Here is a 115,343-nt window from a genome sequence, read left to right as displayed (position 1 = left end):
AGTCTCCACGCAGCGGGGCGAAAATGCCTTATGCCAACTCATATGGGGGTGGTGGAGCGTTTTTCAACTGTGGAGCGGGAGAGGGGACGAGCGGTGTAGGGCGGGGATGGGGGTGTTGTCTGTTCGGGCGCCTTCGCGGGCAAGCCTCGCTCCTACAGAGATTTACGTGAACCTGTAGGAGCGAGGCTTGCCCGCGAAGAACGATGACGCGTGTCCTTAACGAAATCAGCGGCTCTGACGTTGTTGTAACAACAGGTTGCTGAAGCCGCTGCCAGCCAGTTGCTTCTGGGCGGTGGTCAGCTGTTCGCGGTTGCTGAACGGGCCGACCAGAACCCGATACCAGGTCTCGTCCTTCACAGTGCCGGATTCAACCGCCACGGCCTGACCCAGCAGAATGATCTGCGCACGAACTTTGTCGGCATCGGCTTCCTTGCGGAACGAACCGGCCTGCAGGAAGAACTTGGTCACTGGCGCAGCTTTCGCCACAGGCGGTGCTGGCGGCGGGGTGATGCCGGCCAATGCCGCTTGAGCCCGGGCCGTGTCGATCTTCGCCGCTTCCGCAGGCGTCACCGGCGTGGTCGGAATGGCCGGCACTTGTGGCGTCGGCAGGGTTTTTTCCGGTACCGCGTCCGGCGGCACGATGACTTCCGATTCCGGCAGCAAGGTGTAGAAGTCGTACTTCGGCTTCACCGGTTGCGTCGGGCTCGGCGGGGTCTTGTTGGCCTCGGCGATCTTGCTGGCTTTCTGCTGCTCGATCTTCTCGCGCTTGACGGTATCGCTGCCCTTGCCCGGCTCCAGCTTCATCAGGAACACAATGAACGCGCCGACTGTCAGGCCGATGGCCATCCACAGCCAGCCCGGGATCGGTTGCTTTGCAGGAGCTTGGTAACGGCTGGCGCCACGCTTGGGTGCAGGTTTTTTCTTGGCAGCCAACTTACATACGCTCCAGAGTTTCCAGACCCAAGAGTTCCAGGCCTTGCTTGAGAGTGCGGCCGGTCAGCGCGGCGAGGCGCAGGCGGCTTTGCATTTGCGCCGGGGTGTCGGCGCCGAGGATCGGGCAGTTCTCGTAGAAGCTGGAGAACAGGCCGGCAACATCGTACAGGTAGGTGCAGAGGATGTGCGGCGTGCCTTTGTCGGACACGTTATTCAGGATTTCGCCGAACTGTGCCAGTTTCGCCGCCAGCTCATGTTCGTGCGCGGCTTCAAGGACGATCTGACCTTCGACTTCGCTGAAATCCTTGCCGAGTTTGCGGAACACACCGGCCACGCGAGTGTAGGCGTACAGCAGGTATGGCGCGGTGTTGCCTTCGAAGTTCAGCATCAAGTCGAAGTTGAAGCTGTAGTCGCTGGTGCGGTGCTTGGACAGGTCGGCGTATTTCACGGCGCCGATGCCCACGACCTTGGCGATGTTGCGCAACTCGTCTTCGGCTAATTCCGGGTTCTTCTCTTTCACCAGCGTGTACGCGCGTTCCTGGGCTTCGGTCAGCAGGTCGATCAGCTTCACGGTGCCGCCGTCACGGGTCTTGAACGGACGGCCGTCGGCGCCGTTCATGGTGCCGAAGCCCATGTGTTCCATTTCCATCGGGTGCGTCACGAAGCCGGCCAGACGAGCGACCTGAAACACTTGCTGGAAGTGCAGGGCCTGACGCTGGTCGACGAAGTACAACGCGCGATCAGCTTTCAGGACGCCGCTGCGATAACGCACGGCCGCCAGGTCGGTGGTGGCGTAGAGGTAGCCACCGTCGGCCTTGACGATGATCACCGGCAGCGGGTCGCCGTCGGCATTCTTGAACTCGTCGAGGAACACGCATTGAGCGCCGTTGCTTTCGACCAGCAGGCCTGCGGCCTTGAGGTCGTTGACCACGTTGATCAGGTCGTCGTTGTAGGCGCTTTCACCCATCACGTCGGCCATGGTCAGTTTGACGTTCAGCAGTTCGTAGATTTTCTGGCAGTGCGATAGCGAAATATCTTTGAACTTGGTCCACAGCGCCAGGCAGTCCGGGTCGCCGGCTTGCAGCTTGACCACCAGGCCACGGGCACGATCAGCGAACTCTGCGGATTCGTCGAAGCGTTGCTTGGCAGCGCGGTAGAAGTTTTCCAGGTCCGACAGCTCATCGCTGGTGATCGGGTTTTCCTGCAGATAAGCCATCAGCATGCCGAACTGGGTGCCCCAGTCGCCGACGTGGTTCTGGCGGATCACTTCGTCGCCGAGGAATTCCAGAACCCGGGCCACGCCGTCGCCGATGATGGTCGAGCGCAAATGGCCGACGTGCATTTCTTTGGCCAGGTTCGGGGCCGACAGGTCTACCACGGTGCGCTGCACCGGGCCGGCCTTGCGCACGCCGATGTGATCGTCGGCCAGCGCCGCGTCCAGGCGGGTCGCCAGGGCTTGAGTGTTCTGGAAGAAGTTCAGGAAGCCAGGGCCGGCGATCTCAGTTTTGGAGACGTTCTCGTCAGCCGGCAACGCGGCGATGATTTTTTCGGCCAGGTCACGCGGCTTCATGCCCGCAGGCTTGGCCAGCATCATGGCGATGTTGCTGGCGAAGTCGCCGTTTTTCTTGTCGCGAGAGTTTTCCACCTGGATCGCCGGCGACAGGCCTTCAGGCAACACACCTTCGTTGACGAGTTGGGTGATGGCTTGTTGGATCAGCTGGCGAATGGTGTCTTTCATGGTGTTCTCTGTCGACCGCAAGCGCGGCGGCGCTTCGATGCGCGGGTGGAAAAACTGGGCATTATCCGTTGCGAAGACGGGCTTGCCAACTATAGCGGGCAGGTTATGGATATGTGGTGACAAATCAGCCGCTATCGCGGGCAAGCCCGCTCCCACAGGGTAAGTGGTATGACGTAGAGCATGTGAACAACGCCAATCCCTGTGGGAGCCGGGCTTGCCCGCGATAGCGATCCTGAATTCAATACAAATCGACCGGATCGACATCCAAGGACCAGCGCACTGCCCGCCCACTCGGCATCTGCTCCAAAACCAGCAACCAACTGCTCAGCAATCGATGCAGTGGCGCCCGGGCCGTGGCTTGCAGCAATAACTGTGCACGATAACGCCCGGCTCGGCGCTCCATCGGCGCCGGCACCGGCCCCAGCAACTCAATCCCGGTCAGATTCTGCTCGGCCAGCAAACGCTCGGCCTCACTGCACGCTTCATCGAGGAAGCCTTCTGCTTGCCCCGGTTTATGCGCTTCCGCCCGCAGCAGCGCGAGATGCGCAAACGGCGGCAACCCTGCGGAACGACGTTCGCTCAACGCCTGTTCGGCAAAGGCGAAATAGCCCTGTTCGGTCAGTTGCACCAGCAGTGGATGGTCCGCCAGGTGCGTCTGGATAATCACTTTGCCCGGCTCTTCGGCCCGTCCCGCGCGCCCGGCGACCTGGACGATCAACTGCGCCATGCGTTCGCTGGCGCGGAAGTCACCGGAGAACAGTCCGCCGTCGGCATCCAGAATCGACACCAGCGTCACCCGAGGAAAATGATGCCCTTTGGCAAGCATCTGTGTGCCGACCAGAATGCATGGCTGGCCTTTCTGAATGGTGGCGAACAGTTGATTCATCGCGTCTTTGCGTGAAGTGCTGTCGCGGTCAACCCGCAGCACCGGGACGTCCGGAAACAGAATCCCCAGGCGCTCTTCGGCGCGCTCGGTACCGGCGCCCACGGGCCGCAAATCGACTTTGCCGCACTTCGGGCAATGCCGGGGCACTCGTTCAACGTAGCCACAATGGTGACAACGCAGCTCGCCGGAGCGCTGGTGCACGGTCATTCGCGCGTCGCAGCGCTGGCATTCAGACATCCAGCCGCAGTCGTGGCAGAGCAGCGTCGGGGCGAACCCTCGGCGGTTGAGGAACACCAGCACTTGCTGGCCGGCGGCCAGGGTCTGACCGATGGCTTGCTGCATCGGTCCTGAAATGCCGCTGTCCAGCGGGCGACTTTTCACGTCCAGGCGCAGGAAGCGCGGCTGCTTGGCGCCACCGGCCCGCTCATTCAGGCGTAAGAGGCCGTAACGACCGGTGTAGGCGTTTTGCAGGCTTTCCAGCGAAGGTGTGGCGGATCCGAGGACAATCGGGATGTTTTCCTGCCGGGCGCGGACCAGTGCCAGGTCGCGGGCGTGGTAGCGCAGGCCTTCCTGCTGTTTATAAGAGCCGTCGTGCTCTTCATCGATAATGATCAGGCCGGGGTTCTTCATCGGCGTGAACAGTGCCGAACGGGTACCGATAATAATGTCGGCCTCGCCATCCCGTGCCGCCAGCCAGGCTTCCAGACGTTCGCGGTCATTGACTGCGGAGTGGATCAGCGCGATCCGCGCATTGAAGCGCTGCTCGAAGCGCGCCAGGGTTTGCGGGCCGAGGTTGATTTCCGGGATCAGCACAAGGGCTTGTTTGCCGGCCTCGAGGGTTTCGCGGATCAGCTGTAAATAGACTTCGGTCTTGCCGCTGCCGGTGACGCCGGCCAGCAGGAACGCGTGATAACTGTCGAACCCGGCGCGAATCGCCTCGTAAGCGGCGCGCTGCTCGGGGTTGAGTGGTAATTCCGGTTGCGCCAGCCAGTGTTCGTGGCGCATACCGGGCGCGTGTTTGCGGATTTCTACTTGCACCAAATCCTTGGCCAGCAACAGATCGAGACTGTCCTTGCTCAGCATCAGTTTGCTCAACAGCTGATGAGCGACGCCATGGGGATGTTGGGCCAGGGTTGCCAGGGCCTCGCGTTGACGCGGGGCACGAGCGATGCGCGGGTCATCAAGGCTGGCACCGGGTGCGGCGGACCAGAAGCGTTCCTGACGAGCTTCGGCCAGTTCGCCTTGTCGCAACAGCACCGGCAGTGCCCAGCTCAACGTATCGCCGAGGCTGTGCTGGTAATACTGAGAAGTCCACAGGCACAGCTTGAACAACGCGGGGGGCAGCGGCGGCGTGGCGTCGAGCAGCGCCAGGGCCGGTTTGAGCTTTTCTGCCGGTACTTCGCTGGTATCGGTGACCTCCACCAGAATCCCGATCATCTCCCGCCTGCCGAACGGCACCCGCAAGCGCATGCCCGGGTGCAACTGGGCGCGCAGGACTCCGGCCGGCGCGCGGTAATCGAACAGGCGGCGCAGGGGCGAAGGCAGGGCGAGGCGCAGAATGGCGTTGGGCACGCGATTGTTTTCTCGATGAGAGGGCGGTGAAGAAGGCCGGGAGCCTAGCAGACGACTGGTTTAAGCGACAGCTTGCGTGATTGCGAAGGTCTGGTAGAATCCGCGGCCTAATTACGTGCGGTATTCAACAATGGTGTTGAGTGGCGGCACGCTAGCCTGAGGAATACATCATGAAAGCCGATATCCATCCAACATACGAAATCACCGCAGTTACCTGCAGCTGTGGCAACAAGTTCGAAACTCGTTCGAACCTGGCCAAGCCTCTGGCGATCGACGTATGCAACGAATGCCACCCGTTCTACACCGGTAAGCAGAAGACTCTGGATACTGGCGGTCGTGTACAGCGCTTCGCAGACCGTTTCGGCGCTTTCGGCAAGAAAGCTCCAGCTGCTGCAGAGTAAGGTTGAAGGGCCCGATGGGCTTTTCCTTGCTGATGAAAAAGGCGTCCCTCGCGGGCGCCTTTTTTGTGTCCGCGATTTGGCTTTCCGCTGCCCAGGCCTTCTGCCCGGTGCCCAGCGGGCTGACGTCGGTCGCGGTGCAGCGGGTAGTGGATGGCGACACCTTGCGTCTGCGCGATGGCCGCAGTGTGCGCATGATCGGTTTGAACACGCCGGAGTTGGGCAAGCAGGGTCGTTCTGACGAGCCGTTCGCCGTGGCTGCGCGCAAACGCCTTGAAGCTCTGGTGGCTGCCAGCGATGGGCGGGTCGGTTTGCTGCCGGGTAAAGAAAGCAAGGATCATTACGGCCGCACCCTGGCCCATGTCTACAGCGTCGATGGGGCCAACCTTGAGGCACAGATGCTCGCCGAGGGTCTCGGTTTTCAGGTGGCGGTGGCACCGAATGTCGATTTGGTCGCCTGCCAGCAAGCGGCCGAACGCAGTGCTCGCCGGGCCGGTCTCGGGCTGTGGCGACAATCACCTGTGCTGAAAGCGGAGCAGATCAACGCTTCCGGTTTCGCCATGCTCAGTGGTCGTGTGAGCAGGGTTCAGCGCAATCGCGGCGGGGTTTGGATCGAGTTACAGGATTCGGTTGTATTGCGGGTTGCACCCAATATGCTGGGCCAGTTTGATGTCGCATCGCTTGAAAAGCTCAAAGGCAAGCAAATCGAGGCTCGTGGCTGGGTGGTGGATCGTTCGCGCCGCGGTGGGCTGAAGCCGGGGCAGGCGCGTTGGCTTCTGCCGCTGACCGATCCGGCGATGTTGCAGGCGGCACCGTAAGAAAAAATTGTAGACATTTTTCATGTTGATTGTGAACAGTCTATCCCTTGTGTTTCGTGGCTCTTGGCCCAAAGTCGTAGGGCCGGGCGCTTGACAGGGGTGACTGGTCAGTCTTGTGAGGACTTTGCGAGGCGAGTATCCTCGGCGGTCCGTCTGTCCAACAGTAAAAAGCGGAATGCCCCTATGTCTGATTTGAAAACTGCCGCTCTCGAATATCACGCCCATCCCCGTCCAGGGAAGCTGAGTGTCGAGCTCACCAAGGCCACCGCTACCGCCCGCGATCTGTCGCTGGCCTACAGCCCCGGCGTAGCCGAACCAGTACGCGAAATCGCCCGCGATCCTGAACTGGCCTACAAATACACCGGCAAGGGCAACCTGGTTGCAGTCATTTCCGATGGCACCGCGATTCTCGGCCTGGGTAACCTTGGCCCATTGGCTTCCAAGCCGGTTATGGAAGGTAAGGGCGTGCTGTTCAAGCGCTTTGCCGGCATCGACGTATTCGACATCGAAGTCGACTCCGAAAGCCCGCAAGCCTTCATCGACACCGTCAAGCGTATCTCCATTACCTTCGGTGGCATCAACCTGGAAGACATCAAGGCACCTGAGTGCTTTGAGATCGAACGCGCTCTGATCGAGCAGTGCGATATTCCGGTATTCCACGATGACCAGCACGGCACCGCGATCGTTACTGCGGCCGGCATGATCAACGCCTTGGAAATCGCTGGCAAAACCCTGGCTGACGCCAAAATCGTCTGCCTGGGCGCCGGTGCGGCCGCCATCTCCTGCATGAAATTGCTGGTGAGCATGGGCGCCAACATCGAAAACATCTACATGGTTGACCGTACCGGTGTGATCCACTCCGGCCGTGACGACCTGAACCAGTACAAGGCTGTGTTCGCTCACGCGACCGAGAAGCGCACCCTGGCTGACGCGCTGGAAGGCGCTGATGTGTTCGTTGGCCTGTCCGGTCCGAACCTGCTGAGCGCTGAAGGCCTGAAATCCATGGCGGCCAACCCGATCGTGTTCGCGTGCTCGAACCCGGATCCGGAAATCTCCCCGGAACTGGCTCACGCCACCCGTAACGACGTGATCATGGCCACCGGCCGTTCGGACTACCCGAACCAGGTCAACAACGTACTGGGCTTCCCGTTCATCTTCCGTGGCGCCCTGGACGTTCGCGCCAAGCGCATCAACGAAGAAATGAAAGTGGCTGCCGCCAACGCCCTGCGTGAACTGGCCAAGCTGCCAGTGCCTCAGGAAGTGTGCGACGCCTACGGCGGCATCAAGCTGGAATTCGGTCGTGAGTACATCATTCCGAAACCAATGGATGCCCGTCTGATCACCCTGATCTCCGATGCCGTGGCCAAGGCTGCAATCGAGACCGGTGTGGCAACCCTGCCGTATCCGAAGAACTACCCGCTGAAAAGCGTGGATGACGTGTTCAACGGCTAAGCCGTTGTAGCGCATCAACCAAAAGCCCCGGCTCTCGCGAGTCGGGGCTTTTTATTGTCTGCGGTTTTTGTGGTGTCTTTCGAGGGCCTCTTCGCGGGCAAGCCCGCTCCCACAGGGATCGCGGTGATTCACAACCTCTGATAGCGCCACAGAACCTTGTGGGAGCGGGCTTGCCCGCGAAGGGGCCGGGTCATTCAGCGCATAACCGGCAGGCAATAAAAAGCCCCGCTCTTCTTTCGAAGGCGGGGCTTTTTTGCAGCTTCAGGCAATCAGAACAAATCGATCGGCGCTGCCTCATCGGCTGGCAGCGGGCTGCCCGGCACATTGCCGTTACTCAGCTCGTTAACCGACGGTGGCGTGTCTTCGGCCTTGAACAGTTCGAAGTAAGCGCCTGGCGTACTTGGGGTGGCCGCACGACCACTGATTGGGTCGACGCGCAGGCTGAGAATGCCTTCGGGTTCCGCTTGGGTGTGAGGCGGCTTGTCTTTAAGGGCCGCCGCCATGTAGTTCATCCAGATAGGCAGGGCGACAGTGCCGCCGAACTCGCGTTTGCCCAGGCTTTCCGGTTGGTCGAAGCCAGTCCAGACGGTGGTCACGTAATCGGCATTGTAGCCGGAGAACCAGGCGTCCTTGGATTCGTTGGTAGTACCGGTCTTGCCCGCGATGTCGCTGCGGCCCAAGGCCAGCGCACGGCGGCCGGTGCCGAGTTTGATCACGTCCTCAAGCATGCTGTTGAGGATGTAGGTGGTGCGGCCATCGACGATGCGCTCGGCCACGGCTGGCGTTTGTGGCGCTGGCTGGGCGCTTGGCGCTTCGCCTGGGGTGGCGTTGACCGTGAAGGTGTCGGAGGCCGGCATAGCGATGCCATCGCTGGCTACGGTGCCTTTGGGAACGCTCGGCGGGTTGGCGACGAATAGCGTGTCGCCGTTGCGGCTTTCGATCTTGTCGATGATGTATGGGGTGATCTTGTAGCCGCCGTTGGCGAAGGTGGCCCAGCCGGTGGCGATTTCCATTGGCGTCAGGGTTGCGGTACCCAGGGCCAGGGACAGGTTGCGCGGCAAGTCCTGCTTGTTGAAGCCGAACTTGCTGATGTAGTCGATGGTGCGGTCGACACCCAACGCTTGCAGCAGGCGGATCGATACCAGGTTGCGCGACTTATAGAGCGCTTCACGCATGCGGATCGGGCCGAGGAAGGTGTTGGTGTCGTTCTTCGGACGCCAGACCTTGTCCAGGTATTCGTCAACGAACACGATCGGTGCGTCGTTCACCAGGCTGGCCGCGGTGTAGCCGTTGTCCAGGGCGGCGCTGTAGACGAACGGCTTGAAGCTCGAACCCGGCTGACGCTTGGCCTGCATGGCGCGGTTGTAGTTGCTCTGCTCGAAGGCGAAACCGCCGACCAGTGAACGAATGGCACCGTTCTGCGGGTCGAGGGAAACCAGTGCACCTTGAGCTTGCGGAATCTGGCTGAATTTGAGCGAGCCGTCAGGCTGACGCTGCACGCGAATCAGATCACCGACCTGCGCGACATCCGACGGCTGCTTCGGATTGGCGCCCATGCTGTTGGTGTTCAGGAACGGACGAGCCCACTTCATGGTGTCCCAGGCGATGTGCTCTTCGCCGGTACCCGTGCGGGTCAATACCTGCACGCCGTTCTTGTCGACCTGGGTCACGATCGCCGGTTCCAGGCTGCTGATGATTCGCTGTTTGGTCAGCTCCTGAGTCCAGGCTTCTCGGGTTTTACCCGGCAGGCGTGACTCGGGGCCGCGATAACCGTGCCGTTGGTCGTAGGTCATCAAGCCTTCGTGAACCGCGGTGTTGGCCATCTCCTGCAAATTGCTCGGGACTGTGGTGGTGACACGAAAACCTTCGGTGTACGCATCGCTGCCATAGCGGCCGACCATTTCGGCACGGGCCATTTCGGCGACGTATGGCGCGTTCACTTCCGGGGTCGGCACATGGTAGCTGGCGTTCAGCGGCTCATTGATCGCAGTGGTGTAGTCGGCTTCGGTGATTTTGCCGAGCTTATACATGCGCCCCAGGATCCAGTCGCGACGCTCCTTGCTGCGGGTCGGGTTAGCCAGCGGGTTGAAGCGCGACGGGGCTTTTGGCAGGCCGGCGATCATCGCCATCTGCGCCAGGCTGACGTCACGAATCGACTTGCCGTAATAGACCTGCGCCGCCGCCTCGATGCCATAGGCGCGGTTGCCCAGATAGATCTTGTTGACGTACAGCTCGAGGATCTCGTCCTTGGTCAACTGCCGTTCGATCTGCAGGGCCAGGAGGATTTCGGTGGTTTTGCGCGAGAAGCTGCGTTCGCTGGTCAGGAAGAAGTTCTTCGCCACCTGCATGGTGATGGTGCTGCCGCCGGATTGAATGTGACCGCTCTTGACCAGTTGGGTCGCGGCGCGCATCAGGCTGCTGGGATCGACGCCGTAGTGGTTGGCGAAATTGTCGTCTTCAGCACTTAGTAACGCATTGATGAAATTGGGGGGAATGTCGGCGAAACGGATCGGAGTACGGCGCATTTCGCCAAACTCTGCGATCAATTTGTTGTCGCTGCTGTAAACCCGCAAAGGAATCTGCAACTGAATACTTCTCAGCGCCTCCACGGACGGCAATCCAGGGCTAAGGTAAAGAAAAGCGCCGCTCAGACCCAGGAGCAGTCCGCAGAAAACGGCGACGATGGACCAACCGAAAAATTTCAGCAGACGAATCAAGGCTTTTGGATATCCAGGGTAAAGAATGAATTAGGCATCAGGGGTTCAGGCTATACAGAGAATGACCCGCGCTTGCAGTGAAAGCGGAAAAAACGCTCAGCATTATAAGCATTTTTCCGTCGGGGGCGTCATTTGCGCTTCTGTCAAGACGGGGGGTATTGAACGCAATGGATATTACAGAGTCCGTAACTCACGGATAGTCATAGGGAATTGGTAGTGCTAGGACTCTTCAATAAAAAAGCCAATACGCTTCTGGGGATCGACATCAGCTCCACGTCGGTGAAGCTACTGGAGCTAAGTCGCCAGGGCGACCGGTACCGGGTCGAGGCCTATGCGGTCGAACCGCTGCCCGCGAGTGCCGTGGTCGAGAAAAATATCGCCGAGCTCGAAGGCGTGGGGCAGGCTCTTGCGCGCGTGCTGGCCAAGGCCAAAACCAGTCTCAGGAACGTTGCCGTGGCGGTGGCAGGTTCGGCGGTGATCACCAAGACCATCGAGATGGACGCCGGTCTTTCCGACGACGAGATGGAAAACCAGCTGAAGATCGAGGCCGATCAGTACATTCCTTATCCACTGGACGAAGTGGCGATCGATTTCGAAGTGCAAGGCGTGTCGGCACGCAACCCCGAGCGGGTCAATGTGCTGCTGGCGGCGTGTCGCAAAGAAAACGTCGAGGTCCGTGAAGCGGCCCTGGCTCTGGCCGGGCTGACCGCGCGCGTGGTGGACGTCGAAGCCTATGCCCTGGAGCGATCGTTCGGCCTGCTGGCAACCCAGTTGGCCGCTTCTCAGGAGCGTCTGACCGTGGCGGTGGTCGATATCGGCGCCACCATGACCACCCTGAGCGTGCTGCACAACGGGCGGATCATCTACACCCGCGAACAATTGTTCGGTGGCCGTCAACTGACGGAAGAAATCCAGCGTCGTTATGGCCTGACCGTCGAGCAGGCGGGGCTGGCGAAGAAGCAGGGCGGTTTGCCGGACGATTATGTCAGCGAGGTCTTGCAACCGTTTCGTGATGCGTTGGTGCAGCAGGTGTCGCGTTCATTGCAGTTCTTCTTTGCCTCCGGCCAGTACAACTCGGTCGATCACATCCTCTTGGCCGGCGGCACCGCCTCGGTCCCCGGGCTGGAGCGATTGATCGAGCAGCGACTGGGTACGCCGACCCAGGTCGCCAATCCATTCTCCGACATGACCCTGAGCAGCAAGGTCAACGCCGGTGCCTTGGCGAGCGATGCTCCGGCACTGATGATCGCCTGCGGGCTGGCCCTCAGGAGTTTCGACTGATGGCGCGGATCAATCTTTTACCCTGGCGTGAAGAGTTGCGCGAAGGGCGTCGCAAACGCTTTTTACTGGCGTTGGTCGGTGTGCTGCTGGGGTCAGTGAGTGCGTTGCTGATCGCGGATCAGGTCATTAACGGCGCCATTAATCGGCAAGTCGCCCGTAACGATTACATCGGCAAGCAGATTGCCGTGGTCGACGAGCGGATCAAACAGATCAGCGACCTGAAGGCCCGTCGACAGCAACTGGTCGAGCGCATGCGCATTATTCAGGACCTGCAAGGCAACCGGCCGATCAGCGGGAGGATCTTCGATCAGTTGGCGCGTACCTTGCCGGACGGAGTTTATTTCACTGAAGTGAAAATGGTCGGCAAGACGTTGTCCATCACCGGCGCAGCGGAGTCCAACAATCGTGTTTCGGATCTGATGCGCAATCTTGATGCGTCCGACTGGTTCGATGCGCCCAACCTTACGGAGGTCAAGGCGACCACCGCTGGTCAGCTGGATCAGGCCAATGTGTTTCAGTTGACCGTCCGTCAGACTCAGCCAACAGTTTTGGGGGGCGCTAAATGAAGCCGTCCGAGTGGTTCGAAGGGTTACGCCAGATCGACATCAATGATCTGGACACCAACAACATGGGTTCCTGGCCAGCGGCGATCAAGGTCCTGGCGAGTGTCCTGCTGATGGTTCTGGTGCTGGCCCTGGGCTACATCTTTTTGATCAGCGATTTGCAAAACCACCTGGAACTCAGGCACGAGGAAGAGTCGACGCTCAGGGAGCAATTCGCGACCAAAGCCCACATGGCGGCGAATCTGGAGCTGTATACCCAGCAGATGAAGGAAATGGAGAATTCCTTCGGCATGTTGTTACGGCAATTGCCCAGCGACACCGAAGTGCCCGGCCTGCTGGAGGACATCACCCGCACCGGCCTGGGCAGCGGCCTGGAGTTCGAAGAGATCAAGCTGCTCCCGGAGGTCACCCAGCAGTTCTACATCGAGCTTCCTATCCGGATCACCGTCACCGGCGCCTATCACGACCTGGCTACTTTCGTCAGCGGCGTGGCCGGGCTGCCACGGATCGTCACCCTGCATGACTTCGACCTGGCGCCGGCCAATCCTGATGGCGGTCCGAAGTTACGCATGAGCATCCTTGCCAAAACCTATCGCTACAACGACAAGGGGTTGCAGAAATGAGCCCGATTCGTTGCCTGTCGATGGTTATGTGTCTGGTTATCCTGGCCGGTTGTGGCGGCGACAATGATTTCAGCGACCTGGACGCCTACCTGAACGAAGTGCGCCTGCGTGCACCTGGCAAGATTGAACCAACGCCGACATTCCGGTCTTACCCGACATTCACCTACAACGCTGCCAACCTGCGTAGCCCGTTCTCCCGGCAGGTCAGAGTCGATCTGGCCGGCCAGAAGCACGGCTCGCGTAACGTCAAACCCGACCCCAACCGGGTCAAGCAGTACCTCGAAGGCTTCAATATCGAGCAATTTGAAATGGTCGGCACCCTCTCCAATGCAGCCGGTTCCTTTGCGCTGTTGCGCGGGGCGGGCGGTGTGCATCGGCTGAAAGTCGGCGATTACCTGGGGCGTAACGATGGACGGATCGTCGCCATCAGCGGTTCGCAAGTCGACGTGGTCGAAATCGTTCCCGATGGCGAAGGTGCCTGGCTGGAACGGCCGCGAACCATCCCTTTGAAAGAGCACTCATAGTGGAACTCGAATAATGAACAGGATTTTCTCAACCTTCGGTATTTCGCTATGGATAGCGTTTCTGTCGCCGATGGTAGTGGCGGCCAACCTCAAAGCGCTGGATGTCGCCGCGCTGCCCGGTGACCGTGTCGAGTTGAAGTTGTCGTTCGATGGGCCGCCACCGCAGCCCCACGGTTACACGACAGAGCAGCCTGCGCGGATTGCGCTGGACCTGCCGGGAGTCGCCAGTCAGCTGGCGAACAAGAACCGGGACCTGGGCGGCGGCAATGCCCGCAGCGCCACGGTAGTGGAGGCCAAGGACCGTACACGGCTGATCATCAGCCTGACTCAATTGACTCCGTACAACACCCGCGTCGAAGGCAACAATCTGTTCGTGGTTGTCGGGCAAGGGGCCGGTAGCAAGGCGCCCAAATCGGCCGTCAGCGCACCGCGCGCAGCCACTGCGACACCAGCGCCCGCGAGGGTCAATGCGCCCGTGGGTAAAGCCATCCGGGGCGTGGATTTCCAGCGCGGCACCCAGGGTGAGGGCAATGTGGTCATCGATCTGTCGGATCCGTCCATCGCCCCGGACATCCAGGAGCGCGATGGCAAAATCATCGTCGGTTTCAGCAGGACCCAACTGCCTGAACGGTTGCGTGTACGCCTCGACGTCAAGGATTTCGCCACGCCGGTGCAGTTCGTCAACGCCAGCGCCACGGGCGATCGGGCCATTATCAGTATCGAGCCCAGTGGCGCCTTCGATTATTCGACCTATCAGACCGACAACAAATTGACCGTCAGCATCCGGCCGATGACTGTCGATGACCTGCAAAAGCGCAACGCCGAACGCTTTGCCTACACCGGCGAAAAACTCTCGCTGAATTTTCAGGACATTGATGTGCGCTCGGTGCTGCAACTGATCGCCGATTTCACCAATCTCAATCTGGTCGCCAGCGACACGGTGCAGGGCGGTATCACGTTGCGTCTGCAGAATGTGCCGTGGGATCAGGCGCTGGACCTGGTGCTGAAAACCAAAGGCCTGGATAAACGCAAGATTGGTAACGTGCTGCTGGTGGCGCCGGCTGATGAAATCGCTGCCCGAGAGCGTCAGGAACTGGAGTCGCAGAAACAGATCGCCGAACTGGCGCCTCTGCGTCGCGAGCTGTTACAGGTCAACTACGCCAAGGCCGCCGATATCGCCAAGCTGTTCCAGTCGGTGACCAGCGCCGAGGCGAAAATCGACGAGCGAGGGTCAATCACTGTCGATGAGAGAACCAACAACATCATTGCCTACCAGACCCAGGATCGACTCGACGAACTGCGTCGCATCGTTGCACAACTGGATATTCCGGTGCGTCAGGTGATGATCGAGGCGCGCATCGTCGAGGCCAACGTCGATTACGACAAGAGCCTTGGCGTACGCTGGGGCGGTTCGGTGCAGAAGGGTAACTGGAACACGTCCGGGGTCAACGGATCTTCGACCACCATTGGTACGCCGGGCAGCACCAGTACCAACTCGCCGTTCGTCGATCTGGGGACGTCTGCCAATACCTCCGGGATCGGCATCGCCTTCATTACCGACAATGTGCTGCTGGATCTTGAGCTTTCGGCCATGGAGAAAACCGGCAACGGGGAAATCGTCTCGCAGCCCAAGGTGGTCACGTCCGACAAGGAAACCGCGAAAATCCTCAAGGGCACCGAGATTCCCTATCAGGAAGCCAGCTCCAGCGGCGCCACCTCGGTGTCGTTCAAGGAGGCTTCGCTGTCCCTGGAAGTGACCCCGCAGATCACGCCGGACAATCGCATCATCATGGAGGTCAAAGTCACCAAGGACGAACCGGACTACCTGAACAAAGTGCAGGATGTACCGCCGATCAAGAAAAACGAGGTCAACGCCAAGGTGTTGGTAAACGACGGCGAGACCATCGTCATTGGTGGGGTTTTCTCAAATACTCAGAGCAAGGTTGTAGATAAGGTGCCATTTCTCGGTGATGTGCCGTATCTTGGCCGCCTTTTCCGGCGTGACGTGGTTTCGGAGAAAAAATCCGAGCTGCTGGTCTTTCTCACTCCGCGTATCATGAACAATCAGGCGATTGCTGTGAGTCATTGATTCTGTGCGAAATTTGATTCTTGTTGGACCGATGGGGGCTGGAAAAAGCACCATCGGCCGTTTGCTGGCCAAAGAGCTGCGCCTGCCGTTCAAAGATTCCGATAAGGAAATTGAATTGCGCACGGGCGCCAATATCCCGTGGATTTTCGATAAGGAAGGCGAGCCGGGCTTTCGCGACCGCGAGCAGGCAATGATTGCCGAGCTGTGCGCGTGCGATGGCGTGGTGTTGGCGACTGGCGGCGGCGCGGTGATGCGCGAAGCCAATCGTCGAGCGCTGCACGCCGGTGGTCGAGTGGTCTATCTGCATGCGTCGGTCGAGCAGCAGGTCGGCCGAACGGCTCGCGACCGCAATCGGCCATTGCTGCGCACCGCTGATCCGGCCAAGACCCTTCGGGACTTGCTGGCGATCCGTGATCCGCTGTATCGGGAAATCGCCGACCTGGTGGTGGAAACCGATGAGCGGCCGCCGCGAATGGTGGTGCTCGACATCCTCGAACGCTTGCAGCAGCTACCGCCCCGTTAATGCGCGGCGCGAAATGCGCTATCCTCGGCGTCCTGTCGCAGCCGCTCAAGGTTGTGGCGGCTGGCTACCGAATGGCGTCACACCAGCAGACGCCATGGAATTCGTAAACTCAAGGCAGGACGCCTGATTCCATCTTCACTGTGGGGACACATGCAGACACTCAAGGTCGATCTAGGCGAGCGCAGCTACCCGATTCATATTGGCGAAGGTTTGTTGGATCAGCCTGAGCTGCTGGCCCCGCATATCCGCGGGCGGCAGGTGGCGATCATCTCCAATGAGACCGTCGCGCCGCTCTATCTCGAGCGTCTGACCCGCAGTCTTGCACAGTTCTCGGTGATTTCCGTGGTGCTGCCCGACGGCGAAGCCTTCAAGACCTGGGAAACCCTGCAACTGATTTTCGACGGCCTGCTGACTGCACGGCACGATCGCCGCACCACGGTCATCGCCCTCGGTGGCGGCGTGATCGGTGACATGGCCGGTTTTGCAGCCGCCTGCTACCAGCGTGGCGTCGATTTCATCCAGGTACCGACCACGTTGTTGTCGCAAGTCGACTCCTCGGTGGGCGGCAAGACCGGGATCAATCACCCGCTGGGCAAGAACATGGTCGGTGCTTTCTATCAGCCCAATGTGGTGCTGATCGATACCGCCACCCTCAACACCCTGCCGCCCCGCGAACTGTCTGCCGGGCTGGCGGAAGTCATCAAATACGGGCTGATCTGCGATGAGCCATTCCTGACCTGGCTCGAAGAAAACGTCGATCGCCTGCGAGCGCTGGATCAGACCGCCCTGACTTACGCCATCGAACGCTCCTGCGCAGCCAAGGCTGCTGTGGTCGGTGCCGACGAGAAAGAGACGGGCGTACGTGCCACGTTGAACCTGGGCCACACCTTCGGCCACGCGATCGAAACCCACATGGGCTATGGTGTCTGGCTTCATGGCGAGGCAGTCGCTGCTGGCACCGTAATGGCTTTGGAGATGTCCGCGCGCCTGGGCTGGATCAGCGAGCAGGAGCGTGATCGCGGTATTCGCCTGTTCCAGCGTGCCGGCCTGCCGGTCATCCCGCCGGAAGAGATGACCGAAGCCGATTTTCTCGAACACATGGCAATTGACAAGAAAGTGATCGACGGTCGTTTGCGCCTGGTGCTGCTGCGCCACATGGGCGAAGCAGTGGTGACCGACGATTATCCGAAAGAGGTTTTACAGGCCACGCTGGGAGCGGATTACCGCGCCCTGGCTCAGCTTAAAGGTTAATAAGATCCCGATGACTAGTTTGCATGCCGACGAGGCTTTCCTCGGCCATTACCAGTTAAGTCATGACCCTTTCGCTCCACGGGTGCCTGGCTTCAAATTTTTCCCGGCCCAGCGCAAACCGGTGCTGGGGCAACTGCATCATCTGGCCCGTTACAGCCAGTTGTTGCTGGTGGTCACTGGCCCTCAAGGCAGCGGCAAAACCCTGTTGCGTCAGGCCCTGGTGGCCAGCACCAACAAACAGTCAGTGCAGAGCGTGGTGGTTTCCGCCCGTGGCGCCGGCGATGCAGCCGGTATGCTGCGTCAGGTGGCTCAGGCGCTGAACGTCGAGCAGGCCGAAATTGGCGCGATCCTGGCCCAAGTGGTCCAGCTTGCCCTCACGGGGCAGGAAGTCTATTTGCTGGTCGACGATGCCGAGCAACTCGACGAATCTGCGCTGGAAGCCTTGTTGGCTTTGGCCGCTGGTGCGCCGGAAGGTCGCCCGCACGTGTTCCTGTTTGGCGAGTCCTCTCTGATTGCTCAGCTTGACGCGTTGAGCCTGGAGGAAGAGCGCTTCCACGTCATCGAATTGCAGCCTTATACCGAAGAAGAAACCCGCGAATATCTGGATCAGCGTCTAGAAGGCGCCGGTCGGGGTATCGAACTTTTCACCGCGGATCAGATCTCTGATATTCACGAAAGCTCCGACGGTTGGCCTGGCAACATCAATCAGGTCGCCCGCGATGCAATGATCGAAGCCATGATTGCCAGCCGCTCAGCGGTCAAGCGTCCAAGTATGGGGTTCAACATGCCGAAGAAACACGTATTGGCGATTTCCGCCGTAGTCGTGGTCGCGGTAGCCGCCGCCTGGTTGATGCCGGGTCGCAGCAAAGCACCGACCACCGGCGCACCTGCCAATGAACAGGCACAACTGCCGCTGGGTCAGGGCACGCCACAACCTGATGGCGGTGGCGCTCCCGCCGTGGAATTCGCCGGTAACTCGCAGCCAATGCCGTTACCACTGGTCGGCAACTCGCAGCCGGTGATGCGTGGTCCATTGGCCGAAGCCGCCGGTGGTATCACCGAAGGCGACGACGGTGTGCCGGTCGAAGGTTCCAGCGCTACACCGCCAACCGTGACCACCACTGCGCCGCCTGCCGGCATCCAGCCGGGTCCGGCGCCAACGCCAACGCCAACGCCTGCCGCCAAACCGGTTCCAGCGCCGACTCAGGTCGCGACAGCCAAGCCAGTGCCAGCGCCTGCACCTGTTGCCAAACCGGCTCCAGTGCCCGCCAAGCCGGCCGCCGCTGTCAAACCTGCCGAGAAGCCAGCCACTGTGGCCAAAGCCGCCGGTGGCAGCTGGTACGCAGGCCAGGCGCCGGGTAACTACGTGGTGCAAATCCTCGGCACCAGCTCCGAATCGGCCGCGCAAAGCTTCGTCAAGGAGCAGGGCGGCGAGTACCGTTATTTCAAGAAAGTACTCAACGGCAAGCCGCTTTACGTCATCACCTACGGTAGCTTCGCTAACCGCGATGCAGCCGTTACCGCCATCAAGGCCTTGCCAGCGAAGGTTCAGGCTGGTAAACCTTGGCCTCGCACTGTCGCCAGCGTCCAACAGGAACTGGCAACAACTCGCTGAAGATTCGGCGGCCTTACCCAGGCCGCCTCTCCAAGCACCTCAAAATTTCTGCAAGTGCGCGCTGCCCGCAAGGGCGCGTGCCTTGTGGTGTCTGCGTCACAGTGGTCTTTGAGTCGTTGCGGTCAAAATTAAAAAAAGTTTTGACTAGCACAGCATATCGCTTTAAACCTTTCACAAATGCGACATAGATTTGCGACATTTCGTCGTCAAATTTGTGAGCCTCAGTGTCGGTGTGTACAATGACCTCCCTTTTGCCCCCGCAAAGCTGGCGTACGTTCGGCGTGGATGGTAACTGGCTGAATTGAAAAGAAATTTGCCTCGATAAGAGGCAGCCTGGTGAGAAAGTGTCTATGAAAGCAGGTCTGTACCAACCAGATGAATTCAAGGATAACTGCGGTTTCGGCTTGATAGCCCATATGCAGGGCGAGCCCAGTCATACCCTTTTGCAAACGGCCATTGAGGCCCTGACCTGCATGACCCACCGCGGTGGGATCAACGCCGACGGCAAGACCGGTGACGGTTGCGGTCTGCTGATTCAAAAGCCGGATGTGTTCCTGCGTGCGATTGCCCAGGAAACCTTCGGCGTCGAACTGCCCAAGCAATATGCGGTGGGCATGGTCTTCTTCAACCAGGACCCGGTCAAAGCCGAAGCCGCTCGCGAGAACATGAACCGCGAGATCCTGGCCGCCGGTCTGCAACTGGTCGGCTGGCGCAAAGTGCCGATCGACACCAGCGTGCTTGGCCGCCTGGCCCTTGAGCGCCTGCCGCAGATCGAGCAAGTGTTCATCGCCGGTGATGGCCTGAGTGATCAGGACATGGCCGTCAAGCTGTTCACCTCCCGTCGTCGCTCGTCCGTGGCCAACGCCGCCGACGCCGATCACTACGTCTGCAGCTTTTCGCACAAGACCATCATTTATAAAGGGCTGATGATGCCGGCGGATCTGACCGCCTTCTATCCAGACCTCAGCGACCAGCGCCTGCAGACCTCGATTTGCGTGTTCCACCAGCGCTTTTCGACCAACACCCTGCCGAAATGGCCGCTGGCTCAGCCGTTCCGTTTTCTCGCCCACAACGGCGAGATCAACACCATCACCGGCAACCGCAACTGGGCCGTGGCCCGTCGCACCAAGTTCACCAACGATCTGATGGATCTGGAAGAACTCGGCCCGCTGGTGAACCGTGTAGGTTCCGACTCCTCCAGCATGGACAACATGCTCGAGTTGATGGTCACCGGTGGCATCGACCTGTTCCGTGGCGTGCGGATGATCATTCCGCCTGCGTGGCAGAACGTCGAAACCATGGACCCGGACCTGCGTGCGTTCTACGAATACAACTCGATGCACATGGAACCGTGGGACGGCCCGGCCGGCGTGGTAATGACTGACGGTCGTTACGCGGTGTGCCTGCTCGACCGTAACGGTCTGCGTCCTGCGCGTTGGGTCACCACCAAGAACGGCTTCATCACCCTGGCCTCGGAAATCGGTGTCTGGAACTACCAGCCTGAAGACGTGATCGCCAAGGGCCGTGTCGGTCCGGGCCAGATCTTCGCCGTGGACACCGAAACCGGTCAGATCCTCGACACCGACGCCATCGACAACCGCTTGAAGTCGCGTCATCCGTACAAGCAATGGCTGCGCAAGAATGCCCTGCGTATCCAGGCGACCATGGAAGACAACGACCATGGTTCGGCGTTCTACGACGTCGATCAGCTCAAGCAGTACATGAAGATGTACCAGGTCACTTTCGAAGAACGTGATCAGGTGCTGCGTCCGCTCGGCGAGCAAGGCTACGAGGCCGTTGGCTCGATGGGCGACGATACGCCGATGGCCGTGCTGTCCCAGCGCGTGCGCACGCCGTACGACTATTTCCGCCAGCAGTTCGCGCAGGTCACCAACCCGCCGATCGACCCGCTACGTGAAGCCATCGTCATGTCGCTGGAGATCTGCCTCGGTGCCGAGCGCAACATTTTCCAGGAGTCGCCGGAACACGCCTCGCGCGTGATCCTCAGCTCGCCGGTCATTTCCCCGGCCAAGTGGCGCTCGCTGATGAACCTCGATCGCCCGGGCTTCGAGCGCGCGATCATCGACCTCAACTACGACGAAAGCGTCGGCCTCGAAGCGGCCATCCGCAACGTCGCCGATCAGGCTGAAGAAGCCGTGCGCTCCGGCCGTACCCAGGTCGTGCTGAGTGACCGTCACATTGCCCCGGGCAAGTTGCCGATCCACGCTTCCCTCGCTACCGGCGCGGTGCATCACCGCCTGACCGAGAAAGGCCTGCGTTGCGACTCCAATATCCTCGTGGAAACTGCGACTGCTCGCGATCCGCACCACTTTGCGGTATTGATCGGTTTCGGCGCCTCGGCGGTCTATCCGTTCCTGGCCTACGAAGTGCTGGGCGACCTGATCCGAACCGGTGAAGTGTTGGGCGACCTCTATGAGGTGTTCAAGAACTACCGCAAAGGCATCACCAAAGGCCTGCTGAAGATCCTGTCGAAGATGGGCATCTCGACCATCACGTCGTACCGCGGTGCGCAGTTGTTCGAAGCCATCGGCCTGTCTGAAGAAGTCTGCGACCTGAGCTTCCGTGGCGTTCCAAGCCGCATCAAGGGCGCGCGTTTCGTCGACATCGAGGCCGAGCAGAAAGCCCTTGCGGCCGAAGCCTGGAGCCCGCGCAAGCCGATCCAGCAAGGCGGCCTGCTGAAGTTCGTCCATGGTGGCGAATATCACGCCTACAACCCGGACGTGGTCAGCACCCTGCAAGCCGCTGTGCAGCAGGGCGACTACAGCAAGTTCAAGGAATACACGGCGCTGGTGGACAACCGTCCGGTGTCGATGATCCGCGATCTGTTCAAGGTCAAGACCCTGGATACGCCGCTGGACATCAGCGAGATCGAACCGCTGGAATCGGTGCTCAAGCGCTTCGACTCCGCGGGCATCTCTTTGGGCGCATTGTCGCCGGAAGCTCACGAAGCCCTGGCCGAAGCCATGAACCGCCTCGGTGCGCGTTCCAACTCCGGCGAAGGCGGCGAAGACCCGGCGCGCTACGGCACCATCAAGAGCTCGAAAATCAAGCAGGTCGCCACCGGCCGTTTCGGTGTCACCCCGGAATACCTGGTCAACGCTGAAGTGCTGCAGATCAAAGTCGCTCAGGGCGCCAAGCCTGGCGAAGGTGGTCAGTTGCCGGGCGGCAAGGTCAACGGTCTGATCGCCAAGCTGCGCTACGCAGTGCCGGGTGTGACCCTGATTTCGCCTCCGCCGCACCACGACATCTATTCGATCGAAGACTTGTCGCAGCTGATTTTCGACCTGAAACAAGTCAACCCGAAGGCATTGGTCTCGGTGAAGCTGGTGGCAGAAGCCGGTGTCGGCACCATCGCGGCCGGTGTGGCCAAGGCCTATGCGGACTTGATCACCATTTCGGGCTACGACGGCGGCACCGGTGCATCGCCACTGACCTCGATCAAATACGCGGGCGCACCGTGGGAGCTCGGCCTGGCTGAAACCCACCAGACCCTGCGCGGCAACGACCTGCGCGGCAAGGTCCGGGTGCAGACTGACGGCGGCCTGAAAACCGGCCTCGACGTAATCAAGGCCGCGATCCTCGGCGCTGAAAGCTTCGGCTTCGGCACCGCGCCAATGATCGCCCTGGGCTGCAAATACCTGCGTATTTGCCACCTGAACAACTGCGCCACCGGCGTCGCGACTCAGAACGAGAAGCTGCGCAAGGATCACTACATCGGTACCGTCGACATGGTGGTGAATTTCTTCACCTACGTCGCCGAAGAAACCCGTGAGTGGCTGGCCAAGCTAGGCGTGCGCTCCCTCGAAGAGCTGATCGGTCGCACCGATCTGCTGGAAATCCTCGAAGGCCAGACCGCCAAGCAGAACCACCTGGACTTGACCCCGTTGCTGGGCAGCGATCACATCCCGGCAGACAAGCCTCAGTTCTGCCAGGTAGACCGCAACCCGCCGTTCGACAAAGGCCTGCTGGCCGAGAAAATGGTCGACTTGGCCACTTCGGCCATCAACGACATGAGCGGTGCCGATTTCGCCCTGGATATCTGCAACTGCGACCGTTCCATCGGCGCGCGGATCTCCGGTGAAATTGCTCGCAAGCATGGCAACCAAGGCATGGCTAACGCGCCGATCACCTTCCGCTTCAAAGGCACTGCCGGTCAGAGCTTCGGTGTGTGGAACGCCGGCGGCCTGAACATGTACCTGGAAGGCGACGCCAACGACTACGTCGGCAAAGGCATGACCGGCGGCAAGCTGGTCATCGTTCCGCCGAAGGGTAGCATCTACAAGACTCAGGACAGCGCCATTATCGGCAACACCTGCTTGTATGGCGCCACCGGGGGCAAGCTGTTCGCCGCCGGTACCGCGGGCGAGCGTTTTGCCGTGCGTAACTCCGGTGCTCACACCGTGGTTGAAGGCACTGGCGATCACTGCTGCGAATACATGACCGGTGGTTTCGTCTGTGTACTGGGCAAGACCGGTTACAACTTCGGCTCAGGCATGACCGGCGGTTTCGCCTACGTGCTCGACCAGGACAACACCTTCGTTGACCGGGTCAACCACGAACTGGTGGAAATCCAGCGGATCAGCGGTGAGGCGATGGAAGCCTATCGCAGCCACCTGCAACGCGTGCTGAACGAATACGTCGAGGAAACCGACAGCGAGTGGGGTCGTAACCTCGCTGAAAACCTCGATGACTATCTGCGTCGTTTCTGGCTGGTCAAGCCCAAGGCTGCCAACCTGAAATCGTTGCTTTCCAGCACCCGTGCCAACCCGCAGTGATATGCGCCTGAAGAGTTTGATGAGGTTTTAACAATGGCTGAACGTCTGAATAACGACTTCCAGTTCATCGATGTCGGGCGCAAGGATCCGAAGAAGAAACTGTTGCGTCAACGCAAGAAAGAGTTCGTGGAAATCTACGAACCCTTCAAACCCCAGCAGTCGGCCGACCAGGCCCACCGCTGCCTGGGTTGCGGTAACCCGTATTGCGAATGGAAGTGCCCGGTGCACAACTTCATTCCGAACTGGCTGAAGCTGGTGGCCGAGGGCAACATCCTGCAGGCCGCCGAACTGTCGCACCAGACCAACACCCTGCCGGAAGTCTGCGGCCGGGTTTGTCCTCAGGATCGTCTGTGCGAGGGGGCCTGCACCCTTAACGACGGTTTTGGTGCGGTGACCATTGGTTCGGTGGAGAAGTACATCACCGATACCGCGTTCGCCATGGGCTGGCGTCCGGACATGTCCAAGGTCAAACCGACCGGCAAGCGTGTCGCGGTAATTGGCGCGGGCCCTGCCGGCCTGGGCTGTGCCGATGTGCTGGTACGTGGCGGCGTGACCCCGGTGGTGTTCGACAAGAACCCGGAAATCGGCGGTCTGCTGACCTTCGGCATCCCCGAGTTCAAGCTGGAAAAGACCGTGCTGAGCAATCGCCGCGAAGTCTTCACCGGCATGGGCATCGAGTTCCGCCTGAACACCGAAATCGGCAAGGACGTGACCATCGAGCAACTGCTCGAAGAATACGATGCCGTGTTCATGGGCATGGGCACCTACACCTACATGAAGGGCGGTTTTGCTGGTGAAGATCTGCCGGGCGTGTATGACGCGCTGGATTTCCTGATCGCCAACGTCAACCGCAACCTGGGCTTTGAAAAGTCGCCGGAAGATTTCGTCGACATGAAAGGCAAAAAGGTCGTGGTGCTGGGCGGTGGCGACACGGCGATGGACTGCAACCGTACTTCGATCCGCCAGGGCGCCAAGTCGGTGACCTGTGCGTATCGTCGTGACGAAGCGAACATGCCGGGCTCGCGCAAAGAGGTGAAGAACGCCAAGGAAGAAGGCGTGAAATTCCTCTACAACCGCCAGCCGATCGCTATCGTCGGTGAAGATCGTGTCGAAGGCGTGAAGGTGGTCGAGACCCGTCTCGGCGAACCGGACGCCCGTGGCCGTCGCAGCCCCGAGCCGATCCCGGGTTCCGAAGAGATCATCCCAGCCGACGCCGTGGTCATCGCGTTCGGTTTCCGTCCAAGCCCGGCATCGTGGTTCCAGCAGTTCAGCATCCAGACCGACAGCCAGGGCCGCGTCGTGGCGCCGGAACAAGGTCAGTACAAGCACCAGACCAGCAACCCGAAAATCTTCGCCGGTGGCGACATGGTGCGCGGTTCCGACCTGGTGGTAACGGCGATCTTCGAAGGCCGCAATGCCGCCGAAGGGATCCTGGATTACCTGGGCGTCTGATCGCTTTCCAAAACTGGAATGCGATCAAATGTGGGAGCGGGCTTGCTCGCGAAAGCGGTGTGTCAGTCAACATCTCTGTTGAATATGACGGCCCCTTCGCGAGCAAGCCCGCTCCCACATTGGTTTTTAGGTGTTGCCAAAACCGTGTTCCACCGCGACAAATTGACCCGATAGACAAAAGGAACGGCTCTTGCCGTGCCTTTTACGTCGCGCTCTGAGAAAATGCCCGCACTTTTTTTCCGGATGCCGACATGACTGCCCTGAAGAACGACCGTTTCCTTCGCGCCCTGCTCAAGCAACCCGTAGACGTCACCCCTGTGTGGATGATGCGTCAGGCCGGTCGCTACCTGCCTGAATACCGCGCCAGCCGTGCCAAGGCCGGTGACTTCATGAGCCTGTGCATGAACCCGGCGTTCGCTTGCGAAGTCACGATGCAGCCGCTCGACCGCTACCCACAACTGGACGCGGCGATCCTGTTCTCCGACATCCTCACCATCCCGGATGCCATGGGCCAAGGCCTGTACTTCGAAACCGGTGAAGGTCCGCGCTTCAAGAAAGTCGTCAGCACCCTGGCTGACATCGAAGCCCTGCCGATTCCTGATCCGCACAAAGACCTCGGCTACGTCATGGACGCAGTCAGCACCATCCGCCGCGAACTGAACGGCCGCGTGCCGCTGATCGGCTTCGCCGGCAGCCCATGGACCCTGGCCACCTACATGGTCGAAGGCGGCTCGTCGAAAGACTACCGCAAAACCAAAACCATGCTCTACGACAACCCGCAAGCCTTGCACCTGCTGCTGGACAAGCTCGCGCAGACGGTCACCAGCTACCTCAACGGCCAAATCATGGCCGGGGCGCAAGCGGTGCAGATCTTCGATAGTTGGGGCGGCAGCCTCTCGGCGGCGGCGTACCAGGAGTTCTCCCTGGCCTACATGCGCAAAATCGTCAGCGGCCTGATCCGCGAACACGAAGGTCGCAAAGTGCCGGTCATCCTGTTCACCAAGAACGGCGGCCTGTGGCTGGAAAGCATCGCTGACGCTGGCGCGGATGCGCTGGGCCTGGACTGGACTTGCGACATTGGCGAAGCCCGCCAACGCGTCGGCAGCAAAGTCGCCCTGCAAGGCAACATGGACCCGACTGTGCTCTACGCCAAGCCAGAAGCCATCCGCACCGAAGTCGGCCGGATCCTCGCCAGCTACGGCAAGGGCAGTGGCCACGTGTTCAATCTCGGTCATGGCATCACGCCGGAAGTCGACCCAGAACACGCCGGTGCGTTCCTGCGCGCGGTGCATGAACTGTCGGCGCGGTATCACGAGTGATCGTGGCCCAATAAAAAACGCCCGGCTTATGCCGGGCGTTTTTGTTTGTGGTTCAGAAAATGAGCAGTGGATGCAGTTCATTGTGGGAGCGGGCTTGCCCGCGATGGCGTCATCTCATACAACACATGTGCTGGGCCGACCATCGCTATCGCGGGCAAGCCCGCTCCCACAAGGTTTTGTGTCAGGCCTTCACACCACCCAACGGTGGCAACTTCGCCAGCTTCAATGCCACCAACAACGCAATCACCAACAACCCGCCAATAAACAACCCGATCCCGTTCCACCCACCCAAGTGCCAGGCCACACCGCCCGCCGTACCCGCGATACTCGACCCGGCGTAATAGCTGAACAGGTACAGCGACGACGCCTGTCCTCTGGCCTTGATCGCACGACGGCCGATCCAGCTACTGGCCACCGAATGCGCACCAAAGAAGCCGAAGGTAAAGATCAGCATGCCGAGAATCACCAGCGGTAACGGCGTGAACATGGTCAGGGCGATGCCCGCGAGCATCACCACAATGGTTGCCCAGAGCACTTTGCGCCGGCCGAGCTGGTCAGCCAGGGCGCCGATTTTCGCCGAGCTGTAGATACCCGACAGGTACACCACCGAGAGCAGCCCGACGAACGCCTGATCCATGTGATACGGCTCGGCCAGCAGGCGATAGCCGATGTAGTTGAACAGCGTGACAAACGCGCCCATCAGCACGAACGCCTCAACGAACAGCAGTGGAAGACCAGCATCGCGAAAGTGCATGGTGAAACCATCGAGCAAGCTGCGCGGATGCAGCGAGCGGGCGCGGAAGTTGCGCGATTCCGGGAGTATTTTCCAGAATACCGCTGCGGCAATCAGTGCCAGTCCCCCAATGACCAGCATCGCCGTGTGCCAGCTGACGAAGTCGATCAATACCCCGACGATCAACCGTCCGCACATGCCGCCGATGGCGTTGCCAGCGATGTACAAGCCCATGGCCAGACCAAGGTGCTGTGGGTGAATTTCTTCGCTCAGGTAAGTCATCGCGACCGCCGCCAGACCGCTCAACGACAGCCCCACCAGCGCCCGCATCACCAGCACGCCTTGCCAGCTCGGGATCATCGCGCTGGCCATGGTGCAGAGAGCGGCGGCGAACAGCGCGGCGACCATCACCGGTTTACGCCCGACGCGATCAGAGACAGGACCGGTGATCAGCAAGCCGATGGCGAGCATGCCGGTGGCGACCGACAGGATCAGGCTGCTCTGGGCTGCGTTGATGGAAAACTCGCGGGACAGCAGCGGCATCATCGGCTGCACGCAGTAGAGCAAGGCAAAAGTCGCAAAACCGCCCGAGAACAGCGCCAGCACCGTGCGCATGAACAGCGGCGTGCCTTTCTCGATGTAGATCTCGCTTAGCTCAGTGACGACGTCGTCCAGCGGAGTGGGCGGAATTTCATGGGCGAGTGGGGAGACAGCAGTTTTCACTTCGGACCTCGGAGGGGCGCAGCCGATCAGGCAATGAAAAAATCATATAGCTGCCTAATGATTCAATCCAATATATTGTTAGACCTGTTTGATAGGTTTTACGACCTAATGGAGTTTTCATGGAATTGCGCCATCTGCGCTACTTTATCGCCGTCGCCGAAGAACTGCATTTCGGCCGCGCCGCCCAGGTGCTGGGCATCTCGCAACCGCCGCTGAGCCAGCAGATTCAGGCGCTGGAACAGGAGGTCGGCGCACGGTTATTCGAACGGACCAATCGTCGGGTCGAACTCAGTGAGGCCGGTCGGCTGTTTCTGGAAGAGGCGCGGTTGGTGCTGGCTCAAGTCGACAAAGCGGCGGATGTTGCGCGGCGGGCACAACTCGGTGAGTTGGGTGAACTGAAGATCGGCTTCACCTCGTCGGCCCCGTTCAACTCGACCATTCCCCAGGCGATCTTTTCGTTTCGCCAGCGTTTCCCGGCTGTGCACCTGCACCTGCGGGAAATGAGCAGCACCCAAGTGGCCGATGCATTGGTTGATGAGTCGATTGAAGTCGGGATTATGCGACCGCTTGGGTTACCGGACTCGCTCAGCGTGGTGGAACTGATGCGCGAGCCGCTGGTGGCGGTGCTCAGCTCCAAACATCCGCTGGTGAGCGGCAGCGAAGACGGTTTATTCCTATCGGCGCTGGCCCTCGAACCCTTCGTATTTTTCCCACGTAGTTATGGCAGCGGTCTGTACGCACAGCTGCTCAGCCTGGCGCGAGATGCCGGGTTCAGCCCGCACTTCGCGCAAGAGGCTGGCGAGGCGATGACCATCATCGGGCTGGTGGCGGCAGGTTTGGGGGTATCGGTGTTGCCGGCGTCTTATCAGCGGATGCGTATTGATGGCGTGGTCTACCGCCCTCTACTCGATCCGGCGGCCGTGTCTGCAGTGTGGCTGGTGCAGCGCAAGGATCAGAAATCGCCGATGGCCAGGGCGTTTGTGGAGTTGTTGACGCGTAAAGTTGAAGGAATGTGATCAGCGTTTAAGAGATCGCAGCCTTCGGCAGCTCCTACGCCGATCTATGTAGGAGCTGCCGAAGGCTGCGATCTTTTGATCCTGATGTTCAAAGCATCAATGCAATCTGTAGCAGCATTAGTCCGCGTCAGGCGTTACTGAACCTTCGCCAAATCCCCTTTCAACGCAACACCCGCCATGAGCGCCCCAGCGTGGCACTCATAGTTCTTGGCATCCTTGCGCTCGTTGCTTTTGTAGAAGCTGACGATGTTGGTCACGGCATTGGCGCCGGCGTTCTTCGCTGCCTGGTGCAGGCTGATGATTGCCGATTGCGCGACCCATTCGCAGGCCACTTCGTCAGACTTGTTGAAGGCGTTGGTTTTCTTGTTGGTCACGGCACCCGCGCTGACTACGGTGACGTTGCCAGACGGGGTATTGCCCGCCAGGTAGAATTTCACGCTGCCATCGATTTTGCCGGCGCGGGTTGCTTCGGCGACTGCTTTGTCAAAAGGCAGATACACCGCGGTGTCACGGGCCTGGCTGATGCCCGGCAATGCACAGATCAGCAAGGTCGCGGCGACAGCGAGTTTCTTGAAGTGCATGGAGGTCTCCTTGACCCTAGGTAATTCGATTACGACCAGCGGCGGAAAATCAACGAGGTGTTGACCCCACCAAAAGCGAAATTGTTGTTCATCACGTACTGGTTGCTCATCTGCCGGAATTCACCGCGCAGGTAATCGAGCTTGCCGCACTGCGGATCGACTTCATCGAGGTTGAAGGTGTGCACGTACTGGTCGCGGTTCATCATTTCGATGCTGAACCAGGACTCCAGCGCGCCGCAGGCTCCCAGGGTGTGACCGAGGAAACTCTTCTGCGAACTGATCGGCATGTGTTCGCCGAACAACGCGCTGGTGGCCAGTGTTTCGGCAATGTCGCCCTGTTCTGTCGCGGTGCCGTGACCGTTCACGTAGCCGATGTCCGAAGGCTGCAGTCCGGCGTCTTCCAGGGCGAGTTCCATGGCCCTGCGCATGGTGAGCTGCTCCGGGCGGGTGGCGTGCTGACCATCGGCGTTGCTGCCGAAACCGACGATCTCGGCGTGGATATGTGCACCGCGCGCCAGGGCGTGTTCGAGTTCTTCGAGCACCAGCATGCCGCCGCCTTCACCGATCACCAGGCCATCGCGACCGGTGTCGTAAGGGCGAGGGCTGGTTTGCGGGGCATCGTTTTTCAGGCTGGTGGCGTAGAGCGCATCGAACACCATGGCTTCAGTCGGGCACAGCTCTTCGGCGCCGCCGGCGAGCATCAGCGGCAGGCGGCCGAACTTGATCGATTCATAGGCGTAACCGATGCCTTGGCTGCCACTGGTGCAGGCACTGGAGGTCGGAATCAGTCGGCCAGTGAGGCCGAAGAAGATGCTGACGTTGGCTGCTGTGGTGTGCGGCATCATCCGCACGTAGGAGTTGGCGTTCAAGCCTTCGGCCACTGAGTTGAGCAGCATGTTGCCGAACGCCTTGATCTCGTCGGTGCTGCCGGTGGACGAGCCGCAGGAAACGCCCATGCGTCCGTCCTTGATCGACTCGTCACCCAGCAGCCCGGCGTCCGCCAACGCTTGCTCAGCAGCACCAACAGCGAGCCGCGAGACGCGGCCCATGCTGCGCAGTTGCTTGCGGGTCCAGTGGCTTGGGACTTTGAAGTCATCGATCGGCCCGGCCAGGCGCGTGTTGAGTTCGGTAAAACGATCCCACTCGTCCATGCGGCGGATGCCGCTGCGGTTGGCCGCGAAGTTGCCGGCGATGGTGTCCCAGTCGCTGCCCAGTGAGGTGATGCCGGCCATGCCGGTGACGACGACGCGCTTCATCAGCACAGGCCTCCATTGACGGCCAGAACCTGCCGGGTGATGTACGACGCTTCCGCCGACATCAGGAAATTCACCGCACCAGCCACCTCTTCCGGTGTGCCCATGCGTTGTGCGGGGATCATTTTCATCAGTTCTTCCACCGGCACGTTTTCGTCGAGCATCGCCGTGTCGATCAGGCCGGGTGCGACACAGTTAACAGTGATTTTGCGCTTGCCCAGTTCGATCGCCAGCGCCTTGGCTGCGCCGATCAAACCGGCCTTGGACGCGCTGTAATTGACCTGGCCGCGATTGCCGATCAGGCCGGAGACCGAGGTGATGCAGACAATCCGTCCGGCGGCGCGACGACGGATCATCGGCATCATTACCGGGTGCAGCACGTTGTAGAAACCGTCGAGATTGGTGCGCATCACCAGATCCCAATCCTCCTCGCTCAGGGCCGGAAAAGCACCATCGCGGGTCAGGCCAGCGTTGAGCACCACGCCGTAATAGGCGCCATGGGTTTCGACATCGGCTTCGAGAATAGCTTTGCAACGGGCACGGTCGGACACGTCGAATTGCAGGATGCGAGCGTTGCGGCCCAGGGCCTCGACTTCGATCTTGACGGCTTCGGCATCCGCAAGGCCGCTGCGGCAATGCAGCACGATGTCATGCCCGGCCCGAGCCAGACGCAACGCAATGGCGCGGCCGATACCACGGCTGGAGCCGGTGACCAGTACGGATTCAGTCATCACTCGACTCCTTGGGGTTCATGAAGATATTGCGCGGCTTGAGGCGGGCGGAACACGTTCAGCCGGGCGGTGGCGTGGATGCCGGGGGCGGTGAGGTGGCATTCGAACACACCCATGCCGTTGTCGTCTTCCAGCGAGCGTATTCCATGGATGGTCAACTCGGTGCCGGCGGGGAAGTGTTCCACGTTGCATTCGAATTTACGGGTGCCGAGCAGGAAACCCAGTTCCACCGCATTGCCTTTCTGACGCGCATGGCAGCCGGCGTACGCGGCGACGCTCTGGGCCATCAGCTCGATGCCGACCCAGGCCGGCAGGCTGCCGTCGGGGCGATTGAACAGGCCGCCGGGTTTGACGGTAAGTCGGGTGTGAATTTGCTCGTCATCGAACGACAGGATTTGCTCAATGAGGATCATGTCGCCGGCATGCGGCAGCAGTTCGGCGAGCGGCCAGGTAATCATGGAGCGTCTCCGATAATCAGGCTGACGTTATTGCCACCGAAGGCAAAGGAATTGCTCATCAGGTAGCGAGGTGCAATGGACGTCAGGTGGTCAATCGGGGTCACCCAATCCAGGGCCGGCAATTCGGGGTCGAGCTGGCCGTCCCAGACGTGGGGCGGCAGGGATTGCTCGCGGTTGTCCGCGCTCAGGCTCAACCAGCAGAACGCCGCCTCCAGGGCACCGGCAGCGCCGAGGGTATGGCCGGTCATCGGTTTGGTCGACGAGCAGGGCACGCCTTGCGGGAATAGCGCCGTCACCGCCAGGCTTTCCATGGCGTCGTTGTGTTGCGTGGCGGTGCCGTGCAGGTTCAGATAACCGATTTGCTGCGGTTGCAGGCCTGCGCGGCTCAAGGCTTTGCGCATCGCTTGCAGGGCGCCACGGCCGGTCGGCTCCGGCGCGGAAATATGGTGTGCATCGGAGCTGGCGCCACTGCCCAGCAGGGCAATCGGTTGGCCATTGCCGGCGCTTTTGCTCATCAGAAACAGCACCGCCGCTTCGCCGATATTGATGCCGTTACGGTTTGCCGAAAACGGGTTGCAGCGCTGTTCGGACACCGCTTCCAGTGCCGAGAAACCGTTGAGGGTCAGCTTGCACAAACTGTCGACACCGCCGCACAACACGGCGTCGCACACGCCCAGATCGAGCAGTCGTTGAGCACTCATCAACGCACGGGCGCTGGAGGTGCAGGCGGTGGAAATCACATAGGCCGGGCCGCTCAATTGCAGCCAGTCGGCGAGAAACGTCGCCGGCGCGCCGAGTTCCTGTTGCTGATAGTCATAATCGGCAGGGAACTGATGCTCGCGGATGTAATGCGCCAGGCCGCTGCTGGCCTCGTGAATGCCCGAGGTGCTGGTGCCCAGGATTACGCCGATACGGTCGCGGCCGTAGGTCTGGATCGCTTGTTCGATGTCTGCGCGAATCTGTAGCGCAGCCTCCAGCAGCAATTGATTGTTGCGACTGCTTTGATGCGCCAGCTCAGCCGGAATCGGTGCCAGCTCACCGCGCACCGCCGCGACCGGCAACGTGCGATCCACCACCCAGCCGGCCTCGCTGCGCATGCCCGAGCAATCGCCGGCAAACAGGTTGCGGGCGACTTCCTGCTTGTCGCGGCCCAGGGCGCAGATCACCCCGAGGGCGTTCAGATAAGCCGTCATGGCGTGTGCTCGCCTAACGGAGTGACGCGATAGTGCGGGCCTTGGGATACGTTCAATTCAAAGCTCAGTGGTTGTGAATAGCGGATGTTCCAGCGGGGTGACAAGGATCGTTGCCCGCCATCCTGCCGGGCGGCGGGATAGTTGCGATGCAACTCGCCCGCAGGGGTCAACGCAAACAATAAGGCAGCGAACAGCTCCCGGGCTTCCGGATTGGGCGGCAGCAGGCCGTCGGCCTGCCATTGGCCATCGATCAGCTTCTGTCGTGCCACGGGAATCCCCAAAGGGTCCATCATCGACCAGCGAATGCCCGGGCCTTCGCGCTGGATCACCAGCAACCAGTCCTGACGTTGCTCGGCCATCTGCCGTTCGATGTGCAATTGCAGCGGCAATGCCAGGCTCGGGGTTTGCTCGGGCAGCGGTGCCTGGCTGGCGCAAGCGCTCAGCAACAGGACACAACCCAGAAGCAGGAAACGGATCATCAGGCACACCCTTCAACGGGCTTACGCGCAACTACATTGACCAGGGTTTCTTCCCGTTGGCCAAAGGTTTTGGGCTGGCGCAGGCCGAAGCGTTCGAGCAGGCCGAAATCCTTGGCGCGACTCCACCACAAGTAAGGGTAAGACACGTTCTGCGGGCCGAATTCAAAACCCTGCCGACGATTCATCTCCAGGTAGCCGGCGGCGCTCTTCTGCACGTGCATCGGGTGGCGGAACAGCCAGCGAATCACCCACGTATCAATGTAAGCCTCGGTGGACTCGGCGAACAACAAATAGCCGCCCGGCTTGAGCACTCGATAGAACTCGGCCAGGGCCTGATCCTGCTCGACAAGGTGATGGAAGGTCTGATGACAGAACAGCAGATCGACGCTGGCGTCCGGTATTTTGATGCTCGCGCAGTCACTGCCGATCAGTTCTACATCCATGCCCTGGCGGGCCGCTTCTTCGCCGCTCAGGTTCAGGCTGTGAGGGTCGGCATCCAGCCCGATCAGGCGCCGAGGCGCGAAGGTCTGGCGCAGGTACTGGAACGACTTGCCCTGGCCGCAACCGGCATCCAGTAATACCGGGTTGTCGGGCAATGGCGCGCTGAACAGATCACGCAAATCATTGATCGCCACTCGCAATACATGGTGCTGCCAGGTGTGGCTGCGCAGGAACCAGAAACCAAAACGGGTCTCTTCGACGTAGTTGTCGCTCAAATAACTCATGTCGGATCCTGTGCGCAAAGGTCCGAGATCATCCGCAGTCGACGTTTGGGTTCGCTGACGAACGGGTTGCGTTCATCCCAGGCGTAACCCGCGAGGATCGAGCTGATCATGCGGCGGATATCCGCTGTGCCGCCCTGATAGAAAATCACATCCTGAAAGGTCCCCGCGTACCAGCCTTCGACGTAGCAGCGGAAGGTGTTGACGCCGCGCTTGAGCGGTTCGGCGAACTCGGTCTGCCAGTCGACGCTTTCACCTTGCAGTTGGCGGTGCAGTACCCCAGCGGCCATGCTCGCCGAACGCATGGCGATGGTCACACCAGAGGAGAACACCGGGTCGAGAAATTCCGCCGCATTGCCCAGCAGGGCGAAACCTGGGCCATGCAGGGTTTTGACGTTGGCCGAATAGCCGCCGATGGTTCGCGCGGGCGTATCCCACACGGCGTTGTTCAGCACACCGGCCAGGCTTGGGGTTTCGGCGATGAAGCCGCGCAGGCAGTCGTCCAGATTCTCAGTGCGGCCTTCGAAGTGTTCGGCGGCCGCCACCACGCCCACCGAGCAACGGCCGTTGCTGAACGGGATGGTCCAGAACCAGATATCGCGCTGGGTCGGATGGGTGGTGATGAGGATTTTCTCCCGGTCGAAAGCCGGGTTGTCGATACAGTCTTCGACGTGGGTGAACACGGCCTGGCGCACCGGGAAGTTCGACGGTGCTTCAAGGTCCAGCAAGCGCGGCAGCACGCGACCGTAGCCGCTGGCATCGAGCACGAAGTCGGCCTCGACGCGGTATTGGCTGCCGTCTTCGCGAAGTACATCGAGCTGCGGTTTCGCCAGGCTGAAATCGGCGCTGACAATGGCTTCGCCATAACGGACATCGACACCTTGCAGCGCAGCCTGATCGGCCAGCAGCTTGTCGAAGTCGGCGCGCTGGACCTGGAACGTCGTCGGCTTGCCGTTGGTGAACGTGTCGCCGAAATCGAAGGCGCTGTACTGATCGCCCCAAGCGAACGCCGCCCCGTTTTTGCGCTGGAAACCAGCAGCATTTACCGCCTCGAGCATGCCGGCTTCTTCGACGAAATCCAGGCAGTGGGACAGCAGGCTTTCACCGATGGAAAACCGTGGGAAATGCTGGCGCTCGATCATCAACACATCATGACCTTTGCGCTTGAGCAGCGCGGCGGCGATGGCACCCGAGGGGCCAGCACCGATCACCAGTACCTGGCGACGTTCCATTTCAACTATTGGCACGGGTGCTCCTTGCCGGGGCGGCGATGTTCAAAGGGATTCGGTGCATGCCGGCCAGTGCCGGCAGCAGGGTTGCGATCAGGCCCATCAACATCAGCGCGAAATACAGCGCCGGGCTGATGAGCTGTTGTTGCAGCAGCAGGTTGAGAAAGACGATCTCGCTCAAGCCGCGAATATTCAGTAAAAGGCTTTCCCGCCAGCGGCTGGCACCTTCAAACGAGGCGCCAGCCCAGCCGAGGCCCAGCCAGTTGCCCAACAGTTTGCTGGCGATCGGCAACAGCAGGAGCGCGGCCAGTTGCATCCCGCTGAGACTGTCGATGGCGCTGTGCACGTTGATCTGCACGATGCCGAACGTGAGGATCAACGGGATGGCGATCCAGGTCTGCAAACGGCTCATCCACGTCGCCGACAATGGCAGCACCAATGGCACCTTGAGCGCGGCCATGCACAGCAGATAGCCGATGCCGAAAATAAGCGCATTGAGTTTGAAGTGTTCGGCGACCACCAGCAGCGCGAAGAAGCAGCCGCTGTGCAGCAACGGTTGGCGCAACCCGAGCAGTCGCAGCAACAATGGCAGGCAGGCGCCGGCCAGCGGCAGCAAGAGGCTGCTCAGGTGCAGGCTGCCCTGGGCGAACGCGAACAGGGTCCAGCAGATCAGGTCGATCAGGATCGCGGTCTGCACCAGGCGTCGGGTGGCAGCGGGCGGGTAGTTGATGTGTCGCAGGTACAGATACAACACCGGAATCGCGGTGATGGCGAACAGCAGACCGACCGCCAGCGAGCTGATCCACGGCTGCGGCGGCAACAGCCAGACCGCTGTCGCCAGCCCGCAGGCAAACGGAATGCAGAAACTCGGCAGGGCGATCTTCAGGCTCTGGCGTTCCAGCCGCAGGTCGATCACGTCGCTGAGGATGTGCCCCAGCAGCAAGGCAAAGCTCAAACTGTAGAGGTTCTTCAGCCAGCTCGGCGAGATCAGGTCGGCACCACTCAGTTGCCAGCCCGGTTCGATCCAGAAGTACATCAACAACGGCAGGCCGAAGGTCGCCAGCAACAACTGGCTGACGATCGGAATCAGACCGAAATGACGACCGATACGGGTGGCCATGGCGAACAACACCAGGGCCATCAACCAGAACGCAGCGACCATCATGCTGCCGGCTCCACGACTGGGGCGGCGTGGACTTGGCGTCCGGCCCACGGTGCCAGGATGAAGCTGAACGCCAGGCCGAGGCTCACGGACAGGCCGAAGTTGCTTACCGCCGGCGTGCTGGACACTGCCAGCAAGCCGAACGACAGCCAAGTGGTCACCGCTGCCAGCAACGTACCCAAAAGGCTCGCCGCAGCGCCGCCGATCTGTTCGCGCATGAGGATCGCGTAATCGACGCTGATGGCCGTCACCAGCAGCAGGCCGAACAGGCTGAACAGCGTCAGCGGCTGACCGAGCCAACCGAGGCTTGCCAGACTGCACAGGGCCGCCAGTAGCGGCAAAGAGACGATACGCAACGCGCCACCGAAACCGAATGGCAGGATCAGCACCAGCACGATCAGCACGCAGGAAGCGAGTTTCAATTCAGCAGCACTGATTTGAGTGGCGGCGAAAACCTGGTTCAGTTCGCCGAGACGATCCACCAGTTCCACACCCGGCAAGTCCAGTGCCTGGACCCGCAACAGCGTGGGATTGTTCAAGCCTTGCAGGCTGACCATCGCGGCCACGCCGTCATCGGTCGGCCCCAGCCACAGCGTGCGATAGGGTTCCGCCAATGGGCCGGCCAGCGCTGCGTCGATGTCTTCAATGGGCAGCGCCTGCAACGTTGCCAACTCGGCCTGCAATGCGGCGGCCGGCACGCCGAGGGCGAGCAACGGTTGCCAGAACTGCGGCAGCTTGTTCAGTGCTTCACGCACTTTGCGCTGTTCGCTTGGCTGGCTGACCAGTTGATTGAGCGATAGATAGCCCTGAAGTTTTTCCAGATTGACCAACTGATCCAGACGCTCGCTCAGTGCCGTCAGGCGTTCGAGCAACGCCTGCTGATTGGCCGCGCGCACCAGGAAGAACTGGCTGGTAGGTTGATAGCCGGTGATGCGCGCGATGGTCTGGGCTTCGTCGGTCAGTTGCTGCGGCGTGCCGACCCATTGGCGAATATCGTTTTTGCTCTGCAGCTGCAACAGACCGCCGACACAGAAGGCGATCAGCAGTGCCAGCAGCACCGGCGTGCGCAAGTATTTCAGCAGCGATTCACGCAGCTCCAGCAACTTCTCGGCGATGCGCATCGGCCATTGCGCCGGCCGCAGAACCACGCCCTTGAGCAGCGCCGGCAACAGGCACACTGCCGACAGATAGGCGCCCACCAGGCCGGCAGCGGAGAACACGGCAATTTGGGTCAGGGCCGGAAACGGCGTCCAGGCCAGGGCCAGGTAGCCGATGCAACTGGTGATCAGGCTCAGCGTCAGCCCCGGTAGGGTCAGGCGTAACGCCGGCCAGCTGTGCCAGGGTTTCAGGCTCCAGCTTTTCGAGAGGTAATGCAGCGGGTAATCCACCGCCACGCCGATCAGGCTTGAGCCCAATACCAGTGTCATCACATGCATGTGACCGAACAGCGCCACGCAGGCGACCGCACCGAACAACATGCCCACCAGCACCGGGACGAACGCCAGCAATACCCGCCAACGCCGGAAGGCCAGCAACAGCAGCAACAAAATCCCGATCGTGGCGCCGCCGCCGACCCAGGTCATTTCGCGCGCGGCTTGCCGTTGACCGCTGGCGGCGTACAACAGGCCGCTGGCGGCGAGCAGTTGCACATCGGCCTGGGCGGCTTCTTCGCGACTGTGCTGGAGTAGGTCAGCCACTTGCAGCGGCAGGTTCATGTCGAACGCGTTGCCGGCGGTTCGCGCCCGCAGCATCACCCAACTCTTGCCGTCGGCCTCGGCAACCAGCGTACCGCTGCCGATGTCCAGTTGCACCGAACCATGCTGCGGCTGACTGTTCTGAATGCGTCCGGTCAGGCCGAGCCAGTCGTCCTGGCTCGGCACCAGGCTAAAGCCGGTGAACGGGTCGAACAGGGCTTGTACCCGTTGCTGAATAAAGGCATCGGGGTGCTCGATGAGTTGCTGTCGGTCGGCCACGGACAACATCGCCAAGCGACCTTGCAGCAATTGTGCGCGCAGCGCCGGCAAGTCGGCCTGCAGGTTCCACTGGACTTTTTCGAAGACACCGCTGGCCTGCCACTGCTCGCCGAGTTTTTGCGCCATGGCGATGGCTTGCTGGCGGTCTTTATGGCCGACCAGCACCAACATTTCCCGGTTCAGCGGTTCTTGCATGCGTTGTTCGGCACGCAGTTCCAGCGCGTCTGGCGCGGTGCCTGGCACCAGTTCCATCAGGTTGGCCGACAGCGGTGCACCGTCACGCCATTGCCAGCCGGCGAGCGCGAGCACCGCCAGCAGCAGGATCAGAAACAGCCGCGGCAGCATCCGTTCACTCGGCAAAGTCATGTTGCTCCGCATCGCTTAAAGGTTGTGCGCTGGTGCTGTCCTGCAGGCGCAACAGGGTTCGGTCACCCTGGGTTTCGAGCAGCTCGATGCTGTGCACCAGTTCGCCGCCGTCAATGTTGATCTGATTGAACACCTGCTTGAGCAGCATCGAACGCGGGGTCAGGGTCAGCTTCCAGTTTTGTGCGTCGCCGCTCAGCGAAAGCTCGAAATCCCGTTGCAAGCCACTGCTGTCGCCTTGCAGCACCGCTAGGAACAAGCGGTTCTGCTCGGCGCCGGCACTCTTGTTCGGCAGCATTTGCCAACCGTTGGCATCACGCCGGGCAATGCCTTTGTCGTTGATGCGGTAGTCCTGTTGCAGCGGCGTTTTCAGCAGCCAGAGCAGGCCGTGATTCTTTGCCAAAACGAAGGTGCCCTTGCTGGTCAGCGGCTGGGGCAGGGCGCGCAGGTGTTTTTCCTGGATGAAACTGCCGTGGATCACATCGGGTTTGGCCAGTTGACCGCTGAGTTGCTGTAGATCGAAAGCCTGCGCCAATGATGAAAGCCCGAGCAACGCTAAAGCGCCGAGGCATTTGAACAGCGAATTCATGGGAGCATCCTTTCAACCGCGTCGGTGAACACCTTCGGTGAGGCCAACTGCATTTCGCGGCTGCTCATGTCGACGGCGACCTGCACGGAACAGGCGCGGGTCAGGCGCTCGCCGGTGGCCAGATCGCTGATCAGGTAACTGATCTTCAGGCGGTTTTCCCACTCCACCAGGCTGGCGCGCACATTCAGCTTCTGGCCGAACACCGCACCACGCACATAGCGCAGCTGCAAGTCGATCACCGGCCACGCGTAACCCGACGCCACCATGGCGTCGTAGTTGTGGCCGATCTTGTCCAGCAGCGCACAGCGGGCGACTTCCAGGTATTTGACGTAATGGCCGTGCCAGACCACGTTCATGGTGTCGACGTCAAAGAACGGTACGAGGATTTCCGTGTCGGTGTGCAGCACTCCCTTGCTACGCATGCAGCCTCCAGTGTTGTTCGGCGATACGTTGCAGGCACAGGCGCAATTCGCTTTCCAGGGCACGGTCTTCGATGACCGGCGGGAAGTCCTTGGCCAATTCTTCGTGCATCGCGGCCAGGGCCGGTGGCAGTGGGCGCGCGTCTTCAGCCTGGCCGCGCAGCCAGACGCCTTGGTTGGCGGCCAGCAGCGTGGCGGCGGCGACCTGTTCGGTCAGCTCCAGCACACGAATGGCGTCGCGGGCAGAGATGGTGCCCATGCTGACTTTGTCCTGGTTGTGGCACTCGGTGGAACGCGAGAAGACGCTGGCCGGCATGGTGTTTTTCAGGGCCTCGGCGGTCCAGGCGCTGGTGCCGATCTGCACGGCCTTGAAGCCGTGGTTGAGCATCGCGCGGTCGGCGGTTGCGCCAGACAGGTTGCTCGGCAAGCCATGGTTGTAACGCTCGTCCACCAACAGTGCGAGCTGACGGTCGAGCAAGTCAGCGACGTTCGCCACCAGGGTTTTCAGACTGTCCATGGCGAACGCGATATGGCCGCCGTAGAAGTGCCCGCCGTGCAGCACGCGTTCAGCTTCGGCGTCGATGATCGGGTTGTCGTTGGCGCTGTTGAGTTCGATCTCGATGAACGAGCGCAGCCAGTTCAGGCTGTCGGCCAGCACACCGAGTACGTGCGGCGCACAGCGCAGGGAATAACGGTCTTGCAGGCGATGCAGCGGCGCGGTCGGCGCATCGATCGCCAGGTCCTTGCGCAACCACGCAGCGACTTGCATCTGCCCGGGATGGGGTTTGGTGGCGAATAGACGCTCGTCGAAGTGCTCCGGGTTGCCCTGCAAAGCGACCACGTTCAGCGCGGTAATGCGCGTGGCCAGTTGCAGCAGGTAATCAGCGCGGGCGTAAGCCAGGCAGGCGAGGCCGGTCATCACGGCGGTGCCGTTCATCAACGCCAGCGCTTCTTTGGGGCGCAAAACCAGCGGTTCCCAGCCCAGTTCGCTGTGCACATCGGCGGCTTGTCGACGCTCACCACGGAACATCACTTCGCGCTCGCCGGACAAGGTCGCGGCGACGTAGGACAGCGGCGTCAGATCACCGCTGGCGCCCACCGAACCTTCTTCCGGAATCAGCGGCAGGATGTCGTATTCGAGGAAGGCTTGCAGACGCTCCAGCAGTTCCACGCGTACCCCGGAAACGCCCTGGCACAGCGACTGCAAACGCGCCGCCAGCACCGCGCGGGTAGCTTGGGCGTCGAGCAGTTTGCCCAGACCGCAGCCGTGGAAGGTATACAGATGACGGGGCAAGGCTTCGACATGGTGCAGCGGCACCGCCACCACGCAGGAGTCGCCATAACCGGTGGTCACGCCATAGATCACGCCTTCCTTGTCCAACAGGGAATCAAGGAACTGCGGGCCCTTGGCGATGCGCTGGCGAAACTCGGGGTCGCCCTGCAACTGCGTCGGCACCTGACGGTTGGCCAGGGCCAGCACGTCTTCGATGCGCAAAGGGAGTTCGCCGAAGGTTACCGGCTCAAGCGTTGGCGTCGTCATCGGTCTTCCAGAAAGGGTAAAAGTTGAACCATTGTTGGGGCGCTTCGAGGCAATAGTGACTCAGGCGTTCGGCGTAGCGGGAGGCCCACTGATGAATGACCTGTTCGCGGTCGCTGCGTTTCCACACGATGGCGTCGGCGAACGGTTCGAGGGTAAGTCGATAGTCGCCCGTCGGTTTCTTCAGGCACAGCATCAGGTTGATCGGGCATTTCAGCAGGCCGGCCAGCAACCATGGGCCTTGCGGGAACGCTGCCTGATGGCCGAGAAAATCCACCGTCACGCTGCGCCCGCCATGCAACGGCACGCGGTCGCCGGCAATCGCCAGCCATTCGCCGCGCTCCAGGCGTTCATGCAGTTGCAGCATGATCACCGGGTCCAGCTCGCTGACCTGAATCAGCCGCAGATTGGTCGCCCCGGCTTCGCCCAGCAGACGGTTGAATTGTTCGGCGTGCTTGGTGTGCACCAGCACGTTCATGGTGACTTTCTCACCGATCTCGGCCAGCGCCCGGCAGACCTCGAGATTGCCCAGGTGCGCACCCACCAGCATTTGCCCGCGTGTGCCGCGCAGTTTATTACGCAGCAGCGCCGGGTCGATGATTTCGATTTGATCGATGCTCAGCTTGCCGTTCCACACATCGAGTTTGTCGAGCATGGAGTCGGCGAAAGCCATGAACTGGCCGAACACCCGCCAATGGGTCGGGCGCAGTTCGCGACGACCGCTCCAGTCAGCGAGCCGCTGCTGGTATTGCCAGGCGCTTTGGCGGGCGCTGCGCCCGAACAGGAAAAAGTACAGCACGATGCCGTACAGCAGCGGGCTCAGCAGTCGGCGGCCCAAGACTTTTGCGCAGAGCGCGGTGAACTTCATCAGCCAAAAGCTGCCACGCTCCTGGCGGTCGGCCCAGTGCTGTTTGTCTGCGTTGTCGCTCATGCTCGCCACCGTCGCCAGAGGATCACCGGTGCGCGCAGCAACATGCCGAAGAACAGCCGGGTGTGCATGCTCGTAATCAGTACGTTGTCGTGGAACAGGCGGAAATGCGAGACGCCATCCTGCGGGTAACGGACTTTGGTTTGCAGCCACTGCATCGGCTGGTTACGCCAGGCCAGGCGCACCAGGATGTCGGAGTCGAAGTCCATACGCTTGCCGATCCTGGCCGAGTCGATCAGTGCCAGGGTCGGCGGCAATGGATAGACGCGAAAGCCGCACATCGAGTCGCGAATCTGCAACGACAGGGTGTTTATCCAGACCATGACGTGCGTCAGATAGCGGGCGTACAAACGACCTTTCGGCACACTGGCGTCGTATTGCGGATAGCCGCAGATCACGGCCTCGGGATGGGTGCGTGAATGCTCGATGAAGACTTTTACGTCTTGCAGGTCGTGCTGGCCATCGGCGTCCACCTGCAAGGCGTGGCTGAAGCCCAGGCGCGAGGCTTCCCGCAAACCGGTCATCACCGCGCCGCCCTTGCCTTGATTGATGGTGAGCCTGATCAGGTAAACCCGGTCACGCAGGGCCAGTTGGTCAAGCACCTTGGCACAGGCCGGGCTGCTGGCATCGTCCACCAGAATGCATGGCAGGCCACTGGCAAGCAGGGCATCGACCACGGCAGTGATTGCGGTTTCGTGGTTGTAGACCGGGATTACGGCGCAGGGGTTATGCATCGCCTGAGGCCTCCAGCAAAATCCGCCCACTGGAGCAGGTGGCGGTTTCATTGCGATAGGCGAAATACAATTTGCTGCGCGCCGAGTCGAAGCGCAGGTGCAACTGGATTTCGTCACCGGGGCGTACCAGTTGCTGGAATTTCAGCACTTCCATACCGGCGAATTTTGCCGGCAGGTCCATCAATTGCTGACCAAGGCTCAGCGCCCAATCCACCTGCACAACACCGGGCAATACCGGCGTCTGAGGGAAATGGCCGCTGAAATACGCCAGGTCTGGCGGGACGGCCAGTTGCAGGCTCCACTCGCCATCGGTGTCGATCTGTTCCAGCACTTGCGGCGCCTTTGGGCGTGGCGCCAGCAATAGGGTCTCCACTTCAGCTTGGGGCAGTTTGCCTTGAGCGTTCAGTGGCAATTGTCGCAACAGGCGCCAGCGACGGGGCAGGGCGAGTGCCTCGCAATGCTGGCTCAGGTGTTGGCGCAATTCCTGAGTAAGAGTGCGTCGACCCTGATTGCGCAAGGCATGCAAACCCTGCTCGCTCAACACCAGCAGCGCGCCCAGCGAAGCACGGTTTTCCTGGACGACGCCAAGCCGCGCTTCAGCGACCCACTCATGGGTCATCAGAGCTTGTTCGAGCATCGGTAGCGAGATACGTTTTTCTTCCAGTTTGACGATTCGGTCCAGCCGTCCCAACAGCTCGAAACGGCCGTCGGTGGCGATGCGCGCGGCATCGGCGGTGTGCTCGATATGGCCGGCCGGCAAGTACGGCGACGCAATAAGCAGGGCGCCATCGCTGTCCTGGCTCAGCGCAACATCGGCGAAGGGCTGCCAGAGATTCTGGCCCTGACGCCAGGCGATGCCGCCGGTTTCCGAGCTGCCGAAAATTTCTGTCGGCCATTGTTGCAGGCGCTCATGCAGGCTTTGCGCCGCTTCGGCGGGCAATGCACCACCGGAGGAAAACACTCGGCGCACCGCGCTCAGCGCTGGCCAGTCGAGGTTGTCGCCCATGCGCTTGAGCAGCGCCGGGCTGGCGACCCAGGCGAAAACCGGGTATTCGCGGCTGGCGCGCTGCAGGTCTTCCGGGAAGGCCAGTTGTTTACGCACGAACGAGCGCCCGGCGCACAACGGCCACAGCACCCGAAACAGCAAACCGTAGATGTGTTGAGTGGCGACGCTGCCGATGATGCAGGCTTCGCCCAGATCTGCGCCCCATAGGTGCTCCAGCGCTTCGACTTCATTGGCCAGTTGGCGCAGGGTTTTGTCGATGCGCTTGGGTTCGCCACTGGAGCCGGAGGTGCACAGGCTCAGCTGACAGCGATCCAGATCCAGCGGGTTGGCGGGCAGCGGTGGATACCGATAATCGCTCAGGTGCGCATCATCGGCCTGATCGGTCAGCCACAGATCGACCTCGGTCGACCAGCGCTGGCGAGTCTGCGCTTGCAGGTCGGCGGGCAGCAGCACGCTGACCCCGGCACGCCAGGCGCCGAGCAGGGCAATGGCCAGGTCGGCAGCGTCCTCAAGGTGCACGGCGATGCGCTGCACGCCTTGCGCTTGGAGGCCGGCAGCCAGGCTCTGGGCCTGTTCGCACAATTGCGCGTGATTCAACGCAGGTTCCACCGTCACGGCTCGGTCTGGCTGAGCCTTGAGCAACAGTTGCTCAAGTGTTATCCAATTCATGGGCGGCCTCTTACCCGTTGTCGTATCAGCCATTCAATGGCAAACATCAGGCCAATCAATCCATAGGAGATCAGGCCGGTGTACAACATCCACCAACTCAGCGGCGCCCAAAGGGTCAGGGCGGCGGCGCACAAGCCGTTGCAGAGAAAAAACACGCTCCAGGCAATCGTCACCTGGCGGGTGTAGCGAATAGCCCTGGCCGGTAATTCCGGTTCTCGCAGACGGGCCAGGCGTTCGATCATCGGTGGGCCGTATTTCAGGCTCAGGCCGAACAGCACCAGCATGAACCCGCTGATCAGCACCGGGTACCAGCGCAGCAGCACCGGGCTGTCGAACAGCGCCAGCAGCAGACAAAAACCGATGGCGACCGTGGCCATCCACAGGCTGCCGGGGCGCCGCTCGCCGGTCAGCGCCCGTGCCAGCCACAGGCTACCCAGCAGCAGACCGAACTGCCACGGGGCAAAATGCTCCATGCCGAAATACACCGCAAAGGGGTACAACAGGCCTGCCAGCAGCAGGCCCAGGCCGATCAGTCGGCTCATGCGGCGGGTTGAACCAGACGGTAGACCGCCTCGACCACGTCGCTGACGGTACGCACCGATTTGAATTCTTCGGCGGCGATTTTCTTGCCGGTCTGGCGTTTGATGTGATCGATCAGGTCGACCGCATCGATGCTGTCGATTTCCAGATCCTGATACAGGTTGGACCCCAGGCTGATGCGCTCGGGTTCCAGCTCGAAGAGTTCGACCAGGGCATCGCGCAGGGTATTGAAAATATCGTCACGAGTTTGCATGGTCCGGTCTCAAGCTGCCTGTTTTGCAGTGACGAACGCCGCAAGGCTCGCCACGTTGGTGAAGTGATTACGGGTGTCCTTGGCGTCGGCATCGATTTTGATGCCGTACTTTTTCTGAATCGCCAAGCCGAGTTCCAGGGCATCTACCGAGTCCAGGCCCAGGCCTTCGCCGAACAGCGTTTGTTCATCGCCGATGTCGTCGACGCTGATGTCTTCGAGACCCAGCGCTTCGATGATCAATTCTTTGATTTCCAGCATCAGGCTATTGGGTTGTAGATCGCTCATCTTCGGCGAGCTCCTTGATAAAGTAAGAGTGCAAATAGTCATTGAGCTTGCGCGAGGCTTGAGGTGCAGCGCCCAGCGCGGCGAAGGTCTGTGGGTCTATATCGGCCCCGACACGAAAACTGAAGTGCACGCGGCGTTTGGGGATCCGATACCAGGGTTCGGCCTTGGTCAATGTGGTCGGGCTGACCTTGATGATCACCGGGGTGAGGATTCTCGCACCGCGCAGGGCGATTGCCGCGCCCCCCCGATGAAAGGCCGGCGGTTTACCGGGTTGGGTGCGGGTGCCCTCGGGGAAAATGATCAGGGTCTGACCGCTTTTCAGGGCCTCGGCAGCGGCGTCGAGCATGTCCATGCTGCCGTCGTTGCTGATGTAATCGGTGCGGCGTAGCGGGCCGCGGGTGAACGGGTTTTCCCAGAGGCTTTTCTTGACCACACAGTTGGAGTGGCCCACCAGGCCGATCAAAAACACCACATCGATCAACGAGGGGTGATTGGCGACGATCATCTGGCCTGGCCGTCCGAGTTTGTCCGCCCCTTGAATGTCATAGGTCAGCACGCCAGTGCGAGCCATGAATCGAATGAAAAACCAGAAACACCCGCTGACGGTCTGTCGTGCCCGCTGACGATGGGCCTGGGCGTCTCCCGGCAGGCAGCTCAACAGCGGAAACACCACCAGTCGCAGGCAAAGCCCGCCCAACCCGAACAGGGTGAAGCTTGCGGCAGTGGCCAGCAGGCGCCAGTAATAGGCGTCGCGGTTTTTATCGGTTACGGGTTGCGTTGCCAGGTCCATACACGATTTTTCCAGGCATGTTGGCAGGAAGTCTGCTGGCCGAGCAGGGTACGCAACAGATTCAGGGCATGGGGCCAGTGGGCTTTGGACAACGCTTGCGAGGTGCTGTTCAGCGACAGCTGCCACTCATTGCCGGGCGTAATCAGCAGGCCGACTGCATAAGGGAATGGCACGTCGTCGATCCAGGCCGAGTAGGCCGCGGGCGGTTGTTCTTCGGTCACCACCAGCAGTACCGCGGGCGCCCCTTCCTCAAGCAGCGCCGCCGCCTCTAGCATGCCGTGTTCAAGGCCATCACCGGCCGCAGCGAGGGCGGTCATTTCGCTGGTTTCGCCGCGCATGATCGACCACAGACCGATGACCGCGTTGTGCACCGACAAGCTGAACTGGGTGGGCGACAACGGTTGGTCAGTCGCCAGATCGCTGAGAATTTCGAAAGTGCGCGGGGTTTCGCCGTGGCGGGAAATAAAGACCAACGGCAGGTCCTGGCGTCCATCAGCCAACGGCCAGCCAACGCTGAATGCCATCCGGGCCAGACGGCTGAGTCGCCGACGCTGCATGGCCGGCAGAAACGACACATCGGGGGCGGCATCGCTGGGCTCGAGCACGACCGGTTGTCGGCTCCAGGCCTGCCAATCGTCCACGCTTTCAAGCCCAGGGGCCCATGCGCGCCATTGGGCGATGTTGAAATTGATCACAGACATTCATCCCGCCCCTGCGGGCTTCCTTTGACGCGGTGAGTCGCAAAAAAGCGCGGCTGACCTTACGTGGCGCTTAACGCCGAGTGGTGCGCATTATCCCGGTGCGGCGGGCGTGTAGCAAATGCTGGTTACATTGTGCGCAACGAAATGTACCGTCTGGTTCGCGGCAAAAGCTGTCGTTTGGCCATTATCCACGTTGCGGCGGACATGTCTGTCAGCTCTATCGGCTGTCGATGGAAGAGTTGGCGGCTTTTTCCACCGGATATTTACCAATGACTGTGTAGTCCCGATGCCAGCGAGGTAGCTAAGCAGCGCCATGGACTACTACACTCGGTCATTCTTTGATACACGGAGGTTTTGACATGCGGCGCGTGGTGTTCAATCAGAAAGGTGGCGTGGGCAAATCAAGCATTGCCTGTAATCTGGCGGCGGTCAGCGCCAGCGAAGGCTATCGCACGCTGTTGGTGGATCTCGATGCTCAGGCCAACTCCACTCAATACCTGACGGGACTCACCGGTGATGATATCCCGATGGGGATCGCTGACTTCTTCAAGCAGACGCTGTCCTCCGGGCCGTTCTCGAAGAAAAATCAGGTCGATATCTACGAAACCCCATTCGACAACCTTCACGTCGTTACCGCCACCGCCGAGCTGGCCGACTTGCAGCCCAAGCTTGAGGCCAAGCACAAGATCAACAAGCTGCGAAAATTGCTCGAGGAACTCGACGGCGATTACGACCGAATCTACCTCGATACGCCGCCAGCGTTGAATTTCTATGCCGTCTCGGCCTTGATCGCCGCTGATCGTGTGCTGATTCCCTTCGACTGCGACAGTTTCTCGCGTCAGGCGCTGTATGGCCTGTTGGCGGAAATCGAAGAATTGAAGGAGGACCACAACGAAGGGCTGGAAGTTGAAGGCATTGTCGTCAACCAGTTCCAGGCCCGCGCCAGTTTGCCCCAGCAAATCCTCGACGAACTGATCGCCGAAGGGCTACCGGTGTTGCCGGTGTACCTGGCCAGCTCGGTGCGCATGCGCGAATCCCATCAGGCCAACACGCCGCTGATCCACCTCGACCCGCGGCACAAACTGACCCAGCAGTTCGTTGACCTGCACAACCTGCTGGAAAATCCCTGAAAAGCCCCTGTAGGAGCGAGGCTTGCCCGCGAAGGCGTCGTGTCAGGCAACAATGATTTCGAATGTGCCGGCCTCTTCGCGGGCAAGCCTCGCTCCTACAGTTTCGCGGTGGTTTTCAGATCCCCTGACTGCGCAACCAGCTCATCAACTGCGGTAACGGGAAGGCCCCGCTCTGGCGAGCCACTTCCCGGCCGTTCTTGAACAGAATCAAGCTCGGGATCGAGCGAATCCCCAACTGCGCCGACAGCTGCTGATTCGCCTCGCTGTCCAGCTTGGCCAGCCGACACTTGCCCGCCAATTGCCCTGCCGCCTGCTCGAACACCGGCGCAAACGACTTGCACGGCCCACACCAGTCCGCCCACACATCCACCAGCAACGGCAGGTTGCCCTTGATTTGACTGGCGTAATCGCCTTGTTTCAATTCGAACGGCTTGTTGAGCAGGACCTCGGCCTTGCATCGACCGCATTTGGGATGGTCGTTGAGGCGCTCGGCGGGGATGCGGTTCAGGCCGTTGCAGTGGGGGCAGGGGATGAGGAGTGGGTCAGGCATGATCGGGCTCCGGATGAGTAGGCAATCTATGGCACTGATCTGGAGTCGGAAATGATGTTTATCAAGCGCGGCGATAACCTTCCTTGGTTAGAGAGACACCTTACGAGTGCTGGTGTCTCCGACTGATTGAATTCAGCGTTGTTCAGCCTCACGACGAACAACTGATCTCCAGATGCTTGCCCCACTCCGGTGGCCGCTCGGCGTAGCTCTCCATCCCCGGCTGCTCCTCGAACGGATTGCTCAGTACCGCGTGCAAACGACGAACTTCCGCATAGTCGCCACTTTCCGCTGCATCGATGGCTTTCTGCGCCAGATAGTTACGCAGGATGTACAGCGGGTTGACCGCATGCATTCGTTTGCGGCGCTGTTCCTGGTCAACCACGCCTTCACGGGCAACCCGGGCGATGTAGAGCTCGCCCCATGCATCGAAGCCCTTGATGTCGACGAAGTCATCGCGCAAACGGGCGACGGCCAGTTCGGGTGACTCATCGCCGAGGCGGCGGAAGAACAGGCTGTAGTCGACGCCGCTGTTCTGCATCAGTTGCAGCAGGTGCTCCAGCAGTTTCTGGTCGTCGTCTTCGGCAGTGGTGAGGCCGAGGCGGCGGCGCATCAGGTCCAGGTAGTGGGCCTGGAACAGCGGCAGGTACAGGCCGAGGGTTTCGCGCAGGGCTTCGACGCTGATGAACGGCGTCAGGGCCTGGGCGAGGGCGCTGAGGTTCCACTGGCCGATTGGCACCTGATTGCTGAAGGAGTAGCGGCCTTGGTCATCGGAGTGGTTGCAGATGAAGTGGGCGTCGAAGTCGTCGAGGAAGGCGAACGGGCCGAAGTCGAAGGTGATGCCCAGGATCGACATGTTGTCGGTGTTCATCACACCGTGGCAGAACCCATAAGCCTGCCATTTGGCGATCAACTCGGCATTGCGCTCGACGATTTCGCGGAACATCGCCAGGTACGGTTCCGGCTGTTCCAGGCAATGCGGGAAATGCATGGCCAGCACGTGCTCGCCGAGTTCTTTCTGTTGTTCGGGGCGCTTGGTGTAGTAGAAGAATTCGAAATGTCCGAAGCGCACATGGCTTGGCGAGAGGCGCAGGACCATGGCCGCGCGTTCCTGTTTCTCGCGCCAGACCGGCGTTTCGGAGCCGATCACGCACAGAGCGCGAGTGGTGGGGATGTTCAGGGCATGCAGGGCTTCGGAGGCGAGAAATTCGCGGATCGATGAACGCAGTACCGCCCGTCCATCGCCCATGCGTGAGTAAGGCGTCTGACCGGCGCCCTTGAGGTGCAGGTCCCAATGCTCGCCCGCTTCGTTATAGACCTCGCCCAGTAACAGGCCGCGACCGTCGCCCAACTGCGGGTTGTAAGAACCGAACTGATGCCCGGAATAGACCATCGCCCGCGGCTCGGCCTCGGCCCAGAGCTTGTGGCCACCGAACAGCTCGGCGAACACCGGTTTCTCGGCCTCCGTCGGGTCCAGGTCCAGCAGCGCCATGGCGGCGGGGCTGGCGACCACCAGTCGCGGAGCAGCGATGGGCTCGGGCAGCACATGGGTTGAGAACGCGTCGCCCAGGCGGGCGAAGCGATTGTCGAAGGTCAGTTCGTCGAGGGCTTTCAACGGCCATCTCCAGCAGAATGTCCGAGCATTCTGCTAGGGATAGAGCGGTTAGTCGAGTTCGACAGGCGGCGGCTCTCGCCGCGGATTGCCGTCGGGCAGCGGCACGATGGTTTTGGTTTCCGGCTCAACCGGCACCATCTTGTATTCCTGGCCGTGAAGGTTCTTGAGGTAGACCTCCATCTGTCGGAACGAGATGTTGATCTTCTGCTTCTTGAACTCGCGATTGATGAAGCGGTTGACCTCGTCGAGTACCGGGTTACGGTCGCCGAGGTCGCGCACATGCATGCGCAATTCGTGGTCGAGGGTGCTTTCGCCGAAGTTCAGGAAGTACACGTGGGGTTCCGGGTCCTTCAGCACACGCGGGTTATCCCGGGCAGCTTTGAGCAGCAGCTCTTTCACCAGGTCCAGGTCCGAGCCGTAGTCGACGCCGAGCTTGAGGGTCACCCGGGTGATGGTGTCGGTCAGGGACCAGTTGATCAGTTGCCCGGTGATGAATGTCTTGTTCGGGACAATGATGTCCTTGCGGTCGAAGTCGGTGATGGTCGTGGCGCGGATGCGGATCTTGCTCACCGTGCCTGACAGGTTGCCGATGGTGATGGTGTCGCCGATCCGCACCGGGCGTTCGAACAGGATCATGATGCCGGAGATGAAGTTGGCGAAAATCTCCTGCATCCCGAAACCGAGACCGACCGACAGCGCCGCCACCAGCCATTGCAACTTGTCCCAGCTCACGCCGAGCGTGGACAGTGTCGAGACGAAACCGATGCCGGCGATCACATAGGACAGCAGCGTGGTCGTGGCGTAGGCACTGCCCTGCGCCAGGTTCAGCTTCGACAGCACAAACACTTCCAGTAAGCCCGGCAGGTTGCGCGCCAGCGCAAAGGTGATGCCGATGATAATCAACGCGCCGAGCATGTCGCCGATGCTGATCGGCACCATGCTCATGTTGGCGCCGGTGCCGCTGGTGTATTCGTAGAGGGTGATGTTGTCCAGGTACGAGAACACTGAAATCAGGTCCGACCAGACCCAATACAGCGCCGCGATGAAACCGCCGAGCAGGGCCAGGCGGATCAGTCGCAGGGACTGCTCGTTGACCTTCTCGATGTCCAGGGTCGGCTCTTCGATCACCGCTTCGCCATCGCCTGCTTCTTTGGCAGCCTGGCGTTTGGCAAGCGCGCGTTGATAGGCCAGGCGCCGTGCCGCAACACTGAGGCCGCGCACGAAGGTCGCTTCGATCACCAGCCAGAACATCAGCAGGTAAAGCGTGTTGATCAATCGGTCGCTGAGTTTCAGCGCGGTGTAGTAGTAGCCAAAGCACACGGCGACGAACAACGCGATCGGCAGGGCGGTGAACAGAACCCCCACGGCCTTGCGGAACAGTGAAGCGTTCTGGTGAGTCGGGCTGCTAACCAGCAGGCGGCTGAGTAGCCAGGCCATCAAGGCGTAGCAGGTCAGCACCACCGGCATGCCGAGCACGTCATCGGCCAGTATCGCTGGTTGCAACTCGGCGACCGCTACCACCGCCACCAAAGCCATCACTACCAGGCCGAGTCTGCGTATCCAGCCTTGAAGGAATTCGACCTGAGGTTTTTCCCAGCGGAAATGCAATTCGGCCACGCCGCCCGGCGCGAGGATGCGGTAGGCGGTGTAGAACACCAGCCAGGCTTGGGCCATTTGCAGCAGCGCCGCGCCCATATTGGCGTTCTGCCCGCGGGCGTCGATTTGCAACGCCAGGCCGCACAAGGCCAAACCCAGGGCGACGGGCATCGCCAGCAGGATGTTGATCAGAATCGCTTGCGGTGTGTGCCACTGGCTGTCGCGCTTGAAGTGGCCGATGTCCAGGTGAACTTTATTCAGGCGGGCATAGAGATTTTTACGGCGCCACAGCAGCGCTCCGATCAGAAAGGCCAGCGGCAGAAACAGCAGCGGCCGCTGCGTCAGGCCATCGGTCAGTTCGCTCAGGCTTGAGGCCCACGGCAGGGTGGTGACCTGACGCTCCAGGCGCTCCGGCACGCCGCGCATCCACTCAAGATCCAGCGGCTTGTTGCTGGGAATCCAGAACATTTGCTCGTCCAGCGTAGCCCTTAGACTTTGCGCAGTGCTGAGCAATTGCTTCTGGTTGAGTTGCAGCGTGATGGATTCGTTGAGCACTGCGCTCAGCTCGCGATTCAAACGCTCCAGTAAGTCCGCGCGGGTGGTGGCCAGTTCCAGCAGGCTCTTGCGCAGTTGCGGGGTGACTTGCTCAGGCGGTTGAGTTGCCAGCAGGTTATCGACATAGGTTGTCGGATTGCTGAGCAGTTCCCGTTGCTGGCTGACTTCGAACTGATACAGGCGAATGTCGGCGATCTGGTCAGCCAGGTCGCGGTCGAGCTGGAGGCGCGGCAGGGCCTGTTTCTGTTTGTACAGAATTTTGGAGAGCAGCAGGCTGCCCTTCAGCACGTTGATCTGTTCGTCCAGCGCCGAGTCGCTCTGGGTCACGCTGTCCAGTTGCTGTTTGGTCTGCAGGTTCTGTTGGGTGACTTCGTTGAGGCGGTCGGTGCTTTTGAGCAGGTAGTCGGAGAGCTTCAGGTTGGCCGCGCTTTCGGTGGCCAGCAGGGTGCTGCCGCCAGCCTTCTGCGCTTCGATGGACTGCTGGGTCACCGTTTCTTGCGACTGGGCCAGGCGTTTCTGGTTGATCAGGTTTTGCAGCTCCTGGATTTCCCGCTCCAGGCGATCGGATTTTTCCGACAGCAGATCATGCTGGCTGTTGCCCAGATCCTGCAGCTGACTGTTGCCGGCCAGTTCCTGTCGACGCAACGGGATCAGCGCATTCAATGCCGCGAGCTCTGCGTTGAGCTGGTCGCGCTGTTCAGCGCTCAACGTCTTGCCGTTGTCTTTGCCGATTTTAAGAATGTTATTGATTTGTTGAATGCGCGTCTGGCTGGCGGAAATTTCCGCTTGCGCACGCTCGGGACGAGTCTGGGCGGTAATCACCAGACTGTTGGCCTCGGCCAGTGCTTTCTGCAGATCGCTTTGCTGCGTCGAGCGTTCGGTCAAAAGCTGCTCAAGCTGCTGAATGGACTCTTTGGTATAGCGCTGCGCCACCGGCACCACATTGGTGGCCTTGAGTCGGGTCAATTCGCGCTGGTTCTCGATGTTCTGCTTCGGTGCGCTAGCGAGCTGCTGTTTGAGATCAGCCAGTTTTTGCTCGTAATCACGCTTGTTGGTGAGTTGCGTCAACGTGCTTTGCAAAATGCTCTGCAGGGCTTTCTGATCGGCTTCCGGCAGTTTGCGGTCGGCGATCTTGTTCAGGCTCGCCTGCACGGCTTCGCTGGACGGCGGTTCGGCGGCTTGCAGCGTGCTGATGGAAAGACTCAAGCCCAGCAGGGCCATGATGAAAAAGGTGCGCAGAGTTGACATAAAGACCGATCGAAAACGAGACGAAGTGTGAAGTTTAGAGGAACAAGCCGGGACCCGGGCGACTTCCTTCGGGGAATCTGACGCCTACCTTACCAATCTTGTTCCCTTCCATGACAGCAACGGTCCAAAGGGTGTTGTTCCATTCCACCTGGTCACCCACTACGGGTGCACCGCCCACTTTCTGGGCAATGAAGTGGCCCAGGGACATGTTCGGATCGATGCCTTCGACTTTCAACCCGTACAGGGCAGCAACCGCGCCCAGCTGGGCGTCTCCTTCGAGTACGAAGTCGCCGAAGAAGCGCAAATCCAGCCCTCGTTGCGGGGCCTGACTGAAGAGTTTTCCGAGGGCCGGAAGGTTATGTTCATGGCCGATTACGCAGAGCAAATCATCGACTTCAAGCACCGTACTACCCGACGGATGGAGCAGTTGTTGGCCACGAAACAGGGCCGCGATACGGGTGCCTTCGGGCATTTTCAGCTCGCGAAGAGGGGATCCAATGCACCATTTCTCGGCACCGAGGCGATACACGAACAGCTCCCACTCGCTGGTGACATGCACTTCCAGCGCCGATCGGGAAATCGGCAAGGGCTCTGGTGGGACGGTCACTTTCAAAAGCTTGGCAACCCAAGGCAGGCTTGTGCCTTGCACCAGCAGCGACACCAGCACGATAAAGAACGCCAGATTGAAGTAGAGCTGAGCATTGGGAAGCCCGGCCATCAGCGGGAACACCGCCAGAATGATCGGTACGGCGCCGCGCAGGCCAACCCAGGAAATGAAGGCCTTTTCGCGGCCATGGAACGCCTTGAACGGCAACAGGCCGACCAGCACTGATAGCGGGCGAGCAAACAGAATCATCCACAGCGCCAGGCCCAGCGCCGGCAAAGCAATCGGCAACAGGTCATGGGGCGTAACCAACAGCCCCAGCACCAGGAACATGCCGATCTGGGCCAGCCAGGCCATGCCGTCGAGCATATGCAGAATGCCATGGCGACTGCGGACCGGGCGGTTGCCGATCACCAGGCCGCACAGATACACCGCCAAAAAGCCACTGCCGTGCAGGGCGTTGGTCAGGGCAAACAAGACCAACCCGCCAGCAATCATCAGAATCGGATAAAGGCCGGTGGCCAGGTTGATACGGTTGACCAGTTGCAGCAGTAGCCAACCACCGCTGAGGCCGATCACACCACCGATGCCGAACTCGCGCACCAAATGCACCAGCAGATTCCAGTGCAGGCCGGTTTCGCCGCTGGCGAGCATGTCGATCAGGGTCACGGTGAGGAACACCGCCATCGGGTCGTTGCTGCCGGATTCGATCTCAAGGGTCGCGCTCACCCGTTCGTTCAGGCCTTTGCCGCCCAGCAGCGAGAACACGGCCGCGGCGTCGGTGGAGCCAACGATGGCGCCGATCAACAGGCCCTGGATCATGTTCAAGTCGAACAACCACGCCGCCGCCATCCCGGTCAGCCCGGTAGTGATCAACACCCCCACCGTGGCCAGCGATAGCGCCGGCCATAACGCCACGCGGAAACTCGCCACCCGGGTGCGCAAGCCGCCGTCGAGCAGGATCACTGCCAGGGCGAGGTTGCCGACCAGATAAGCCGTTGGGTAGTTATCGAAAATAATGCCGGCGCCGTCGACACCGGCCGCCATGCCCACCGCGAGGATGATCACCAGAATCGGGATACCGAGGCGCGATGAAAGTGAGCTCACCAGAATGCTCGCACCTACCAGCAACGCGCCGATCAAGAACAGGCTGTTGATGGTCGTCGCATTCAAAGGCAGTACTCCAGAAAGCTAAAGGCGGGCACAAACTGACCATGCAGTCTGCGTGCCAGCGATTCTAACCTGTTGAAATGTGATGCTGTCAAAAAGCTTTTTCAGATCAAAAGATCGCAGCCTCGTTTCACTCGACAGCTCCTACAAAGGATCTGCGTAAACCTGTAGGAGCTGTCGAGTGAAACGAGGCTGCGATCTTTTCGGCAGTGATGCGATCTTCGGTTACAGGCTAAACCGCCCAACCATGTTGTTCAGGTCCAGCGCCAGGCGCGACAGCTCGTTGCTGGCCGCGCTCGTCTGGTTGGCACCGGTAGCCGATTGCACCGACAGGTCACGAATGTTCACCAGGTTGCGGTCCACTTCGCGGGCAACCTGTGCCTGCTCTTCGGCCGCGCTGGCGATCACCAGGTTGCGTTCGTTGATTTCGACGATGGCGCTATTAATAGTGTCCAGCGACATGCCTGCACCGCGAGCGATATTCAAGGTCGACTCAGCGCGCTCGGTGCTGTTGCGCATCGAATCCACGGCGTGTTCGGTGCCGCTCTGGATGCTGCCGATCATGCGTTCGATTTCGCTGGTCGACTGCTGGGTACGATGGGCCAGGGCACGCACTTCGTCTGCGACCACCGCAAAACCACGACCGGCCTCACCGGCACGGGCAGCTTCGATGGCTGCGTTCAACGCCAACAGGTTGGTCTGGTCAGCCAGGCCGCGAATAACGTCCAGCACTTTGCCGATGTCTCGCGACTCGTTGGCCAGATCGCCGATCAGGGTGGCGGTGCTCTGTACGTCGGCGCTCATGCGCTCGATGGCACTCACGGTTTCCTGTACCAGGTCACGACCGTCACCCGCCGAAGTGGTGGCGTTTTTCGAGGCTTCGGAGGTGCTCACGGCGTTGCGGGCGACTTCCTCCACGGCGCTGGTCATTTCATTGACCGCCGTGGCGGCTTGTTCGATTTCGTTGTTCTGTTGAGTCAGGCCGCGAGCGCTTTCGTCGGTGACGCTGTTGAGCTCTTCCGCGGCGGAGGCCAGTTGCGTGGCCGAACCGGAAATCCGTTGCAGGGTGTCGCGCAGTTTGTCCTGCATCTTCGCCATCGCGGCCAGCAGGCGACCGGCTTCGTCTTCACCATCGACCATGATCGGGCGTGTCAGGTTGCCTTCAGCAATTTCTTCGGCGGCGCTCAGGGCGTTGGCAATTGGCTTGGTGATGCTATTAGTCAGCAGCCAGGCGAACAGCAGAGTCAGGCCGGTGGCGATGACCAGCAGGGTCACCGTCAGGTTGAAGGCTGATGAGTACTCCTCGGCAGCTTGCTGGTTGGTGTCGAGGGTCTGCTGAGTGTTGATTTCCAGCAAACGGTTCAGCACGACGTTGATCGCTTCAGAGTTAGTCAGCAAATCGGTATTGAGCAGCGTGCGCAGTTCGTCGACCTGATTGTTGCGTGACAGGCTCTTCATCCGGTCTTCGATCTGGCGATACTGCCCCAGCAACTGCACATACTGATCATAGGCCGCACGTTCCTGCGGGCTGGCGATCAGTTTTTCGTAGACGGTTTGAGCTGCTCGGATCTGTTGGTTACGGGTTTCCAGCAGGTCCATGGTTTTCTGCTGGACGTCCGGCTCGCGGTTCACCAACAGACGGTAAGACAGGACGCGCAGGCGCAGGGTTAGCTGAGTGAACTCGTCGAGGCTTTTAATGCTCGGTACGCTATTCGAGGTGATTTCCTCCGCAGCGCCGCGAATCTTGCTCATCTGATTCAGCGCGAACACCCCCAGAACCAGCATCAAGCTGCCAATCAAGGCAAAACCGAGGAACGCCCGCGGTGCGATATTCATATTTCGTAAAGACATGGTGTTCACCGAAAAAAGCGCATCCGTGCGGGGCTGAGACTGCTGTATGCATGACTTATCGGTCATACGACTAAAGTCTTGAGGCGCTGCGCGCTTTTGTCGCAGAAGGGCCGCGGCGACGAAGTGCAGGAACCAGAACCGCCAATCACAGTCTTTAAAACTCGCGAGGAAGGTCGCCCGCCAGGAAAATCAAGGCCTTGCGCCTGCATAACCCTGGCATCTGTGGTGACTTTTCTTTATCGTACGCGCCCTTTGAAAATGCCCGGAAAATCAAAATGTTGGAAGCATCCCTAAGCCAATTGGAACAACTGGTCAGCGACCTGGTGCAGCAGAATCAGACCCTGCTGGGCACCAATCAATCCCTGAGTGCAGAACTGGCCCAGGTCAAGGATGAAAACGAAAGCCTGCAACTGAGCCTGATGGAACAGGAAGAGAAACAAGGCGCCACCGCCGCACGTATTCAGGCCTTGGTTGAGCGCGTCAACGCCGGCCCTGTCAGCGCATGAGTTACGGCGCCGCAGGGGTAAAAGTCGTCTCGATTCTGGGGGAGGACTATTCGATCAAGGCGCCGGCCGGGGAAGAGCAGACCCTGCTGGACGCCGCATTAATGTTGAAGGCCGCCCTGGCCGAGACCAAAAAGAAATACCCGACGCTGATCGGTGACCGCTTGCTCGTGCTGGCGGCGATGAATCTGTGCTCGCAGCAGATCGAAATGCAAAAGCGCCATCAGGAGGAACTCAACCGTTACCAAGAGCAAGTCAGCGCCACGGTTGAAGTGATCGCCAAGACAATCAATCAAGCCTGATCAGCTTTGCGCACAACCAAAGAATAAATTGTCGCTTTAGTTGTATACAATCGGCACGGCTGTTGCAGTGTTTCAGCCTCTTATTCTTTGGGGGTGCTCCATGCAGTTCTGGCGACGCAGTATTCAATGGCAGTTGATCCTGAGCATGGGCACCGCCCTGCTGGTCAGTATTCTGATCGTGGTTGGCGTTTATACCCTCGTGGTCAATCGCCTTGCCCAGCGCTATCTGGTCGAACAAGCGCTGCCGTCGAGCATCGAAGCGATGCGCAACGATATAGAACGAATCCTCGTTCAACCCCTCACCGCCGCCAAGGACATCGCCAGTAACAGCATGGTGCGTGACTGGTTGGCCGCAGGTGAAAACAGTGCCCAGACCGCTGGCTTCGTCAACTATCTGGAAGGCATCCGCGCCGAGCACAAAGCCTTTACCGCGATTATTATTGGCACCGCGTCCAACCATTACTTCACTGAAAAAGGCCTGGACCGGACCCTCAGTCGCTCCAATCCAAAGGACGCCTGGTTCTATGCTTTCCTCGACAGCAACCAGCCGCGCACCCTCAATATCGACAATGACACCGCCACCGGCGAATTGGCGCTGTTCATCGACTTCAAGGTCGAGCAGGCCGGCAAAGTCGTGGGCGTCGCTGGCCTCGGGCTGAGCATGAAAGAGCTGTCGGAGCTGATCCACAATTTCAACTTCGGTGAGCGCGGCAAGGTCTATCTCGTGCGTTCCGACGGTTTGATCCAGGTTCATCCCGAGGCGCAATTCAGCGGCAAACGCACGCTGGTCGAACAGGTCGGCGCCCCGGCGGCGCAAGCGGTCATGGGGCAAAGAGGCGCTACAAGCAGTTTTGCGCGCGATGGCGAAGATTTTCTGGCGTTGAGTCTGCCACTGCGTGATCTCGGCTGGACCCTGGTGGCCGAAGTGCCACAGTCGCAGATCTACGCCGAAGCCCGTCGCGCGATGTGGATGAGCAGCGCCATCGGTCTGGCGGTGGCGCTGGTTTGCCTTTTGCTGGTGGTGTTGCTGGTCCGAGGTTTGGTGCGGCCGATTCGACAGGTAACAACGGCCTTGGTAGCCATTGGTAGCGGTGGTGGAGATTTGACCCACAGGTTAGATTCCAGCCGTGCCGACGAGCTCGGTGATCTGGCTCGCGGTTTCAATCGTTTCCTGGAAAGTCAGCGCGACATGATCGGCGAAGTCCTGGCCACCAGTGAGCGTTTGCGCACGGCGGTCGGCCAGGTGGCGCGGGTGGTGGACAACACGGCCGAACGCGCGGGCCGTCAGCAGGAAATGACTGACATGGTCGCCACCGCCGTCCACGAGATGGGTCTGACCGTGCAGGAAATCGCTCAGAACGCCGGCAACGCGGCCGTCGCTTCGCAAACCGCGCGGGATGAAGCACTGCAGGCGCGGGAGGTGGTGGGCGGGTCGATTCGGCATATTGAGAGCATGTCCGACGAGATTGGCATCGCCGCCGGTGCGGTGGGCGAGTTGGCCCATCAGGTGGCATCCATCGATCAGGTGTTGGCGGTGATTCGCGGCATTTCCGAGCAGACCAATTTGCTCGCGCTCAACGCGGCCATCGAAGCGGCGCGGGCCGGGGACATGGGGCGCGGGTTTGCGGTGGTGGCTGATGAAGTGCGGACCCTGGCGCGACGAACTCAATCGTCCACCGACGAGATCCAGCAGATGATCGGCAGCCTCAAGCAGGGCGCGGAGAATGCGGTGTCTTCCATGCACGCCGGGCAAGCGGCGACTGGCACGGGTGTTGAGTCGAGTCAGCGCACCGGGGCGTCGCTGACGGCGATTACCGGGCAGGTCGAGCGCATCAGCGACATGAACCATCAGGTGGCCACGGCGACGGAAGAGCAGTCGGCGGTGACGGAAGAGATTAACCGGAACGTGCAGGGGATTTCTGATTTGGCTCGAGCGACGGCGGGGGAAGTCAGGGCTTGTCGGGAAGACTGTCAGATGTTGCAGCGGTTGGCGGATGATTTGGCGCGGCAAATGGGTGGGTTTCGGTTGAGCTGACATCGCGTTGATTGTATCGACGCCATCGCGGGCAAGCCCGCTCCCACAGGATTTGGGTGTTGAACACATTATCTGTGAACAACAGAGATCCCTGTGGGAGCGGGCTTGCCCGCGATTGGATTTCAGCTCCGCCACAGGGTTCTAATCAGAACCACTCATCCCGCATCGTCAGGCACGTATCATCCCGCGCCTCAAGAATCGCCAGTTCATGATGGCAGCCCGGCACTTCCCACGTCAGGAAATATCGCGCTGCCTGCAGCTTGCCTTTATAGAAGCTCACATCTGCCGCATTCCCTTTGGCTAACCCTTCCTCAGCACGAATCGCCTGTTCCAGCCAACGCCAACCAATCACCGTGTGCCCGAACACTTTCAGATACAGCGCCGAGTTCGCCAGGCTGCTGTTGACCTTGCCCTGAGCCAGGTCGGTCAGCAGCCCGATGGTCACGGTTTGCAGGCGCGCCACCAGTTTCTCCAGCGGTTCACGCAGCGGCGTCAATGATTCATGCGCCTGCGCTCGCTCGGCGGTGTTGGCGATCAGGCGGATCAGTTGCTTGAGCCCCGCGCCTCCGTTCTGCGCCAGTTTGCGCCCCAGCAAGTCCAGCGACTGAATGCCGTGAGTCCCTTCGTGAATCGGGTTCAGGCGGTTGTCGCGGTAGTACTGCTCCACCGGGTACTCACGGGTATAACCGTGGCCACCGAGAATCTGGATCGCCAGTTCGTTAGCCTTCAAGCAAAACTCCGACGGCCAGGATTTGACGATCGGTGTCAGTAAATCCAGCAGCTCATGGGCCTGTTTACGCTCGGCTTCGTTCTCAAGGGTCGTGGTGTCGTCGAACAGTCGCGCCGCATACAAACCGAGGTCGAACGCGCCTTCTACATAAGCCTTCTGGGCCAGCAGCATGCGTTTGACGTCGGCATGCTGAATGATCGCCACCGGTGCGGTGCTCGGATCCTTGCTATCCGGCACTCGACCTTGCGGCCGCTCGCGGGCGTATTCCAGGGAATACAGGTAACCGGCATAACCCAGCATCACCGCGCCCATGCCGACGCCGATTCGCGCCTCGTTCATCATCTGGAACATGTAGCTCAAACCGTGGTGCGGCTTGCCCACCAGATAGCCGACACACTCGCCGTTGTCGCCGAAATTCAGCGCGGTGGACGTGGTGCCGCGCCAGCCCATCTTGTGGAATAAGCCGGCTAACAGCACATCGTTGCGCTTGCCCAGGCTGCCGTCATCGTTGACCAAAAACTTGGGCACGATAAACAGAGAAATGCCCTTCACCCCGGCCGGTGCGTCCGGCAGTTTGGCCAGCACCATGTGCACGATGTTTTCCGACAGCGGGTGATCGCCGCCGGAGATGAAGATCTTGTTGCCCTTGAGTCGATAGGTGCCATCGGACGCGGGCTCCGCGCGCGTACGAATATCCGACAGCGACGAGCCGGCATGCGGCTCGGTGAGGGCCATGGTGCCAAAGAAGCGGCCGTCGATCATCGGTTGCAGGAAGCGCTGCTTCTGCTCATCGGTGCCGAAGCTTTCAATCAGGTTCGCTGCGCCCATGGTCAGGAACGGGTAAGAGGTCGACGCCGCGTTGGCCGACTGAAAGTGCGCAAAGCAAGCTTGCGACAGCAGCGTAGGAAGTTGCATGCCGCCGGCATCGAAACTGCGCGCGGCGTTGAGGAAACCGGCTTCGAGGAAGGCATCCACCGCCGGTTTCACTTCCGGAATCAGAATCGCCTGACCGTCCTCATAGCGCGGTTCGTTCTCGTCGCCCTTGCGGTTGTGCGGGGCGAAGAACTTCTCGGCGATGCTGCGGGCGGTGCCGATAGCCGCATCGAAGGTCTCGCGATTGTGCTCGGCGAACCGCTCACGCTGGGTCAGGCCCTCGGCATCAAGGACTTCATACAGCTCGAAAGCCAGATTGCGGGAACTGAGCAACGTCTCGGACATGGCGGCCTACCTGAAATTGGGTTGGGTCGAGTCTAGGCGTGCTGATAAGGGCTGAACAGGATGATTGATAAGCGTGATGTTGGAGCCGCGCAGCAACTTTGCAAACACCACAAACCACTGTGGGAGCGGGCTTGCCCGCGATGGCGGCAGGTCAATCAACATTGATGGTGACTGACGCATCGCTATCGCGGGCAAGCCCGCTCCCACAGGGATTTTTGCTGAACCAGGCACCTTTGCAGGTGCCCGGCTTATCGGTGTTAACCGATCGTCATCAAACTGGCGTTACCACCCGCCGCAGCGGTGTTAACGCTCAACGCACGCTCAATCACCAAACGCTCCAGCGCAATGTTGGTCTCTCCCTGCGACAAACCATGAACCCCGACAATCGCACCTGCACGCTTGGCCACTTGCTGGCAGACCGCACGCAACTGGTCGGAATGGCCGTGATGCAGAACCGCATCAATCACCACTTCGTCCTTGGTCCAGTCGGCAACCCGCTTGATCCGCGCCTGGATTTCTTTCGGCAGGCGTGCGAACAGTGCCTTGCCCGGTTCAGCGTCCGGCCATACCGCCGAGCCGCCCACGGCCAATACCGCAGCCAGTTGGGTCAGCAAATCGCCTTCGACTTCCGCCAGGCACAGCACGTGTTCGCGCGGCAGGATGGCGTAGCTGTTGCGCTCGCCGGTCGGGCCAGCCAGTACGCGAGTGATCCCGCTCTGCGATTGCGCCGCGAACTGTACGCACAGGGTGCTCAAGTCAGCGAACTTGTTGCTGTCGGCCCAGGCTTTCAGCGCGGTCAGCGGTTTGCTTATGGCATCACGCAGACGGACGTCCGGTGCGGCGATAGCGTCGCCGCGAGCGAAGGATTGTTCGATCGCATCGGTAGGACGTGTCGACAGCAAGCGGTACAGGTACAGCGGACCACCGGCTTTCGGGCCAGTGCCCGACAGGCCTTCGCCGCCGAACGGTTGCACGCCGACTACGGCGCCGACGATGTTGCGGTTCACATAGACGTTACCGGCGTTGACGTTGTCGATCACCTTGGCGATGGTCTCGTCGATGCGGGTGTGTACGCCCAGGGTCAGGCCATAGCCGGACGCGTTGATCTGGCCGATCAGTTGATCGATCTCTTTGCGCTTGTAGCGAACCACGTGCAGAACCGGACCGAAGATCTCCCGTTGCAGTTCGTCGAAGCTTTCCAGTTCGATCAGGGTCGGCATCACGAAGGTGCCGCGTTTGACTTCCTCGCTGTTGGCAATGGCCACCTGGTACACGTTGCGACCTTTGTCGCGCATGGCCTGGATGTGCTTCTCGATGCCGGCCTTGGCTTCGGCGTCGATCACCGGGCCGATGTCCACGGACAGGCGCTCGGGGTTGCCGAGACGGCATTCCGCCATGGCACCTTTAAGCATTTCGATGACGCGGTCAGCGGAATCTTCCTGCAGGCACAACACTCGCAGTGCCGAGCAACGTTGGCCGGCGCTGTCGAAGGCCGACGACACCACGTCGATCACTACTTGTTCGGTCAGTGCCGAAGAGTCGACGATCATCGCGTTCTGGCCGCCGGTTTCGGCGATCAGCGGAATCGGACGACCCTGAGCATCCAGACGACCGGCGATGTTGCGTTGCAGCAAGCGAGCGACTTCGGTAGAACCGGTAAACATCACGCCTTTGACGCGATCGTCGCCGACCAGACCGGCGCCGACGGTTTCGCCACGGCCCGGCAGCAGTTGCAGCACGCCTTCAGGAATCCCGGCCTCGATCAGCAAACGCACGGCTTGAGCGGCCACCAGCGGGGTTTGTTCCGCGGGTTTGGCCAGTACCGGGTTACCGGCGGCCAGGGCAGCAGCGACCTGACCACTGAAGATGGCCAGCGGGAAGTTCCACGGGCTGATGCAGACCACTGGACCCAATGGGCGGTGGGCATCGTTGGTGAAATCGTTGCGCGCCTGCACCGCGTAATAACGCAGGAAGTCCACGGCTTCACGCACTTCGGCGATGGCGTTGGCGAAGGTCTTGCCGGCTTCGCGAGCCAACAGGCCCATCAACGGCTGAATCTCGCCTTCCATCAAATCGGCGGCACGTTCCAGAATCGCGGCGCGCTCGGCGGGCGGGGTGGCCTGCCAGATCGGTGCCGCTTTCAGGGCGCACTGAATGGCGTTGTCGACGTCTTCGACGGTGGCTTCCTGCACATGGCCAACCACGTCACGCAGATCGGACGGGTTCAGGACGGGCGCAGGGGGTTCAGTGCTGGACGCGCAACCGAGCATCGGCGCCGCTTTCCAGTTGTTGTGAGCGGTGGCCAGCAGGGCGCACGACAGGGAAGCCAAACGATGTTCGTTGGCCATGTCGATGCCGCTGGAGTTGGCGCGCTCGGCACCATAAAGATCACGCGGCAGCGGAATACGCGGGTGCGGCAGACCGAAGCCACCTTCCAGCGTCGCCATCTGCTCGATGCTGGCCACTGGATCGGCCACCAGCTCCTGAATCGAAATAGACTGGTCGGCGATGCGGTTGACGAACGAAGTGTTCGCGCCGTTTTCCAGCAGGCGACGCACCAGGTACGCCAACAATGTTTCGTGGGTGCCAACCGGTGCGTACACGCGGCACGGACGGTTCAGCTTGCCTTCGGAAACTTTGCCTACAACCTGTTCGTACAGCGGTTCACCCATGCCGTGCAGGCACTGGAACTCGTACTGACCGGGGTAATAGTTCTGACCAGCGATGTGGTAAATGGCTGACAAGGTGTGGGCGTTGTGCGTGGCGAACTGCGGATAAATGACTTCCGGCACCGACAGCAACTTGCGGGCGCAGGCGATGTAGGAAACGTCGGTGTACACCTTGCGGGTGTAGACCGGGTAGCCTTCCAGGCCTTCGACCTGGGCGCGCTTGATTTCGCTGTCCCAGTATGCGCCTTTCACCAGGCGGATCATCAGGCGATGACGGCTGCGGCGAGCCAGGTCGATCACGTAGTCGATCACGTACGGGCAACGCTTCTGGTACGCCTGGATCACGAAGCCGATGCCGTTCCAGCCGGTCAGTTGCGGCTCGAAGCACAGGCGCTCCAGCAGATCCAGCGACAGCTCGAGGCGGTCGGCTTCTTCGGCGTCGATGTTCAGGCCGATGTCGTATTGCTTGGCCAGCAGGGTCAGCGACAGCAGGCGCGGGTACAGCTCTTCCATCACGCGCTCGTACTGGGCACGGCTGTAACGCGGGTGCAAGGCGGACAGCTTGATCGAAATGCCCGGGCCTTCATAAATCCCACGTCCGTGGGAGGCTTTGCCGATTGAGTGGATGGCTTGTTCGTACGAGGCCAGGTACTTCTGGGCGTCGTGCTCGGTGAGTGCAGCTTCACCCAGCATGTCGTAGGAATAGCGGAAGCCCTTGGCTTCGAACTTGCTGGCGTTGGCCAGGGCTTCGGCGATGGTTTCGCCGGTGACGAACTGCTCGCCCATCAGGCGCATGGCCATGTCGACGCCCTTGCGGATCATCGGCTCGCCGCTCTTGCCGATGATGCGGCTCAGCGACGAAGTCAGGCCGGCTTCGTTGTGGGTGGCGACCAGTTTGCCGGTCAGCAGCAAGCCCCAAGTGGCAGCGTTGACGAACAGCGACGGGCTGTTGCCCAAGTGCGGCTGCCAGTTGCCGGTGCTGATTTTGTCGCGAATCAGTGCGTCACGAGTCCCTTTGTCCGGGATGCGCAGCAGCGCTTCGGCGAGGCACATCAGTGCTACGCCTTCCTGGGACGACAGAGAAAATTCCTGCAACAGACCCTGAACAATCCCGGCACGGCCGCCGGCGCTTTTTTGATTGCGCAGTTTCTCGGCAATCGAGGCGGCGAGCTTGTTGGTGGCTTCGGCCATCGTGGCCGGCAGGCGCGCCTGCTCGATCAGCATCGGCACCACTTCAGGTTCCGGGCGACGGTAGGCGGCAGTGATAGAAGCGCGCAGCACCGATTGCGGCAGGATGCTTTCAGCGAATTCCAGGAAGCACTGATGTGCGTGATCAACGTGGATCTCGCCCGCTTCGTCAACTTCCTTGCCGTTCAAACCGTTCAGCTCGGACAGGGTTGCACCACCCTCGAGTTTTTCCAGGTAATTGAAAATTGCCTGCTTGATCAGCCAGTGCGGTGTGCGATCAATCGAGGTCGCGGCGGCCTTGAGGCGTTCGCGGGTCGGGTCGTCAAGTTTGACCCCAAGGGTGGTGGTAGCCATATTTTTATCCTCATGTTTGCCACGACCGCGTGGCATCAGCTGGCGGCAAGATTAGCTGTGCGTCGGTCGAGGTGCAACCGGGTGCAACCCTTTTTTTGTCGGAATAATAAGCAGCTCGTCAGGAAATTAATTCTGGTACATCCCTCCTGCGCCTGCTTGGTGCTTTTACTTCTAGCGCAACTCGGAAAACGCCCTAAAAAGGAGCAAAAACCGACCCTTTTCAGGAAAATCCGACTAGGTGCAACTTATTCGTACGAAACTGGTTGCACCTTATTTGCTTTGTTGAATAGCATTCGCGGCCAAGGTGCAACCGGTCAAAAAGATCGGTGTGCCGGCTGATGGCTTTCCTGGGGAAACATCAGTCATAAATGCGCGGTATCCGGAATCGTCTGTCAAACGTCGTCGTTTGCGAGCGGTTCACCAGCCGCCGTTACATAAAAACAATGCCAGGGCGTAACTCAATGAGCGTAAGCAATCCAACCCTGATCACGTTCGTGATCTACATCGCAGCAATGGTGCTGATCGGCTTCATGGCCTATCGCTCCACCAACAACCTTTCTGACTACATTCTGGGCGGTCGTAGCCTGGGCAGCGTCGTGACCGCACTCTCCGCGGGCGCTTCCGACATGAGCGGCTGGTTGTTGATGGGCCTGCCAGGTGCTATCTACATGTCCGGTCTTTCCGAAAGCTGGATCGCCATCGGCCTGATCATCGGTGCTTACCTGAACTGGCTGTTCGTCGCCGGCCGTCTGCGCGTGCAGACCGAGCACAACGGCGATGCACTGACCCTCCCGGATTACTTCTCCAGCCGTTTTGAAGATAAAAGCGGCCTGCTGCGGATCATCTCCGCGGTCGTGATCCTGGTGTTCTTCACCATCTACTGCGCTTCCGGCATCGTGGCCGGCGCCCGTCTGTTCGAAAGCACCTTCGGCATGTCCTACGAGACAGCGCTGTGGGCCGGTGCTGCGGCGACGATTGCCTACACCTTCGTCGGTGGTTTCCTGGCAGTGAGCTGGACCGACACCGTACAAGCTACGCTGATGATCTTCGCCCTGCTGCTGACGCCGATCATCGTGCTGCTGGCGACCGGCGGCGTCGACACCACGTTCCTGGCCATCGAAGCTAAAGACGCCAGCAACTTCGACATGCTGAAAAACACCACTTTCATCGGCATCATCTCGCTGATGGGCTGGGGCCTGGGCTACTTCGGCCAGCCGCACATCCTGGCGCGTTTCATGGCGGCGGATTCGGTCAAGTCGATCGCCAACGCTCGTCGCATCTCCATGACCTGGATGATCCTGTGCCTGGGCGGCACCGTCGCTGTAGGTTTCTTTGGTATCGCTTACTTCTCGGCGCACCCTGAAGTGGCCGGTCCTGTGACCGAAAACCACGAACGTGTGTTCATCGAACTGGCCAAAATCCTGTTCAACCCATGGGTTGCCGGTGTGTTGCTGTCGGCCATTCTGGCTGCGGTAATGAGTACCCTGAGCTGCCAGCTGCTGGTGTGCTCGAGCGCCCTGACCGAAGACTTCTACAAAACCTTCCTGCGTAAAACCGCTTCCCAGATGGAACTGGTCTGGGTTGGTCGTGCCATGGTTCTGCTGGTTGCCCTGATTGCCATCGCTCTGGCGGCTAACCCGGAAAACCGTGTACTGGGTCTGGTCAGCTACGCTTGGGCTGGTTTCGGTGCCGCTTTCGGTCCGGTCGTCCTGATCTCCGTGATCTGGAAAGACATGACCCGCAACGGCGCACTGGCCGGCATCCTGGTCGGCGCGATCACCGTGATCGTCTGGAAACACTTCGAACTGCTGGGCTTGTACGAAATCATCCCTGGTTTCATCTTCGCCAGCCTGGCGATCTACTTCGTCAGCAAAATGGGCGCACCGACCGCCGGCATGCTTCAGCGCTTTGCCGCGGCCGAGAAGGATTTCCGCCTGAACAAGTGATGGGGATGAGCTGATGCTCTGATCTTTTGCTGAACATGAAAAACGGTCTGCTTCCTTTTGGGGGCGGGCCGTTTTTTTTGTTTTGGGGAAAGGTTTGGTGTCAGTACTGACGCCTTCGCGGGCAAGCCTCGCTCCTACAGGATTTGTGTTCGCCGCAGAACTGTAGGAGCGAGGCTTGCCCGCGAAGAGGCCATCCGCAGCAACACACTACATCTGCGAGGAATGTCTGTAGCCAAACATCCCGATTTTTGAAGGAAAAATCCCTAAAAAAGCAGGACAAATCTGATTTCCCTGTCCCTCCCTCAACACCCCTTGTCGCTCATGCAGAATCGCCCGCCTTCATTCTGCAGAGACACATCGGATGTTCGCGCCTGCCAATCAACCGCGTTTCATGTTGACCCTAGACGGCGTCCAGAATGAGCTCAAGGTACTTGAGTTCACGGGCAAGGAAGCCATCAGCCAACCCTACCGTTTTGACCTGGAACTGGTAAGTGAGCGCCCGGATCTAGAACTCGAAAGCCTGCTGCACCGTCAGGCGTTTCTGAGTTTCGATGCGCAAGGTTCCGGTATTCACGGTCAGATTTTTCGCGTCGGCCAGAGCGATTCCGGCCAACGTCTGACGGGCTACCAAATCAGTCTCGTACCGCGTCTGGCGTACCTCGCTCGGCGCATCAATCAGCGAATTTTCCAGCACAAAAGTGTGCCGACGATTGTCACGCAAATCCTCAAAGACCACGGCATCCAGCGCGATGCCTACGAGTTCCAGCTCGGCAGCAACTACCCCGAGCGCGAGTACTGCGTGCAATACACCGAAAGCGATCTGGCATTCATCCAGCGGTTATGTGCAGAAGTCGGCATTCATTACCACTTCCAGCACAGCCCCGACGGGCATCTGTTGGTGTTCGGCGATGATCAGACGGTTTTCCCCCGGCTGCCCGAGCCGACGCTGTACCTGCCGGGCAGCGGGATGGCGGCAGATGCACCAGCGATCAAGCGTTTCAACGTGCGGCTGGAAACCCGGACCACCGCGGTCACTCGCCGGGACTACGACTTCCATAAACCGCGTTTACAACTCGAAAGCCGCCTCGACAGTGAGCAGCGACCGGTGCTCGAGGACTACCACTATCCCGGCCAATTCACCGATCGCGATCACGGTAAACAACTGGCTCAACGGGCTCTGGAGCGCCACGCTGCAGATTACCGCCAAGCCGAAGGTCGCGGCGACGAATCTGCTTTGGTCAGTGGGCATTTCCTACACCTCGCCGAACACCCGCGTCAGACGTGGAATGACCTGTGGTTGATCACCGAAGTTGAACACCGTGGCCGACAGCCGCAGGTGCTGGAAGAGTCGGCCACCAGCGACAGCCCGGATGATTTCCAAGGCTATCGCAATACCTTTCTGGCGACGCCGTGGGACGTTTCCTTTCGCCCGCCGCTGGGGCCAGAAAAGCCACGCATGCTTGGCTATCAGCCCGCCGTGGTTACCGGCCCGACTGACAGCGAAATCCATTGCGACGAGTACGGCCGGGTCAAGGTTCAACTCGCCTGGGACCGTGACGGTCAGCTCAACGAGCATTCCAGTTGCTGGTTGCGTGTCGCCACTGGCTGGGCGCATGACCGCTACGGCAGCGTGATGATTCCGCGCGTCGGCATGGAAGTGCTAGTGGGGTTCGTCGACGCCGATGCCGACAAACCGCTGGTCATGGGTTGCCTGCCCAACGCGGCGACCCCGGTGCCACTCGATCTGCCGGCGAACAAGACCCGCAGCATTTTCCGCAGCCAAAGTAGTCCCGGTGGCGGCGGTTACAACGAATTGCGCATCGAGGATCGCAAAGGCGCCGAGGAAATCTACCTGCGCGCCCAGCGAAACTGGACTCAGCATGTACTGAACGATCAACAGGTACAGGTCGATAACCAGCGCAGCATCGTCGTCACCGGCACCGCCCGCCATGAGTTGAAGGCTGACGAAAAACGCATCACCCACGGTCAGCGCCAGACCGAAGTGCGGCTGGACGATCACCTGGTGGTGGTCGGCGACCGACACATTCGCGTGACCAGTCAGGCCCTCAACGCCAGTCAGCAATTCCACGTCAGCGCCGGCCAGCAAGTGGTCATCGACGGCGGCGCCAGCGCGACCATTCAAGCAGGGGGGCAGTGGATCAACATCGGCCCCGGCGGAATTTTCAGCAGCGTGCCGATTCAGGTCGGTGGTGCGCCGATGGCAGCCATGGCGGCGGTGCCGAGCCTGCCGGATGCTCCGTTGAAACTCGCAGCCGCCCCAGCGGCGCTGCTCAGTGCCGCACAAATACTCAGCCTGCAAAGTGACGCGCCATTCTGCGAAGAATGCGAGCGCTGCAAGGACGGTGTTTGTGCCGCCTGATGCCTTGTCACCTCTCGCCTGGCTGGAACGCCAGCCGCTGAAACCGTCGGAGCAACTGTTCGCGATCTTCAGCAGTGCCAGTGCTGCTGAACCGTTCAAAGCCTGGCAACGCTCGATCACGGCTCAAGCGCCGAGTCCGATCTGGGCTGGCACCGCGTATGCCGAGTGGGAAGCGGTGATGCCCTATGTCGGAATCGTCGCGGCTGGCAGTGAGTTTCTGGAGTGGGTCGCCACTACTGAGTCTCGTGACTGGGGTTGGCTGGCGGTTTCTTCTGCCCCTCAAGAAGCGCTGGTCGAACATTTGCGCAGTCTCACTCAAGTTCTTTTACCAAACGGCAACGTGGTGTTTTTCCGTTTTTGGGATGCGCGTTATTTGTTGTCGATTCTGCAGTCTGTCGACGTTAACGCCACGCAGTTAATGCCTGTCATCGAGCGTTGTTTGATCAATGGGCAACCGCTCGATATCGGTGGCAGTGCATTGAAAACCGCTAGGGATTTTCCGTGGTGGGAAGTTTCTGAATCACTGCTCAAACACCTCTCCACTGAGTCCGCCACAACCCGCATCAACAACTTGATGAAGTGGTTGAACGAAGACCGCCCAGACCTTTACGAAGCGCTTTCCGAAAGTGTGTTGCGGCACAAAGTCGCGACCTTTTTGCAAGCGCCGGACCTGCCTCAAGCACCGAAATCAGCTTTGGTGGATTACCTGATATCGGAGCTGGACTGATGGATCAGATCGTACGGATCGAGCAGGAGCTCGACGGTTTCAAAGACACCTTGAGTTTGTATCGCCAGCAACTTGGCAGCTTCTTGAGCAGGAGTGCGAACAGGGTTAGCCGGGCGATGGATATGCCGTCGCTGATGGACATGGAGCGGCTGATAAAACTTGGGAACACCACGACTGCTGTGAGCAGTGGCGATGATGATTTCTTGTCGGGTGTTGCGCAGTGTCCGGCAAATGGAATTCTGGAAATCGAGAGCAAGTTCGAATCAGTTTATGACATTCCGTTGGGGAATATTCAGGTCGATGTGATCGCCATGGATGGCGGTAAGTCGACGCCTGTGACGCTCGATGAGAACGGCAAAGGGAAGTTCGAAGGCTTACCCGGAAAGTTCTATCGCGTTCATGTCCAGAGTGAAGTCACCCCAACTCAAATCGATGATCTGTTCTCCTCCTACGATGGCCTGACCATAGAGCTGGAGGGCTGGCTGCGCAAGGAGTGGGAAGGGTTCAAACCGCAATGGTCGCAGCAATCGACATCGGCATCGTTAGCGGCAGTGGGCAATGGAGTGCTCGCAGGAAGTTGGGCTGCGATTCAGGCTGTTTGGGATGGCATTGGTGAACTCACCGACATCCTGAAAGACCCCGACGCCTTTGCCGAAAAGCTCGGTGAAAGTGCCGGTCAACTCGCCGATCTGGCCGTCACTGCCCCAGACAAAATGGAAAAGGCCATGTTGCTGGCCAGCGACGAGGCAGCACTGTGTTTGCTGGTACGCACCGCAGTGCTATGGCTCGAAGCATTGCCACCTTCGCAACTTGCCGGGTCCTCGGCTGAAGCCATTTCCAAGGTCGTGGTCGGTTTGGTCATCGACTTGTTAATTGGCTTGGTGCTGAGTGTCGTGGGGGTAGGCATTGCCTGGCTGACGGTGCGCCTGGCCAAGTACAGCGCGCAGATTTTTCAGGCCGCAATGGGCTTCGTGAAGTCGATGGTCGCGATCATCAACAACTTCATGGAGTACGTCGACCGCTATAAAAAAGTCGCCGCGCGCGGTGTTGCAGCGGGACTGAAAAAGGGTCGCATGCAATTGCGCTGGAATGGCCGCAAGAACACCACACTGAAAAAAGACGAACACCACGACGACGTCCCGGATCAGGCGAAAAACCCCAACGGCGACAGCGCCGATTCCGCGGATAAAACCGCCACCAACAAATGCCCGGTGTCGATGGTCACCGGCGAAGAACTGCTGACCCTCACCGACGGTGCGCTGGACGGGCTCCTGTCGTTCGACTTCACCCGGCTCTATCGCACCAGTGCTGCCGAGATCGACTGCGGGCTGGGTTTTGGCTGGAGTCATTCGCTCGCCCATCGGTTGGAAATTGACGGCGATCAGGTCATCTGGATCGACCACGAAAACCGCCGTACCCCGTTTCCATTACCGAACCATGAACGCCCGGCGATCCACAATAGCCTGTCGCGCGCGGCGATTTATCTCGGCGATGAGCCCGAAGAACTGATCCTCGCCCAGGCCGGCGAGGAATTGCGGTTCTACCACTTCCACAACGGTCGGCTGACGGCGATCAGCGACGCGTACGACAACCGCCTGCGCGTCACCCGCGACCGCCAGCAGCGCATCCAACGCCTCGACAACGGTGCCGGCCGCGCCTTGCTGTTGCGCTATGACCGCGCTCATCTGATCGCCGTCGACTACCAGCGTTTCGTTCCGGCGCAGACCCTCGCCGAGGCGACCTGGCACACCGAGCAGACGCTGGTCAGTTATCGCTACGACGAATGCGCGCAACTGATCGAAGCGAGCAACGCCGCCGGGGAAAGCGAGCGTTACGACTACGACGACCGGCACGTGATTTTGCAGCGGCAACTGGCCGGTGGCGCGAGTTTCTTCTGGGCGTGGGAACGGTCCGGCAAGGCGGCGCGCTGCATCCGGCATTGGGCGTCATTTGCGCAGATGGATGCGTGCTACGTCTGGGACGATCAGGGCACCGTTACCGTCCACAACGTCGACGGCAGCCAAGAGGTTTACGTCCACGACGACCGGGCACGGCTGGTGCGCAAGGTCGAGCTGAATGGTGGCGAACAGCTCAAGGCCTACGACGACAACGGCCGCTTGGTGGCTGAGCAGGATCCACTCGGAGCCGTCACTGAATACCGCTACGACGACGTCGGACGGTTGGTGGCGCTGATTCCGCCGGAAGATGAGCCAGCGGCCTACGAGTACCGCAATGGTTTCCTGCATGCGCGCTATCGCGGCAAGGCCGTATGGAAATACCAGCGCAATGCGCAGGGCGATGTCACCGAGGCGACCGATCCTGACGGGCAGGTCACCCACTATCACTACGACGAACAAGGCCGACTGCTGTCGATCCGCTACCCGGACACCAGCCGGCATGTGTTCGTCTGGAATGCCTTGGGGCAACTGGTCGAGGAAACGCTGCCGGATGGCGGGCAGCGAAAGTTTTCCTACGATGCGTTGGGGCGGCAGACGATCCGTCAGGACGAACACGGTGCTGTCACCCAGTACCAGTGGGATGCTATCGGCCGACTGATCCAGACGATTTTGCCTACCGGTGCCACTCGCGGATTCAGCTACAACGCCTACGGCAAGATCACCGCCGAACGCGATGAACTGGGCCGCGTCACCCGCTACGAATACGCCGACGACCTGCACCTGGTCAGCCGCCGGATCAACCCTGACGGCACCCAGCTGAAGTACCGCTACGACAACGCGCAGCTGTTGCTGACGGAAATCGAAAACGAATCCGGCGAACACTATCGGCTGGACTACACGCCCAACGGCCTGATCCGACAGGAAACCGGCTTCGACGGCCGCCGCACCGCGTACGCCTACGACCTCAATGGGCACCTGCTGGAGAAAACCGAGTTCGGCGACGACGGCTCGCAGCTGGTTACGGCCTATCAACGAGATTCGGCCGGGCGCCTGTTGCTCAAGACGTTGCCCGACGGCATCAAGGTCGAATACCACTACGACTCGCTGGGCCGACTGATCAGCGTCGACGATAGCCACGACCACCCGCTGGAATTCGAGTACGACCAGCAGGACCGCCTGATCACCGAGCACCAGGGCTGGGGCACCTTGCGTTATGGCTATGACGCCTGCGGCCAGCTCAACCGCCTGCGTCTGCCGGACGGCAGCAAACTCGATTATCACCACGCCAAGGGCGGCGCGCTGACGGCGATCGACCTCAACGGCACACGCCTCACCACCCACCAATTCGCTTTCGGCCGCGAACAGCAGCGTCAACAGGGTCAGCTCACCAGCCAATACCACTACGACGAACAAGGCCGGTTGCAAGCCCACGCAATCAACCAGCAATCCAGTCCGCTGTACATGCGCCATTACGGGTATGCGGTCAACGGCAACTTGGCGACCATCGCCGACAGTCGTCATGGCCAGCGCAGCTATTACTACGACGCACTCAACCGCCTGACCCGCGTGCGCCACACCCGCGACGACCCAGCGGAAACCTTCGCCCACGACCCGGCCGGCAATCTGCTGATGCAGGACCGCCCCGGCCCGGCCGCCGTCAAAGGCAATCGCCTGTTGATGCAGGGCGACCGCCATTACGACTACGACGCCTTCGGTAACCTAATCCGCGAACGCCGCGGCACCGCGCAGAAACTCGTCACCGAATACCGCTACGACTGCCAGCACCGGCTGGTCGACGTCACCACCCCGGACGGTCGTTGCTCAAGCTACCGCTACGACGCGTTCGGCCGCCGCATCGCCAAAACCGTCGACGGCAAAACCACCGAGTTCTTCTGGCAAGGCGACCACCTCGTTGCTGAAAGCAGCCGCGAGCATTACCGCAGCTACCTCTACGAGCCCGGCAGCTTCCGCCCGCTGGCCATGCTTGACGGCAAAGGCCCGAAAAAGGCCTGCCCGTTCTATTACCAACTCGACCACCTCGGCACGCCGCAGGAACTGACGGGTTACAGCGGCGAGATTGTGTGGTCGGCGAAGTACAACGCCTATGGCAAAGTCACGCATCTGGCGTTCGGCGGGGGCGAGCAGCTTGAGCAACCGTTACGGTTTCAGGGTCAGTACTTCGACGCCGAGAGCGGTCTGCACTACAACCGGCATCGCTACTACAATCCGGATATTGGTCGGTACCTGACGCCGGACCCGATCAAGTTGGCGGGTGGGCTGAACCAGTACCAGTACACGCCGAACCCGACGGGGTGGGTGGATCCGTTGGGGTTGAGTACTTGCCCCGGCGGCGATGGTTGTGAAAAGCCGTCGTTTGGAGAGCAGGATCCGTTGGATACGGCGGTAGCTGGCGGGGAGCCTCAATTGCCGGAGGTGTCCCGTGATACGCCTCAGATGGGATATCACGAAGAAACTTATGCGAATAAGCCAGTTAAACCCCAGGATGCCACCAATAAGTGGGAAGAGTTTTTAGGTAAGGGTCCCTATACAAACAATCACCCAAGGACGAATCTCCCGGATTCTGACAGATTGGTTTCAGCGGACGGTAAGAGAAGCATTCGATACGGAGCACATGAAATGGGTGGCAAGCCGAGTAAGCATCATTACCACGAGGAGAAGTGGATACTCCAGTTAAAGGAGAATGTTATGAACGTTGAAAATACCGTTGTCCGCGTCCCATTACTGAAGAAATAAGTATGAAAATAACCATAGATCTCGTGACTCTTGTTGCCAAAGAAGTTCTAGTTGGGTTTTCAACCAATGTCGGGTCCGCAACCGCCGTTTGGCGTGCTGCCCCGCCGAAAGTTGGCGAACAGCATGATGTCGAATTAGAAATCGATGATGAGTTTGTTTGGGGTGAGAATGCTTGTTTTTCGCTCAATAATGCTCACTCTATTGGAGTGATGGATGGCATCGTAACTATGACGGGGACTTTGATCTCAAATGATATGGAGGGCGGCGCAGTTGTTGATGTGGGTGGGTCAATAATATTTATTGAGTTGATTGGATGTGCGGAAACTGACTCGGTGTTCGTGGGCTTAAAGGTTAAGAATGTGAATGTTTTTCCGACAGGTGTCTGAAGGGATTCAGCAGTTTTTCAATTGTTGTCGCGAAAAATAGTTGGGAGGATGAGCAGCTACAAATAAATCCGTCCCCTTTTTAATAATCTTTGGTGTGAAGAGGTGCTGCATGCCGAATATCAAATGAATCTGTCCCAATTCGGTCTGCCCTTGATTAAATGCTTTCTGCTTTTTAGAGGTTGGTTCTTTTGTTGAAGGTTGTTGAAAAAGAAAACACTGCATCATTGCGTAAGCAAATGGATAGCGCCGGATGCGTATTCAAATTTTTGGTTCTTTCGCCGGAATCTGAGATTGAAGCTGATGAAAGCATGCATAGACATGCGTTAATAGCGCTTCATGAGTTGCTGATGGCAGAGGCGATGGAGTGGCACGAAAATCTCATCAAAGATCCAAAATATGAGGATTATCCGGAACCGCTGATTAGTTGGGATTTAGAAAATGCCATAGCTACTCCACTCAGTCGGGATGAGGTGCGGCATCTGACTATCCACTGATAGAACCGATATTTTTGAGCGGTTAGCGCTATACGCCTGCTTTGTAAATCCTCCGTATCGTGCTCGGTTTAAAAATGGGAAGGCGGAGGCGCAGTCGGTTTTTCTCAAATGGTGCGAACTCCTTGGGTTAAACGAAATAGATGATGTCTCAGTGGTGAATTGGGTCGAGCGGCTCAACACAGGTCTGCATGGTTATGACGACACCATTGCAAGTGTCGAGTCATGGAGCAACTATTTCGATGCAGGCTTGGAGTGGTGGGGGGTGTGGTGTCTCACGATCTGGAATCCCAAGCGTCGAACTATCAGCGCGTTGATTGCAAGCACCACAGACTGATTCGGCTGTTTAGAATTCTGGCAACGATCGCGAAATTTCTGGGCAAGGTCGTCGGAAGTTTCCTTCAAGATGTAGCGGTTTCCATGAACTGGTGGACGCTGGGTTACAGGGATAGTCTTTCTCTGTCATCGCGGAAGCGGTGGCAGGGTGTAGGAACCCTTACTCCAACGTGCATCAGCGCTGTCGGTTGATTGCGGCACTTAAATTGTGTCCGTAACATCGTTCGCGGCGGCTGTGTGCGGGACACGCTTCGGCGTGGCTGAGTTGGAGTACCTCAGTTTCCTACTCCCGCGCACGGCTGCCACCCAAACCCGTAGGAAAGGTCGTTGGCAGCTTCAAGCTAGTACTCTAAGGATGTTCAAAAAATGACGACGTTAACCCCCGATCCACCCTACGAAAAAATAATCCCCCACCCCAAAAACCGCTTCATGGCCCTTACCAGCAACTGCACCGACATGCCCACGTTGTTCGTCGATACCCACGCGCCGCTCGATGTTTTGTATGACGCTGCCAACTATCGAATTCGCGCCGTCACTCAGGTGCTTGAGAATATGTCCATGCGCGGTTCGGTCGAGTGTGAGTCCTTCATTCTCAGCGACTTTGCCTTGCTCTGCGCTATTCCATTGCGCGATGGGTGTGATGTGCTGGATGTGATTGGGCGGCGGTTGCGGGCTCGGCCTTCGGAATAGCGTCGAGTGGCTTTTGTGGCGAGGGAGCTTGCTCCCGTTGGGTTGCGGAGTGGCCCCAAAAACCTGCAACCCGGTTTTGTCGGTGGTACCGAGGGGCTTGGTTTTGGCGACTGCTTCGCAGTCGAGCGGGAGCAAGCTCCCTCGCCACAGGTTTTGCGATGTGGCGGGATATTTTGGGGCTGCTGCGCAGCCCAACGGGGGCAAGCCCCCTCGCCACAGGGTTTGTGGGGCTGCAACTGCCCGCTCGGCTGCGAGGCCCTGACGTTCGCCTCGGTACAAGGTAAACTTCCCGGCCTTCGCAGGAGCAATCATGAATTATCGTCACGCCTTCCATGCCGGCAATCACGCCGATGTGTTCAAACACCTGACTTTGACCCGCCTCATCGCCTTGATGTCGCGCAAGGAGCAGCCGTTTGCCTATCTCGACACTCACGCCGGTATTGGTCTGTATGACCTGCAGGGCGATCAGGCCAGTCGTACCGGCGAGTACCTGGAAGGGATCGCGCGGTTGTGGGATCAGCCGGATTTGCCGGTGCTGACCGCCGATTACATGAAGGTGCTGCACGACATGAACCCGGATGGCCAGTTGCGCTATTACCCGGGCTCGCCGGAGCTGGCGCGGCGTCTGACGCGGCCGCAGGATCGGCTGATGCTTAACGAGAAGCACCCCGAAGATGGCTTGCTGCTCAAGGACAACATGGCCGGTGATCGTCGGGTGAAGGTTCATCTGGGCGAAGGCTGGCATGTGCCGCGGGCGATGTTGCCGGTGCAGGAGAAGCGGGCGGTGATGTTGATTGATCCGCCGTTCGAGCAGCTCGATGAGATGCAGCGTTGTGCGGCGTCGTTGAAAGAAGCGATTGGCCGGATGCGTCAGACGGTGGCGGCGATTTGGTACCCGGTGAAGGATCAGCGCATGTTGCGGCGGTTCTATCAGGATCTGGCCGGCACGGGCGCGCCGAAGTTGTTGCGGGTGGAGTTGTTGGTGCATCCGTTGGATACGCCCAATAGCCTGAATGGTTCGGGGTTGGCGATTGCCAATCCGCCGTGGGGGCTGGAAGAGGAATTGCGTGAGTTGCTGCCGTGGTTGTCCAAGAAGCTTGGGCAGACTCAGGGTGGGTGGCAGATGGATTGGTTGATTGCCGAGAGTTGATACATTGCATTAGTGGCGTCTGATCCGACGCCATCGCGGGCAAGCCCGCTCCCACAGGGATTTATGTCGATCACAACATAGTGGTCAGACACATAACCTGTGGGAGCGGGCTTGCCCGCGATGCTTTCAGGGCCCGAAAATCAGATCGGGCAGGTCACGCCCGTACCGCCAATCCCGCAATACCCTTCAGGGTTTTTCGCCAGGTACTGCTGGTGATACGCCTCGGCGAAGTAGAACGTCGGGGCTTCTTCGATTTCGGTGGTGATGGTGCCTTTGCCAGCCTTGGTCAACTCGGCCTGGAAGACTTGCTCGCTGTGCTTGGCCGCAGCCAGTTGAGTCGGATTGGTGGCGTAGATTACCGAGCGGTACTGGGTGCCGATGTCATTGCCCTGGCGCATGCCCTGGGTCGGGTTGTGCAGTTCCCAGAACATCTTCAGCAGCGCTTCGTAGCTGACTTTTGCCGGCTCGTAAACCACGAGCACGACTTCGCTGTGGCCGGTCAGGCCCGAGCAGACTTCTTCATACGTCGGGTTTGGCGTAAAACCGCCGGCGTATCCCACCGCCGTACTGACCACCCCTTCGCGCTGCCAGAACTTGCGTTCCGCGCCCCAGAAGCAGCCCAGGCCGAAGATCGCGAAATCCACGTCGGTGACGAACGGGCCCAGCAGCGGGGCGTCGTGGACGAAGTGTTTTTCCGGCACGGTCATTGGGGTTTCGCGGCCAGGCAGAGCTTGTTCTTTAGTCGGGAGCACGTTTTTGTTCACCAGGATTTCCGAGCGCAAGACCATGATCAGTCCTCTCAGTCAGGTTGAGATGTAAATAAACAGACTGCCAGTGTGCCTAATGCCGGTCAGTTACGCACTACCCCTGTTGGAGTGGGACCTGTGGCGAGGGGGCTTGCCCCCGTTTGAGTGCGCAGCACTCACAAGATTTTTGAACATCATAGATTTTGGGGCTGCTTTGCAGCCCAACGGGGGCAAGCCCCCTCGCCACAGGCTCGCTCCCACAGGGGGGGCTCAGTCAGACGATTGGACCGCGCGGGTAGCGTTTGAGCTTTTCGATCAGCTCGGAACCCGGGATCGGTCGGTCGAACAGGTAGCCCTGGCCGACGTCGCAGCGGTGGCGGCGCAGGAAGGCCAACTGCTCGGCCGTCTCGATGCCTTCAGCTACAACCTTGAGTTTCAGGTTGTGGGCCATGGCGATCACCGCGGAGGTGATTTCCATGTCGTCCTGGTTGTCGGGAATTTCGTGGATGAAGCTTCGATCGATCTTGATGATGTCGATCGGGAATTTTTTCAAGTAACTGAGCGACGAGTAACCGGTGCCGAAGTCGTCCATCGCCAGGGTCAGGCCCAGACGTTTGAGCTGATCGAGCTGCAAGTGGGTGTCTTCGGTGGCTTCCAGCAGCAGGCCTTCGGTCAGTTCCAGCTCCAGCAGGTTCGCCGGCAGCTCTTCTTCCTTGAGGATGTTGGCGATGGACGCCACCAGGTCCGGGTCGGAGAACTGCTTGGGCGAGAGGTTGATCGCCACTTGCAGGTTGCCGAGGCCGGCGGCGGTCAGTTCTTTGCTCATGCGGCAGGCCTGGCGGGCGATCCATTTGCCGATCGGGATGATCAGCCCGGTTTCTTCGGCAACGCTGATGAATTGATCCGGGCGGATCATGCCTTTTTCCGGATGATTCCAGCGCAGCAGCGCTTCCATCCCCAGCAAGCGACCGCTGCGCAGGCACAGCTTGGGCTGGTAGAACACGTCCAGCTCGTTCTGGGTCAGGGCGCGGCGCAGGTTGTTCTCGACGAACAGTTTGTAGCTGGCCTCGGCATTCAGCGCTTCGGTGAACACCTGCACTTGGTGTTTGCCATTGGCCTTGGCCTTGTGCAGCGCCAGGCCGGCGTTACGCATCAGTGTTTGTGGGTCGCGGCCATGCAGCGGCGCGCAGGCCAGGCCCACGGAGCCGGTGACGCTGATCAACTGGTTGTCGACAAACATCGGTTTGTCGAGGGTCGCCAGCAATTGGTTGGCGACCTGCTGGCCTGTCGAGAGGTCAGTGTCGTCCAGCAGCACCGCGAATTCGTTACTGGCGAAGCGCGCCAGACTGCCGCTCGGGCTCAGGCTGTTGCGCAAGCGTCGCGCCAGGCTGATCAGCAATTTATCGCCGGTCTGGTGGCCGAGGCTGTCGTTGATGCGTTTGAAGTTGTCGATGTCTACCAGCAACAGGCTGATCGGCGTGTCGCTGTCTCGGGCGAAGCGTTCGTCGAGGTTGCGGATGAATGCCGGGCGGTTGCCGAGGTTGGTCAGGTTGTCGGTGTAGGCCAGGCGTTCTATGCGCTGCTGGGCGAGCTTGGTCTGGGTGATGTCTTCGTAGATACCGATGTAGTGCGTCAGCTCACGGTTGTCGCCATAGACCTTGGAAATCGACAGCTGACCCCAGTAGGGTTCGAGGTTTTTGCGCCGGCTCTTGAACTCGCCCTGCCAGCTGTTGCTCTTGGCCAATGCCGATGGCGCGTCGAACAGCAGTTCGCTGAGGTTTTCCAGTGCCGGCAGTTCCGACAGCCGCTGGCCGTGGACTTCCTCGGTGGTGTACTGGGTGATCGCCGTGAAGCTTGGATTGACGTATTCCACCACGCCATCGCAATTGACCAGCAGAAAGGCGTTGGCGCTTTGCTCCACCGCACGCTGGAACAGGTGCAGGGCGCTGGTGGCGGTGCGGCGGTTGTGGTTGTTGATGACTTGGGCGAACTGATCCGCCAACTCGCCGGCAAAGGCGATTTCGTCCGACTGCCAGGCGCGGGTTGCACCGATCTGCTCCAGGCAGAGCACGCCGACCACTTGGCCATCGACGCGGATGCTGGCGTCGAGCATGGCGTTGACGTCGCGCGGGCGCAGGCTCTCGGCTATTTCCCGGGTGCGCGGGTCGTGCATGGCGTTGTGGGCATCGATGGCGCGCCCGGTGTGCAAGGCGTCGAGGTAATCGGGATAACCACTGGCTTCGATGGGGGCCGGCAGTTGGTAATCCCGGGTGGCGCGGTGATAGGCCGAGATCGGCGTCAGCAACGAGCCGTCGAGGTGCCATAGGCTGGCGCAGTCGACTTCATAGATGTCGCAGGCGCTGCGGGTGATCAGCTCGGCGGCTTCTTGCAGGGAGTTGTTGGTGCTGTAGCGCTGGCGGGTCAGCAGCAGAATCAGATCTTGCTGGGCGCGCACCCGGTCCAGGTGCTGCAGTTGTTCCTGCTGGGCGCGCTGATTGAGTTCCAGGGCAATTTGCAGGCGTGAGTTCTGGGTTTCCAGATCCAGCGCCGGCGTTAGCGGTTCGCCGCCGAACAGACCGTCCACCACCATAAGGTAGCCGCGCAGCAGGTGTCGATTGTGTTGTTTGTAAGCTTCGCCCAGTTCCAGCAGGCTCAGTACGCCTGCGGCAGTGTGCAAGGTGTAGCGGATCAGGTAATGCGGGCTATCGGCGAGTTGCTGCTGGATCGTGTCGTGCAGTTGATAGCGCGCTTCCGGCTCCATCAGGCTGGCATAGGGCGAGCCGACCAAAGCACAGAGCTCCACTGCCGGCAGGCCAAACTGTCGCTCGCAATTGGGGTCGAGAAACAGCAGCGCCCAGCTCGGTTCATTCAGCCGTTCGAAACGCAGCATGCCGAGCCGCGAGGGCACTGGCAACTGCGTCACTACCTCGGCCACCATACGGCTGGCGGCATCGGGTTGGCTCTTCATATGGAGGGAAACTCGCTTCGAATATGCTGATCGCGCCGGGCTCTCGCCCTCTTTTCTGTTGTCTGCGGCAAGGTTGCATCATTGCAACACCGACTGACAAGAGACATGAAGGCCAAGTGCTATAAGAATATGTCGGCAGGCGTGAAGAATTCTCCAGCGAGGCGCCGAAAAGTAATGCAGTGAGTCAAAAAATCGCAGCCTTGTAGGAGCTGCCGAAGGCTGCGATCTTTTCGGGATCAACGCAATTTGATGCTGATCGACTGCAATGGCTTGCCATCCCGATCGTGATAATTGACGCGAACCTGTTCGGCATCGACGATCAGATGCGCGAAATTATCCTGGCTGATCACCTCACTGGTCAGCTCATGCCGATAATCTCCCGCGGCCGTTCGGGCCAACGCCTGGTCGAGGATGAAGGTCGATGCCTGGGCGTACGGCAGCAGTTTGCTGTTGCACAGCGGGGAAGACACGATGGTGTGAACTTCGAAGTCCGCTACCTCACTGTGAGTCAGGCGACTGGTCAGCGAGCCGTGGACATCACCGGAAATGAACAAGACGTTCTTGATGCGGTGCGTACGAATCGTCTCCAGCAGCCGCAGTCGTTGTTCCGGGAAGGCTTTCCAGGCGTCATCACCATGAAGCTTGCGGTCGGGGTAGAACATGACGCTGGTGACCACGAATTTGACCCGGGCCGTGCTGTTGATCAGCCATTTGAGCAGTGCCTGTTCCTGTTCTTCATCAAGGATGCGCCGGTCGCTGGCCGACAGATTGCGTCGGGTTCGGCTATCGGTGATAAACCATTCGATATCGCCCTCGGTGAATTGATACCAATAGTGCGGCAGCCACGCTCTGTTGACTTGCCCGTTGGCAAGCAGTTCATGTACGGGGCTGTGGCTGACTTGATAGTGTTCATACGCCGCCATGGCATTTCGGTATAAGTGAACATCGCTCTTATTTGCATTGGCGGGCCAGTTATCTTCAATTTCATGGTCATCGAGGATCATGTAAGTCGGCATGCCGGACATTAACTTCGAGATGTGCGGCTGAGAAAAAGCCGTGCGGTATTTGCTGAGGATGTCCTTGTATTCCCGGTCGGGGGCCACGAGGTTCAGGTCATCGACGTAGATTTGATCGCCCGTCATCAGCATGGCGCTGATAGGCGGCTCGGCGCGCTCCGCCAGGCTTGTGATCGAGGCAAAGATCCGGTCGCCCAAATGCGGGGCCGAGGCAATGCCGGCGGTCATTCGCAGGTAACGACATGAGCCGACGATATAAGCCCGTGGCGTGGTGGTTTTGCTGGACTGCGTGCGAAAGCGATAGATCTCCCGCGGCCATTGCAGTGGCAGTTCCTGAATCGTCTCCACGGTATGCACCGGGCTCATGGGACTGAACCAACCTGCCTGATATTCATAGTCGGTATCGATGGCAAGATCGTTGAGTGCAATCACATCGGACATGTCGCGCAAGATTGTCAGATTTGCAAATACGCCTTTGGACCAGTGTTCCTCACCGACGCGTCGATAACGGATGCCTGCAAATACCAAGGCATCATTTTGTAATTCGCCGCGCAAGAAAATGCGCGCATGGTTAGTTGTGGTATGGCCAATAATCGGGCCGACAGTCGGTTTGAACATGTTCGAATCCATTCGAAGTAATGCTAACTAAGCAGATTAAGTTGTCGAAGTTTCTATTAGAAATTCTCCGAACTAAGACTAGTTATTGGCTCGCAAAAAATATCGGGCGGAAGTGGACTCGAGTTGTAGGCGGTGTAAGCCTTGAATGTAGGAATAAGGCGCAGAGGAGGGCTTTCTTCAGGGCAAAAAAAGCCCCGCCAAATTGGCGGGGTTGAGGTACGAGCGTGGCGCTCGGAAAACATGGAACGCGACAGGCCCTCCGGTGAAGGAGGGCCGGCCGGTGTTACAGCAGGATGGTGCGGATGTCCGCCAGCAGGTCGCTCAGACGCTTGGTGAAGCGTGCAGCAGCGGCGCCGTTGATCACACGGTGATCGTAGGACAGCGACAGCGGCAGCATCAGTTTCGGCTGGAAGGCTTTGCCGTCCCAGACTGGCTGGATGGTTGCCTTGGAAACACCGAGGATCGCCACTTCCGGCGCGTTGACGATCGGCGTGAAGCCGGTGCCGCCAATGTGGCCGAGGCTGGAAATGGTGAAGCAGGCGCCTTGCATGTCGTCAGCGGTGAGCTTTTTGTCGCGGGCTTTGGCAGCCAGCGCAGCGGCTTCGGCGGCCAATTGCAACAGGCTCTTCTGGTCGACGTTCTTGATGACCGGTACCAGCAGGCCTTCAGGGGTGTCGACCGCGAAGCCGATGTTCACGTACTTCTTGCGGATGATCGCCTTGCCGCTAGGTGCCAGCGAACTGTTGAAGTCCGGCAGTTCCTTGAGCAGGTGCGCGCAGGATTTGAGCAGCAGCGGCAGGATGGTCAGCTTGACGCCAGCCTTCTCTGCAACGGCTTTCTGAGCGTTACGGAACGCTTCCAGGTCGGTGATATCAGCCGAATCGAACTGAGTCACGTGTGGAATGTTCAACCAGCTGCGGTGCAGGCTCGACGCGCCGATTTGCATCAGGCGAGTCATCGGCACTTCTTCGGTTTCACCGAAGCGGCTGAAGTCCACGACCGGAATCGGCGGGATGCCCGCGCCGCCGGTTGCGCCGCCAGCGGCCGGTGCTTCCTTGGCCTTCTGCATCATGGCTTTGACGTAAACCTGCACGTCTTCTTTCAGGATGCGACCGTGCGGACCGCTGGCGCCAACGGCGTTCAGCTCGACGCCGAATTCACGGGCCAGTTGACGCACCGCAGGACCTGCGTGAACTTTCGCGCCCGGCTTGGCAGGAGCAGCAACTGGAGCGGCAGCAGCAGGCGCAGCCGGAGCAGCAGCGACTGGAGCAGGAGCGCTTGGTGCGGCTGCGGCAGGTGCTGGAGCAGCAGCAGGTGCCGCGCCTTTGACTTTCAGCTTCAGGATCAGGTCGCCGGTACCGACTTCGTCATCCAGCTTGATGGAAACACTTTCCACCACGCCAGCGGCAGGCGATGGAATTTCCATGCTCGCCTTGTCGGATTCCAGGGTGATCAGCGACTGGTCGGCGACGACGGTGTCGCCAGCCTTGACCAGTACTTCGATGATCTTGGCCTTGCCCGCCGAACCGATGTCCGGGACATGAATGTCCTGAACCGTGTCGGCAACCGGAGCCGCCGGAGCCGCAGCGGCTGGCGCCGGAGCAGCGGCAGCAGGCGCAGCAGCCTGGGCTGGCGCGGCCGCGGCCGGTGCAGCAGCACCCGCCACTTCCAGGTCCAGAATCAGGTCGCCGGTGCCGACTTCGTCGTTGAGCTTGACGCTGATGGCCTTGACCACGCCAGCGGCAGGCGATGGAATTTCCATGCTTGCCTTGTCGGATTCCAGGGTGATCAGCGATTGATCAGCCGCGACGGTGTCGCCAACCTTGACCTGGATCTCGATGATCTGGGCCTTGCCCGACGAACCGATGTCCGGCACGTGTACTTGCTGAACGCTGGCAGCAGCAGGCGCGGCAGCTGGAGCGGCTGGCGCTTTCGCGGCAGCAGGCGCAGCTTCGGCCTTGGCAGCCGGCGCAGCGGCAGCCGCAGGGGCTGCAGCAGCGGCACCTTCGACTTCCAGCTCCAGCAGTTCATCGCCTTCTTTCAGGCGATCGCCCAGCTTCACTTTCAGGCTCTTGATGATGCCAGCCTTCGGCGCAGGCACTTCCATGCTCGCCTTGTCCGACTCAAGTGTCAGGATGCTCTGGTCGGCTTCGATACGGTCGCCGACCTTCACAAACAATTCAATTACTTCACCTTCACCGCTGCCGATGTCAGGTACGCGAATGAGTTCGCTCACAGAGTGTCTCCTCAGCAGTCCAGTGGGTTGCGTTTTTCCGGGTTGATGCCGAACTTGGCGATGGCTTCAGACACCACCTTAGGTTCGATATCACCACGGTCAGCCAAAGCTTCCAGGGCTGCCAACACCACGAAATGACGGTCGACTTCGAAGAAGTGACGCAGCTTCTTGCGGCTGTCACTACGGCCGAAACCATCGGTGCCCAGGACTTTGAATTCCTTGGACGGGACCCACTGACGAATTTGCTCAGCGAACAGCTTCATGTAGTCGGTAGAGGCGATGACCGGACCTTTACGGCCGTTCAGGCACTCTTCGACGTAGCTCAGTTTAGGCTTCTGGCCCGGGTGCAGACGGTTGCTGCGCTCGACGGCCAGGCCATCGCGACGCAGTTCGTTGAAGCTGGTAACGCTCCACACGTCAGCGCCGACGTTGAACTCTTCACGCAGGATCTTCGCCGCTTCACGGACTTCACGCAGGATGGTGCCGGAGCCCATCAGCTGAACGTGGTGCGCCGCTTCGCGGGTGTCTTCCTCGAGCAGGTACATGCCCTTGATGATGCCTTCCTCGACACCGGCCGGCATGGCGGGTTGCTGGTAGGACTCGTTCATCACGGTGATGTAGTAGAAAACGTCCTGCTGCTCTTCGGTCATCTTCTTCATGCCGTCCTGGATGATCACCGCCAGCTCATAGCCGTAGGTTGGATCAAAGGTGCGGCAGTTCGGGATGGTGGCAGCCAGGATGTGGCTGTGACCGTCTTCGTGTTGCAGGCCTTCGCCGTTCAGTGTAGTCCGGCCGGCGGTGCCGCCGATCAGGAAGCCACGGGTGCGGCTGTCGCCAGCGGCCCAGGCCAGGTCGCCGATACGCTGGAAGCCGAACATCGAGTAGAAGATGTAGAACGGCAGCATTGGCTGGTTGTGGCTGGAGTACGAAGTACCGGCAGCGATGAAGGAGCTCATGGCGCCCGCTTCGTTGATGCCTTCTTCGAGGATCTGGCCCTTCTTGTCTTCTTTGTAGAACATCACCTGGTCTTTATCGACTGGCTCGTAGAGCTGGCCGACGGAGGAGTAGATGCCCAACTGACGGAACATGCCTTCCATACCGAAGGTACGGGCTTCATCCGGGATGATCGGAACGATGCGCGAACCGATTTCCTTGTCCTTGACCAGCTGAGCGAGGATCCGCACGAAGGCCATGGTGGTGGAAATTTCACGGTCGCCCGAGCCGTCCAGGATTGCCTTGAGGGTATCGAGCGGTGGCGTCGGGATGTCGAAGCTTTTGGCGCGGCGCTGTGGCACGAAACCGCCCAGTGCAGTGCGGCGCTCGCTCAGGTAACGGGCTTCAGCGCTGTTGGGTTCCGGTTTGAAGAACGGCAGGTTTTCCAGCTCTTCGTCTTTGACCGGAATGTCGAAGCGATCACGGAACAACTTCAGGCTGTCGACATCGACTTTCTTGGTGTTGTGCGCAGTGTTTTTCGCTTCGCCGGCACCGGTGCCATAACCCTTGATGGTTTTGGCCAGGATGACGGTCGGTTGTTCTTTGTGGTTGACCGCTTCGTGGTACGCCGCGTAGACCTTGTACGGGTCGTGGCCGCCACGGTTGAGTTTCCAGATCTCGTCGTCGGACAGATCAGCAACCATCGCCTTGAGTTCTGGCGAGTTGAAGAAGTGTTCACGCACGAACGCGCCGTCTTTGGCTTTGTAGTTCTGGTACTCGCCGTCGATGACTTCGTCCATGCGACGTTGCAGGATACCGTCGACGTCTTTGGCCAGCAGTGGGTCCCAGAAACGGCCCCAGATGACTTTGGTCACGTTCCACTGAGCGCCGCGGAACACGCCTTCGAGTTCCTGGATGATCTTGCCGTTGCCGCGAACCGGGCCATCAAGGCGCTGCAGGTTGCAGTTGATAACGAAGATCAGGTTGTCGAGCTTCTCGCGGCCAGCCAGCGAGATGGCGCCCAGGGATTCCGGTTCGTCGCACTCGCCGTCGCCCAGGAAGCACCAGACTTTTTGCTTGCCTTCCGGAATGAAGCCACGGGCTTCCAGGTACTTCATGAAGCGTGCCTGGTAGATCGCCTGGATCGGGCCCAGACCCATGGATACCGTCGGGAACTGCCAGAAATCAGGCATCAGCCAAGGGTGCGGGTAGGACGACAGGCCCTGACCGTCCACTTCCTGGCGGAAGTTGTTCATCTGGTCTTCGGTGATGCGGCCTTCCATGAATGCGCGGGCGTAAACGCCTGGCGAGGTGTGGCCCTGGAAGTAGATCAGGTCGCCGCCGTGCTCGTCGGTCGGGGCCTGGAAGAAGTAGTTGAAGCCGATGTCATACAGGGTCGCACTGGAAGCGAAGCTGGAGATGTGACCACCCAGGTCAGAATCTTTCAGGTTCGTACGCATTACCATGGCCATCGCGTTCCAGCGTACCAACGAGCGAATGCGGCGTTCCATGAACAGGTCGCCAGGCATGCGTGCTTCGTGGGTAACGGGGATCGTGTTGCGGTAAGGCGTGGTGATGGCGTAAGGGAGCTGCGAGCCGCTACGGGTCGCGAGTTCGCCCATACGGGTCATCAGATAGTGAGCACGGTCTTCGCCTTCTTTGTCGAGAACCGATTCCAGGGCGTCCAGCCATTCCTGGGTTTCGACGGGATCGAGGTCTTGCATGGCTTGCTCCAGGGCGGAAAGGCTTCCAGAATCGGTTGCCTGAGTTTGCGACTGGCCTTGTGGGCAGACGATATAAATTCTTGGATTGCCGAGAGGTATGTTCCGGCGGCGTGTAGTTTTACTACAAATCATCGGGCATTTCAGCCTTTCGAATGTATAGACGAGTAGTAAAACTACAGAAGATCGGCTTGTGGCCTCCGGCTGCGTTGTGAGAATAATCGTTAAGGTTGGTCTTTTGCCAACCAGAAAAGGTGAAAGCTTGATGGTCGCTGCCAAAAATAAAGAAATTTCAGCTATTTCTAACCTTTGTTCGACAGTCAGTCACGTAGTGTGTTTTCAAGAATCACTACATGCAGCCCTTCACACGCCGATCAAGGATAGACCATGAGCCTCCCTTCGCTTGTCGAACTGCCCGGCGTTCTCCTGCCGTTTGTCACCCGTGCCGAGCAGTCGTTCCGTACGGCTGTCGGGCTTTTTCCCGACGATCATGGCCTGTCTGCCTGGACGCCTGAGCGCTGGGCGCAATTTGCCCGTGTCACTGCTGCCAGCGACTTTGTGATTGAACAGAGTCTGCGTGACCCTTTGATGTTGCTGGAGCTGGTGCAGTCTGGCGAACTGGACCGCGCCTTTGCGCCGGGCGAGTTGTGCGCACAGATTGCGACGGCGGTGAGCACCGCCGAAACCGACGACCAGCTTGGCCGCGCCCTGCGTCGCCAGCGCGCCCGCCAGCAAGTGCGGATTATCTGGCGCGACCTGACTCGCCAGGCCGATCTGATCCAGAGCTGTCGCGACCTCTCGGACATGGCCGATGCCTGCATCGATCAGGCCTATCAGTGGTTGTATCAGCGCCATTGCCAACAGTTCGGCACGCCCACCGGGCGACGTAGCGGCGAGCCGCAGCAGATGGTCATCCTCGGCATGGGCAAGCTCGGCGCCGTGGAGCTGAATCTGTCGTCGGACATCGACTTGATTTTCGCCTACCCCGAGGGCGGCGAAACCGTCGGCGTGAAACGGTCGCTGGATAACCAGGAATTTTTCATTCGTCTCGGCCAGCGTCTTATCAAGGCGCTGGACCCGATGACCGTCGACGGTTTCGTGTTCCGCGTCGACATGCGCTTGCGGCCTTACGGCTCGTCCGGCGCGCTGGTGCTGAGCTTTAATGCACTGGAGCAGTATTACCAGGATCAGGGGCGCGACTGGGAGCGCTACGCGATGATCAAGTCGCGCGTGGTGGCCGGCGATCAAGTGGCGGGCGCGCAACTGCAAGAGATGCTGCGACCGTTCGTTTACCGGCGTTACCTGGACTTTTCGGCCATCGAAGCGCTGCGCACGATGAAGCAGCTGATTCAGCAGGAAGTCCGGCGCAAGGGCATGGCGGACAACATCAAACTCGGTTCCGGCGGCATTCGTGAAGTCGAATTTATCGCCCAGGCCTTCCAGCTGATTCACGGTGGCCGCGACCTGAGCCTGCAGCAGCGTCCTCTATTAAAAGTACTGAGCACCCTCGAAGGTCAGGGTTACCTGCCGGCGGCGGTGGTCAGCGAATTGCGCGAAGCCTACGAATTTCTGCGTTACACCGAACACGCGATTCAGGCGATTGCCGACCGTCAGACCCAGATGCTGCCGGATGGTGAACAGGATCAGGCGCGCATTGCCTTTATGCTCGGCTTTGCCAACTGGACGGCATTCCACGAACAGCTGATGTACTGGCGTGGCCGGGTGGCCTGGCACTTTGCTCAGGTGATCGCCGATCCCGATGAAGAGGCCGGCACCGAGAGCGAAGTGGTGGTTGGCGGCGAATGGCTGCCGCTGTGGGAAGAAGCCCAGGACGAGGAGGCCGCCTGCCGTCAGCTGGAAGAAGGCGGTTTCGCCGACGCCTCCAAAGCGCTGAAAGCCTTGGCCAGCCTGCGCGGCAGTCCACAATTGCGCGCCATGCAGCGCCTGGGGCGTGAACGCCTCGATGCTTTTATTCCGCGTTTGCTGGCTCAGGCTGTGGAGCATGCCAATCCCGATCTGGTGTTGGAGCGGGTGCTACCGCTGGTGGAAGCCGTGGCGCGTCGTTCCGCCTATCTGGTGTTGTTGACCGAGAACCCCGGCGCCCTGCGCCGCTTGCTGACGTTGTGCGCCGCAAGCCCGTGGATTGCCGAACAGATCACGCGCTTTCCGTTACTGCTCGACGAATTGCTCAACGAGGGTCGATTGTTCAAGCCGCCGCTGGCGCCGGAACTGGCGGCCGAGTTGCGCGAGCGTCTGACGCGGATTCCCGAAGACGACCTCGAACAACAAATGGAAGCCCTGCGGCATTTCAAACTGGCGCACCGCTTGCGCGTCGCCGCCTCGGAAATCGCCGGCAGCCTGCCCTTGATGAAGGTCAGTGATTACCTGACCTGGCTTGCCGAAGCGATCCTCGAACAAGTTCTGGCCCTGGCCTGGCGCCAGACGGTGGCCAAGTACGGTACGCCGCTGCGCACCGACGGCAGCGTGTGCGACCCTGGTTTCATCATTGTCGGTTACGGGAAAGTCGGTGGTCTGGAATTGGGGCACAGTTCGGACCTGGATCTGGTGTTCATCCACGACGGCGATCCGCAGGCGGAAACCGACGGGCCGAAGCCTATCGACGGCGCACAGTTTTTTACCCGGCTCGGGCAGCGCATCATTCATTTGCTGACGGCGCAGACCAACTCCGGCCAGCTGTATGAAGTGGACATGCGCCTGCGGCCGTCCGGCGCATCCGGTTTGCTGGTGAGCTCCCTGGGGGCGTTTGCCCGGTATCAGGAAAACGAAGCCTGGACCTGGGAACATCAGGCGCTGGTGCGGGCGCGGGTACTGGTGGGCAGCCAGGATGTCGGCCAGGCATTCGAGAAGGTTCGCGCGGCGATATTGGCCAAGCCGCGGGACCTGCCGACCTTGCGCCAGGAGGTCAGCGAGATGCGCGCCAAGATGCGCGATAATCTGGGCAGCAAGAGCACTGCGGCGGGCACGGCGGCAAATGCCTTCGAGGCCACGGCGCCGTTCGATCTCAAGCAGGACGCCGGAGGTATCGTCGATATTGAATTTATGGTGCAATACGCGGCTCTGGCATGGTCGCAAGCGCATCCGTCATTGCTGCGCTATACCGACAATATCCGCATTCTGGAAGGGTTGGAGGAGGTCGGGCTGATGCCCGCCGAAGATGCCAGCCTGTTGCGTGAAGCCTATAAGGCCTACCGCTCCGCCGCTCACCGGGAGGCCTTGCAGAAGGACGCCGGTGTGATACCGGGCGACCAGTTCGTGGATGAACGACGGCAGGTAATGCAGATCTGGCGCGAGCTGGGGTTAAGCTGAAACGGGATATTTGTAACATCTGATACCCAATGTGGGAGCGGGCTTGTGGTGAGGGGGCTTGCCCCCGTTTGAGTGCGTAGCACTCACAAGATCTTTGGCATATCAGAGATTTTTGGGGCTGCTTCGCAACCCAACGGGGGCAAGCCCCCTCGCCACAGGTCGCTCCCACACTGGATCTGCAGTGTCTGGTAGATTGAGGCAGCTAAGCTGCATCGCATGGATGTGCACAAAATTGATCCGACGAGCCCCAATCGGCTCGTCCAAATGACCTGACGGTTCACCCCGAAGGTGCTGGATTCTCGAGGCGGGGAGGCGTATGCCTCCCCGGCTCGTTTTTGGAAACCACATGAAAATTCTGATCGTTGGGCCCAGTTGGGTCGGTGACATGGTGATGGCGCAGACACTTTTTCAGTGTCTCAAACAACGCCACCCGCAGTGCGAAATCGACGTGCTGGCCCCCGAGTGGAGCCGGCCGATCCTCGAACGCATGCCTGAAGTACGTCAGGCCTTGAGCTTCCCGCTCGGCCACGGCGTGCTGGAGCTGGCGACGCGTCGGCGCATCGGTAAATCCCTGGCCGGCCAGTACGACCAGGCCATCCTGCTGCCCAATTCCCTGAAGTCGGCACTGGTACCGTTTTTTGCCGGTATCCCGAAACGCACCGGCTGGCGTGGCGAATTCCGCTACGGCCTGCTCAATGACGTGCGCACGCTCGACAAAGAGCGTTACCCGCTGATGATCGAGCGTTTCATGGCCCTGGCCTTTGAGCCCGGTGTCGACTTGCCGAAGCCGTATCCACGGCCGAGCCTGCAGATCGACCCGGTGACCCGCGACGGCGCACTGGCCAAATTCAGTTTGGCTCTCGACCGTCCGGTGTTGGCGCTGTGCCCCGGCGCCGAGTTCGGTGAGTCCAAGCGCTGGCCGTCGGAGCACTACGCCAAGGTCGCCGAAGCGAAGATCCGTGAAGGCTGGCAGGTCTGGCTGTTCGGCTCGAAAAACGATCACGCGGTGGGCGAAGACATTCGCGCGCGGCTGATTCCGGGTCTGCGTGAAGAGTCGGTGAACCTCAGTGGCGACACATCCCTGGCCGAGGCCATCGATCTGCTGTCCTGCGCTGACGCGGTGGTCTCCAACGACTCCGGCCTGATGCACGTGGCCGCTGCGCTGAACCGCCCGTTGGTGGCGGTGTACGGCTCGACGTCGCCGGGTTTTACGCCACCGTTGGCCGAGCACGTCGAGATCGTGCGCCTGGGCATCGAATGCAGTCCGTGCTTCGATCGCACCTGCCGTTTCGGTCATTACAATTGCTTGCGCCAGCTCATGCCGAAAGCGGTGAACGAAGCCTTGCAGCGGTTGCTGGGCACTGTGGTCGAGGTCAAATAGTTTGCGGGTACTGTTGATCAAGACTTCTTCGCTGGGCGACGTGATTCACGCGTTGCCAGCGTTGACCGACGCGGCGCGGGCGATCCCCGGCATCACGTTCGACTGGGTGGTGGAAGAAGGCTTTGCCGAGATTCCGACCTGGCACCCTGCCGTGGGTAAGGTGATTCCGGTGGCGATCCGTCGCTGGCGCAAGAACATCTGGCAGACCATCAAGAGTGGCGAGTGGAAGCGCTTCAAACAGAGCATTCGCGCGACCAAATATGACTTGGTGATCGATGCCCAGGGCCTGCTGAAAAGCGCGTTGCTGACTCGCTACGCCAAAGCCCCGGTGGCTGGGCTGGACAAGAACTCGGCCCGCGAACCGATCGCCGCGCGTTTCTACTCCCGACGTCTGGCCGTGGCCCGTGGGCAACACGCGGTAGAGCGAGTGCGTCAGCTGTTCGCGGTGGCCCTGGGTTACGACCTGCCCAAAGGGCTGGGCGAATACGGCCTGAACATCGAGCGACTGGTGGAGTTGCCGCGCAAGAATCCGTACGTGGTGTTTCTCCATGGCACCACTTGGGACACCAAGCATTGGCCCGAAGCCTACTGGCGCGAACTGGCCGAGCGGGTGGGTTACCTCGGCGTGGCAGTGAAGCTGCCGTGGGGTAATCCGATCGAAAAGTCCCGCGCCGAGCGCATCGCCAAAGACATGCGACACGTCGAAGTGCTGCCCAAGCTGAACCTGGCGGGTGTCGGTAAAGTTCTGGCCGGGGCGCAAGCCTGCGTAGCGGTGGACACCGGTCTCGGTCACCTCGCTGCGGCGCTGGACGTGCCAACCCTGTCGCTGTTCGGCCCGACCAACCCGGGCCTGACTGGCGCGTACGGCAAGTCGCAGATTCACATGGCCAGCGACTTTCCTTGCGCGCCGTGCCTGCAAAAGAAATGCACCTATCAACCGACGGCCGACGATGCCCGTCGGTTCGACCTGAAACGCGAGTGGCCCCTGTGCTTCACGCGTCTGAATCCCGAGCGTGTCGCGAGCCGACTGAGCACGTTGTTACTGGCTGAGGAGCTGCGCTGATGCAATTGGCATTTGTCCTGTACAAGTACTTTCCCTTTGGCGGTTTGCAGCGCGATTTCATGCGCATCGCCCTGGAATGTCAGCAGCGCGGCCACCAGATTCGCGTCTACACGCTGATCTGGGAAGGCGACATTCCGCCGGGCTTCGAAGTGCTGGTGGCACCGGTGAAGGCGTTCTTCAATCATCGGCGCAACGAGAAGCTCACCGAGTGGATGGAGGCCGATCTGGCCAAGCGCCCGGTGGACCGCCTGATCGGTTTCAATAAGATGCCGGGCCTGGACGTTTACTACGCCGCCGACGGCTGCTTCGAAGACAAGGCGCAGAACCTGCGCAACTCGCTGTACCGTCGTTGGGGCCGCTACCGGCACTTCGCAGAGTACGAGCGCGCGGTGTTCGCCAAGGACGCGAAAACCGAAGTGCTGATGATTTCCGAAGTCCAGCAGCCGCTGTTCATCAAGCATTACGACACGCCAATCGAACGTTTCCATCTGCTGCCACCGGGCATCGCCCAGGACCGTCGTCGCCCGGCGAACGCGGATGACATTCGAGCCGGGTTCCGCGCCGAATTCAACCTGAAGGACGATGAACTGCTGCTGGTGCAAATCGGCTCCGGGTTCAAGACCAAAGGCGTGGACCGCAGCCTCAAGGCCTTGGCCGCCTTGCCCGCCGAGCTGAAAAAGCGCACCCGGCTGTTTGTAATTGGCCAGGACGACCCCAAAGTATTCCAGTTGCAGAGCGCCACATTGGGGCTCGGCGACAACGTGCAGTTCCTCAAGGGCCGCAGCGATATCCCGCGTTTCCTGCTCGGTGCCGATTTGTTGATCCACCCGGCGTACAACGAAAACACCGGCACGGTGCTGCTTGAAGCCGTGGTGGCTGGCTTGCCGGTGCTGGTGAGCGCGGTGTGCGGCTATGCCCATTACATCGCCGAGGCCGACGCCGGTCTGGTGCTGGACGAGCCCTTCGATCAGGCGCAACTGACGCAGTACCTGACCGGCATGTTGAATGACGCAAATGCACGGGCGGCCTGGAGCCGCAACGGTCTGGCTTTCGCCGAGACGGCCGACCTCTACAGCATGCCGCAGCACGCGGCCGATGTGATTCTGGCGGAGCACGCTTAATGAAGTTGATGCTGGCTGAACCGTTCAAGAGCCTCTGGGCCGGACGCGATCCGTTCGCCGAAGTCGAGGGCCTCAAGGGCGAGGTGTACCGCGAGCTTGAAGCGCGCCGGACACTGCGTACTGAAGTGGACGGCCACGGGTTCTTCGTGAAAATCCACCGTGGCATCGGCTGGGGCGAGATCTTCAAGAACCTGCTGACCGCCAAGCTGCCAGTGCTTGGCGCGGGCCAGGAGTGGAAGGCCATTCAGCGCCTGCAAGAAGTCGGCGTGCCGACCATGACCGCTGTGGCTTACGGCGAAAAGGGCAGCAACCCGGCGGATCAGCATTCGTTTATCGTCACGCAAGAGCTGGCGCCCACCGTCAGCCTCGAAGATTTCAGCATCGACTGGGTCAAGCAGCCGCCCGAGCCAAAACTCAAGCGCGCCTTGATCGCCGAAGTCGCGCGCATGACCGGCATGATGCACCGCGCCGGGGTCAACCACCGCGACTGCTACATCTGCCACTTCCTGCTGCACACCGACAAACCGGTGACAGCCGACGACTTCAAGCTGTCGGTGATCGATCTGCACCGTGCTCAGACCCGTCCGACGATTACCCAACGCTGGCGCAACAAGGACCTGGCGGCGCTGTATTTTTCGGCGCTCGACATTGGCCTGACCCGTCGCGACAAATTGCGTTTCCTCAAGGGTTATTTCCAGCAGCCGCTGCGCCAGATTCTGGCTGAAGAAGCGGGGCTGCTGGCATGGCTCGAAGGCAAGGCCAACAAGCTCTACGAGCGTAAGCAGCGATACGGGGATGCGCTCTGATGTCGGGTTGGACACTGGAACCTGCTTACAGCGATCTGGCAGAAGACTTCGGCAGTCTTGACGCGGTGTTCGCGCTCGAGGGCGAGCGGCTGACCCGCGATCCACTGTCCGAGGTCATTCGCGTCCAGCGCAATGGCGTCAACTATTACGTCAAGCGCTACGTCGGCGCCGGCAAAGGCCTGCGCCGTTATCTGGGCAAGCCGCGGGTGAAAGCCGAATGGCAGAACCTCAAGCGTTTCGCCAAGTGGGGCATTCCTACCGCCGAAGTAGTGGCCTGGGGGCTGGAGCGGCGCGGCGCGGCATACGATCGCGGGGCGATGATCACGCGCGAGCTGCCCAATACCGAAGACTTGTCGGCTCTGGCAGGTCGGCATGATCCGAAGCTGGCGGACCGCGCCTGGGTCGACAACATCAGTCGGCAGCTGGCGGGCTATACCCGGACCATGCACGACCACCGTTTTACCCATAACGATTTGAAGTGGCGCAACCTGCTGATCGACGATGAGCCCCGGCTATTTTTGATCGACTGCCCCAACGGTAATTTCTGGCGCGGCTTCTGGCTCAAATACCGGATCACCAAAGACCTGGCTTGTCTGGACAAAGTGGCCAAATATCACCTGTCGGCCACCCAGCGTCTGCGCTTTTACATGCAATACCGCCAATGCACCCGGCTCAATACCGCCGACAAGAAACGGATTCGGCACGTGGTGAGATTTTTCGAGGGACGCGAATGACTGATTTTCTGGCTGCTGAAGACCGCGCGCTGCTTGAGCGTCATGGCCTCGGCACCTTCGACGCGCTCTGGGCCAAACAGCTCGAGGCGGTGGATGAGCCCAATACCGCTGGTGATGGCTGGAGCAGTGTGTTTCGGCTGGAGCTGGAAGGTCATGGCTACTACCTCAAACGCCAGAGCAACTACCTGACGCGCACATGGCATTCACCGTTTGGCGAGCCAAGTTTTGCCCGTGAGTTTCGCAACATCAGTCGTTATCAGAAGCTGGGTGTTCCTGCGTTGCAGGCGGCGTTCTTCGGTGAGCGCAAAGTCGACGGCGAAGTCCGGGCAATTCTGCTGACCCGCGCGCTGGACGGTTGGGATGATCTGGATTCACTGTTGCAGCGCTGGTCCGACCTGAGCACGGTGCAGCACTCGGCGATTCTGAAAGCCTGTGGGCAACTGGCGCGACGCCTGCACGAGGTTCGTCAACTCCACGGTTGCTTCTATCCCAAGCATATTTTTCTGCGGGCCACCGGTGACGGTTATCAGGCTCAGTTGATCGATCTGGAAAAAACCCGGCCATTGCTGTTTGGCCAACGTGATCGGGTCAAGGACCTGGAACCGTTGCTGCGTCGGGCGCCGGAATGGAGCGAAAGTCAGCTGCGCGAGTTGTTGGCGGTTTATCTGGATCAGCCATTGAACAGCTCGCTGGTGGACAGTTGGGTATCGCGCCTGAGTGCGCGGCGCAGTCACAAGGAGGCGCGTTAATGCGTTTGTCCGAACTGAAAAACGCCGGCCGCAGCCCGAGCCTGCCGCTGAACATTCCACTGGCCGATGCTGCGGGGCCTGCGGAGTTACAACTGCTAAGTCTGCTGCGAGTGCTGCCAGGCCAGCGTTATGTGGGCGCCGGCGTCTGGCGCGGCCGGCCGGTGCTGGCCAAGTTGCTGGTCGGTGGCAAAGCGGCGCGGCATTTCCAACGTGAACTGGACGGCGTGCGTTTGCTCGCCGCTCAGGGGCTGACTACGCCATTGTTATTGGCTGATGGCCTGAAGGACGGCGAAGGCGGCTGGTTGTTGTTCGATTTCCTTGAGGGCGCCGAGAGCCTGGGAGATGCCTGGAAACAGGTCGAACACTTGCCCGTGTTGGCGGATGAGCAATCAGCGGTGCTGGCCGAGGCGTTGGGCGCGATTGGGCAATTGCACAGCAAAGGCCTGTGGCAGGAAGACTTGCACCTGGACAACCTGTTGCGCCATGGCGGTCAGTTGTATTTGATCGATGGCGCCGGGATCTGTGCCGAGACGGCTGGCAAGCCACTGTCGCAGCAGAAGGTCCTGGAAAACCTCGGGGTGTTTTTCGCTCAGTTGCCCAAATCGCTGGAACCCTTCACCGAAGAATTGCTGGTGTATTACCTGCTGGGAAACGGCGAGCATGCCTTGCCCATGGAAGCGTTGCAGAAGCAAATCGACAAGGTCCGTCGCTGGCGCTTGAAGGATTTCCTGATCAAGGTCGGCCGCGAGTGCACGTTGTTCAGCGTCCAGCGCGGAGCGTTCGGCTTGCGGGCGATTCGCCGTGAGGAAGAGACGGCGATGCTGCCGGTGCTGGAGCAGGCCGATGCCTTGCTCGATCAAGGCCATCTGTACAAGACCGGCGGCGCGGCGAGCGTCGGCAAGGTCGAGGTGGCCGGGCGCACATTGGTGGTCAAACGCTACAACATCAAGGGCTTTGCCCACTGGCTCAAGCGTTTCTGGCGCCCGAGCCGTGCCTGGCACTCATGGCGTGAAGGCAATCGCCTGGAATTCCTGGGTATCGCCACGCCCAAGCCATTGGCGTTGCTGGAGACGCGTTTTCTCTGGCTGCGCAGCCGGGCGTACCTGGTGACCGAGTATTTGTCGGGGCCAGACATCATCGAGCGGTTTGCGCCGTACGTGGAAAGCGGCGAAGCGCCGCAAGCCGAGTTGCAGGCTCTGGATCACCTGTTCGCGGAGCTGATTCGCGAGCGGATCAGCCATGGCGATTTCAAGGGCCATAACCTGTTCTGGCAGCAGGATCGCTGGGCGCTGATTGATCTGGATTCGATGTGTCAGCATGGCTCGGTCAGTAGCTTTGCCCCAGCGTACGCGCGGGATCGGGCTCGGTTTATGCGTAACTGGCCCGAAAGCAGTGCGCTGTATCGGGTGATTGATCAGAGGTTGCCTAAAGATATCTCTAGCGCTGCCTGAATCGGGTCTTCGACCCTATCGCGGGCAAGCCCGCTCCCACAGTTTCAGTGGTATGCATAAGTTTTGTGTGCGGCGCCATCACTGTGGGAGCGGGCTTGCCCGCGATGGCGTCAGATCAGTCCCCCGAGATCTGGAGGACAAGTTCTTATGAACCGTCCTACATGATCTACAGACCCCGTGAACTGTGCCCTGAATAGCCACGATGCTAGTTTGCCTGACGTTCTCGGAGGGCAGATTTTGACGATAAAAATGGCTGTGTTGCTGAGCACTTTCTCGCTGGCGCTATCTGGCTGCGGGACCGCTGTCACGGTGTTGCAGGATGACGAGGCGGCCGCCCGTGGCCTCAGGAAACAAAAAACCTACTGCCAGTCCATCCCTCGCATCTACAGCGGTCTGGCCCACGACTTTTGCCTCCTGCATGCGCCGCCTGATCCCACTGGTGTTCTGGTGCCATTCGTATTGCTGGATCTGACCTTGTCTGGTGCACTGGACACGGTTGCCTTGCCGTACACGATTTATCGGCAGGCTACGGACGGCAATATCAGGATTTACTGGCGCCCGGGTCGCGGATGAGCGAAGGCGAACGCGTGGGCTCGACGTCATCTTCACGGTGCTGATAAGGGCAGGGTCATTCCCGCCACGTTTACGCTATAATCCCGCCCTTTAGCTGTCTCTCGCCCCTTGCGAGGGCACATTAATTTTGAGGCGCGTTGCGCCTGCATGCAGACTAAAGAGGCTAGACCCCTGTGGCATTGACGATTCTTGGCCTGTCCGGCGCCCTTAGCCATGATCCTTCCGCAGCGTTGTACATCGACGGCAAGCTGGTCGCGGCGGCTGAAGAAGAGCGCTTCGTGCGCGATAAACATGCAAAGAACCGCATGCCTTACGAATCGGCGAAGTTCTGCCTCGAGCAGGCGGGCATCAAGCCGTCCGACGTTGACGTGGTGGCGATTCCGTTCGCGCCGATCAGCCTGTTCGGAAAGGCTCGCTGGCACTACGCCAAGCGTTACTGGTACGCCCCGGACCGCGCCCTCGATGCGATCCTGATGGGCAACCGTCGCTACAAGCGCTATCGCAACAAGATTGTCTGGTGCCTTGAGCAACTGGGCTTCGATCCGAAGAAAATCAAGATCGAGCCGGTCGAGCATCACCTGGCCCACGCCTCCAGCGCCTACCACTGCTCCGGTTTCAAAGAGAAAACCGCGATTCTCGGGATCGACGGCAAGGGCGAGTACGCCACGACCTTTTTCGGCTACGGCGAAAACGGCAAGATCCACAAGATCAAGGAATTCTTCGATCCGGACTCTCTCGGCGGCCTGTACGGTGCGATCACCGAGTTCCTCGGTTTCGAGATGCTCGACGGTGAGTTCAAGGTCATGGGCATGGCGCCGTACGGCGACGCCAACAAATACGATTTCTCGCGTCTGGCCTCGTTCGAGAACGGCGAGCTGGTGATCAACACCGACTACGCCAACGTCATCGGCCTGCGTCGTTATAAAGAGAAGGGCAAAGGTTTCTACTTCTCGCCGAAGCTGATCGAGTGGCTGGGGCCCAAGCGCGAAGGCGACATCGCCGACGAGCCGTACATCCACTATGCCGCGAGCATGCAAGCGCTGTTCGAAAAGATCTCGCTACAGATGATCGACCACTACCTGGGCGATGTGCTTAAGGAAACCGGCAAGCTGGCCTTCGCTGGTGGCTGTGCGTTGAACGTCAAGCTGAACCAGAAAATCATCGCTCGCGACGATGTCAAAGAACTGTTCGTGCAACCGGCGTCCGGTGATGCCGGCACCGCGGTCGGCGCGGCGGCTTACGTGTCCCATGCCCGTGGCGTACCGGTCGAGAAGATGGAACACGTCTACCTCGGCCCGTCGTACAGCAACGAAGACGTGATTGCCGCGTGCTCCCGTCATCCGAGCAAGCCAACTTGGCGCAAGCTCGAGAACATGCCGGAAAACATCGCCAAGATCATGGTCGATGGCAATCCGGTGGCCTGGTTCCAGGGGCGCATGGAGTTTGGTCCGCGCGCCTTGGGCGGTCGTTCGATCATCGGTTGCCCGAGCGCGACTGGCGTGGCTGACCGCATCAACCATCAGATCAAGTTCCGCGAGCGCTGGAGGCCTTTCTGCCCGTCGATGCTCGACACCGTTGCGCCACAGATGATCAAGATCGATCACCCGGCGCCATTCATGACCTTTACCTTCGAAGTGGCTGAAGAGTGGAAGACCCGCGTGCCGGAAGTCGTCCACGAAGATGGCACGTCCCGGGCCCAGGTGTTGAAGCGCGAATACAACCCGCGCTACTACGACATGATGAAGGCGCTGGAAGTGTTGACCGGTAACGGCGTGTCGCTGAACACCTCGCTGAACCGTCGTGGCGAACCGATGATTTGCTCACCGACCGACGCCTTGAATATGTTCTTCGGTTCCGACCTGCAGTACCTGATCATGGAAGACATTCTGGTGGTCAAAGAAGGCGCGGACGCTTATGACACGCTCGGCTGAGCGCCATGTGCTGCAGTTCTGCCACGGCTATGACGGGCCGTTTCTGGACTGCGCCCGGCAGTACGCCAGCCTGTTCGCGGGGACCGGTTATCGAGTGACCACGGTGTTTCTGACCGGGGCTGCCGATGCCGAAGTCGCTGCGAGCTGCGCTTCCGATGAAGTGTTGTTCATGGAATACAGCTCCAAGGCCATTCGTGGCCTGAAGCTGGGCGCCATCGGCGATTTGCGCAAGATCGCCGCCTCGCGCAATTTCAGTTTCTGCATTGCTCACCGTTTCAAACCGATCTACATCGCCTTGCTCGGCACTTCGTTGCCGGTCATTGGCGTGCATCACGCGTTTGGCGATTACCAGCGCGGCACCCGCAAACTGTTCGCGAATATTTTCCGCAAGCGCCTGAGCCTGCTCGGGGTCTCCGATGCGGTGCGTGACGACATGCGCCGTTGTTTGCCGAAATGGCCGGTCGAGCGGATTCAGACGCTGTATAACCGTATCGATGTGCAGGCGTTGCAGTCCAGTCAGGTATCGGTTCGTGAGGCCCGGGAAACTCTCGGTCTGTCGATGGATGCCTGGATTGTCGGCAACGTCGGGCGCCTGCATCCGGACAAGGATCAGGCTACGCTGCTGCACGGTTTTGCCGCGGCATTGCCGGGGTTACCGGCCAACAGTCAGTTGGTGATCCTTGGTAGCGGTCGGCTGGAGCAGGACCTCAAGGCTTTGGCGCGCGAGCTGGGTATCGGCGATCGAGTGCTGTTCCTCGGCCAGGTGCCCGATGCTCGTCGTTACTTCTGTGCTTTCGATGTGTTTGCCCTAAGCTCCGATCACGAGCCATTCGGCATGGTGTTGCTGGAGGCCATGGCCGCCGGTGTGCCGTTGCTCGCGACCGCGTGCGGCGGGGCCAGGGAAGTGGTCGAAGGCGTCGGCATTCTGTTTCCGTTGGGCGATGCCGAGCGTTTGGCTCAAGGGCTGCAGCATCTGGCCGCGATGGACGAGCAGCAGCGTCGCCAGTGTGCCGAGCTGATGTTTGACCGCTTGCGTGAGCGCTTCTCCGATCGCGCGGTACGCGATGCTTTCTGGCATTTGCCGCATGTCACCGAACTGGCACCGAGGGGCTGATGCTCAACCGATTTCAAGGCTGGCGCGAACGTGGCTGGGCGCAGGTCGACGCATCGACTTATGCACAAGCCTGGCAACGTTTTGGCGGCAGTGTCGCGACTCATCCTCTGGTGGTCGAGCGTCTGGCACAGTTGGCTGACATTCCGGTGCGCTATCTGGCTTGGGAACATAACGGCGAAGTGAAAGCCGCCATCCCGACCTGGGGTCGCGACCTGGCGCTGTCCAAGGACGTGCTCAAGCGCAGCGGTAAAAAGGGCCTGTTCGACCTCGGCAATGCTGAATTGATCCTGCCGGCTGCCGCGGATGCCCAGGCACCGTTGCGTCATCGCGGGCGTTATCTGTCGGCGCTGAGCGAAGGCCGTTTTACCGGCATCAAGCTGCAGACCGAACAACTGGCCATGGCGCGGACACCTGAAGAGTTGTCGAAGAAGTTTCGCTACAACCAGCGTCGCGAATTGCGTCTTCTGGAAGAGGCAGGTGGTGTAGCGCGGCCGGTTACCGAGTTTTCCAGCAGCGAACTGGCGGCTATCTATTGCGACCTGTTCCAGCGTCGCTGGGGTTTCCCGGCCACCGGTGCCGAGCGTATGGGCGAGGTGATCGAGCTGTTGCGCGAGTTGCTCATAGGCTCGGTGATTTTCCTCAACGACGCACCGATTGCGATTCAACTGGTGTACCGCGTCGAGGCGCCGGAGTGGATCAGCGTCGAGTATGTCAACGGCGGTGTCGATCCCGAGACCCGCGAATTCAGCCCCGGCAGCGTACTGAGTTTTCTCAACACCCAAAGCGCCTGGGAACATGCACGCGCGCTGAATAAACCCCTGCGGTTTTCCTTTGGTCGGACCGACCGTGAGTACAAGGACCGCTGGTGCAATTCTGTGCCGGTCTTCACGGTATGAGCCAACCCATGAGCCGCAAACAGCAACTGCTCAAGCGCCATCGGCGCAACAAACGCATAGGCCTGCTGATTGCGCTGATGCTGTTGATCGCTATTGGCGTGCTGGTTGCCTGGTGGCTGCCGCTGGTGCTTGCGGTGCTGGGCTGGGTTGCCCATGAGGCGTGGTTCGCCGACCATCTGTTTTATTCGCCAAAAGACGATTATCAATACAACTTCCCGCCGTACACCCCGCAGCCCAAGATTTATCTGGATGGTGAGCGGCTGCGTCTGGATGAGGGCGTCATGCTGGTCGATGACGCTACGCTGGTGCTGGCGTTGCGGGTAAAAAGCACGTGGCTGGGGCGCTTTATCGATCCCGTGGTCGAGTTGTCGGGTGGCGATAATCCCGACCGACAAACCTTTGAGCGCGGTGTAAATGGCCTGCGTTACCTGAACCTCACGGGTCAGGCGCAGGTGCTGTCGCGAGGTGAGCTGCGATTGCGCGGGCGTTTCTGCCGATTGCTCGGCGAGCCCGTGCTCTGGGCGCTCGAGCATCCGGACTACCGCCGTCAGCGGGTGATGGTGATCGCACCCCACGCCGACGATGCCGAGCTGGCCGCATTCGGGTTGTACAGCGGCGTGAGTGAGAGCTGGATTGTTACCTTGACCGCCGGTGAAATCGAGGCCGGGCACTATCGACAGATGGGGCTCGATGGCGTCGAAGCATCCCGGTTGAAAGGCTCGTTGCGTGCCTGGGACAGTATCAGCGTGCCGTTGTGGGGAGGGGTGCCTCAGGAGCGCTGTATTCAACTGGGTTACTTCTGCCTGCAATTGCCGGCCATGCAGAGCGCGCCGGCCGAGGCCGTAGCGTCCCGTGAGGCACAGCTTGGCGATACCCGATATTTCCGACGGTTCAATCCGTTTGCCCTGGGCAGTGACGTTGATGGCCTGCCGTCCTGGAACAATCTGCTGGCAGATCTGCGCGAGTTGATCGAACGTATCGAGCCTCAGGTCATTGTCTTGCCGCATCCGCGCTTCGACCCTCATCCAGACCATCTATGCTCGCAGCAGGCAGTGATGCAGGCACTGAGCGGCACAACGTGGCAACCCGACACTTTGTTGCATTACGCCAATCATTTGCACGACAACGATCGCTGGCCAATGGGCGACGCTGGCACAGGGGTGGCACTGCCGCCACAGATGGAGATGCATGAACCGTTGCGTCCCTGGACGCTTTGTCTGTCGACCGAAAATCAGTGGCACAAGGCAATGTCGTTGGGCATGATGCACGACCTTCAGCCCCGGCTTCCCTTCAAGCGTTTGCTTCGCCGGGCGCTGCAGCGTTGCCTGGTGGCTCGGCGCTGGCCGGCATTCGGTGAGAACGAATTTTTCCGTAAAACGGTGCGACGTCACGAGTTGTTCTGGGTCCAAGAGCTGTCTGGAAAGAGAGAGACCAATTGAAAGTTCTGTTTCTGGTGCAGAAAGAGCAACGAGCGATCCTCGATCGCCTGTATGACGGTATCGCCGAGCAATGCGATTGCGACAAGCGTGAATTGACCAGTGCGGAGCAGGACGACTTGCGTGGGTATTTTCGCAAGCACGTCGATGTGACCCTCTATGACCGGATCGTATTGTTCCTGCGCTTCAAAAAAGAGATCAGACAGGTGAGGTTCATACAGACCCTGCCCAATCTGGTTATTCTCGAACACGACGCGTATCAGAACTACATCCCGTGCAAATACACCGGCAAGTTCAGCGCCCATTACCGCAAGCTGCCCTGGGCACGTGTGATCAGTTCGGGTTTCATGGTCAGCGAGCGCTTGCGTGATGAAGGTTTTGACGCGCATTTCGTGCCCAAGGGCTACGACCAGGCGCTATTGCAAAACTGCCAGCGCGAACGGGATATCGAGCTGGGCTTCGTCGGCAGCCTCAACAGTGTGGCGTATGCCGGTCGCAAGGCCATGCTCGAGTCGGTGGCCGAGGTCGAAAACCTGTTGATCACGCGCACCAAGTCGGGTGAGGAATACTGCGAGACGTTGAGCCGGATCCGTTATTTCGTGAGTGCCGATGTCGGCATGGGCGAATACATGATCAAGAATTTCGAGGCCATGGCCTGTGGTTGCGTGCTGTTTGCTTACGATCAAGGGGAAGCAGAAAATCGCGCGCTGGGCTTTGTCGATATGCAAAATATTGTGCTTTATCGGACACGCGATGAACTCAAAGAGAAACTCGCCGTGTTGCGCGCATCCCCGCAGCTGACCGAGGCCATTTCGTTGGCCGGGCAGGCTCTGGTAGAGCAGCGCTACACCTTCCGGGCGGTGGGGCATGCAATTGTCGATGCCATGCGGGCGCCGCTGCGCAAGCATGTCCCGCTGAGCTGGAAAGAAAAACTACGCTTGTCGCTGGGGCTGTAAAGCCGGGCGACTAAACAATCAATGGTGCGGTGCATATAAATGCTGTTCAGTGAGACTAGCGACATTTCGATCGTCATCACCAGTTGCGGTCGCTTCGATTTGTTGAAGCGGACTCTGGAGACACTTGACCGGTTCAACACGGCCCCCATTCATAAAGTGTTCATTACCGAGGACTCCGGCGACAGTGCCGTAGAGGCCTGTATTCCGGAACACTGGAGGGCGCACACCCAGTTCTTCATCAACAATCCGCGTCTGGGTCAGTTGCGATCCATCGATGCCGCCTACGCTCAGGTGCAGACGTCGTGGATTTTCCATTGCGAAGACGACTGGGATTTCTATCGCGAAGGGTTTATCGAAGAATCCCAACGCCTGTTGGAAGAAGATCCACAGGCGCTTCAGGTGTGGTTGCGCAGCTTCAATCATGACCTGATGGTTCACAGTCCTTATGTGTTCCTGGGCGAACGAAAAGTCAGCCATGGCATTCCTTTCTACGTGCTGGGCTCGCACAAAGCCGACTGGCAGGGTTTTTCCTTTAACCCGGGGCTACGCCGTCGCGCGGATTACCTGTTGCATGCACCGTATTCCGGGTTCTCCGGAGAGAAAGACCTGTCGCGCCTGTATGCCGGGGCAAACCGCTACGCGTTGATTCTGGAAAACGACGCGGTATTGCATACCGGTTTCGGTGAGCATGTGGTGGTTCCACAGGAGCGTGTGAACAAGTTGAAGCGCAAGCGTCTCGATCGGCTCAAGCTGATAGCGGTCCTTATTATCGGCTTGGCAACGGGTTGGGTGCTTCATGGAATCTAGCGGCATGAAACCCGGAAAGATCACCATTGCGTCGTATTTTGGAGCGGCACTCTGTCTGTTTCTTCTGAGTTTTGTGGTCGGTTGGTCGTCCAAGTGGACCAACAATCTGTTTTACGGCCTGATGGTATTGCCAGGCCTGGTCCTCCTGATCAAGCAACGAGGCTCTGGCCTGTTCAAGCAGCCGTTGGTGTGGGCCTGGACGGCGTTCATTCTGTGGTTTCTGGTGCCTGCGACGATTGCCGGGCAGTTTCAGTTCTTCAAACACGTCTTCTATGTCTGGATGTTCGTGATGGTGATCGGTGCGTTCACCGATCCACAGTTTTTCCGCAGCCCTGTGTTTGTTCGCGGGCAATTCTGGATTCTGGCGTTGTACATTTTTGGCTGCGCACTCTACAGCTGGGTATCGGGTGAATACGCTGTCGGTAGCCGGGTGGCACTGCTTCCGGCACGCTTGCAGAATGTTATCTACGCCAGCATCTGGCTGCTTTGTGCGTTGGCGTTGGCGTTGCCAATCTGGATTAGGGAGCGAAAGTTGATCGAAGGGGCGGTGGCCGTCGTCTTCTCGATATTTGCGGTGGTCTTCATACTCCAGGCGCGCACAGCGTTGGTGGGGGTTGTATTCCTGTTGGGCGTCTGGTTGCTTTACGGCCTTTACCACAAGCCGCGGTTGGTGGGGAGTGTCGTGGCGCTGGGGGTTGTGGTCCTGGGCCTGCTGGTTCTGATGGTGCACAACGAAGCGTGGTATCAGTCGCTCTGGGCTCGAGGCGATTCTTACCGTATCGAAATCTTTAACATCATGGTTGGCGAGTGGCGGAACTGCGGCTGGATGTTGGGCTGTGGCATCAACTTCCACACCTCCCAGCTGATTGACGGCTGGATGCCGATTCAGCATCCGCACAACATTTATGTGGCGCTTGGGCTGTACAGTGGCGCGGTGGCGCTGGCGTTGTTTGTCGTGTTGATGGCGAGCACTATTTGGCAGGCCTGGCGTCTGCGCGATGTGTGGGGCGTCTACCTGGCGTGTGCCCTGGTGATGCTGAACTTCGATGGCAGCCTGTTGATCGGTAACCCGGACGAGTTATGGCCGCTGGTCCTGTTGCCTGCAGCGATGATCCTCGGGCGAGCGCTGCAAGCGCAGCGCCAGGCGCTGGCGTAATACCTGACCTCCGTCCCCGCTCCGGGGGCGAAGGTGTCTGGATCATTTTTGCAAGGCGATGCTCAGTTCCTCCGGGGAGCAGATGCTCTGGGTCTGACCATAATTGTCTATGAAGACTTCGCCGCGACCGTCGAGCAACCATTGGCGGTCTTGCGGGTAGCGCACCATATGCTTGAAGTTGCGCAGCCGCAGGGTCTTGCGCAGCGGACGGCGATAAACCCGCATGTCGGCAATGTCGATCAGCCCCAGCTGATGCTCAGGTGTGAGCACGATATTGCCAAGGTGTGCGGAGCGGAAGTAGATCCCGCGCTCATGCAAAGTGGCCATGAACGCCCCCAGCTGACCGCGCAATGGATCGGCATCGTCTTGGATATCCAGAAGTTGGCGCAGAGTCTGGCCCGGTAACGGGTCGTAATGCACGGCATCGCGCTCGATGCTCGGGATGCGATAAACCTGGCGAATCGACGGACAGGGAATCTGCCGTTCACGCAACGCATCGCAATTGTCGGCAAAGCGTTTGGCGTATGGATACCAGGCAGCCGATGTCAGCAGGCGCTTGCGGCGAAACAGCTTGAGGATTGAGCCGTCCGTCAATCGCAGAACCTTGTCCCCCGAACCATCCGCTTCAAGGACTTGTGCTCCCTCGCGCAGGGCGAGATATCGGGTATGGTCAAGCGCTTGCATCAATACTCCAGTGGTCGACGCTGTGAGGCATGGATAGCCGGCCATGTTACCGCAGCTCAGTGACTAAAATGGCCTGTGTTACACTTGCGGGCTCTTTTCTCATACAACGGGTTCTCATGACTAGCCCTGATTCGCCTGCGCCGTCGAGCTTGAAGATTTACCTGCGCCTGCTGTCGTATGTGCGTCCGTACATGGGCATGTTCGCCATCAGTATCGTAGGCTTCGTGATTTTTGCTTCGACGCAGCCCATGTTGGCCGGGATTCTCAAATATTTCGTCGATGGCCTGAGCAACCCGGAAGCAGTGCTCTTTCCCAATGTGCCTTATCTGAAGGACTTGCAGCTATTGATGGCTGTGCCAATGCTGATCATTCTGATCGCCGCATGGCAAGGTCTGGGGTCGTTTCTTGGTAACTACTACCTGGCGAAGGTTTCGCTGGGGCTGGTGCACGACCTGCGCGTTGAGCTGTTCAACAAGCTGCTGGTACTGCCCAACCGTTATTTCGACACCCATAACTCCGGGCACCTGATTTCACGCATCACTTTCAACGTGACCATGGTCACCGGCGCCGCCACCGACGCCATCAAGGTAGTGATCCGCGAAGGCCTGACCGTGGTGTTCCTGTTTGCCTACCTGTTGTGGATGAACTGGAAACTGACCCTGGTGATGCTGGCGATCCTGCCGCTCATCGCGATCATGGTAAGCAGCACCAGCAAAAAATTCCGCAAGCAGAGCAAGAAGATTCAGGTGGCCATGGGCGACGTGACCCACGTTGCGTCCGAGACCATCCAGGGTTATCGCGTTGTGCGCAGTTTCGGTGGCGAGAGCTATGAAGAGCGCCGCTTCGCCGAAGCCAGCCAGGGCAACACCAACAAGCAGTTGCGCATGACCAAGACCGGTGCTGTCTACACACCCATGCTGCAATTGGTGATCTACAGCGCAATGGCCGTGCTGATGTTCCTGGTGCTGTTCCTGCGCGGCGATGCGACTGCCGGTGACCTGGTGGCATACATTACCGCGGCGGGTCTGTTGCCCAAGCCGATTCGGCAGCTATCGGAAGTCAGTTCGACGATCCAGAAAGGCGTTGCCGGAGCCGAAAGCATTTTCGAACAACTGGATGTCGAGCCAGAGGTGGACAAGGGTACGGTCGCGAAAGATCGTGTCAATGGTCACCTGGAGGTGCGTAACCTGAGCTTCACGTATCCGGGAACCCACCGTGAAGTGCTGAAAAACATCAGTTTCACCGCGGCACCGGGGCAAATGATCGCACTGGTGGGCCGTTCCGGCAGCGGCAAGTCGACCCTCGCCAGCCTGATTCCTCGCTTCTATCACCACGAAACCGGCGAGATCCTGCTCGATGGCGTGGAAATCGAAGACTATCGCCTGCGCAACCTGCGTCGTCATGTTGCCCAGGTGACGCAACACGTCACGCTGTTCAATGACACGGTGGCCAACAACATCGCCTACGGTGATCTGGCCGGCGCGCCGCGTGCCGATATCGAGAAAGCTGCCGAAGACGCCTATGCCATGGATTTCATCGCCCAGTTGCCGCAAGGGCTGGACACCGATGTCGGCGAGAACGGTGTGCTGCTCTCCGGTGGTCAGCGTCAGCGACTGGCAATCGCCCGTGCCTTGCTGAAAAACGCGCCGCTGCTGATTCTCGATGAAGCGACGTCGGCATTGGATACGGAGTCCGAGCGGCACATTCAGGCCGCGCTGGATAAAGTCATGAAAGGTCGCACGACGCTGGTGATCGCTCACCGTCTGTCGACGATCGAGAAGGCTGACCTGATTCTGGTCATGGATCACGGCGAAATCGTCGAGCGTGGCACCCACACTCAACTGCTGGCGCAGAATGGCTACTACTCGCGCCTGCATGCGATGGGCCTCGACGCCCCGGCTGAAGACATCGCCTGACCCCGATACGAGGGTGAGCCTGACTCACCCTCGTGTTCACCGGCGTGCAATGCGTCCGGTGGTTTGTATCCACTGACAGCGAAGTGCGAAATCGACACCCGGGCGCTGCAACTGGCGGACGTCTGTCGTCGGTTATCGGTATTTCTGCTCAATTAATGAGCAAAAACTGCTGCCGATTCATCCGGTTGCAGCCGTCACACAAGCCAGCGCCAACCCTGTGTTAATATCGCGCCCCTGTTCATTTTGTATGTGGGTTGCTCCATGAAGTTGTCCATGCCGCGATTCGATCAAGCCCCTGTCTTGGTGGTCGGCGATGTCATGCTCGACCGTTACTGGCATGGTGGTACCTCACGGATTTCCCCTGAGGCACCGGTACCGGTAGTCAAAGTCGAGCAAATCGAGGACCGCCCGGGCGGTGCCGCCAACGTTGCCCTGAACATTGCCGCGCTCGGTGCGCCGGCCTCGCTGGTCGGCGTGACCGGCGATGACGAGGCTGCCGATAGCCTGGTCAATAGCCTCAAGGGCGCCGGCGTGCGGGCGTTGTTCCAGCGCATCGCGCACCAGCCGACCATCGTCAAACTGCGGGTGATGAGCCGCCACCAGCAATTGCTGCGTATCGACTTCGAAGAACCTTTCGCAACCGACGCCCTGGCGCTGGGCGAGCAAGTCGACGAACTGCTCGAAGGCATAAAGGTGCTGGTGCTGTCCGACTATGGCAAAGGCGCGCTGAAAAATCATCAGGTGCTGATCCAGGCTGCCCGTGCCCGTGGGATTCCGGTTCTGGCCGATCCCAAGGGCAAGGATTTCTCGATCTACCGCGGCGCGAGCCTGATCACCCCGAACCTCAGCGAGTTCGAAACCATCGTCGGTGGTTGCGCCGATGAGCACGAGTTGGTGAGTAAGGGCGCGCAGCTGATGCACGACCTCGACCTCGGCGCGTTGCTGGTGACCCGTGGCGAACACGGCATGACCTTGCTGCGTCCGGATCATCCGGCGCTGCACCTGCCGGCCCGTGCCCGTGAAGTGTTCGACGTGACCGGCGCCGGTGACACGGTGATTTCTACCCTGGCGGCGGCGATCGCCGCTGGCGAAGAACTGCCCCACGCGGTGGCCTTGGCCAACCTGGCGGCGGGCATCGTGGTCGGCAAGCTCGGTACCGCGGCCATCAGTGCCCCGGAATTGCGTCGTGCTATCCAGCGTGAAGAAGGTTCCGAGCGTGGAGTGTTGGGGCTGGAGCAGCTGCTGCTGGCGGTCGATGACGCGCGTGCGCACAACGAGAAAATTGTGTTTACCAATGGCTGCTTCGACATCCTGCATGCCGGCCACGTGACCTACCTCGAACAGGCGCGTGCCCAAGGCGATCGTCTGATCGTGGCGGTCAACGACGATGCGTCGGTGAGCCGCTTGAAAGGGCCGGGCCGGCCGATCAACAGCGTCGACCGTCGCATGGCTGTACTGGCAGGTTTAGGCGCCGTGGACTGGGTAATCAGCTTCGCTGAAGGCACCCCGGAAAACCTCCTGCGCGAGGTCAAGCCGGATGTGTTGGTCAAGGGCGGCGATTACGGGATCGACCAGGTGGTTGGCGCAGACATCGTCACTGCTTACGGCGGGACTGTGAAAGTGCTGGGGTTGGTGGAAAACAGCTCGACCACGGCGATTGTCGAGAAAATCCGCAATCACTGAAACGGCGCGGTCACTGTGGCGAGGGAGCTTGTTGTGGCGAGGGGGCAAGCCCCCTCGCCACAACAGCCCCCTCACCACAAGGTTCTATCGTGCGGCCTTGCGCGGCACGATTCTTTTCAGCAGTTGTTTTGCTTTTCCGTGAAGGCGGGCTAAACCGGAATCCTTCCCCGGCGGGCTCAAACCCTGTTGCCGTACCCAGTCCTTCCAGCGAATCCGCTCATCCTTCACCAGCCACCCTTCCTGCCGGGCAAAACTCTCTGCCAGATACAACCCGCGGGTACTCGCCGGGTAGAGCTGATCCTTTTTCAGGGTGTACAGCTCGGCCATCGGCTGGCCGTCCTGCAGTGGCATCAGATACAAATCGGGACGTTTGCGATCGAGCCGGGCCACCAATTGATCGCCCTCCAATCGTTCGTCGACATGAAACAGGCTCAGGGATTTGGCTTCCTTGGGCACGTCCAGGCGCAAGTCATAGATCAATTGCAGCGATGCTGTGGGTAAATGCACGTAGGCCCGCGGACGCTCGATCAGCGGCATGTTGGCGCAGCGCACCGGCCGCGCCGAGCCGGACAGCGGTGTCAGGCGAAACGGCAGGGCTTCGCGGTAATGCAGGGCGGACGAGTAGGGCGCGGGCAGCCAGGTGTCGTTGAAACGCCCGCTGAGCCAGCCTTCCGGGGTTTCCAGAAGGCACTCTTCGGCAATTTCCTGGGTCGCCGTGTGCAGCGGCAGGTTCAGTTCATGGGCCGGCACATAACCCGAGATCAGTTTGAGCACCACATCGCCGCGGTCCTGCCGACGCTGACGCACCAACACCCAGTAATCGCGATTCTGCCAATGCAGGGTCAGGCGCACCGAAACCCCGAGGTTTGCCAGCTCCAGGGCAAACCGCTCGTTGTCGGGCACCGTCACCGGGCGGCGACGTTGCAGGGTCTGGGAGAAATTCAGCGGCATTCCGACGCTCTGGTAACTCAGGCCTTCGGGTGTCGCTTCGACGAATAACGGCAGGGTCTTGAAGTTGCTCGGATTCTTTCTTATCAGCGTACGCGGCATGTCGGCTCCTGCTTAAGGCCGCGTGGGCGGCATCAGTTGCTACGAAGGACCTGGGCAACGGTCGCGACGTTGTGGGCGAGGTGCAGCGGATTGATGGTCCCGACAATAGCACTGGCCACACCCGGGTGTTCAAACAACAACTCGAAGCTGGCGCGTACCGGGTCCACGCCCGGGCTCAAGCAAACGTGGCCGCTGGCCAAGGCTTTTTTGACCAGGATCGCTTTGCCGTGAGCAGCAGCATAGTCAATGACCGGCTTCTCGTTCTGATCGTTCAGATTGTAGGTGACCATCGCGCAATCACCTTGTTCCAGAGCCTTCAAGCCGCCTTCGACGGTTTTGCCGGAAAAACCGAAACCGCGAATCTTGCCTTCGCGCTTGAGCTCGGCAAGGGTCGCATAGACCTCACTGTCATTGAGGATTGCCAGGTCGTTGCCGTCGGAGTGCACCAGCACCAGATCGATAACATCCGTTTCCAGACGTTGCAGGCTGCGCTCCACCGACAGGCGAGTATGGGCGGCGCTGAAGTCGTGGTGCGACTGGCCGTCGGCGAACTCTTCGCCAACCTTGCTGACGATCACCCA

The 115,343-nt window shown here is 60.0% G+C and carries 86 protein-coding genes and 2 pseudogenes (1 of these 88 running past the window's edge); 46 read left to right on the top strand and 42 right to left on the bottom strand.

All coding sequences use genetic code 11. The annotated features are described in order from the left end of the window. Positions 1 to 225: 225 nt before the first annotated feature. From F6R97_RS12445 to F6R97_RS12435, 3 genes are all read right to left on the bottom strand, one after another. Positions 226 to 933, bottom strand: a complete 708-nt coding sequence (locus F6R97_RS12445) for an SPOR domain-containing protein (RefSeq protein ID WP_038978602.1) — start codon at positions 931 to 933, stop codon at positions 226 to 228. 1 nt (position 934) lies between these two features. Further along, positions 935 to 2,671: an arginine--tRNA ligase gene (gene argS / locus F6R97_RS12440; RefSeq protein WP_048396071.1), complete on the bottom strand. Its 1,737-nt coding sequence runs from the start codon at positions 2,669 to 2,671 to the stop codon at positions 935 to 937. Positions 2,672 to 2,909: 238 nt separating this feature from the next. After that, a complete protein-coding gene (locus F6R97_RS12435) occupies positions 2,910 to 5,129 on the bottom strand; it encodes a primosomal protein N' (RefSeq protein ID WP_048396072.1) in 2,220 nt (739 codons plus the stop codon). Positions 5,130 to 5,299: 170 nt separating this feature from the next. Between F6R97_RS12435 and rpmE the strand changes: the two genes are divergently transcribed. The 3 genes from rpmE (at position 5,300) to F6R97_RS12420 (ending at position 7,797) form a co-directional block, all read left to right on the top strand. Continuing rightward, positions 5,300 to 5,530 carry a 50S ribosomal protein L31 gene (gene rpmE, locus F6R97_RS12430; RefSeq protein ID WP_007899231.1) on the top strand — a complete coding sequence of 77 codons (231 nt, stop codon included), beginning with the start codon at positions 5,300 to 5,302 and terminating at the stop codon, positions 5,528 to 5,530. Positions 5,531 to 5,544: 14 nt separating this feature from the next. Beyond that, entirely contained in the window at positions 5,545 to 6,345 is an 801-nt protein-coding gene (locus F6R97_RS12425; protein ID WP_315866620.1) for a thermonuclease family protein, read from the top strand. A 183-nt stretch (positions 6,346 to 6,528) separates the two neighbouring features. Continuing rightward, positions 6,529 to 7,797 carry a malic enzyme-like NAD(P)-binding protein gene (locus F6R97_RS12420; protein ID WP_007899225.1) on the top strand — a complete coding sequence of 423 codons (1,269 nt, stop codon included), beginning with the start codon at positions 6,529 to 6,531 and terminating at the stop codon, positions 7,795 to 7,797. A 269-nt stretch (positions 7,798 to 8,066) separates the two neighbouring features. On the opposite strand, the gene F6R97_RS12415 is transcribed toward F6R97_RS12420, so the two are convergent. Continuing rightward, entirely contained in the window at positions 8,067 to 10,511 is a 2,445-nt protein-coding gene (locus F6R97_RS12415; protein WP_409999799.1) for a penicillin-binding protein 1A, read from the bottom strand. Positions 10,512 to 10,730: 219 nt separating this feature from the next. On the opposite strand from F6R97_RS12415, the gene F6R97_RS12410 reads away from it, so the two are divergent. From F6R97_RS12410 to hemE, 11 genes are all read left to right on the top strand, one after another. Next, entirely contained in the window at positions 10,731 to 11,795 is a 1,065-nt protein-coding gene (locus F6R97_RS12410; protein WP_007899221.1) for a pilus assembly protein PilM, read from the top strand. Continuing rightward, positions 11,795 to 12,361: a PilN domain-containing protein gene (locus F6R97_RS12405; RefSeq protein ID WP_038978607.1), complete on the top strand. Its 567-nt coding sequence runs from the start codon at positions 11,795 to 11,797 to the stop codon at positions 12,359 to 12,361. The genes F6R97_RS12410 and F6R97_RS12405 overlap by 1 nt, the downstream gene beginning before the upstream one ends. Next, the gene (gene pilO / locus F6R97_RS12400) at positions 12,358 to 12,981 is read left to right on the top strand and encodes a type 4a pilus biogenesis protein PilO (RefSeq protein WP_315866618.1); all 624 of its coding nucleotides are present in this window, start codon (positions 12,358 to 12,360) and stop codon (positions 12,979 to 12,981) included. Before F6R97_RS12405 ends, pilO begins: the two co-directional genes overlap by 4 nt. Continuing rightward, positions 12,978 to 13,505: a pilus assembly protein PilP gene (locus tag F6R97_RS12395; RefSeq protein WP_038978609.1), complete on the top strand. Its 528-nt coding sequence runs from the start codon at positions 12,978 to 12,980 to the stop codon at positions 13,503 to 13,505. The genes pilO and F6R97_RS12395 overlap by 4 nt, the downstream gene beginning before the upstream one ends. 13 nt (positions 13,506 to 13,518) lie before the next feature. Then, the gene (gene pilQ, locus F6R97_RS12390; RefSeq protein ID WP_038978610.1) at positions 13,519 to 15,594 is read left to right on the top strand and encodes a type IV pilus secretin PilQ; all 2,076 of its coding nucleotides are present in this window, start codon (positions 13,519 to 13,521) and stop codon (positions 15,592 to 15,594) included. A 4-nt stretch (positions 15,595 to 15,598) separates the two neighbouring features. Then, entirely contained in the window at positions 15,599 to 16,117 is a 519-nt protein-coding gene (gene aroK / locus F6R97_RS12385) for a shikimate kinase AroK (RefSeq protein ID WP_032830073.1), read from the top strand. A gap of 150 nt (positions 16,118 to 16,267) precedes the next feature. Continuing rightward, positions 16,268 to 17,368, top strand: a complete 1,101-nt coding sequence (gene aroB / locus F6R97_RS12380; protein ID WP_038978611.1) for a 3-dehydroquinate synthase — start codon at positions 16,268 to 16,270, stop codon at positions 17,366 to 17,368. 10 nt (positions 17,369 to 17,378) lie between these two features. Beyond that, a complete protein-coding gene (locus tag F6R97_RS12375) occupies positions 17,379 to 18,983 on the top strand; it encodes an AAA family ATPase (protein ID WP_315866617.1) in 1,605 nt (534 codons plus the stop codon). 350 nt (positions 18,984 to 19,333) lie between these two features. After that, complete coding sequence (gltB, locus tag F6R97_RS12370) at positions 19,334 to 23,779, top strand: glutamate synthase large subunit (RefSeq protein ID WP_038978613.1); 4,446 nt, start codon at positions 19,334 to 19,336, stop codon at positions 23,777 to 23,779. Positions 23,780 to 23,812: 33 nt separating this feature from the next. Beyond that, positions 23,813 to 25,231 (top strand): FAD-dependent oxidoreductase, encoded by a 1,419-nt coding sequence (locus tag F6R97_RS12365; RefSeq protein ID WP_038978614.1) that lies wholly within the window; start codon positions 23,813 to 23,815, stop codon positions 25,229 to 25,231. A gap of 251 nt (positions 25,232 to 25,482) precedes the next feature. Further along, the gene (hemE, locus tag F6R97_RS12360; RefSeq protein ID WP_038978615.1) at positions 25,483 to 26,550 is read left to right on the top strand and encodes a uroporphyrinogen decarboxylase; all 1,068 of its coding nucleotides are present in this window, start codon (positions 25,483 to 25,485) and stop codon (positions 26,548 to 26,550) included. 181 nt (positions 26,551 to 26,731) lie between these two features. Here the strand turns inward: hemE and F6R97_RS12355 are convergent, their stop codons facing one another. Beyond that, positions 26,732 to 27,973: an MFS transporter gene (locus F6R97_RS12355; RefSeq protein WP_390176097.1), complete on the bottom strand. Its 1,242-nt coding sequence runs from the start codon at positions 27,971 to 27,973 to the stop codon at positions 26,732 to 26,734. A 152-nt stretch (positions 27,974 to 28,125) separates the two neighbouring features. Here F6R97_RS12355 and F6R97_RS12350 point away from each other — a divergent pair, with 152 nt between their 5' ends. Further along, the gene (locus F6R97_RS12350) at positions 28,126 to 29,022 is read left to right on the top strand and encodes a LysR family transcriptional regulator (protein ID WP_038978617.1); all 897 of its coding nucleotides are present in this window, start codon (positions 28,126 to 28,128) and stop codon (positions 29,020 to 29,022) included. A 134-nt stretch (positions 29,023 to 29,156) separates the two neighbouring features. On the opposite strand, the gene F6R97_RS12345 is transcribed toward F6R97_RS12350, so the two are convergent. The 21 genes from F6R97_RS12345 to F6R97_RS12245 are packed head-to-tail and all read right to left on the bottom strand — an operon-like array spanning position 29,157 to position 47,617. Next, positions 29,157 to 29,603, bottom strand: coding sequence for a hypothetical protein (locus tag F6R97_RS12345; protein ID WP_048396078.1), 447 nt, complete (start codon positions 29,601 to 29,603; stop codon positions 29,157 to 29,159). Between the two features lie 29 nt (positions 29,604 to 29,632). Next, positions 29,633 to 30,859, bottom strand: coding sequence for a beta-ketoacyl-ACP synthase (locus tag F6R97_RS12340; protein WP_048396079.1), 1,227 nt, complete (start codon positions 30,857 to 30,859; stop codon positions 29,633 to 29,635). Beyond that, the gene (fabG, locus tag F6R97_RS12335) at positions 30,859 to 31,587 is read right to left on the bottom strand and encodes a 3-oxoacyl-ACP reductase FabG (protein WP_038978620.1); all 729 of its coding nucleotides are present in this window, start codon (positions 31,585 to 31,587) and stop codon (positions 30,859 to 30,861) included. The genes F6R97_RS12340 and fabG overlap by 1 nt, the downstream gene beginning before the upstream one ends. Then, entirely contained in the window at positions 31,587 to 32,045 is a 459-nt protein-coding gene (locus F6R97_RS12330) for a hotdog family protein (RefSeq protein WP_007899158.1), read from the bottom strand. The genes fabG and F6R97_RS12330 overlap by 1 nt, the downstream gene beginning before the upstream one ends. Further along, on the bottom strand, positions 32,042 to 33,238 hold the full coding sequence (locus tag F6R97_RS12325) for a beta-ketoacyl-[acyl-carrier-protein] synthase family protein (protein WP_038978621.1): 1,197 nt from the start codon (positions 33,236 to 33,238) through the stop codon (positions 32,042 to 32,044). Before F6R97_RS12325 ends, F6R97_RS12330 begins: the two co-directional genes overlap by 4 nt. Continuing rightward, entirely contained in the window at positions 33,235 to 33,717 is a 483-nt protein-coding gene (locus F6R97_RS12320) for a hypothetical protein (RefSeq protein WP_315866616.1), read from the bottom strand. The genes F6R97_RS12325 and F6R97_RS12320 overlap by 4 nt, the downstream gene beginning before the upstream one ends. Continuing rightward, entirely contained in the window at positions 33,717 to 34,442 is a 726-nt protein-coding gene (locus F6R97_RS12315) for a class I SAM-dependent methyltransferase (protein ID WP_315866615.1), read from the bottom strand. The genes F6R97_RS12320 and F6R97_RS12315 overlap by 1 nt, the downstream gene beginning before the upstream one ends. Next, on the bottom strand, positions 34,439 to 35,686 hold the full coding sequence (locus F6R97_RS12310; RefSeq protein WP_315866614.1) for an NAD(P)/FAD-dependent oxidoreductase: 1,248 nt from the start codon (positions 35,684 to 35,686) through the stop codon (positions 34,439 to 34,441). Before F6R97_RS12310 ends, F6R97_RS12315 begins: the two co-directional genes overlap by 4 nt. After that, positions 35,673 to 36,833 carry a hypothetical protein gene (locus F6R97_RS12305; RefSeq protein ID WP_048396083.1) on the bottom strand — a complete coding sequence of 387 codons (1,161 nt, stop codon included), beginning with the start codon at positions 36,831 to 36,833 and terminating at the stop codon, positions 35,673 to 35,675. The genes F6R97_RS12310 and F6R97_RS12305 overlap by 14 nt, the downstream gene beginning before the upstream one ends. Continuing rightward, positions 36,830 to 39,169, bottom strand: a complete 2,340-nt coding sequence (locus F6R97_RS12300; protein ID WP_048396084.1) for an MMPL family transporter — start codon at positions 39,167 to 39,169, stop codon at positions 36,830 to 36,832. The genes F6R97_RS12305 and F6R97_RS12300 overlap by 4 nt, the downstream gene beginning before the upstream one ends. Then, positions 39,153 to 39,755 (bottom strand): outer membrane lipoprotein carrier protein LolA, encoded by a 603-nt coding sequence (locus F6R97_RS12295; protein WP_048396085.1) that lies wholly within the window; start codon positions 39,753 to 39,755, stop codon positions 39,153 to 39,155. The genes F6R97_RS12300 and F6R97_RS12295 overlap by 17 nt, the downstream gene beginning before the upstream one ends. Further along, entirely contained in the window at positions 39,752 to 40,177 is a 426-nt protein-coding gene (locus F6R97_RS12290; protein ID WP_038978628.1) for an acyl-CoA thioesterase, read from the bottom strand. The genes F6R97_RS12295 and F6R97_RS12290 overlap by 4 nt, the downstream gene beginning before the upstream one ends. Further along, entirely contained in the window at positions 40,170 to 41,714 is a 1,545-nt protein-coding gene (locus F6R97_RS12285; RefSeq protein ID WP_315866613.1) for an aromatic amino acid ammonia-lyase, read from the bottom strand. Before F6R97_RS12285 ends, F6R97_RS12290 begins: the two co-directional genes overlap by 8 nt. Next, on the bottom strand, positions 41,695 to 42,642 hold the full coding sequence (locus F6R97_RS12280) for a glycosyl transferase (RefSeq protein WP_048396087.1): 948 nt from the start codon (positions 42,640 to 42,642) through the stop codon (positions 41,695 to 41,697). The genes F6R97_RS12285 and F6R97_RS12280 overlap by 20 nt, the downstream gene beginning before the upstream one ends. Further along, complete coding sequence (locus tag F6R97_RS12275) at positions 42,639 to 43,373, bottom strand: glycosyltransferase family 2 protein (RefSeq protein WP_048396088.1); 735 nt, start codon at positions 43,371 to 43,373, stop codon at positions 42,639 to 42,641. The genes F6R97_RS12280 and F6R97_RS12275 overlap by 4 nt, the downstream gene beginning before the upstream one ends. Continuing rightward, positions 43,366 to 45,048 carry an AMP-binding protein gene (locus F6R97_RS12270; RefSeq protein ID WP_315866612.1) on the bottom strand — a complete coding sequence of 561 codons (1,683 nt, stop codon included), beginning with the start codon at positions 45,046 to 45,048 and terminating at the stop codon, positions 43,366 to 43,368. The genes F6R97_RS12275 and F6R97_RS12270 overlap by 8 nt, the downstream gene beginning before the upstream one ends. Further along, entirely contained in the window at positions 45,045 to 45,590 is a 546-nt protein-coding gene (locus tag F6R97_RS12265; RefSeq protein ID WP_038978633.1) for a membrane protein, read from the bottom strand. The genes F6R97_RS12270 and F6R97_RS12265 overlap by 4 nt, the downstream gene beginning before the upstream one ends. Continuing rightward, positions 45,587 to 45,841: an acyl carrier protein gene (locus F6R97_RS12260; RefSeq protein WP_007903178.1), complete on the bottom strand. Its 255-nt coding sequence runs from the start codon at positions 45,839 to 45,841 to the stop codon at positions 45,587 to 45,589. The genes F6R97_RS12265 and F6R97_RS12260 overlap by 4 nt, the downstream gene beginning before the upstream one ends. Before the next feature lie 9 nt (positions 45,842 to 45,850). Then, the gene (locus F6R97_RS12255) at positions 45,851 to 46,126 is read right to left on the bottom strand and encodes a phosphopantetheine-binding protein (protein ID WP_038978634.1); all 276 of its coding nucleotides are present in this window, start codon (positions 46,124 to 46,126) and stop codon (positions 45,851 to 45,853) included. Continuing rightward, entirely contained in the window at positions 46,104 to 46,916 is an 813-nt protein-coding gene (locus F6R97_RS12250) for a lysophospholipid acyltransferase family protein (RefSeq protein WP_038978635.1), read from the bottom strand. The genes F6R97_RS12255 and F6R97_RS12250 overlap by 23 nt, the downstream gene beginning before the upstream one ends. Next, a complete protein-coding gene (locus F6R97_RS12245) occupies positions 46,892 to 47,617 on the bottom strand; it encodes a beta-ketoacyl synthase chain length factor (protein WP_038978636.1) in 726 nt (241 codons plus the stop codon). The genes F6R97_RS12250 and F6R97_RS12245 overlap by 25 nt, the downstream gene beginning before the upstream one ends. A 359-nt stretch (positions 47,618 to 47,976) precedes the next feature. Here F6R97_RS12245 and F6R97_RS12240 point away from each other — a divergent pair, with 359 nt between their 5' ends. Further along, complete coding sequence (locus F6R97_RS12240) at positions 47,977 to 48,747, top strand: ParA family protein (RefSeq protein WP_038978637.1); 771 nt, start codon at positions 47,977 to 47,979, stop codon at positions 48,745 to 48,747. Between the two features lie 115 nt (positions 48,748 to 48,862). Here F6R97_RS12240 and trxC read toward each other — a convergent pair whose 3' ends face one another. The 6 genes and pseudogenes from trxC to F6R97_RS29605 form a co-directional block, all read right to left on the bottom strand. Beyond that, the gene (trxC, locus tag F6R97_RS12235; RefSeq protein ID WP_038978638.1) at positions 48,863 to 49,297 is read right to left on the bottom strand and encodes a thioredoxin TrxC; all 435 of its coding nucleotides are present in this window, start codon (positions 49,295 to 49,297) and stop codon (positions 48,863 to 48,865) included. A 148-nt stretch (positions 49,298 to 49,445) separates the two neighbouring features. After that, a complete protein-coding gene (selO, locus tag F6R97_RS12230; protein WP_315866611.1) occupies positions 49,446 to 50,909 on the bottom strand; it encodes a protein adenylyltransferase SelO in 1,464 nt (487 codons plus the stop codon). Between the two features lie 48 nt (positions 50,910 to 50,957). Continuing rightward, complete coding sequence (gene mscK, locus F6R97_RS12225; protein WP_315866610.1) at positions 50,958 to 54,308, bottom strand: mechanosensitive channel MscK; 3,351 nt, start codon at positions 54,306 to 54,308, stop codon at positions 50,958 to 50,960. A 34-nt stretch (positions 54,309 to 54,342) separates the two neighbouring features. Further along, positions 54,343 to 56,085, bottom strand: coding sequence for a potassium/proton antiporter (locus F6R97_RS12220; protein WP_048396093.1), 1,743 nt, complete (start codon positions 56,083 to 56,085; stop codon positions 54,343 to 54,345). Between the two features lie 222 nt (positions 56,086 to 56,307). Next, positions 56,308 to 57,171, bottom strand: coding sequence for a methyl-accepting chemotaxis protein (locus F6R97_RS29610; protein ID WP_371922129.1), 864 nt, complete (start codon positions 57,169 to 57,171; stop codon positions 56,308 to 56,310). Then, a pseudogene (locus tag F6R97_RS29605) lies at positions 57,163 to 57,918 on the bottom strand (MCP four helix bundle domain-containing protein); the annotation flags it as partial. The gene F6R97_RS29610 and the pseudogene F6R97_RS29605, both read right to left, overlap by 9 nt. Before the next feature lie 290 nt (positions 57,919 to 58,208). On the opposite strand from F6R97_RS29605, the gene F6R97_RS12210 reads away from it, so the two are divergent. The 4 genes and pseudogenes from F6R97_RS12210 (at position 58,209) to F6R97_RS29595 (ending at position 60,773) form a co-directional block, all read left to right on the top strand. Further along, positions 58,209 to 58,439 carry a hypothetical protein gene (locus tag F6R97_RS12210; RefSeq protein WP_048396095.1) on the top strand — a complete coding sequence of 77 codons (231 nt, stop codon included), beginning with the start codon at positions 58,209 to 58,211 and terminating at the stop codon, positions 58,437 to 58,439. Next, positions 58,436 to 58,738, top strand: coding sequence for a cell division protein ZapA (locus F6R97_RS12205; RefSeq protein WP_048396096.1), 303 nt, complete (start codon positions 58,436 to 58,438; stop codon positions 58,736 to 58,738). The genes F6R97_RS12210 and F6R97_RS12205 overlap by 4 nt, the downstream gene beginning before the upstream one ends. Positions 58,739 to 58,838: 100 nt before the next feature. Then, positions 58,839 to 59,906 (top strand): annotated as a pseudogene (locus F6R97_RS29600) (cache domain-containing protein); the annotation flags it as partial. Between the two features lie 21 nt (positions 59,907 to 59,927). Then, positions 59,928 to 60,773, top strand: coding sequence for a methyl-accepting chemotaxis protein (locus F6R97_RS29595; protein WP_409999798.1), 846 nt, complete (start codon positions 59,928 to 59,930; stop codon positions 60,771 to 60,773). A gap of 145 nt (positions 60,774 to 60,918) precedes the next feature. On the opposite strand, the gene F6R97_RS12195 is transcribed toward F6R97_RS29595, so the two are convergent. Both F6R97_RS12195 and putA read right to left on the bottom strand, forming a co-directional pair. Then, positions 60,919 to 62,721 (bottom strand): acyl-CoA dehydrogenase, encoded by a 1,803-nt coding sequence (locus F6R97_RS12195; protein ID WP_315866608.1) that lies wholly within the window; start codon positions 62,719 to 62,721, stop codon positions 60,919 to 60,921. A gap of 257 nt (positions 62,722 to 62,978) precedes the next feature. Next, positions 62,979 to 66,932, bottom strand: coding sequence for a trifunctional transcriptional regulator/proline dehydrogenase/L-glutamate gamma-semialdehyde dehydrogenase (putA, locus tag F6R97_RS12190; RefSeq protein WP_038978646.1), 3,954 nt, complete (start codon positions 66,930 to 66,932; stop codon positions 62,979 to 62,981). Between the two features lie 461 nt (positions 66,933 to 67,393). Between putA and putP the strand changes: the two genes are divergently transcribed. From putP to F6R97_RS12150, 8 genes are all read left to right on the top strand, one after another. After that, positions 67,394 to 68,878, top strand: a complete 1,485-nt coding sequence (gene putP, locus F6R97_RS12185; RefSeq protein ID WP_038978647.1) for a sodium/proline symporter PutP — start codon at positions 67,394 to 67,396, stop codon at positions 68,876 to 68,878. Between the two features lie 361 nt (positions 68,879 to 69,239). Continuing rightward, positions 69,240 to 71,258, top strand: coding sequence for a type VI secretion system tip protein VgrG (locus F6R97_RS12180; protein ID WP_315866607.1), 2,019 nt, complete (start codon positions 69,240 to 69,242; stop codon positions 71,256 to 71,258). After that, entirely contained in the window at positions 71,248 to 71,985 is a 738-nt protein-coding gene (locus F6R97_RS12175; protein WP_315866606.1) for a DUF4123 domain-containing protein, read from the top strand. The genes F6R97_RS12180 and F6R97_RS12175 overlap by 11 nt, the downstream gene beginning before the upstream one ends. After that, a complete protein-coding gene (locus tag F6R97_RS12170) occupies positions 71,985 to 76,637 on the top strand; it encodes an RHS repeat-associated core domain-containing protein (protein ID WP_315866605.1) in 4,653 nt (1,550 codons plus the stop codon). Before F6R97_RS12175 ends, F6R97_RS12170 begins: the two co-directional genes overlap by 1 nt. Before the next feature lie 2 nt (positions 76,638 to 76,639). Beyond that, positions 76,640 to 77,023, top strand: coding sequence for a hypothetical protein (locus tag F6R97_RS12165; protein ID WP_038978650.1), 384 nt, complete (start codon positions 76,640 to 76,642; stop codon positions 77,021 to 77,023). A 188-nt stretch (positions 77,024 to 77,211) separates the two neighbouring features. Then, positions 77,212 to 77,517 (top strand): hypothetical protein, encoded by a 306-nt coding sequence (locus F6R97_RS12160; protein WP_315866604.1) that lies wholly within the window; start codon positions 77,212 to 77,214, stop codon positions 77,515 to 77,517. Positions 77,518 to 78,216: 699 nt separating this feature from the next. Further along, positions 78,217 to 78,540, top strand: coding sequence for a hypothetical protein (locus F6R97_RS12155; protein WP_080772062.1), 324 nt, complete (start codon positions 78,217 to 78,219; stop codon positions 78,538 to 78,540). A 310-nt stretch (positions 78,541 to 78,850) separates the two neighbouring features. Continuing rightward, positions 78,851 to 79,690, top strand: coding sequence for a 23S rRNA (adenine(2030)-N(6))-methyltransferase RlmJ (locus F6R97_RS12150; RefSeq protein ID WP_315866603.1), 840 nt, complete (start codon positions 78,851 to 78,853; stop codon positions 79,688 to 79,690). A 140-nt stretch (positions 79,691 to 79,830) separates the two neighbouring features. Here F6R97_RS12150 and msrA read toward each other — a convergent pair whose 3' ends face one another. The 5 genes from msrA to aceE all read right to left on the bottom strand — a co-directional run bounded on the left by msrA (position 79,831) and on the right by aceE (position 89,931). Continuing rightward, positions 79,831 to 80,478, bottom strand: coding sequence for a peptide-methionine (S)-S-oxide reductase MsrA (gene msrA / locus F6R97_RS12145; protein WP_038978654.1), 648 nt, complete (start codon positions 80,476 to 80,478; stop codon positions 79,831 to 79,833). 232 nt (positions 80,479 to 80,710) lie between these two features. Then, on the bottom strand, positions 80,711 to 83,404 hold the full coding sequence (locus tag F6R97_RS12140; protein WP_315866602.1) for a putative bifunctional diguanylate cyclase/phosphodiesterase: 2,694 nt from the start codon (positions 83,402 to 83,404) through the stop codon (positions 80,711 to 80,713). Between the two features lie 236 nt (positions 83,405 to 83,640). Then, positions 83,641 to 85,038 carry an alkaline phosphatase D family protein gene (locus tag F6R97_RS12135; protein WP_315866601.1) on the bottom strand — a complete coding sequence of 466 codons (1,398 nt, stop codon included), beginning with the start codon at positions 85,036 to 85,038 and terminating at the stop codon, positions 83,641 to 83,643. Positions 85,039 to 85,321: 283 nt separating this feature from the next. Further along, complete coding sequence (gene aceF, locus F6R97_RS12130; RefSeq protein WP_315866600.1) at positions 85,322 to 87,274, bottom strand: dihydrolipoyllysine-residue acetyltransferase; 1,953 nt, start codon at positions 87,272 to 87,274, stop codon at positions 85,322 to 85,324. An 11-nt stretch (positions 87,275 to 87,285) separates the two neighbouring features. Further along, on the bottom strand, positions 87,286 to 89,931 hold the full coding sequence (gene aceE, locus F6R97_RS12125; RefSeq protein ID WP_048396113.1) for a pyruvate dehydrogenase (acetyl-transferring), homodimeric type: 2,646 nt from the start codon (positions 89,929 to 89,931) through the stop codon (positions 87,286 to 87,288). 384 nt (positions 89,932 to 90,315) lie between these two features. Here aceE and glnE point away from each other — a divergent pair, with 384 nt between their 5' ends. From glnE to F6R97_RS12045, 16 genes are all read left to right on the top strand, one after another. Beyond that, the gene (gene glnE / locus F6R97_RS12120) at positions 90,316 to 93,255 is read left to right on the top strand and encodes a bifunctional [glutamate--ammonia ligase]-adenylyl-L-tyrosine phosphorylase/[glutamate--ammonia-ligase] adenylyltransferase (protein WP_315866599.1); all 2,940 of its coding nucleotides are present in this window, start codon (positions 90,316 to 90,318) and stop codon (positions 93,253 to 93,255) included. A 346-nt stretch (positions 93,256 to 93,601) separates the two neighbouring features. Then, on the top strand, positions 93,602 to 94,636 hold the full coding sequence (gene waaF / locus F6R97_RS12115; protein ID WP_038978660.1) for a lipopolysaccharide heptosyltransferase II: 1,035 nt from the start codon (positions 93,602 to 93,604) through the stop codon (positions 94,634 to 94,636). Between the two features lies 1 nt (position 94,637). Further along, on the top strand, positions 94,638 to 95,699 hold the full coding sequence (gene waaC, locus F6R97_RS12110; protein WP_038978661.1) for a lipopolysaccharide heptosyltransferase I: 1,062 nt from the start codon (positions 94,638 to 94,640) through the stop codon (positions 95,697 to 95,699). Further along, positions 95,699 to 96,820: a glycosyltransferase family 4 protein gene (locus tag F6R97_RS12105; RefSeq protein ID WP_038978662.1), complete on the top strand. Its 1,122-nt coding sequence runs from the start codon at positions 95,699 to 95,701 to the stop codon at positions 96,818 to 96,820. The genes waaC and F6R97_RS12105 overlap by 1 nt, the downstream gene beginning before the upstream one ends. Then, positions 96,820 to 97,626, top strand: coding sequence for a lipopolysaccharide core heptose(I) kinase RfaP (rfaP, locus tag F6R97_RS12100; RefSeq protein WP_007902532.1), 807 nt, complete (start codon positions 96,820 to 96,822; stop codon positions 97,624 to 97,626). Before F6R97_RS12105 ends, rfaP begins: the two co-directional genes overlap by 1 nt. Beyond that, positions 97,626 to 98,360, top strand: coding sequence for a lipopolysaccharide kinase InaA family protein (locus F6R97_RS12095; protein ID WP_038978663.1), 735 nt, complete (start codon positions 97,626 to 97,628; stop codon positions 98,358 to 98,360). The genes rfaP and F6R97_RS12095 overlap by 1 nt, the downstream gene beginning before the upstream one ends. After that, positions 98,357 to 99,109, top strand: coding sequence for a lipopolysaccharide kinase InaA family protein (locus F6R97_RS12090; protein WP_038978664.1), 753 nt, complete (start codon positions 98,357 to 98,359; stop codon positions 99,107 to 99,109). Before F6R97_RS12095 ends, F6R97_RS12090 begins: the two co-directional genes overlap by 4 nt. Next, positions 99,109 to 100,560, top strand: coding sequence for a lipopolysaccharide kinase InaA family protein (locus F6R97_RS12085; RefSeq protein ID WP_315866598.1), 1,452 nt, complete (start codon positions 99,109 to 99,111; stop codon positions 100,558 to 100,560). Before F6R97_RS12090 ends, F6R97_RS12085 begins: the two co-directional genes overlap by 1 nt. 237 nt (positions 100,561 to 100,797) lie before the next feature. Further along, positions 100,798 to 101,133: a YceK/YidQ family lipoprotein gene (locus tag F6R97_RS12080; protein ID WP_050683175.1), complete on the top strand. Its 336-nt coding sequence runs from the start codon at positions 100,798 to 100,800 to the stop codon at positions 101,131 to 101,133. Positions 101,134 to 101,306: 173 nt separating this feature from the next. Beyond that, positions 101,307 to 103,064 (top strand): carbamoyltransferase, encoded by a 1,758-nt coding sequence (locus tag F6R97_RS12075; protein ID WP_038978667.1) that lies wholly within the window; start codon positions 101,307 to 101,309, stop codon positions 103,062 to 103,064. Then, the gene (locus tag F6R97_RS12070; protein ID WP_050683173.1) at positions 103,048 to 104,178 is read left to right on the top strand and encodes a glycosyltransferase; all 1,131 of its coding nucleotides are present in this window, start codon (positions 103,048 to 103,050) and stop codon (positions 104,176 to 104,178) included. The genes F6R97_RS12075 and F6R97_RS12070 overlap by 17 nt, the downstream gene beginning before the upstream one ends. Next, positions 104,178 to 105,074: an antimicrobial resistance protein Mig-14 gene (locus F6R97_RS12065; protein WP_048396118.1), complete on the top strand. Its 897-nt coding sequence runs from the start codon at positions 104,178 to 104,180 to the stop codon at positions 105,072 to 105,074. The genes F6R97_RS12070 and F6R97_RS12065 overlap by 1 nt, the downstream gene beginning before the upstream one ends. 8 nt (positions 105,075 to 105,082) lie before the next feature. Continuing rightward, positions 105,083 to 106,513, top strand: a complete 1,431-nt coding sequence (locus tag F6R97_RS12060; RefSeq protein WP_315866597.1) for a PIG-L family deacetylase — start codon at positions 105,083 to 105,085, stop codon at positions 106,511 to 106,513. Beyond that, positions 106,510 to 107,466, top strand: coding sequence for a glycosyltransferase (locus F6R97_RS12055; protein WP_315866596.1), 957 nt, complete (start codon positions 106,510 to 106,512; stop codon positions 107,464 to 107,466). Before F6R97_RS12060 ends, F6R97_RS12055 begins: the two co-directional genes overlap by 4 nt. A 39-nt stretch (positions 107,467 to 107,505) precedes the next feature. Beyond that, entirely contained in the window at positions 107,506 to 108,273 is a 768-nt protein-coding gene (locus F6R97_RS12050) for a glycosyltransferase family 2 protein (RefSeq protein ID WP_038978672.1), read from the top strand. Positions 108,274 to 108,277: 4 nt separating this feature from the next. Then, on the top strand, positions 108,278 to 109,429 hold the full coding sequence (locus tag F6R97_RS12045; protein WP_038978673.1) for a membrane protein: 1,152 nt from the start codon (positions 108,278 to 108,280) through the stop codon (positions 109,427 to 109,429). A 42-nt stretch (positions 109,430 to 109,471) separates the two neighbouring features. Here the strand turns inward: F6R97_RS12045 and F6R97_RS12040 are convergent, their stop codons facing one another. Then, positions 109,472 to 110,113, bottom strand: a complete 642-nt coding sequence (locus tag F6R97_RS12040; RefSeq protein ID WP_038978674.1) for a toluene tolerance protein — start codon at positions 110,111 to 110,113, stop codon at positions 109,472 to 109,474. A 116-nt stretch (positions 110,114 to 110,229) separates the two neighbouring features. Between F6R97_RS12040 and msbA the strand changes: the two genes are divergently transcribed. Both msbA and hldE read left to right on the top strand, forming a co-directional pair. Then, positions 110,230 to 112,029 (top strand): lipid A export permease/ATP-binding protein MsbA, encoded by a 1,800-nt coding sequence (msbA, locus tag F6R97_RS12035; RefSeq protein ID WP_038978675.1) that lies wholly within the window; start codon positions 110,230 to 110,232, stop codon positions 112,027 to 112,029. A 261-nt stretch (positions 112,030 to 112,290) separates the two neighbouring features. Next, on the top strand, positions 112,291 to 113,712 hold the full coding sequence (gene hldE, locus F6R97_RS12030; RefSeq protein ID WP_038978676.1) for a bifunctional D-glycero-beta-D-manno-heptose-7-phosphate kinase/D-glycero-beta-D-manno-heptose 1-phosphate adenylyltransferase HldE: 1,422 nt from the start codon (positions 112,291 to 112,293) through the stop codon (positions 113,710 to 113,712). An 84-nt stretch (positions 113,713 to 113,796) separates the two neighbouring features. Here the strand turns inward: hldE and F6R97_RS12025 are convergent, their stop codons facing one another. Together F6R97_RS12025 and F6R97_RS12020 are read right to left on the bottom strand one after the other, a co-directional pair. Next, positions 113,797 to 114,762, bottom strand: a complete 966-nt coding sequence (locus F6R97_RS12025; RefSeq protein ID WP_038978677.1) for a hypothetical protein — start codon at positions 114,760 to 114,762, stop codon at positions 113,797 to 113,799. 32 nt (positions 114,763 to 114,794) lie between these two features. Next, positions 114,795 to 115,343, bottom strand: the 3' portion of a protein-coding gene (locus F6R97_RS12020) for an aldo/keto reductase (protein ID WP_048396122.1). Its footprint extends 264 nt past the window's final position; 549 of the gene's 813 nt are visible here — the last part of the coding sequence; its start codon lies beyond the right edge, outside the window; its stop codon occupies positions 114,795 to 114,797.

This window comes from Pseudomonas sp. JV414, assembly GCF_032424305.1.
Lineage (GTDB): Bacteria > Pseudomonadota > Gammaproteobacteria > Pseudomonadales > Pseudomonadaceae > Aquipseudomonas > Aquipseudomonas lini.
The sequence above is the reverse complement of the archived record's forward strand: the minus strand, read 5'-3'. Positions and strand labels throughout refer to the sequence as shown.

What these genes read in the sequence shown, in the direction of transcription:
- argS (WP_048396071.1), bottom strand. Translation starts at nt 2,671, where the DNA reads ATGAAAGACACCATTCGCCAGCTGATCCAACAAGCCATCACCCAACTC.
- rpmE (WP_007899231.1), top strand. Translation starts at nt 5,300, where the DNA reads ATGAAAGCCGATATCCATCCAACATACGAAATCACCGCAGTTACCTGC.
- F6R97_RS12425 (WP_315866620.1), top strand. Translation starts at nt 5,545, where the DNA reads ATGGGCTTTTCCTTGCTGATGAAAAAGGCGTCCCTCGCGGGCGCCTTT.
- F6R97_RS12420 (WP_007899225.1), top strand. Translation starts at nt 6,529, where the DNA reads ATGTCTGATTTGAAAACTGCCGCTCTCGAATATCACGCCCATCCCCGT.
- F6R97_RS12405 (WP_038978607.1), top strand. Translation starts at nt 11,795, where the DNA reads ATGGCGCGGATCAATCTTTTACCCTGGCGTGAAGAGTTGCGCGAAGGG.
- pilO (WP_315866618.1), top strand. Translation starts at nt 12,358, where the DNA reads ATGAAGCCGTCCGAGTGGTTCGAAGGGTTACGCCAGATCGACATCAAT.
- F6R97_RS12395 (WP_038978609.1), top strand. Translation starts at nt 12,978, where the DNA reads ATGAGCCCGATTCGTTGCCTGTCGATGGTTATGTGTCTGGTTATCCTG.
- pilQ (WP_038978610.1), top strand. Translation starts at nt 13,519, where the DNA reads ATGAACAGGATTTTCTCAACCTTCGGTATTTCGCTATGGATAGCGTTT.
- aroB (WP_038978611.1), top strand. Translation starts at nt 16,268, where the DNA reads ATGCAGACACTCAAGGTCGATCTAGGCGAGCGCAGCTACCCGATTCAT.
- F6R97_RS12375 (WP_315866617.1), top strand. Translation starts at nt 17,379, where the DNA reads ATGACTAGTTTGCATGCCGACGAGGCTTTCCTCGGCCATTACCAGTTA.
- gltB (WP_038978613.1), top strand. Translation starts at nt 19,334, where the DNA reads ATGAAAGCAGGTCTGTACCAACCAGATGAATTCAAGGATAACTGCGGT.
- F6R97_RS12365 (WP_038978614.1), top strand. Translation starts at nt 23,813, where the DNA reads ATGGCTGAACGTCTGAATAACGACTTCCAGTTCATCGATGTCGGGCGC.
- hemE (WP_038978615.1), top strand. Translation starts at nt 25,483, where the DNA reads ATGACTGCCCTGAAGAACGACCGTTTCCTTCGCGCCCTGCTCAAGCAA.
- F6R97_RS12350 (WP_038978617.1), top strand. Translation starts at nt 28,126, where the DNA reads ATGGAATTGCGCCATCTGCGCTACTTTATCGCCGTCGCCGAAGAACTG.
- F6R97_RS12345 (WP_048396078.1), bottom strand. Translation starts at nt 29,603, where the DNA reads ATGCACTTCAAGAAACTCGCTGTCGCCGCGACCTTGCTGATCTGTGCA.
- F6R97_RS12340 (WP_048396079.1), bottom strand. Translation starts at nt 30,859, where the DNA reads ATGAAGCGCGTCGTCGTCACCGGCATGGCCGGCATCACCTCACTGGGC.
- fabG (WP_038978620.1), bottom strand. Translation starts at nt 31,587, where the DNA reads ATGACTGAATCCGTACTGGTCACCGGCTCCAGCCGTGGTATCGGCCGC.
- F6R97_RS12330 (WP_007899158.1), bottom strand. Translation starts at nt 32,045, where the DNA reads ATGATTACCTGGCCGCTCGCCGAACTGCTGCCGCATGCCGGCGACATG.
- F6R97_RS12325 (WP_038978621.1), bottom strand. Translation starts at nt 33,238, where the DNA reads ATGACGGCTTATCTGAACGCCCTCGGGGTGATCTGCGCCCTGGGCCGC.
- F6R97_RS12320 (WP_315866616.1), bottom strand. Translation starts at nt 33,717, where the DNA reads ATGATCCGTTTCCTGCTTCTGGGTTGTGTCCTGTTGCTGAGCGCTTGC.
- F6R97_RS12315 (WP_315866615.1), bottom strand. Translation starts at nt 34,442, where the DNA reads ATGAGTTATTTGAGCGACAACTACGTCGAAGAGACCCGTTTTGGTTTC.
- F6R97_RS12305 (WP_048396083.1), bottom strand. Translation starts at nt 36,833, where the DNA reads ATGATGGTCGCTGCGTTCTGGTTGATGGCCCTGGTGTTGTTCGCCATG.
- F6R97_RS12300 (WP_048396084.1), bottom strand. Translation starts at nt 39,169, where the DNA reads ATGACTTTGCCGAGTGAACGGATGCTGCCGCGGCTGTTTCTGATCCTG.
- F6R97_RS12295 (WP_048396085.1), bottom strand. Translation starts at nt 39,755, where the DNA reads ATGAATTCGCTGTTCAAATGCCTCGGCGCTTTAGCGTTGCTCGGGCTT.
- F6R97_RS12290 (WP_038978628.1), bottom strand. Translation starts at nt 40,177, where the DNA reads ATGCGTAGCAAGGGAGTGCTGCACACCGACACGGAAATCCTCGTACCG.
- F6R97_RS12285 (WP_315866613.1), bottom strand. Translation starts at nt 41,714, where the DNA reads ATGACGACGCCAACGCTTGAGCCGGTAACCTTCGGCGAACTCCCTTTG.
- F6R97_RS12280 (WP_048396087.1), bottom strand. Translation starts at nt 42,642, where the DNA reads ATGAGCGACAACGCAGACAAACAGCACTGGGCCGACCGCCAGGAGCGT.
- F6R97_RS12275 (WP_048396088.1), bottom strand. Translation starts at nt 43,373, where the DNA reads ATGCATAACCCCTGCGCCGTAATCCCGGTCTACAACCACGAAACCGCA.
- F6R97_RS12270 (WP_315866612.1), bottom strand. Translation starts at nt 45,048, where the DNA reads ATGAATTGGATAACACTTGAGCAACTGTTGCTCAAGGCTCAGCCAGAC.
- F6R97_RS12265 (WP_038978633.1), bottom strand. Translation starts at nt 45,590, where the DNA reads ATGAGCCGACTGATCGGCCTGGGCCTGCTGCTGGCAGGCCTGTTGTAC.
- F6R97_RS12260 (WP_007903178.1), bottom strand. Translation starts at nt 45,841, where the DNA reads ATGCAAACTCGTGACGATATTTTCAATACCCTGCGCGATGCCCTGGTC.
- F6R97_RS12255 (WP_038978634.1), bottom strand. Translation starts at nt 46,126, where the DNA reads ATGAGCGATCTACAACCCAATAGCCTGATGCTGGAAATCAAAGAATTG.
- F6R97_RS12250 (WP_038978635.1), bottom strand. Translation starts at nt 46,916, where the DNA reads ATGGACCTGGCAACGCAACCCGTAACCGATAAAAACCGCGACGCCTAT.
- F6R97_RS12245 (WP_038978636.1), bottom strand. Translation starts at nt 47,617, where the DNA reads ATGTCTGTGATCAATTTCAACATCGCCCAATGGCGCGCATGGGCCCCT.
- F6R97_RS12240 (WP_038978637.1), top strand. Translation starts at nt 47,977, where the DNA reads ATGCGGCGCGTGGTGTTCAATCAGAAAGGTGGCGTGGGCAAATCAAGC.
- trxC (WP_038978638.1), bottom strand. Translation starts at nt 49,297, where the DNA reads ATGCCTGACCCACTCCTCATCCCCTGCCCCCACTGCAACGGCCTGAAC.
- mscK (WP_315866610.1), bottom strand. Translation starts at nt 54,308, where the DNA reads ATGTCAACTCTGCGCACCTTTTTCATCATGGCCCTGCTGGGCTTGAGT.
- F6R97_RS29610 (WP_371922129.1), bottom strand. Translation starts at nt 57,171, where the DNA reads ATGCAGGACAAACTGCGCGACACCCTGCAACGGATTTCCGGTTCGGCC.
- F6R97_RS12210 (WP_048396095.1), top strand. Translation starts at nt 58,209, where the DNA reads ATGTTGGAAGCATCCCTAAGCCAATTGGAACAACTGGTCAGCGACCTG.
- F6R97_RS12205 (WP_048396096.1), top strand. Translation starts at nt 58,436, where the DNA reads ATGAGTTACGGCGCCGCAGGGGTAAAAGTCGTCTCGATTCTGGGGGAG.
- F6R97_RS29595 (WP_409999798.1), top strand. Translation starts at nt 59,928, where the DNA reads ATGATCGGCGAAGTCCTGGCCACCAGTGAGCGTTTGCGCACGGCGGTC.
- F6R97_RS12195 (WP_315866608.1), bottom strand. Translation starts at nt 62,721, where the DNA reads ATGTCCGAGACGTTGCTCAGTTCCCGCAATCTGGCTTTCGAGCTGTAT.
- putA (WP_038978646.1), bottom strand. Translation starts at nt 66,932, where the DNA reads ATGGCTACCACCACCCTTGGGGTCAAACTTGACGACCCGACCCGCGAA.
- putP (WP_038978647.1), top strand. Translation starts at nt 67,394, where the DNA reads ATGAGCGTAAGCAATCCAACCCTGATCACGTTCGTGATCTACATCGCA.
- F6R97_RS12180 (WP_315866607.1), top strand. Translation starts at nt 69,240, where the DNA reads ATGTTCGCGCCTGCCAATCAACCGCGTTTCATGTTGACCCTAGACGGC.
- F6R97_RS12170 (WP_315866605.1), top strand. Translation starts at nt 71,985, where the DNA reads ATGGATCAGATCGTACGGATCGAGCAGGAGCTCGACGGTTTCAAAGAC.
- F6R97_RS12165 (WP_038978650.1), top strand. Translation starts at nt 76,640, where the DNA reads ATGAAAATAACCATAGATCTCGTGACTCTTGTTGCCAAAGAAGTTCTA.
- F6R97_RS12155 (WP_080772062.1), top strand. Translation starts at nt 78,217, where the DNA reads ATGACGACGTTAACCCCCGATCCACCCTACGAAAAAATAATCCCCCAC.
- F6R97_RS12150 (WP_315866603.1), top strand. Translation starts at nt 78,851, where the DNA reads ATGAATTATCGTCACGCCTTCCATGCCGGCAATCACGCCGATGTGTTC.
- msrA (WP_038978654.1), bottom strand. Translation starts at nt 80,478, where the DNA reads ATGGTCTTGCGCTCGGAAATCCTGGTGAACAAAAACGTGCTCCCGACT.
- F6R97_RS12140 (WP_315866602.1), bottom strand. Translation starts at nt 83,404, where the DNA reads ATGAAGAGCCAACCCGATGCCGCCAGCCGTATGGTGGCCGAGGTAGTG.
- F6R97_RS12135 (WP_315866601.1), bottom strand. Translation starts at nt 85,038, where the DNA reads ATGTTCAAACCGACTGTCGGCCCGATTATTGGCCATACCACAACTAAC.
- aceE (WP_048396113.1), bottom strand. Translation starts at nt 89,931, where the DNA reads ATGCAAGACCTCGATCCCGTCGAAACCCAGGAATGGCTGGACGCCCTG.
- glnE (WP_315866599.1), top strand. Translation starts at nt 90,316, where the DNA reads ATGAGCCTCCCTTCGCTTGTCGAACTGCCCGGCGTTCTCCTGCCGTTT.
- waaF (WP_038978660.1), top strand. Translation starts at nt 93,602, where the DNA reads ATGAAAATTCTGATCGTTGGGCCCAGTTGGGTCGGTGACATGGTGATG.
- F6R97_RS12105 (WP_038978662.1), top strand. Translation starts at nt 95,699, where the DNA reads ATGCAATTGGCATTTGTCCTGTACAAGTACTTTCCCTTTGGCGGTTTG.
- rfaP (WP_007902532.1), top strand. Translation starts at nt 96,820, where the DNA reads ATGAAGTTGATGCTGGCTGAACCGTTCAAGAGCCTCTGGGCCGGACGC.
- F6R97_RS12095 (WP_038978663.1), top strand. Translation starts at nt 97,626, where the DNA reads ATGTCGGGTTGGACACTGGAACCTGCTTACAGCGATCTGGCAGAAGAC.
- F6R97_RS12090 (WP_038978664.1), top strand. Translation starts at nt 98,357, where the DNA reads ATGACTGATTTTCTGGCTGCTGAAGACCGCGCGCTGCTTGAGCGTCAT.
- F6R97_RS12085 (WP_315866598.1), top strand. Translation starts at nt 99,109, where the DNA reads ATGCGTTTGTCCGAACTGAAAAACGCCGGCCGCAGCCCGAGCCTGCCG.
- F6R97_RS12070 (WP_050683173.1), top strand. Translation starts at nt 103,048, where the DNA reads ATGACACGCTCGGCTGAGCGCCATGTGCTGCAGTTCTGCCACGGCTAT.
- F6R97_RS12065 (WP_048396118.1), top strand. Translation starts at nt 104,178, where the DNA reads ATGCTCAACCGATTTCAAGGCTGGCGCGAACGTGGCTGGGCGCAGGTC.
- F6R97_RS12060 (WP_315866597.1), top strand. Translation starts at nt 105,083, where the DNA reads ATGAGCCGCAAACAGCAACTGCTCAAGCGCCATCGGCGCAACAAACGC.
- F6R97_RS12050 (WP_038978672.1), top strand. Translation starts at nt 107,506, where the DNA reads ATGCTGTTCAGTGAGACTAGCGACATTTCGATCGTCATCACCAGTTGC.
- F6R97_RS12045 (WP_038978673.1), top strand. Translation starts at nt 108,278, where the DNA reads ATGAAACCCGGAAAGATCACCATTGCGTCGTATTTTGGAGCGGCACTC.
- F6R97_RS12040 (WP_038978674.1), bottom strand. Translation starts at nt 110,113, where the DNA reads ATGCAAGCGCTTGACCATACCCGATATCTCGCCCTGCGCGAGGGAGCA.
- msbA (WP_038978675.1), top strand. Translation starts at nt 110,230, where the DNA reads ATGACTAGCCCTGATTCGCCTGCGCCGTCGAGCTTGAAGATTTACCTG.
- hldE (WP_038978676.1), top strand. Translation starts at nt 112,291, where the DNA reads ATGAAGTTGTCCATGCCGCGATTCGATCAAGCCCCTGTCTTGGTGGTC.
- F6R97_RS12025 (WP_038978677.1), bottom strand. Translation starts at nt 114,762, where the DNA reads ATGCCGCGTACGCTGATAAGAAAGAATCCGAGCAACTTCAAGACCCTG.